The sequence below is a fragment of the Kribbella steppae genome (assembly GCF_004342025.1).
In the GTDB taxonomy this organism is placed as follows: Bacteria; Actinomycetota; Actinomycetes; order Propionibacteriales; family Kribbellaceae; genus Kribbella; species Kribbella steppae.
The window spans coordinates 112,926-220,822 of sequence record NZ_SLWN01000015.1 but is presented as its reverse complement, the minus strand read 5'-3'; the positions used below and the strand labels follow the sequence as shown (position 1 = coordinate 220,822).

At 68.1% G+C, this 107,897-nt stretch carries 99 protein-coding genes and 1 tRNA gene (1 of these 100 only partly in view); 60 read left to right on the top strand and 40 right to left on the bottom strand.

The window, feature by feature from the left end; genetic code table 11:
* Positions 1 to 198 precede the first annotated feature (198 nt).
* Positions 199 to 1,290, bottom strand: a complete 1,092-nt coding sequence (locus tag EV652_RS35705) for an IS110 family RNA-guided transposase (protein ID WP_132213817.1) — start codon at positions 1,288 to 1,290, stop codon at positions 199 to 201.
* A 122-nt stretch (positions 1,291 to 1,412) separates the two neighbouring features.
* Positions 1,413 to 1,877 (bottom strand): MarR family winged helix-turn-helix transcriptional regulator, encoded by a 465-nt coding sequence (locus EV652_RS35700; RefSeq protein ID WP_158441416.1) that lies wholly within the window; start codon positions 1,875 to 1,877, stop codon positions 1,413 to 1,415.
* A 63-nt stretch (positions 1,878 to 1,940) separates the two neighbouring features.
* On the opposite strand from EV652_RS35700, the gene EV652_RS35695 reads away from it, so the two are divergent.
* Entirely contained in the window at positions 1,941 to 2,309 is a 369-nt protein-coding gene (locus EV652_RS35695) for a cupin domain-containing protein (RefSeq protein WP_132213813.1), read from the top strand.
* 1 nt (position 2,310) lies between these two features.
* On the opposite strand, the gene EV652_RS35690 is transcribed toward EV652_RS35695, so the two are convergent.
* Both EV652_RS35690 and EV652_RS35685 read right to left on the bottom strand, forming a co-directional pair.
* Positions 2,311 to 3,612, bottom strand: a complete 1,302-nt coding sequence (locus EV652_RS35690) for a glycoside hydrolase domain-containing protein (RefSeq protein WP_132213811.1) — start codon at positions 3,610 to 3,612, stop codon at positions 2,311 to 2,313.
* A 35-nt stretch (positions 3,613 to 3,647) separates the two neighbouring features.
* Positions 3,648 to 4,160 (bottom strand): SbtR family transcriptional regulator, encoded by a 513-nt coding sequence (locus EV652_RS35685; protein ID WP_132213809.1) that lies wholly within the window; start codon positions 4,158 to 4,160, stop codon positions 3,648 to 3,650.
* A gap of 66 nt (positions 4,161 to 4,226) precedes the next feature.
* On the opposite strand from EV652_RS35685, the gene EV652_RS35680 reads away from it, so the two are divergent.
* Genes EV652_RS35680 through EV652_RS35665 form a run of 4 tightly spaced genes read left to right on the top strand, consistent with a single transcriptional unit; the run spans position 4,227 to position 7,545 of the window.
* Positions 4,227 to 4,646, top strand: coding sequence for a nuclear transport factor 2 family protein (locus EV652_RS35680; RefSeq protein ID WP_199238591.1), 420 nt, complete (start codon positions 4,227 to 4,229; stop codon positions 4,644 to 4,646).
* Positions 4,647 to 4,674: 28 nt separating this feature from the next.
* Complete coding sequence (locus EV652_RS35675) at positions 4,675 to 5,148, top strand: GyrI-like domain-containing protein (RefSeq protein WP_132213807.1); 474 nt, start codon at positions 4,675 to 4,677, stop codon at positions 5,146 to 5,148.
* 8 nt (positions 5,149 to 5,156) lie between these two features.
* Positions 5,157 to 6,212, top strand: a complete 1,056-nt coding sequence (locus EV652_RS35670) for an ArsR/SmtB family transcription factor (RefSeq protein ID WP_132213805.1) — start codon at positions 5,157 to 5,159, stop codon at positions 6,210 to 6,212.
* 55 nt (positions 6,213 to 6,267) lie between these two features.
* Positions 6,268 to 7,545, top strand: a complete 1,278-nt coding sequence (locus tag EV652_RS35665) for an MFS transporter (RefSeq protein ID WP_132213803.1) — start codon at positions 6,268 to 6,270, stop codon at positions 7,543 to 7,545.
* Here EV652_RS35665 and EV652_RS35660 read toward each other — a convergent pair.
* Positions 7,462 to 8,565 (bottom strand): FAD-dependent oxidoreductase, encoded by a 1,104-nt coding sequence (locus EV652_RS35660; protein ID WP_132213801.1) that lies wholly within the window; start codon positions 8,563 to 8,565, stop codon positions 7,462 to 7,464. The two genes, EV652_RS35665 and EV652_RS35660, sit on opposite strands and share 84 nt — an antisense overlap.
* On the opposite strand from EV652_RS35660, the gene EV652_RS35655 reads away from it, so the two are divergent.
* Entirely contained in the window at positions 8,564 to 9,445 is an 882-nt protein-coding gene (locus EV652_RS35655) for a LysR family transcriptional regulator (protein WP_132213799.1), read from the top strand. The genes EV652_RS35660 and EV652_RS35655 overlap by 2 nt on opposite strands.
* Here EV652_RS35655 and EV652_RS35650 read toward each other — a convergent pair.
* The 9 genes from EV652_RS35650 to EV652_RS45535 form a co-directional block, all read right to left on the bottom strand.
* On the bottom strand, positions 9,435 to 9,917 hold the full coding sequence (locus tag EV652_RS35650; protein ID WP_132213797.1) for a 2,4'-dihydroxyacetophenone dioxygenase family protein: 483 nt from the start codon (positions 9,915 to 9,917) through the stop codon (positions 9,435 to 9,437). The two genes, EV652_RS35655 and EV652_RS35650, sit on opposite strands and share 11 nt — an antisense overlap.
* A gap of 10 nt (positions 9,918 to 9,927) precedes the next feature.
* On the bottom strand, positions 9,928 to 10,629 hold the full coding sequence (locus tag EV652_RS35645; RefSeq protein WP_242002198.1) for an SDR family NAD(P)-dependent oxidoreductase: 702 nt from the start codon (positions 10,627 to 10,629) through the stop codon (positions 9,928 to 9,930).
* 89 nt (positions 10,630 to 10,718) lie between these two features.
* Positions 10,719 to 11,363: a hypothetical protein gene (locus EV652_RS35640; protein WP_132213793.1), complete on the bottom strand. Its 645-nt coding sequence runs from the start codon at positions 11,361 to 11,363 to the stop codon at positions 10,719 to 10,721.
* An 87-nt stretch (positions 11,364 to 11,450) separates the two neighbouring features.
* The gene (locus tag EV652_RS35635; RefSeq protein WP_242002197.1) at positions 11,451 to 12,161 is read right to left on the bottom strand and encodes a hypothetical protein; all 711 of its coding nucleotides are present in this window, start codon (positions 12,159 to 12,161) and stop codon (positions 11,451 to 11,453) included.
* A 76-nt stretch (positions 12,162 to 12,237) separates the two neighbouring features.
* The gene (locus EV652_RS35630; RefSeq protein WP_132213791.1) at positions 12,238 to 13,764 is read right to left on the bottom strand and encodes a precorrin-2 C(20)-methyltransferase; all 1,527 of its coding nucleotides are present in this window, start codon (positions 13,762 to 13,764) and stop codon (positions 12,238 to 12,240) included.
* Positions 13,761 to 14,396 (bottom strand): precorrin-8X methylmutase, encoded by a 636-nt coding sequence (locus EV652_RS35625; RefSeq protein ID WP_132213789.1) that lies wholly within the window; start codon positions 14,394 to 14,396, stop codon positions 13,761 to 13,763. The genes EV652_RS35630 and EV652_RS35625 overlap by 4 nt, the downstream gene beginning before the upstream one ends.
* Positions 14,393 to 15,589, bottom strand: coding sequence for a precorrin-3B synthase (gene cobG, locus EV652_RS35620; RefSeq protein WP_242002196.1), 1,197 nt, complete (start codon positions 15,587 to 15,589; stop codon positions 14,393 to 14,395). Before cobG ends, EV652_RS35625 begins: the two co-directional genes overlap by 4 nt.
* A gap of 10 nt (positions 15,590 to 15,599) precedes the next feature.
* A complete protein-coding gene (locus EV652_RS45540) occupies positions 15,600 to 15,818 on the bottom strand; it encodes a hypothetical protein (protein WP_242002195.1) in 219 nt (72 codons plus the stop codon).
* Positions 15,781 to 16,140, bottom strand: a complete 360-nt coding sequence (locus EV652_RS45535) for an MFS transporter (RefSeq protein ID WP_242002194.1) — start codon at positions 16,138 to 16,140, stop codon at positions 15,781 to 15,783. The genes EV652_RS45540 and EV652_RS45535 overlap by 38 nt, the downstream gene beginning before the upstream one ends.
* Positions 16,141 to 16,290: 150 nt before the next feature.
* Between EV652_RS45535 and EV652_RS35610 the strand changes: the two genes are divergently transcribed.
* Together EV652_RS35610 and EV652_RS35605 are read left to right on the top strand one after the other, a co-directional pair.
* Positions 16,291 to 16,773, top strand: coding sequence for a MarR family winged helix-turn-helix transcriptional regulator (locus tag EV652_RS35610; protein WP_132213785.1), 483 nt, complete (start codon positions 16,291 to 16,293; stop codon positions 16,771 to 16,773).
* A gap of 48 nt (positions 16,774 to 16,821) precedes the next feature.
* Complete coding sequence (locus EV652_RS35605; protein WP_242002193.1) at positions 16,822 to 18,258, top strand: MFS transporter; 1,437 nt, start codon at positions 16,822 to 16,824, stop codon at positions 18,256 to 18,258.
* Between the two features lie 242 nt (positions 18,259 to 18,500).
* On the opposite strand, the gene cobF is transcribed toward EV652_RS35605, so the two are convergent.
* The 9 genes from cobF to EV652_RS35560 form a co-directional block, all read right to left on the bottom strand.
* Complete coding sequence (gene cobF, locus EV652_RS35600) at positions 18,501 to 19,268, bottom strand: precorrin-6A synthase (deacetylating) (protein ID WP_132213781.1); 768 nt, start codon at positions 19,266 to 19,268, stop codon at positions 18,501 to 18,503.
* A gap of 27 nt (positions 19,269 to 19,295) precedes the next feature.
* Entirely contained in the window at positions 19,296 to 19,649 is a 354-nt protein-coding gene (gene frdD / locus EV652_RS35595) for a fumarate reductase subunit FrdD (RefSeq protein WP_132213779.1), read from the bottom strand.
* Positions 19,646 to 20,026 carry a succinate dehydrogenase/fumarate reductase transmembrane subunit gene (locus EV652_RS35590; RefSeq protein ID WP_132213777.1) on the bottom strand — a complete coding sequence of 127 codons (381 nt, stop codon included), beginning with the start codon at positions 20,024 to 20,026 and terminating at the stop codon, positions 19,646 to 19,648. The genes frdD and EV652_RS35590 overlap by 4 nt, the downstream gene beginning before the upstream one ends.
* Positions 20,023 to 20,766 carry a succinate dehydrogenase/fumarate reductase iron-sulfur subunit gene (locus EV652_RS35585; protein WP_132213775.1) on the bottom strand — a complete coding sequence of 248 codons (744 nt, stop codon included), beginning with the start codon at positions 20,764 to 20,766 and terminating at the stop codon, positions 20,023 to 20,025. Before EV652_RS35585 ends, EV652_RS35590 begins: the two co-directional genes overlap by 4 nt.
* A gap of 2 nt (positions 20,767 to 20,768) precedes the next feature.
* Positions 20,769 to 22,508, bottom strand: a complete 1,740-nt coding sequence (frdA, locus tag EV652_RS35580; RefSeq protein ID WP_132213773.1) for a fumarate reductase (quinol) flavoprotein subunit — start codon at positions 22,506 to 22,508, stop codon at positions 20,769 to 20,771.
* Positions 22,509 to 22,600: 92 nt separating this feature from the next.
* Entirely contained in the window at positions 22,601 to 22,834 is a 234-nt protein-coding gene (locus EV652_RS35575; RefSeq protein ID WP_132213771.1) for a hypothetical protein, read from the bottom strand.
* Between the two features lie 145 nt (positions 22,835 to 22,979).
* Positions 22,980 to 24,476: a glucose-6-phosphate dehydrogenase gene (zwf, locus tag EV652_RS35570; protein WP_132213769.1), complete on the bottom strand. Its 1,497-nt coding sequence runs from the start codon at positions 24,474 to 24,476 to the stop codon at positions 22,980 to 22,982.
* Positions 24,477 to 24,527: 51 nt separating this feature from the next.
* Positions 24,528 to 24,713, bottom strand: coding sequence for a phytanoyl-CoA dioxygenase family protein (locus EV652_RS35565; protein WP_132213767.1), 186 nt, complete (start codon positions 24,711 to 24,713; stop codon positions 24,528 to 24,530).
* A 126-nt stretch (positions 24,714 to 24,839) separates the two neighbouring features.
* On the bottom strand, positions 24,840 to 25,232 hold the full coding sequence (locus EV652_RS35560; protein WP_132213765.1) for a VOC family protein: 393 nt from the start codon (positions 25,230 to 25,232) through the stop codon (positions 24,840 to 24,842).
* A gap of 148 nt (positions 25,233 to 25,380) precedes the next feature.
* On the opposite strand from EV652_RS35560, the gene EV652_RS35555 reads away from it, so the two are divergent.
* Both EV652_RS35555 and EV652_RS35550 read left to right on the top strand, forming a co-directional pair.
* Entirely contained in the window at positions 25,381 to 25,719 is a 339-nt protein-coding gene (locus EV652_RS35555; RefSeq protein ID WP_132213763.1) for a YciI family protein, read from the top strand.
* On the top strand, positions 25,716 to 26,894 hold the full coding sequence (locus tag EV652_RS35550; RefSeq protein WP_132213761.1) for an RNA polymerase sigma factor: 1,179 nt from the start codon (positions 25,716 to 25,718) through the stop codon (positions 26,892 to 26,894). Before EV652_RS35555 ends, EV652_RS35550 begins: the two co-directional genes overlap by 4 nt.
* 4 nt (positions 26,895 to 26,898) lie before the next feature.
* On the opposite strand, the gene EV652_RS35545 is transcribed toward EV652_RS35550, so the two are convergent.
* Complete coding sequence (locus EV652_RS35545) at positions 26,899 to 28,125, bottom strand: DUF6236 family protein (RefSeq protein ID WP_132213759.1); 1,227 nt, start codon at positions 28,123 to 28,125, stop codon at positions 26,899 to 26,901.
* Between the two features lie 127 nt (positions 28,126 to 28,252).
* Here EV652_RS35545 and EV652_RS35540 point away from each other — a divergent pair, with 127 nt between their 5' ends.
* Both EV652_RS35540 and EV652_RS35535 read left to right on the top strand, forming a co-directional pair.
* On the top strand, positions 28,253 to 28,882 hold the full coding sequence (locus EV652_RS35540) for a maleylpyruvate isomerase family mycothiol-dependent enzyme (protein WP_132213757.1): 630 nt from the start codon (positions 28,253 to 28,255) through the stop codon (positions 28,880 to 28,882).
* Positions 28,879 to 29,262, top strand: coding sequence for a VOC family protein (locus EV652_RS35535; protein ID WP_199238590.1), 384 nt, complete (start codon positions 28,879 to 28,881; stop codon positions 29,260 to 29,262). Before EV652_RS35540 ends, EV652_RS35535 begins: the two co-directional genes overlap by 4 nt.
* 3 nt (positions 29,263 to 29,265) lie before the next feature.
* On the opposite strand, the gene EV652_RS35530 is transcribed toward EV652_RS35535, so the two are convergent.
* From EV652_RS35530 to EV652_RS35515, 4 genes are all read right to left on the bottom strand, one after another.
* A complete protein-coding gene (locus tag EV652_RS35530) occupies positions 29,266 to 30,660 on the bottom strand; it encodes a carboxylesterase/lipase family protein (RefSeq protein ID WP_158441414.1) in 1,395 nt (464 codons plus the stop codon).
* 59 nt (positions 30,661 to 30,719) lie between these two features.
* Positions 30,720 to 31,322, bottom strand: a complete 603-nt coding sequence (locus EV652_RS35525; RefSeq protein ID WP_132213753.1) for a dihydrofolate reductase family protein — start codon at positions 31,320 to 31,322, stop codon at positions 30,720 to 30,722.
* 90 nt (positions 31,323 to 31,412) lie between these two features.
* Complete coding sequence (locus EV652_RS35520; protein WP_255512670.1) at positions 31,413 to 34,085, bottom strand: helix-turn-helix transcriptional regulator; 2,673 nt, start codon at positions 34,083 to 34,085, stop codon at positions 31,413 to 31,415.
* A gap of 109 nt (positions 34,086 to 34,194) precedes the next feature.
* Positions 34,195 to 34,266: transfer RNA gene (locus EV652_RS35515), tRNA-Arg, on the bottom strand.
* 194 nt (positions 34,267 to 34,460) lie between these two features.
* Here EV652_RS35515 and EV652_RS35510 point away from each other — a divergent pair.
* The 11 genes from EV652_RS35510 (at position 34,461) to prmC (ending at position 46,419) form a co-directional block, all read left to right on the top strand.
* Positions 34,461 to 34,646 carry a PspC domain-containing protein gene (locus tag EV652_RS35510; protein WP_132213749.1) on the top strand — a complete coding sequence of 62 codons (186 nt, stop codon included), beginning with the start codon at positions 34,461 to 34,463 and terminating at the stop codon, positions 34,644 to 34,646.
* Positions 34,647 to 34,692: 46 nt separating this feature from the next.
* Positions 34,693 to 35,223 (top strand): hypothetical protein, encoded by a 531-nt coding sequence (locus tag EV652_RS35505; RefSeq protein WP_132213747.1) that lies wholly within the window; start codon positions 34,693 to 34,695, stop codon positions 35,221 to 35,223.
* A 73-nt stretch (positions 35,224 to 35,296) separates the two neighbouring features.
* The gene (argS, locus tag EV652_RS35500; protein WP_132213745.1) at positions 35,297 to 36,955 is read left to right on the top strand and encodes an arginine--tRNA ligase; all 1,659 of its coding nucleotides are present in this window, start codon (positions 35,297 to 35,299) and stop codon (positions 36,953 to 36,955) included.
* A complete protein-coding gene (gene lysA / locus EV652_RS35495) occupies positions 36,952 to 38,355 on the top strand; it encodes a diaminopimelate decarboxylase (RefSeq protein ID WP_132213743.1) in 1,404 nt (467 codons plus the stop codon). The genes argS and lysA overlap by 4 nt, the downstream gene beginning before the upstream one ends.
* Positions 38,352 to 39,644, top strand: coding sequence for a homoserine dehydrogenase (locus EV652_RS35490; RefSeq protein WP_132213741.1), 1,293 nt, complete (start codon positions 38,352 to 38,354; stop codon positions 39,642 to 39,644). Before lysA ends, EV652_RS35490 begins: the two co-directional genes overlap by 4 nt.
* Before the next feature lie 3 nt (positions 39,645 to 39,647).
* Positions 39,648 to 40,724 carry a threonine synthase gene (thrC, locus tag EV652_RS35485; RefSeq protein ID WP_132213718.1) on the top strand — a complete coding sequence of 359 codons (1,077 nt, stop codon included), beginning with the start codon at positions 39,648 to 39,650 and terminating at the stop codon, positions 40,722 to 40,724.
* 10 nt (positions 40,725 to 40,734) lie between these two features.
* Positions 40,735 to 41,655, top strand: a complete 921-nt coding sequence (gene thrB, locus EV652_RS35480; RefSeq protein WP_242002192.1) for a homoserine kinase — start codon at positions 40,735 to 40,737, stop codon at positions 41,653 to 41,655.
* A gap of 354 nt (positions 41,656 to 42,009) precedes the next feature.
* Complete coding sequence (rho, locus tag EV652_RS35475) at positions 42,010 to 44,094, top strand: transcription termination factor Rho (protein ID WP_132213716.1); 2,085 nt, start codon at positions 42,010 to 42,012, stop codon at positions 44,092 to 44,094.
* Between the two features lie 125 nt (positions 44,095 to 44,219).
* On the top strand, positions 44,220 to 44,426 hold the full coding sequence (gene rpmE / locus EV652_RS35470; RefSeq protein WP_130387310.1) for a 50S ribosomal protein L31: 207 nt from the start codon (positions 44,220 to 44,222) through the stop codon (positions 44,424 to 44,426).
* A 92-nt stretch (positions 44,427 to 44,518) separates the two neighbouring features.
* Complete coding sequence (prfA, locus tag EV652_RS35465; protein ID WP_132213714.1) at positions 44,519 to 45,595, top strand: peptide chain release factor 1; 1,077 nt, start codon at positions 44,519 to 44,521, stop codon at positions 45,593 to 45,595.
* Positions 45,592 to 46,419, top strand: coding sequence for a peptide chain release factor N(5)-glutamine methyltransferase (gene prmC / locus EV652_RS35460; RefSeq protein WP_132213712.1), 828 nt, complete (start codon positions 45,592 to 45,594; stop codon positions 46,417 to 46,419). The genes prfA and prmC overlap by 4 nt, the downstream gene beginning before the upstream one ends.
* A 34-nt stretch (positions 46,420 to 46,453) precedes the next feature.
* Here prmC and EV652_RS35455 read toward each other — a convergent pair whose 3' ends face one another.
* A complete protein-coding gene (locus EV652_RS35455) occupies positions 46,454 to 47,182 on the bottom strand; it encodes a hypothetical protein (RefSeq protein WP_242002191.1) in 729 nt (242 codons plus the stop codon).
* A 251-nt stretch (positions 47,183 to 47,433) separates the two neighbouring features.
* Positions 47,434 to 48,450, bottom strand: coding sequence for an adenosine deaminase (locus EV652_RS35450; RefSeq protein ID WP_132213708.1), 1,017 nt, complete (start codon positions 48,448 to 48,450; stop codon positions 47,434 to 47,436).
* 118 nt (positions 48,451 to 48,568) lie between these two features.
* On the opposite strand from EV652_RS35450, the gene EV652_RS35445 reads away from it, so the two are divergent.
* From EV652_RS35445 to EV652_RS35370, 17 genes are all read left to right on the top strand, one after another.
* A complete protein-coding gene (locus tag EV652_RS35445) occupies positions 48,569 to 49,582 on the top strand; it encodes an L-threonylcarbamoyladenylate synthase (protein WP_242002190.1) in 1,014 nt (337 codons plus the stop codon).
* Complete coding sequence (locus EV652_RS35440) at positions 49,582 to 50,700, top strand: glycosyltransferase family 4 protein (RefSeq protein WP_132213704.1); 1,119 nt, start codon at positions 49,582 to 49,584, stop codon at positions 50,698 to 50,700. The genes EV652_RS35445 and EV652_RS35440 overlap by 1 nt, the downstream gene beginning before the upstream one ends.
* Positions 50,701 to 50,904: 204 nt before the next feature.
* Positions 50,905 to 51,369 carry a Cg1360 family ATP-synthase-associated protein gene (locus EV652_RS35435; protein ID WP_132213702.1) on the top strand — a complete coding sequence of 155 codons (465 nt, stop codon included), beginning with the start codon at positions 50,905 to 50,907 and terminating at the stop codon, positions 51,367 to 51,369.
* A gap of 90 nt (positions 51,370 to 51,459) precedes the next feature.
* Positions 51,460 to 51,675, top strand: a complete 216-nt coding sequence (locus tag EV652_RS35430; RefSeq protein ID WP_132213700.1) for an AtpZ/AtpI family protein — start codon at positions 51,460 to 51,462, stop codon at positions 51,673 to 51,675.
* Between the two features lie 118 nt (positions 51,676 to 51,793).
* Entirely contained in the window at positions 51,794 to 52,576 is a 783-nt protein-coding gene (atpB, locus tag EV652_RS35425; protein ID WP_132213698.1) for a F0F1 ATP synthase subunit A, read from the top strand.
* 82 nt (positions 52,577 to 52,658) lie between these two features.
* Positions 52,659 to 52,886, top strand: a complete 228-nt coding sequence (gene atpE / locus EV652_RS35420; RefSeq protein WP_132213696.1) for an ATP synthase F0 subunit C — start codon at positions 52,659 to 52,661, stop codon at positions 52,884 to 52,886.
* A 30-nt stretch (positions 52,887 to 52,916) separates the two neighbouring features.
* Entirely contained in the window at positions 52,917 to 53,486 is a 570-nt protein-coding gene (locus EV652_RS35415) for a F0F1 ATP synthase subunit B (protein WP_132213694.1), read from the top strand.
* The gene (locus EV652_RS35410; RefSeq protein WP_132213692.1) at positions 53,486 to 54,283 is read left to right on the top strand and encodes a F0F1 ATP synthase subunit delta; all 798 of its coding nucleotides are present in this window, start codon (positions 53,486 to 53,488) and stop codon (positions 54,281 to 54,283) included. Before EV652_RS35415 ends, EV652_RS35410 begins: the two co-directional genes overlap by 1 nt.
* 87 nt (positions 54,284 to 54,370) lie before the next feature.
* Entirely contained in the window at positions 54,371 to 56,011 is a 1,641-nt protein-coding gene (gene atpA, locus EV652_RS35405) for a F0F1 ATP synthase subunit alpha (RefSeq protein ID WP_132213690.1), read from the top strand.
* Positions 56,012 to 56,017: 6 nt separating this feature from the next.
* Positions 56,018 to 56,929 (top strand): F0F1 ATP synthase subunit gamma, encoded by a 912-nt coding sequence (locus EV652_RS35400; protein WP_132213688.1) that lies wholly within the window; start codon positions 56,018 to 56,020, stop codon positions 56,927 to 56,929.
* Between the two features lie 5 nt (positions 56,930 to 56,934).
* Positions 56,935 to 58,389, top strand: coding sequence for a F0F1 ATP synthase subunit beta (gene atpD, locus EV652_RS35395; protein ID WP_132213686.1), 1,455 nt, complete (start codon positions 56,935 to 56,937; stop codon positions 58,387 to 58,389).
* A 1-nt stretch (position 58,390) separates the two neighbouring features.
* Positions 58,391 to 58,795, top strand: coding sequence for a F0F1 ATP synthase subunit epsilon (locus tag EV652_RS35390; protein WP_132213684.1), 405 nt, complete (start codon positions 58,391 to 58,393; stop codon positions 58,793 to 58,795).
* A gap of 101 nt (positions 58,796 to 58,896) precedes the next feature.
* Positions 58,897 to 59,328, top strand: a complete 432-nt coding sequence (locus EV652_RS35385) for a DUF2550 domain-containing protein (protein ID WP_132213682.1) — start codon at positions 58,897 to 58,899, stop codon at positions 59,326 to 59,328.
* Between the two features lie 71 nt (positions 59,329 to 59,399).
* Entirely contained in the window at positions 59,400 to 60,422 is a 1,023-nt protein-coding gene (locus tag EV652_RS35380; RefSeq protein ID WP_132213680.1) for a hypothetical protein, read from the top strand.
* Positions 60,423 to 60,509: 87 nt separating this feature from the next.
* Entirely contained in the window at positions 60,510 to 60,632 is a 123-nt protein-coding gene (locus tag EV652_RS45910) for a hypothetical protein (protein ID WP_255512668.1), read from the top strand.
* A gap of 75 nt (positions 60,633 to 60,707) precedes the next feature.
* Positions 60,708 to 62,846 (top strand): DUF6351 family protein, encoded by a 2,139-nt coding sequence (locus EV652_RS35375; RefSeq protein ID WP_132213678.1) that lies wholly within the window; start codon positions 60,708 to 60,710, stop codon positions 62,844 to 62,846.
* A gap of 82 nt (positions 62,847 to 62,928) precedes the next feature.
* A complete protein-coding gene (locus EV652_RS35370; protein ID WP_132213676.1) occupies positions 62,929 to 64,683 on the top strand; it encodes a DUF222 domain-containing protein in 1,755 nt (584 codons plus the stop codon).
* 65 nt (positions 64,684 to 64,748) lie between these two features.
* On the opposite strand, the gene EV652_RS35365 is transcribed toward EV652_RS35370, so the two are convergent.
* Positions 64,749 to 67,925, bottom strand: a complete 3,177-nt coding sequence (locus tag EV652_RS35365) for a glycoside hydrolase family 2 TIM barrel-domain containing protein (RefSeq protein ID WP_132213674.1) — start codon at positions 67,923 to 67,925, stop codon at positions 64,749 to 64,751.
* A 32-nt stretch (positions 67,926 to 67,957) separates the two neighbouring features.
* Between EV652_RS35365 and EV652_RS35360 the strand changes: the two genes are divergently transcribed.
* A complete protein-coding gene (locus tag EV652_RS35360) occupies positions 67,958 to 68,962 on the top strand; it encodes a sugar-binding transcriptional regulator (RefSeq protein ID WP_132213672.1) in 1,005 nt (334 codons plus the stop codon).
* Between the two features lie 25 nt (positions 68,963 to 68,987).
* Here EV652_RS35360 and EV652_RS35355 read toward each other — a convergent pair whose 3' ends face one another.
* Complete coding sequence (locus EV652_RS35355; protein WP_199238588.1) at positions 68,988 to 70,772, bottom strand: glycoside hydrolase family 127 protein; 1,785 nt, start codon at positions 70,770 to 70,772, stop codon at positions 68,988 to 68,990.
* Between the two features lie 227 nt (positions 70,773 to 70,999).
* Between EV652_RS35355 and EV652_RS35350 the strand changes: the two genes are divergently transcribed.
* From EV652_RS35350 to EV652_RS35295, 12 genes are read left to right on the top strand one after another with little or no spacing between them, the layout of a single operon-like run.
* On the top strand, positions 71,000 to 73,351 hold the full coding sequence (locus EV652_RS35350) for an Ig-like domain-containing protein (protein ID WP_158441412.1): 2,352 nt from the start codon (positions 71,000 to 71,002) through the stop codon (positions 73,349 to 73,351).
* Positions 73,352 to 73,362: 11 nt separating this feature from the next.
* Positions 73,363 to 75,348: an ABC transporter substrate-binding protein gene (locus EV652_RS35345; RefSeq protein ID WP_132213666.1), complete on the top strand. Its 1,986-nt coding sequence runs from the start codon at positions 73,363 to 73,365 to the stop codon at positions 75,346 to 75,348.
* Positions 75,349 to 76,347 carry an ABC transporter permease gene (locus tag EV652_RS35340; RefSeq protein ID WP_132213664.1) on the top strand — a complete coding sequence of 333 codons (999 nt, stop codon included), beginning with the start codon at positions 75,349 to 75,351 and terminating at the stop codon, positions 76,345 to 76,347.
* 6 nt (positions 76,348 to 76,353) lie between these two features.
* Positions 76,354 to 77,496, top strand: coding sequence for an ABC transporter permease (locus EV652_RS35335; protein WP_199238587.1), 1,143 nt, complete (start codon positions 76,354 to 76,356; stop codon positions 77,494 to 77,496).
* A 12-nt stretch (positions 77,497 to 77,508) separates the two neighbouring features.
* Positions 77,509 to 78,510, top strand: a complete 1,002-nt coding sequence (locus EV652_RS35330) for an ABC transporter ATP-binding protein (protein WP_132213662.1) — start codon at positions 77,509 to 77,511, stop codon at positions 78,508 to 78,510.
* Positions 78,507 to 79,514: an ABC transporter ATP-binding protein gene (locus tag EV652_RS35325; protein WP_132213660.1), complete on the top strand. Its 1,008-nt coding sequence runs from the start codon at positions 78,507 to 78,509 to the stop codon at positions 79,512 to 79,514. Before EV652_RS35330 ends, EV652_RS35325 begins: the two co-directional genes overlap by 4 nt.
* A 28-nt stretch (positions 79,515 to 79,542) precedes the next feature.
* Positions 79,543 to 81,054 carry an ABC transporter substrate-binding protein gene (locus tag EV652_RS35320; RefSeq protein WP_132213658.1) on the top strand — a complete coding sequence of 504 codons (1,512 nt, stop codon included), beginning with the start codon at positions 79,543 to 79,545 and terminating at the stop codon, positions 81,052 to 81,054.
* On the top strand, positions 81,048 to 82,136 hold the full coding sequence (locus EV652_RS35315) for a sialidase family protein (RefSeq protein ID WP_132213656.1): 1,089 nt from the start codon (positions 81,048 to 81,050) through the stop codon (positions 82,134 to 82,136). The genes EV652_RS35320 and EV652_RS35315 overlap by 7 nt, the downstream gene beginning before the upstream one ends.
* The gene (locus EV652_RS35310) at positions 82,133 to 83,533 is read left to right on the top strand and encodes a DUF5060 domain-containing protein (protein ID WP_132213654.1); all 1,401 of its coding nucleotides are present in this window, start codon (positions 82,133 to 82,135) and stop codon (positions 83,531 to 83,533) included. Before EV652_RS35315 ends, EV652_RS35310 begins: the two co-directional genes overlap by 4 nt.
* Entirely contained in the window at positions 83,530 to 84,717 is a 1,188-nt protein-coding gene (locus EV652_RS35305) for a DUF5605 domain-containing protein (protein WP_132213652.1), read from the top strand. The genes EV652_RS35310 and EV652_RS35305 overlap by 4 nt, the downstream gene beginning before the upstream one ends.
* 59 nt (positions 84,718 to 84,776) lie before the next feature.
* The gene (locus EV652_RS35300; protein WP_199238586.1) at positions 84,777 to 86,771 is read left to right on the top strand and encodes a hypothetical protein; all 1,995 of its coding nucleotides are present in this window, start codon (positions 84,777 to 84,779) and stop codon (positions 86,769 to 86,771) included.
* Positions 86,768 to 87,886 (top strand): glycoside hydrolase family 28 protein, encoded by a 1,119-nt coding sequence (locus EV652_RS35295; RefSeq protein WP_132213648.1) that lies wholly within the window; start codon positions 86,768 to 86,770, stop codon positions 87,884 to 87,886. Before EV652_RS35300 ends, EV652_RS35295 begins: the two co-directional genes overlap by 4 nt.
* On the opposite strand, the gene EV652_RS35290 is transcribed toward EV652_RS35295, so the two are convergent.
* Genes EV652_RS35290 through EV652_RS35280 form a run of 3 tightly spaced genes read right to left on the bottom strand, consistent with a single transcriptional unit; the run spans position 87,867 to position 91,391 of the window.
* A complete protein-coding gene (locus EV652_RS35290) occupies positions 87,867 to 89,132 on the bottom strand; it encodes a four-carbon acid sugar kinase family protein (RefSeq protein ID WP_132213646.1) in 1,266 nt (421 codons plus the stop codon). The genes EV652_RS35295 and EV652_RS35290 overlap by 20 nt on opposite strands.
* A complete protein-coding gene (locus tag EV652_RS35285; protein ID WP_132213644.1) occupies positions 89,125 to 90,384 on the bottom strand; it encodes a RuBisCO large subunit C-terminal-like domain-containing protein in 1,260 nt (419 codons plus the stop codon). Before EV652_RS35285 ends, EV652_RS35290 begins: the two co-directional genes overlap by 8 nt.
* Complete coding sequence (locus tag EV652_RS35280; RefSeq protein ID WP_132213642.1) at positions 90,381 to 91,391, bottom strand: zinc-dependent alcohol dehydrogenase; 1,011 nt, start codon at positions 91,389 to 91,391, stop codon at positions 90,381 to 90,383. The genes EV652_RS35285 and EV652_RS35280 overlap by 4 nt, the downstream gene beginning before the upstream one ends.
* 123 nt (positions 91,392 to 91,514) lie before the next feature.
* Here EV652_RS35280 and EV652_RS35275 point away from each other — a divergent pair, with 123 nt between their 5' ends.
* Positions 91,515 to 93,242 (top strand): glycoside hydrolase family 127 protein, encoded by a 1,728-nt coding sequence (locus tag EV652_RS35275; protein ID WP_132213640.1) that lies wholly within the window; start codon positions 91,515 to 91,517, stop codon positions 93,240 to 93,242.
* Positions 93,239 to 95,950 (top strand): glycoside hydrolase family 78 protein, encoded by a 2,712-nt coding sequence (locus EV652_RS35270; protein ID WP_242002189.1) that lies wholly within the window; start codon positions 93,239 to 93,241, stop codon positions 95,948 to 95,950. Before EV652_RS35275 ends, EV652_RS35270 begins: the two co-directional genes overlap by 4 nt.
* Here EV652_RS35270 and EV652_RS35265 read toward each other — a convergent pair.
* Positions 95,941 to 96,960 carry a LacI family DNA-binding transcriptional regulator gene (locus EV652_RS35265; protein WP_132213636.1) on the bottom strand — a complete coding sequence of 340 codons (1,020 nt, stop codon included), beginning with the start codon at positions 96,958 to 96,960 and terminating at the stop codon, positions 95,941 to 95,943. The two genes, EV652_RS35270 and EV652_RS35265, sit on opposite strands and share 10 nt — an antisense overlap.
* Before the next feature lie 190 nt (positions 96,961 to 97,150).
* Here EV652_RS35265 and EV652_RS35260 point away from each other — a divergent pair, with 190 nt between their 5' ends.
* Positions 97,151 to 99,601: a pectinesterase family protein gene (locus EV652_RS35260; RefSeq protein ID WP_132213634.1), complete on the top strand. Its 2,451-nt coding sequence runs from the start codon at positions 97,151 to 97,153 to the stop codon at positions 99,599 to 99,601.
* A gap of 7 nt (positions 99,602 to 99,608) precedes the next feature.
* Positions 99,609 to 100,841 (top strand): hypothetical protein, encoded by a 1,233-nt coding sequence (locus EV652_RS35255; RefSeq protein ID WP_132213632.1) that lies wholly within the window; start codon positions 99,609 to 99,611, stop codon positions 100,839 to 100,841.
* 25 nt (positions 100,842 to 100,866) lie between these two features.
* On the opposite strand, the gene EV652_RS44860 is transcribed toward EV652_RS35255, so the two are convergent.
* Genes EV652_RS44860 through EV652_RS35240 form a run of 4 tightly spaced genes read right to left on the bottom strand, consistent with a single transcriptional unit; the run spans position 100,867 to position 104,976 of the window.
* Positions 100,867 to 101,454 carry a glycosyl hydrolase family 28 protein gene (locus EV652_RS44860; protein ID WP_199238585.1) on the bottom strand — a complete coding sequence of 196 codons (588 nt, stop codon included), beginning with the start codon at positions 101,452 to 101,454 and terminating at the stop codon, positions 100,867 to 100,869.
* Positions 101,448 to 102,152 carry a glycoside hydrolase family 28 protein gene (locus EV652_RS44855; RefSeq protein WP_199238584.1) on the bottom strand — a complete coding sequence of 235 codons (705 nt, stop codon included), beginning with the start codon at positions 102,150 to 102,152 and terminating at the stop codon, positions 101,448 to 101,450. Before EV652_RS44855 ends, EV652_RS44860 begins: the two co-directional genes overlap by 7 nt.
* A complete protein-coding gene (locus EV652_RS35245) occupies positions 102,149 to 103,558 on the bottom strand; it encodes a glycoside hydrolase family 28 protein (protein WP_199238583.1) in 1,410 nt (469 codons plus the stop codon). The genes EV652_RS44855 and EV652_RS35245 overlap by 4 nt, the downstream gene beginning before the upstream one ends.
* A 14-nt stretch (positions 103,559 to 103,572) precedes the next feature.
* Complete coding sequence (locus EV652_RS35240; RefSeq protein WP_132213628.1) at positions 103,573 to 104,976, bottom strand: glycoside hydrolase family 28 protein; 1,404 nt, start codon at positions 104,974 to 104,976, stop codon at positions 103,573 to 103,575.
* 158 nt (positions 104,977 to 105,134) lie between these two features.
* Between EV652_RS35240 and EV652_RS35235 the strand changes: the two genes are divergently transcribed.
* The 3 genes from EV652_RS35235 to EV652_RS35220 form a co-directional block, all read left to right on the top strand.
* The gene (locus EV652_RS35235) at positions 105,135 to 106,535 is read left to right on the top strand and encodes a glycoside hydrolase family 28 protein (RefSeq protein ID WP_132213627.1); all 1,401 of its coding nucleotides are present in this window, start codon (positions 105,135 to 105,137) and stop codon (positions 106,533 to 106,535) included.
* Between the two features lie 35 nt (positions 106,536 to 106,570).
* Positions 106,571 to 107,578 (top strand): LacI family DNA-binding transcriptional regulator, encoded by a 1,008-nt coding sequence (locus EV652_RS35230; protein ID WP_158441410.1) that lies wholly within the window; start codon positions 106,571 to 106,573, stop codon positions 107,576 to 107,578.
* 152 nt (positions 107,579 to 107,730) lie between these two features.
* Positions 107,731 to 107,897, top strand: partial view of a beta-galactosidase gene (locus EV652_RS35220; protein ID WP_132213625.1) — the start only. The gene runs 1,867 nt beyond the window's last position; only the first 167 of its 2,034 coding nucleotides appear in the window; it begins with the start codon at positions 107,731 to 107,733; the stop codon falls past the right edge of the window.

The window sequence follows — 107,897 nt, the reverse complement described above, 5'->3', positions numbered from 1 at the left end:
AAACCGGCCCGCAGACCACTTGACCAGACATAGAAGAGTCGGGTTGGTTACCGCAGGACGGGGTGTTCGGCACAGGAGCGGGTCCGCGTGTCTAGAGTCGAGCGTCGCGCCGGTTGTGGGCTGCTCATAGCTGAATCGCGGGTCGCTCCACGCGCTGCTTCCACCACGTTGGTCGACGAAGCCGGATCGGGTGAGTTGCTACTCCTCGAGCACAGCCAGGGACCAGCACCAGCCGGCGAGTTCGCGGGCGATCGCGACGTTGGCGATCACGTGGCGTTTGTGGCGGTCGTTGAAGCGGGTCCAGCGTTGGTGCAGCCGCTGGTTGCCGGCATCGCCGCGGGCCCGGGCGGCGGGTGTGGCCAGTTCCCATCGGTCGCGCATGGTTTTGCCGGGCCGGTAGCGGGCGCGGTGGTGCCAGGCTGCCTCGATCAGCAGGCGGCGGACGTGGGTGTTGCCGGTCTTGGTGATCGAGCCCTGGACCCGCGACTGGCCGGAGGAGTACTCGCTGGGCACCAGGCCGACGAACGCGCCGATGGTGTTGCCGGTGAACCGGTGCCAGTCGCCGATCTCGACGGCCAGCGCGAACCCGGTCAACGTGGAGACGCCACGCAGACATCCCAGGCGCCGCACGATCGGGGTGAACTCGCTGTCAGTGGCGATCTTCTCGATCGCTGCGTCGAGCCGGTCGCGGCGGGCCTGGACACTCAACACAGCGTCGTAGTCGGACTGATACGTCAGCTGCAACGGCACAGACTCGAACGACTGCCGGCCGATCTGACGCAGCCACGCATCATGCGCACCGGTCCAGGCCTTCCCGCCCGAATAGACGATGCCCTGGCGCAGCAACAGTTTCGACAGCCGGTGCCGGGCCCGCATCAAGTCACCCCGACAGTCCTCTCTGGCCCGGACCAGATCCCGCGCGGTCTCCTGCTCGACCGTGGGCACCACCACAGCGGTGACCTCGTCCAGGCGCAGCAGCCGGGCCAGATGAATCGCGTCTTTGGCGTCGGTCTTCACCCGATCTCCTGACGGGCGCTGCAACTTGCTCGGCGCCGCGACCACACACCGAACCCCCACCGCGTTCAACGCACGCGACAACCCGAACCCCGTCGGACCAGCCTCATACGTCACCGCGACCGGACCCGGCAAACCCTGCACCCACGACCGGATCTCGTCGTGTGACGGACTCAGCCTGGCCTGAACCAGCTCACCAGTCACACCATCGATCGCCGCCGCCGCGACCGACCTGGCGTGCACATCCAGCCCAACACTCGTACGCTCGGAAAACACCGGGGCCTCCCACACATGTCGGATAGGCCGAGCAGGCAGCCCCTACTCGGCAACCCACGAATCTGTGTGAGTGAGGCCCCGGCCCGCAACCCCGCCCCCACGACGGCGTCACGTCATACCGTCTAGAACATCAAGGCGCGGAAGTGCGGCGTACTGACCTGGGCCTCGCCGGCCATCGCGGTCAGTACGCCGCGCATGCCGTCGATCGCTTCGTCGCCGAACTGCCGGCGGAGCTTGCGTTCGTAGGCCCGGTGGAACTTCCGGGCGGCCGCGAGTGCTGCCTCACCCTTTGATGTGAGGTGGAGGAGGCGGGCGCGGGCGTCGTCCGGATCGGTCCGGCGCTCGACGTAGCCGCGGCGTTCCATGTCGTCGACGATCTGGCTCGCACCCTGCTTGGTGATGTCCAATCGCTCGGCGAGCCCGGTGATACTCGTCGGCCCGGCGTCCAGCGTGCGCAGCACGAAACCATCCGACCGGCCCTGGTCGTCGAAACCCTGCTCGGCCGTCGCGGCCCGCAGCGCGCGGACGAACTCCTGATCCGCGAGTACCAGCAGGATCCCGAAATCTAGCTTGCCCGAACGCGTCATAGACGCCATGATAGTCAAGCTGACTTGGTCAAGTCAGCTTGACTATCTCTGAAAGGGGATCCGATGCAGGTCATTCGCGCGGCGGAAGCGCCGAAGTTCCAGCTGCCCGGGGTCGAGTTCACGGGTCTGGCGGCACCGAGTCGTGGGTCCGCCGGGTTGTGCACCTGGAAGCTCGCGGTCGATCCCGGCACCGGCGGCGCGCCGCACACGCTCGACCGGGACGAGGTGTTCATGGTGCTCAGCGGGACCGTGCAGATCACACCGGACGGCGACAAGCTCGGTCCCGGCGACGCCGTCGTGATCGCGGCCGGCGAGCCGATCCGGTTGACCAACCTGGGTGAGGACACGGCCGAGCTATACGTCGCCATCACCGCAGGCTTCACCGGCACCATGGCAGACGGCACGACGATCCAGCCGCCCTGGGCTCAGTAGGTCAGCACCGCCGGATCGGCGCGGTGTAGGTGGTGTTGCTCGTGGTGGCGACGTAGTAGTCGGTGACCCAACTGCCGTCGCTGAGCCGGTCCCACACGGCCGTCGTACCAACCCTCGATCCGGCTCGCTGGCAGGTCACCCAGGCCAGCGAGCCGATCGGCAGCGGACTCGGGTACGCCGCGTACGCAGTACCAGGGCCGTGTCGTCTGGTCAGGTTGTTGATGGTTGTCTGGAACGCGTTGCTGCAGCCGGGGATAGGCGCGCTGTAGCCGGGTTTGCTCGGTGTCCTGATGTAGTAGTCGGTGACATAGGTGCCGTCGATCAGCTTGTTCCAGACTGTTGTGGTGCCGATCTTCGGGCCGAAGGTCTGGCAGACGATCCGCACGCCGGCGTTCGCGGCGATCGTGGACCTGACCGGGTAGGCGGTCGACGGGCCACTGTAGGAGTGGATCGTCGTTCTGGCGGTGTAGGTGTACCAGACACTCGCGACCGGTGCGTCGAAGCGATCGCTGTCGATGTTGAGGGTGACACCGCCGTGCGTCTCGTTGTGGTCGCCGACGTACTGCTTGCCGCGCTGACCGACCGCCCAGAAGCTGTTGGGCACGGTCGGCCAGCCGGTCAGTGAGCTGTTGCCGTCCCACCGCGCGATCCACAGTGCGTCCGGCCGGGCGTACGACGAGGAGTTGTAGGCGGCCGCGAGGTGTGGCGCTCCCGAGCTCTGGTGTGCGTACACGCCGGAGAGGTAGCCCAGCCGGTGGATCTCCTTCGTCCAGGCCGACAGGAACCGCAGTACGGTCGCCTTGCAGGTCGCGTCATTCGGGTTGTAGTGCTCCATGTCGGCGTAGATCGCAGTGCCCGCGAGCAGGTTGAGTGCCCGGGCGACCTTGACCGCGTCCCTGGCCAGCAGCCCTCCCTGGTACGTCGCGGAGGGGACCGTCATCTTCACCGCGGTGGTCCGGGTCGTGCAGGGCGCCTGATAGCCCACGTAGATCGGGATGAGTCGATAGCCCATCCGCGTCACGCTGCTGACCCAGCTCGGCGTCAGTTGGGGCTGCGCGCAACTACGGTTCACGCCGCCGATGTAGATGCCGATCGCCTTGTACGGCGAGGCTTTCCAGGCCGTCATCTGCGCGATCGTCGGCGCCGTACAGGTGTCGAAGGCGAGCCCGGTGAACCGCGTCGCCGTGGTCCCGGCCGGATACGTGAGCGGTGTGGTCGGCTCGGCCGAGGCCGGCGCCAACAGACCGTGAAACAGTACGGCGACGGCCGCCGCCAAGGCCGTGATGAACCTGACGCGAAGCATCGCGATCACCCCCCACCTCAGTAGACGCCTGGCAGCTACTCGGACGCCAGGCCTCTGAAGATAACCGCCAGCGTGCGTCGCCGCAGGTCTACCGGCCAGCCGCCCTGCTGTGCGGCCTGAGCGGCCGCGGTCATCAACGCCATCACTTCGTCCACGCGTACGGCGGTACGCACCTCACCGGCCGCCTTCGCCTGCTTCAGCAGTCGGCCGATCTCGTCGGTCAGTCCCCGCAACGCGTCGCCGACATCGAGCTCCGGGCCGGCCAGCGCCGCCACCACGGTCCTGGTCCGGACGGCCTCGTCGACGACCGCGCTGATGAAGTCGAACAGGGTCGCCTCGGCGGCCAGTCCGGTCAGGCGTTGCAGCGACTCCTTCATGATCGCGACCAGCAGCGCGTCCTTGGTCGGGAAGTGCCGGAACACCGTGCCGACCGCGACGCCGGCCCGGATCGCCACCTGCTCGGTCGTCGCCTTCGGCCCGTGCTCGGCGAACGCCTCGGTCGCGGCGGCCAGGATCGCCGTACGGTTCCGCTGCGCGTCCGTCCGCAACTCCGGATCCCCTTCTCTTTGAAAGCTGAGTGGCCACTCACTATAGTGCTGGATGAAACCTGAGTGGTGACTCACTTTCTGGAGGCGGCGATGTCGGACCTGCACTCGGTGATCGATCGGATGGGCCAGGGCTGGCTCTGGGACCCGGCGGCGATGGACGACCTGCTGGCCGAGGACGTGGTGATGGAGGTGCCGTTCGCGCCGGGCGGTCCGCTGCGGTGGGACGGCCGGGAGGAGTGGCTCGCGTTCGCTGAGCCCAGCCGGGCCGGGTTCCCGGCGAGGTTCGACCGCTTCACCAAGCTGGCGGTGCACGAGACGCTGGACCCGGAGGTCGCGGTGATCGAGTACGAGCTCGGCGGGGTGATCACCACGACCGGACAGCGGGCCGCCGCGCGCTTCATCGGCGTACTGCGGGTCCGGGACGGGAAGATCGCCGGCTGGCGGGAGTACCAGGACACCTTCGCCATCCGGCAGGCGTTAGGTTGAGGGGATCGACGAGTCGGGAGGGTGTGGGATGCCGGAGATTGTGGAGCGCGCCGAGCGGCCGTACGTCGCGTTGCGGGGAAAGGTCGCGATGGACGGGATCGCGGCGTTCGCCGACCGGATGGGCGAAGTGGTGTCCTGGCTCGCCGCGCACGAGATCGCGCCCAACGACGCGCCGTTCTTCAGGTACGACGTGGTGGACATGGACGCCGGTCTGGTCATGGAGATCGGGTTCCCGGTCGACGATCTGCAGCACGGCGAGGGTGAGATCGTCACCGGCGTACTCCCGGCCGGCCGCTACGCGACGGTGACCCACCACGGCCACCCGGACGGTCTGCTCGAGGTCACCCGCGACCTGCTCGCCTGGGCGACCGAGCAGGGCCTGGAGTGGGATGCCCACGGCAACAGCTGGACGGCCCGGCTGGAGATCTACAAGTCCGACCCGCGCGAGGTCCCCGACATGAACGACTGGGAGACCGACCTCGAGTTCAAGCTGAAGGACTGAGCGGCTCTGTGCCGACTGTTCTCGCCGGCGTGAGCCAGCTCGACCCCGAGCGGATCCGCCACGTCGCCTCACCCCTGATCGAGCTCGGCTGCGCGTTGCACGTGCTAGCCGAGCCACGACACCACGACCGTACCGACTGGGCAGCCGCCGTGCGACTTCCCGCCGTACTGCGGGACGAGCTGTCGCAGTGGACCTGGACGGTGCGCGCCGTCAGGGCGCGCTTCTTCGCCACGAGTGCGGCGACAGGCATGCCGACGTGGCAAGACGAGCTGAAGGCGTTGCGGGCTCGTACGCCAGAGGACTTGGCTGCTGAGCTCGTCCGGCCGCTGCGTGGTCGTCCACTGAGCAGCAGGACCACCGACGCGGACGCTGTACTCCACTGGGCGCGGAGTAGAGGCCGCGCGGTGGCTGACCTGGTCGAGGCGTTGCTGACCGACCCCGCCGAGCCGGTACGGCGCTTCGTCGACCTGCTGGACGCGTGCTGGGAGGAGTGGTTCCGGGAGGTGTGGGAGGAGTCGCGGGACGCCCTCGCCGCCCGCGGCCGACAGGACCGGGACCTGGCGTTGCGGGACGGGGTGGCCGCGATGCTGCGGTCGCTGGACAGCTCGGTCGACGTACGTGACAAGGACAACGTGCTGGTGCAGAAGGTGCAGAACAAGCGCATCGACCTGGCCGAGCGGTCGCTACTCCTTGTCCCCAGCAACTACATCGCACCGCACCTCTTCCTCGGCGAGATCCCCGGCGAACCCCTCACCGTCATCTACCCGGCCGGCGGCCGCCGAGACGCCGTACCCACCGCACAACAGGTCCGCCACCGCCTGGAAGCCCTGGCCGCCCCCGACCGCCTCCAGGTCTGCCGAGCCGTAGCCAGCGAACCCCGAACCGCAGGCGAAATTGCAGCCCTCTGGAGCCTTCACCCCACCCAAGTCACCCGCCACCTCCGAGCCCTCACCCGAGCCGGCCTGGTCACCGCCGAACGCCAAGGCCGCTTCGTTGCCTACCGCCTAGACGAAGAAGCCATGCGCAACCTCGGCACAGACCTCCTTGACCTAGTAATGCGCTGACGGAATCCGTCAGTCCAACGGGCAATCGCCCGGGCCTGGGGTTGAGTGGCCAACTGTGACCGCATCTCTTCCGCCTGCCGTACGTCGCCTGGTCTTCGCCACGCTGGTCAACACGCTCGGCAACGGCCTCTACTTTGCGATTGGTGCGCTCTACCTGACTCGGGCAGCCGGGTTGTCCGTCGGGCAGGTCGGTGTCGGCCTGACCGTCGCCGGGCTCGTCGGCCTGGTGACCAGCACCCCGCTCGGCACCGTCGCCGACCGGCTCGGACCCAACCGCGCGTACGTCGGCTTCCTCATCCTGCAGGCGATCACCATGACCGCCCTGACCCAGGTTCGTTCGTTTCCCGTGTACGTCGTGATCGCCGCAGTGACCGCGGTCGCGGACTCGGGCCAGCGTGGTGCCAAGGGCGCACTGATCGCTGGAGTCTCGCCGGCCGATCAGCGGGTCCGGACCCGGGCGATCCTGCGCGTCGCGACCAACGTCGGGATGGCTGTCGGGATGGGCGTGGCCGGGATCGTGCTCGCGGTCGACCGGCGGGAGGTCTACGTGATCGCGTTGCTTGCGAACGCGGCGACGTACCTGGTCACTGCCGGGCTGGTCCGGTTCGGGATGCCTGAGGTGGAACGGGTGACAGCGGCAACCGGTCCGTCTGCCCTGGCCGCGCTGCGGGACTGGCCGTTCCTTGCCTTCGTCGCGCTGGACGGGGTGCTCAGCATGCATGCCGCGATGGCTCAGGTGGCCATCCCGCTCTGGGTGGCGACCGCGACCGACGCTCCGCGCTGGCTGATCGCGGTCCTGATGGTGCTGAACTCGGTTGCCGTCGTTCTCCTGCAGATCCGGGTCGCCCGAGGCACAGAGCACCTGGCGGGCGCAGCACGGGCCGGCCGCCGAGCGGGCTTGCTGCTGGCCGTGGCGTGCGCGGTCCTGGCCCTCACCGACGTCACCTCCGGAGCGGTGACCATCGGCCTGCTGGTCGTCGCCGCACTCGTCCACGTGATCGGCGAGATGCTCCAATCCGCCGGCGGCTGGGGGATCAGCTTCGAGCTGGCCCCACCCGGCGCCCAGGGCCAGTACCAAGGCGCCTACGCCATGGGCCGCCAGGTCGGCGACATGGTCGCCCCACTCATCCTCACCACCATCGCAGTCGGCTGGGGCTGGCCCGGCTGGTTGCTCACCGCCCTCATCTTCCTGACCGCCGGCACCTTCATCCCACTCGCCGTACGCCGGCATCGCGCTTGGGCACTGGATTCAGGCGGCGAGGGGTTGGAGGAGGTTGCGGAGGTCGCGGGCGGCGGTGAAGCCGGCGCGGTTGGCGCCGATCGTACTCGCTGAGGGGCCGTAGCCGACGAGGTGGATGCGCGGGTCCAGGACTGTGCGGGTGCCGTCCATGCGGATGCCGCCGGACGGTTCGCGCAAGCGCAGTGGCGCCAGGTGGGCGAGGTCGGCGCGGAAGCCTGTGGCCCACAGGATTGCGTCGACGTGCAGGGTCCGGCCGTCGGGCCATTCGACGCCGTCGGGTGTGATCCGGGAGAACATCGGCTGCCGTGAATAGACCCCGCGCCGCCAAGCGTCCTGCTCCTGCTCGCGCAGCTGCAAACCCGTCACGCTCACCACGCTCCGCGGTGGCAGCCCGGCCCGCACCCGCTCCTCGACCTTGGCGACGACGCGACGCCCGAGCTCGGGCCCGAACTCCTCACCCGTCCGCCACTCCGGCGGCCGCCGCGTCACCCAGGTCGTCGACGCGACCTCGGAGATCTCCGCGAGCAACTGCACCGCCGACGCGCCCCCGCCGACCACAAGCACGTGCTGACCGGCGAAATCGGCGGCACCCGGATAGTCCGCCGTATGCAACTGCCGCCCACCGAACGTCTCGATCCCCGGATACCAGGGAATGAACGGCCGATTCCACGTTCCGGTCGCGTTCACGATCGCCTCAGCCACGTAGGTCGACTGGTCGGTCCGCACCTCGAACAACTCATCCCGTCGATGCACGCTCGACACCGCGACAGGCCGCAGTACAGGCAGCTCGAACCGCTTCTCATAGTCGGCGAAGTACGTCGGCACAAACACGTTTGCCCGCTCCGAGTCGACAGTCGGAGGCACTGGGACACCCGGCAGGTTCGCGATCCCGTGCACGTCGTGCATGGTCAGCGAGTCCCACCGGTGCTGCCACGCGCCGCCCGGCGCCGGATTCCGGTCGAGTACGACGACCTCGTCGTACGGCGTGAATCCCATCCGAACCAGGTGATAAGCAGCCGACAACCCGGCCTGGCCTGCCCCGATCACAACGACCTTCACACCCAGCTCAACATTCCGGACCCGCAGGCTCTTCCCGGCTAGCGTGGAGCTCATGGACCTGACCGCGGCGTACAGCTACCGGATGGACTGGATCGTCAGCTTCGTCGCGGTCGCCCGGCACGGTGGGTTCTCCGCGGCCGGGAAAGCGGTCTTCCGCGGTCAGTCCCGGATCAGCGAACACGTGGCCGACCTCGAACGCGCCCTCGGCGTACAGCTCTTCGACCGCACCGCCCACCCGGCTCGGCTCACCCCGGAAGGCCGGGCTCTGCTGCCGCACGCCGAGGAGATCCTCAGCCGGCTGCACCACCTGTCCTCAGGCGGGGGAGAGGTCCGCTTCGGCGCGTACCCGAGCGCGGCCGCGCACCTCTTTCCCCAGGTCGTACGGCGCCTGCCAGACAACATCACGCTGCACCTGGTCGAAGGGCCGAGCGTCGACCTGGAGAGCGCGCTGCTCCGCGGTGACATCGACCTGGCGATCCGTCCGGTCCACCCACTCGTAGCCGACGAGTCCCTGGTGCACGAGGAGCTGTGGCGCGAGCCGCTGGTCGCGGTCTTCGCCGAGTCACACCCGCTCGCGGCTGCCGAGTCCGTCAGCCTGGAGCAGTTGGCCGCGCTCCCGCTCATCTCGATCGGCGAGAGCTCCGGACCACGTCAGTTCGAATCGCATCTTGCCTTCGCGTCCGCGGGCCTCAACCCGGAGTCCGCGTTCCGCACCAACCAGCCGCAAACCCTGCTGTCGTTGGTCCGCCACGGTCTCGGTGTGGGCGTCACCAACGAGCTCGCGGTCAGCACCGCGAACCTCACCGGCGTACGTCTGGTGCCCATCGACGACGCCGGCGTCGAGCGCCAGGTCGCGATCTTCTGCCGGAAGCACAGTCAACGATCACCAGCACTCGACCACGTCATCGACGTGATCCGCGAGATCACCGGATGAACTGGTCGACGTAGTCGGCGCCGAGGCCGTTGGCGCCGTAGTGGTCGCGGCACAGCTGGATCTTGGTGAAGGTGTCCTCGTACCCGATCTGGTTGCCGTCGTCGTCGACGTAGATCATCGCGCCGGAGATGTTGAAGAACGTGATCATCTCGGTGCAGTCCTCCGGCACGCGCAGCGTGTGGATCTCGCCCGGCGGCTCGTAGACGAACGACCCGGTCTCCGCGACCCAGTCGTGTTCGTCGTACTGCCACTTGCCCTTGATCACATACCCGAACACCGCGCTCGGGTGCCGGTGCCGCGAGACGATGCCGGACCGGGTCACCTTGAGCAGGTTGCACCACTGCCCGGTGATCGTGTTCAGCATCAGCGGCCGGAACCACACGTCGGGCGCCTGCTGCACCCACAACCGATCGTCCTCGGGCACCGCCGGTACGGCGATCTCCGCGGGAACACCTGCCGAAACCGGGATCATCGAAGCTCCTTCACACGCTCTGGTAGCCGCCGTCTACGGCCAGGACGGCGCCGGTGACGAATCCCGCGTCGGGACCGGCCAGGAAGGCGATCGCACCGGCGACCTCTTCCGACGTACCCCAGCGGGCCATCGGCGTACGGGAGAGGATCCGGTCGGCGGCGACCGGATCGGCTTGCAGGGCGGACGTGAGTTCGGTGGCGATCCAGCCGGGTGCGACCGCGTTCACCCGGATGCCATCGGCCGCCCAGGCGACCGCGAGCGACTTGGTGAGCTGGACGATGCCGCCCTTGCTGGCGCTGTAGCCGGGCACGAGCGGACCGCCGAAGTAGCTCAGCATCGAGGCGACGTTGACGATGCAGCCGCGGCTGGCCGCGAGCAGGTCGTGCGCCGCCTCGGCCGCCCGCATTGCGCCGGTGAGGTTGATCTCGACAACCTCCCGGAACACCTCGGGCCGGTGCTCGTCACCGCGCCGGACAATGCCGGCCGCGTTGACCAGTACGTCGAGTTGGTCGAGGGATCCGATCAGGTCTTCCAGGGCGCCCGGCTCGCGGAGGTCCAGTTCGTGCAGCCGGGTCGCCTTCCGGAGCTCGGGTGAGGCGGCCGACGTGCCGAGTCCGGCCGCGATCACGGTCGCGCCGTCGATGACGAGGCGGAGCGCGGTGGCCGCGCCGATACCGCTCGTACCTCCGACGACGAGCGCGGTTCGGGTCATGTCCGGCATCCTGCACCGGCCGACGGGTCAGCACAACGAAGACCCGGACGGCGGATAGGGGTCATCCGCCGTCCGGGTTCCACTGAGAGTCAGTCGCCGCTGGTGTCGATGCGGCGGTGGTAGCGCTGCCCCGCCTTGCCGCCGATCACCGATGCGAAGAGCGTCACGAGTACGGCCGCGCCGATCGCGATCAGCCCGCCCGCGGTGAGCGTCTCGTCGGTGAACGGTATGGACGGCAGGTCCACCCGGTCCAGTACGTCGTACTGCGAACCAGCCAGCGCAGCGATCGCCGCAACGGCCAGAGTCACCAGTACGCCGAGCAGCCAGACGCCGAGGCCTTGCCGCCCACCATCGAACCGGGCCAGCCGGCCGGCGACGTACCCGCCGTTGTAGTAGGCGATCGCCAGGATGAGTAGCAGCGCCGCGCCGGAGACGATGCCGATCGTGCCGGCCTCCGCCTCGGCCGCGTTCCAGTCGATCGTCACCGCGTAGTCGACCGCCGCAGCGACCGCGCCGACGATCCCGGTGAGCAGTGCGATCAGCCCGACCGCGACCAGCCAGCCGAAGAACGCGGCACCACCCTTGAACCCGCGGTACGCCGGGTCCACCTCATCGGCGGCCGACGTCTTGACCCGAGCCCGGTGCAGCGGCTGCGGCGTGGTGTCAGGCTCGGCCACGACCTTTCTGCCATCGAGCTGCTGTGTGTCGGTGTCGTCCCGATACTGCTGGACCATGTCAGTTCTCCTCGCCAGACAGTCCCGTGTCGTCCCTCCGGTACCCGTCGGAACGCTGGCTATGCGTGGCGAGGCGGTAACTGAAGGTCAGTCGAGCAGCCGGTCGATCTTGTCGTGGTAACGCTTGCCCGCCTTCCCGCCGACGATCGAGAACAGGAGCGTCAGCACGACCAGTGTGACGGCGGCGATGATGCCTGCGGTGGTGATGGTGTCGGTCGACAGCGACACGTCCGGCCGGCTGACCTCGTCGAGCAGGTCGTACTGGTTGTTCACGAGCGCACCGGCTCCGGCCGCAAGCACGGAGAACAGGAACGCGAACATCCACACGCCGAACCCGTTCCGCCCGCCGTCGAACCGCGCGAGCCGTCCCGCGACGTACCCACCGGTATAGAAGGCCAGGATCAGCACGAGTACGCCGACAGTCGCGGCGGTGATGCCCGCGGCGCCAGGCTGCGCCTCGGCGTCGGCGCGGGTGTAGTCGAGGACCTCCGCCGTACCGAGGGCCGCTGCGGACACGGCCAAGGTGAGCACCACCGACATGGCAATGGCGATCAGCCAGCCGAAGAAGGCCGCCCCGAACTTGAAACCCCGGTAGGACAGCAGCTCCGCCTCCGGCTCGGCCTGCAGTGCGGCCGACGGCCGGTCCGGAATGATGGTCACGTTGCTCATCGCCCGGTGCGCCGCCGCCCGCGCCTCCTCGTACCGTTGGGTGGTGGTCGCGTCAGCGTCGTCAGGCACCTGCATCGTGGCGGTGACAGGCTGCGTCGCGGTGGCGGTGTCGCCGTACTGCTGGACCATTCCGCTTCTCCTCACTGGTCAGCTCCGCGCGGTCCCTACCCGCCCGGGCGGCGTCTGACACAGCTGGGCGGTGGATTTAACCGGCCTCTGGCGCTGACTCACTGTCCGTCGCCGGATATCGGCGGGGAGTGAAGACCAGAGGGCCGGCCGGGCGGGGCACGGTGCGGGTCTGCGACGACCCGATCACCAGGAGGCAACGCATGTCAACTGCTTCCGGGGCCAGTTCGGCGAGCGTTGTGACGGTGATCGCTTCCTCGGGACCGCCCACGTCGCGGCCGATGATGACCGGCGTACCGGGCGAACGGTGTTCGAGGAGCAGGTCGCGGGTGGCGGCGACCTGCCAGGTGCGGGACTTCGAGGCGGGGTTGTAGAGCGCGATCGCCAAATCCGCCGCGGCGGCCGCGGACAGCCGCTGGGCGATCACCTCCCACGGCTTGAGCCGGTCCGACAGCGACAGGACGCAGTAGTCGTGCCCGAGTGGTGCGCCCACCCGGCTGGCGACCGCCTGGGCCGCCGTCATCCCTGGCAGCACGCGTACGGCGATGTCGGCGTACTCAGGTTCGGACGCGACCTCGGTGACCGCACTGGCCATCGCGAAGACCCCCGGGTCACCGGACGAGACCACAACCACCTCGGAGCCCTTGCGCGCGAGGTCCAGCGCGAAGGCGGCCCGCTCGGACTCGACCCGGTTGTCCGAGCCGTGCTTGCGCTGCCGGGCCCGGTCCGGCAGCCGGTCGACGTACGGGCCGTAGCCGATCAGATCGTCGGCACCGGCGATCGCCGCCCGCACCTCAGGCGTCATCCACTCCGGCCCGGCCGGTCCGAGGCCCACGACGGTCACCGAGCCGTCCGCCTCGGTCCTGGTCGTCGGCGCCGTGAAGGTGTTGTTGATCGGGCTGGGGAGCAGGGCGAGGGAGAAGTACGGCACCTCGTCCGGGTCCACGTCAGCCAGGGGAGCGGTTCGTTGGGCGTCGGTTGTGGCGCGTTCGACGTACCAGGCCTCGTCTGCCCTTCCGGCGAGCTCGAACGCCTCCCGCACGTTGGAGAACGTCCGGCCAAGCTTCATCACGGCTGCTGCGTCGGTGGTGCGGAGGCGGTCTGCCAGTACGTCGGGCGGCAGCGTGCCGGGCAGCACCGTGAGGATCTCGTCCCGCTCACACAACGGCCGTCCTAGTACGGCGGCCGCCGCGCTCACCGACGTGACGCCGGGAACAACCTCACACGGATACCGGTCGGCCAGCCGCTTATGCATGTGCATGTAAGACCCGTAGAACAGCGGATCCCCTTCTGCCAGTACGACGACGTCGCGGCCGGCATCAAGATGTGCGGCGAGCCGGGCCGCGCAGTCGGCGTAGAAGTCGTCCATCGCACCCTGGTAGCCACCGGGGTGGTCGGTCGTCTCGGTGGTCAGCGGGTAGACGAGGTGCTCCTCGAGCTGACCCTCACGCAGGTACGGCGCCGCGACCGAGCGGGCGATGCTGCGGCCGTGCCGTGCGCTGTGGAACGCGATCACGTCCGCCGCGCCGATCAGCCGGGCCGCCTTCACCGTCACGAGTTCGGGGTCGCCGGGGCCGAGCCCGACCCCCCAAAGCTGACCCGTCACTCTGCCTCACTCGCGATCGCGTTGACGGCGGCTGCGGTGATCGCGCTGCCGCCCCGACGGCCCTTGACGATGAGGTACTCCAGGCCGAGGTCGTTCGCCGCCAGCGCGTCCTTGGACTCGGCCGCGCCGATGAACCCGACCGGGATGCCGAGGATCGCGGCCGGCCGCGGCGCGCCTTCGGCGATCAGCTCGAGCAGCCGGAACAGCGTGGTCGGAGCGTTGCCGATAGCAACAACCGAGCCTGCGAGGTGGTCGTGCCAGAGGTCGACGGCGGCTGCGCTCCGGGTGGTCTGCAGGCGTTCTGCGAGCGCTACGGTCTGAGGGTCTTGCAGTGTGCAGATGACCTGGTTGTCCGCGGGGAGGCGCTTCCGGGTGATGCCGGCTGCCACCATCCGGGCGTCACAGAGGATCGGTGCGCCGTCCTGCAGTGCGGCTCGCGCGTTCTTGACCACGTTGGGTGAGTTGCGGATGTCCGCGACCAGATCGGTCATCCCGCAGGCGTGGATCATCCGTACGGCGACCTGCGCGACATCGGCCGGCAGACCGCCGAGCCCGGCCGCCGCCTCGGTCCGGATCGTCGCGAACGACTGCCGATAGATCTCAGCACCGTCCTTAACATACTCGTGGTTCACCGCAGTCCCATCCGCTCACCGTCGATCACATAGCCGTTGCCTATAGCAAGCACATCGACGAACTCGCCGGCTGGCTTGCCGCACCGCCGTTCACACCCGGACCAGTGCATCGGCCGCCCGTGCCGGGGCAGCCTCGGCGTCACCCGCCGCGCGTCCGCCCGGACATCCGCCAGCGCCTTCGCACACCCGGGCTGACCAGCACACGCTGTCACACCGTTCCACGGCGAGTCCGCCTTTGTGACCAACCCAACCTCGTCCAGTCGCGCACTCGGGTCTCCTGACAGCCCCGGCAGTACGACGGACCGCCACGGCGTGATCCGGACCTGCCCTGCGGCGACCTGCTGGAGTACGTCGGCCTGCTCAGGCCCAAGACTCCCCAACGGCACAGTCACCACCAGCGCACGCATCCCATCCACCTGCGCATGCACCCCAGCCGCGACCTGCGCATGCACCCCAGCGACCTGTGGGTGCAGCACAGCCGCGACTGCCGCCGCCGTGCTCTCGTCCGTCCCCGCCGCCGTTTGCTCCCTGGTCAGGCCCAGCCGGTCGAGGATCCTGTGCGCCCCGTCCTCCAGCTCCGCGACCCGCCACGCCTGGGACCCCTGCGCCGCGCGTTCCGCCAGGAACGCTTCCGCCGCGGCGACCGTCACCTCAGCCGCCTCGCCCCAGCCCACTCGCACTCCGACCCCACCGAGGCTCAGGACAGCCTCACGCCCGTCCACAGCCCGGACCAAGACATCCGCCTGCATATGGCCCAGATCCCCGCGCCCGTCATCCAGCGCGAACAGGAACCGCCCCGGCAACTCCGCAAGCCCCGGACGGGAACACAGCGCCCGGTCCACCGCGGCTGCCACCGGCAGTACGTCGTACCGGCTCTCGAGATCCAGTCCCGACAGCGGTGACGCCAGGATGTTCCGCACCCGCTCATGCGTGATTGAAGGCAGCAGTCCGGCGTCGTACAGCCGCTCCGACAACTCCCGCGGCCCGTCCGCCGACAGCCCTCTGACCTGCACGTTCCCCCGCGAGGTCAGCTCCAGGCGCCCGTCGCCGAGCTGTTGGGCCGCGACCCGCAGTACCTCGAGCTGATCGACCGTCAGCATCCCACCCGGGACGCGTACGCGGGCCAGGCCTCCGTCAGCCGCCTGGTGCACCGCCAGTACGCCGGGGCACCGGTCCGTCTGAGTCCTCGCCACAGCCGAGATGCTACGTGCCCGGCTCCTGTTGTGCTCTGGACCACAGCAGCACGCGGGCCATCAGCAGCGCGCACACGCCGCCACACACCATCGCCACCGACACAGACCACGCGTCGACGACCAGTCCGCCGAGCAGCGCTCCAACGGACAGCATGGCTTGGAAGGAGGACGTGAACAGCACCGTGGCCGCCTCACGTGCGTGCGGGACGGCCCGGGCGAACCAGCTCATCGAGCACACCGGCACACCGCCGTACCCGAGACCCCACACCACGAGTAGGAGCGTTGCCCGCCAGGAGCGCCATCAACGCGCACAACATCACCCGCCGATCGAGTCGCGCGGTCAGCACTGTCACCACCGGCGCCGCAACCGCAGCCACCAGCCCCGGCATCGTCATCAACCACCCGGTCCGCCCCGCCGACAAGCCGAAACTGCTCCCCATCGGCCCGAGCAACCCCACCGGCAACATCTCCGCAGTAACAATCGAGAAGATCCCCAACGTCACCCCCACCACCCCCAACCACTCCCGAACCCGCACCACCGCAACCGTCATGCCCACCACTCCAGCCGCCCACCCACCCCCACACTCGCGACTTCGCGACCTCGCCCTACGCCGTCACCAGCACGTCGCATTCCCGCCACCCACTTATGATCCAGCACGGGATCATCTGTCACCGGATAATCCCGCGCTATCCTCACAAGCATGGCGAAAACTCCACCCCGCACGGTCCCTGACCTCACCGGTTACCTCACCCATGCCGGTCACGTCCTCGAGACCCAGCTGTCCGCCGCGCTGGCGGAGGTCGGGCTGACGCTGCGGATGCAGTGCGTCCTGCGGCATGCGCTCGAGGCGGAGCGGACGCAGATCCAGATCGCCGAACTGGCGTACATGGACAAGACGACCATGGTCGTCACCGTCGACGCGCTCGAGAAGGCCGGGTACGCCGAGCGCAAACCGTCCGCGACCGACCGCCGGGCCCGGATCATCGCCGTCACCGACGCCGGCGCCGCGATCGCCCAGGAGGGTCAGCGGATCGTCGACCGCGTACACGCCGAGGCCCTGGAGGTGCTCGCCGCCGCGCAACGCAAGCCGTTCGTCGAGGCGCTCCAGGAACTCGTCGACGGCCACCTGTCCACCCCGGTCGAGGCTCAGCCGGTACGACGGGCACGCCAGCGCGCAAGCTGATCCACTAAAAGATCGTCCGTTACGGAACTATCTGCTATGGTCGTTTTCATGACGACCGCCTCGGCAACCTCTCCAACGACGATCGACCGCACGGCCCCGAACCGGGTCAAAGCCTTGATCGTGCTGTGCGTGATGCAGTTGATGATCATCCTCGACGGGACCGTGGTGACGGTCGCGCTGCCGACGATTCAAGGCGACCTCGGCTTCTCCCAGGCCGGTCTCGCGTGGGTGATGAACTCGTACCTGATCGCCTTCGCCGGACTCCTGCTGCTGGCCGGCCGGATCGGTGACCTGATCGGCAGCAAGCGGGTCTTTCTCGCCGGCCTCGGCCTCTTCACCGCCGCGTCGCTCCTGTGCGGTGTTGCCACCAGTGCGGAGGTCCTGATCGCCGGGCGCTTCCTGCAAGGCGTCGGCGGTGCGCTGGCCTCTGCGGTGATCCTCGGCATGATCGTCGCTCTCTATCCGGCGCCGGGTGAGCAGGCCCGGGCGATGGGCTTCTACGGCTTCACCTCGGCCAGCGGCGCATCCATCGGCCTCATCCTCGGCGGCGTGATCACCCAGACGGTCGGCTGGCACTGGGCGTTCCTCATCAATGTCCCGATCGGTGTCGTCTCCCTGGTGCTCGCCGTACGGCTGCTGACGGGCGAGCGTGGTCTGGGTCTCGGCAAGGGCGCTGACGTCTTCGGTGCCGTCCTGGTGACCGCAGGCCTCTCCCTGGGCGTCTACACCATCGTCCAGACCGCCGAGCCACACGCGGAACTGCCGCGCACACTGGTCCCCGCGGCGATCTCGCTGCTCTTGCTGGCCGCCTTCGTACTCCGTCAGGCGCGCGCCACGAACCCGCTGCTCTCGCTGCACATCTTCCGCAACCGTCAGGTGAGCGTGTCCAACCTCGTGGTCATCCTGCTCTTCGCGGCCGGTTTCGGCTTCCAGTTCATGACTGCGCTCTACCTGCAGCGAGTGCTGGGCTACGACTCCCTGACCACCGGCCTGGCCTTCCTCCCGGCGCCCCTGATGGGAGCGGTGATGTCCCTGTTCGTCGCGCCGCGGCTGATCGTCCGCTTCGGCGGCCGCATCATGCTGCTGGCCGGACTCACCGCGTTCCTGCTGGCCCTGCTCTGGCTCAGCCAGGCTCCTGTCGATGGCTCATACGTCGTCAACGTCGCGCCAGTGCTCACGGTGATGGGTATCGGCGTCGGCGTAGGTATCCAGTCCGCCATCCTGCTGGCCATGTCCGGTGCAGCAGCGGGCGACGCCGGACTCGCCTCCGGCCTCAACAACACCGCCCAACAGGCCGGTGCGGCCGTCGGTACCGCCGTACTGGCGACGCTGGCCGCCTCCACCACGACCAGCCGGCTGAGCGAAGGTGCAGACACCGTACTGGCTCTCCGGGATGGCTACAGCGCGGCCTTCATCGCAGCAGCCGGCTTCGTCGTCGTAGCACTGATCCTCACCGCAACCCTGCTCCGCACACCGCAGAAGTGACCGCAGGCGCCCGGTCCTGTCGTTGCCGACACCTGAGCCTCGCCGACGGACGTTCCCCGCACCAGCCCAGCATCAGTCCGTACGACGTCCTGGGCCGCTTCTGCTGAAGCGCTGTTCACCACCAACCCAGCCGGCACAATCGCGAGCCCGACCGCCAACCGCAGTATCTTCTGCAATCTCGTCATGCCCAGCAGCCTCAGGCAGACCACGCGGCCGCCGCTTCGGCCTGACGGCCACCCCACCTACACCTTTGGTCTAGGCCTGCGCAGCAGATAGGTGTCCATGATCCAGCCCTTGCGATCTCGCGCCTCGGCGCGGACCTTCTCGATCTCGGCGGCGACCTCACGCAGTGGACCGGAGATCAGGATCTCGTCCGGCGTACCGAGGTAAGCGCCCCAGTAGATGGTCGCGTCCTGATCGACGTGCTCCGTGAACGCGGTCTGACCGTCGAGCATCACGACGACATCGTCGACGTCGTCCGGCCACGCCTTCGCCAGCCGGCGCCCGGTGGTGATCTGGATCGGCCGGCCGACCTGGTTCAGCCCGACCCGATGCCGCGCCGCCAGCGTCGACACACTGCTGATTCCCGGGATCACCTCGACCTCGAACGCCAACTCACCCCGCGCCAGGATGTCGTCCAGGATCGCCAATGTGCTGTCGTACAGCGAAGGGTCGCCCCAGACCAGGAACGCACCCACCTGGTCCTCACCGAGTTCCGACGCGATCATGCTCGCGCACACATCGGCCCGGCGCCGCCGCCAGTCGTCCACGGCTTCGACGTACGCACTGGTGGTCCGGTCCCGCTCGGGATCGCGGCCGACGACGACCCGGTAGTCCTTGTCCTTGGCGTACCGGCGCAGGATCTCCTCGCGCAGGTCGACCAGTTCCTGCTTGACCTCGCCCTTGTCGAGCACGAAGAACACGTCGACCCGGTTCAGTGCCGACACGGCCTGCATCGTCACCTGTTCCGGATCGCCCGCGCCGACGCCGATCACCACGATCTCCCGCATGCCGCAGACCCTACGTCAGCGGCCGCTTCAGACCGTCAGCAGGAGTGCGGCGGCGATCACGGTTCCGACCACGGCGCCGCCGTAACACAGCACCACGATCGGTACGGCGTATCGCTTCAGTTGCAACCCGTCGTACAGGGTGAAGCGGAAGCGGTGCGCCCAGTGGAACAGCGCCAAGGCGCACAGGCCGAACAGCACCAGTCGTGTGAACGGATTCCGCAGTATGGCGAACACATGCGAGTGATCCGGCGGCGACAGCAGGTCCAACGGAAACGCGATGCCGAACAGGAAGAGCAGGACTGGCACCATCAGCGCGACGACCATGCCGCCGGAGCTGAACAGCATCCACAGCAGGGGTTCGGGCGCGGGCCGGCGGCTCATCGCAGTACCAGCCAGGCGACGATTGCCGAGAGCACCAACCAGGCCAGGTAGTGCGCGGCAACGACCTGAGTCGGTGGCAGGCGATGCCCGCGGAGGCGGATGACCATCGCCCGCGGCGCCAGGCCGAACCACGTGATCGCGTGCAACAGGATGAAGAGCATCGAGATCACGTTGATCGCGACGACCCACCACTGGCCGCTCCAGTCGAGGAAGTCCTGGTACGACGCCGCGCCGTCGCTGATCGCATTCACCAGCAGAAGCAGATACACCACGAACCACGCGACGAAGACGCAGCTCAGCTCACGCAGTACGAACAACAAGTAGGACCGGCGTTCGAGCCACCAGAACAGAGCCAGCGGCCGCTGGTAGGTGCTCATCGCCGGCTCCGCGGCATCAGCAGGTCCTTGATCGACTGCGTCGCCGCGGTCAGCTTGTACCGCTGGATCGCGCCCGCCGGGTCCACCCCCTTCGGGCACGCCGCGCTGCACTCACCGACGAACGTGCAGGCCCAGATGCCTTCCGGCGACGACAGGACCTCGCGACGCTCGTCGGCCCCCTCGTCCCGCGAGTCGAGGTTGTACCGCTGGGCCAGCGCGATCGCCGCCGGCCCGATGAACTCCGGTTCGAGGCTGTACACCGGGCAGGCCGAATAGCAGAGCATGCAGTTGATGCACATGCTGAACTGCTTGTACTCGTCCAGTTCCTCCGGCGTCTGCAGGTACTCGCCTTCCTCGACCGGACTGTGCACCTCCCGGATCAACCATGGCTTGACCTTCGGCAGCTTGGTCATGAAGTCGTCGATGTCGATGACCAGGTCGCGGATCACCGGGAAGTTGCGCAACGGCTCGACCCGCACCGGACCGGGTGCGTAGTCGGTGAGGAAGGTCGCGCAACTGAGCTGCGGTTCGCCGTTCACGGTCATTCCGCAGCTGCCGCAGATCCCCATCCGGCACGACCAGCGGAACGACAACGTGCCGTCCAGATGGTCCTTGATGTACGACAGGCCGTCGAGAACGGCCCAGTGCTCGCGCAGCGGCACCTGGTAGGACTGCATCACCGGTTCCGACTCCAGTTCGGGCCGGTAGCGCGCGACCTCGAGGGTGATCTCGTCTGCCATTCCTACCTCCCGTAGACCCGTTCTCCTGGTGGCCATCGGGTGATCGTCACCGGCAGGTACGTGATGCGGCTCGATCCGTCCGGCTCACGATGTACCAGCGAATGCGCCAGGTACCGCTCGTCGTCACGGGCGGGGAAGTCGGTGCGCTGGTGTGCTCCGCGCGACTCCTCCCGCTGCAGCGCGCAGGCGATGATGCTCTCGGCAACGTCCAGCATGAACCCGAGTTCGAGCAGTGCGATCAGCTCGGTGTTGAAGTTGGTGCTGTGATCGTCGATCGCCGCATGGGCGAACCGCAGTTGCAGCTCTTTCAACTGGTCGGCGGCCTTCGCCAGCGAGTCGCGGTCGCGATAGATCCCGGCGCCGTTCTCCATCGTGGTCTGCATCTCGGTGCGGATGTCGGCGATCCGTTCGTGCCCGTCGGCGTGCCGGGACAGTTCCTCCGTCAGCCGTCGTACCTCGTCCCGCCCCTGCGCCTCGATCGACTTGGGTACGACGTTCCGGTACCGGGCGGCGAACACGGCCGCGGCCCGGCCGGCCCGGTTGCCGAAGACCAGACACTCCGGCAACGAGTTCGAACCCAGCCGGTTCGCGCCGTTGATGCTGACGCAGGCGACCTCGCCGGCGGCGTACAGACCGTCGAGTGACGTCGCCCCGCGGATGTCGGTGTGGATGCCGCCCATCATGTAGTGCACGACCGGCCGGACCGGCACGAGTTCCTTGACCGGGTCGATGTTCTGGTACTTCGAACACAGCTCGCGGACGAACGGCAGCTTCGCGTCGATCAGCTTCGCGCCCAGATGCCGCAGGTCCAGGTTCACGATCGGCCCGTACGGCGTATCGATCGTGTTCCCCTTGTCCATCTCGTGCACGAACGCCTGCGACAACCGGTCTCGCGGGCCGAGTTCCATGCTGCGCAGGACCGGTGTCGGCGACGGCGTACCGAGGTCGTAGTCCTGCAGGTAGCGGTAGCCGTCCTTGTTGAGCAGCCAGCCGCCTTCCGCCCGGGCCGCCTCGGTGATGAGGATGCCGGTGAACGGCAGGCCGGTCGGGTGGTACTGGACGAACTCCATGTCCTTGAGCGCCGCACCGGCCCGGTAGGCGAGCGCCATGCCGTCGCCGGTCTTGATGTTGGCGTTCGTGGTGAACGGATAGACCCGGCCGCATCCGCCGGTGCACACGATCACCGCGCTGGCGGTGATGGTCTCGATTCGGCCGGTGGCGAGTTCGATCGCGACAACGCCGTACGCGCGTCCGTCGTCTTCCAGGATCTTGGTGACGTACCACTCGTCGTACCGGACGATGTCGGTGTACGAGAGCGCGGTCTGGAACAGCGTGTGCAGCAGGTGGAACCCGGTCCGGTCGGCGGCGAACCAGGTGCGCATCTTCTTCATGCCACCGAACGCCCGGACGGCGATCCGCCCGTCCGGCTGCCGGCTCCACGGGCACCCCCAGTGCTCGAGCCGGAGCAACTCGCGCGGCGCCTCGGCGACGAACGCCTCGACCGCGTCCTGGTCGGACAACCAGTCGCTGCCGGAGACGGTGTCGTACGCGTGCTCGTCCAGCGTGTCGTCGTCCGCGGCAACGGCCGCAGCGCCGCCCTCCGCGGACACCGTGTGACTGCGCATCGGATAGACCTTCGAAACGACCGCCACCCGCAACGCCGGATTGGTCTCCGCCACCGCGATGGCAGCCCGCAACCCCGCGCCGCCGCCCCCGATCACCACGACGTCGTGAAAGGTCATCCGTGTCCTCGCTTCGCTCCGGGCACGGATGAGGCACGTGCTGGGTTGTGCTTTCTGGTGACCGCGCTCCGCTCGCTCACTGGCCGCCCCGTTCAGGCTTCGTGGTCGCCGCTGTGCTCGTCCATCAGGATCTTGCCGTCGTGGCGCACCGTCTGGATCCGCACACTGCCGTCATGAAACTCGTGCCGGATCCGCCGGCAGCCGCACGCGTAGCGCACGTCATCCATCCGGAAGCCCTCGAAGTCGTCCTCCTGGCTCCGGTCCGCGTCCCCGACCCGCCCGCACGGCGCCCGCTCCGCCGTCATGTGCGTTCTGGTCCCGGTCATTCGCCCACCTCCAGCCACCGCCAGATGTTTGTGACTCACATCACACCTAGATAGTGCGCCTACCGATCACCAGCGGCAACACCTCAAACCCCGCCCCGTGCGATGCGAGGGAGTGCAGCGGGCGTAGACGCGGCGTGGGACGAAACTAAGGCTTGGATTCGCGCCATTCTCGTTCGAAGGGGAGGCGCCAGGCTCGGGGGGCGATGAGTTGGTGGATGGCGTTGGGGCCCCAGGTGCCGGGTTGGTAGGGCTTCACCGGGGGCGGGTCGTCCAGGAGCATCGCGGATCGGTCCCACAGGGACTCGATGCCTTCGGCGGTGGTGAACAAGGTGTGGTCGCCGCGCATCGCGTCCAGGATCAGGCGTTCGTAGGCTTCCAGTACGTCGCCCGCGCGCTCCGTCTCCTGGGTCGAGAACTGCATCGACAGCTTCTCCAGCCGCATGCCCGGACCGGGGCGTTTGCCGTAGAAGGACAGCGAGACCCGGGACGAGTCGGCCAGGTCGAAGGTCAGGTGGTCGGGGCCTTGTGAGCCGACACCGGAGCCGGCCGGGAACATCGTCTTCGGTGCTTCCTTGAAGGCGATCGAGATGATCCGCATCCCCTCGGCCATCCGTTTGCCGGTGCGCAGGTAGAACGGCACGCCGGCCCAACGCCAGTTGTCGATCCCGACCTTCATCGCGATGAACGTCTCGGTGTCGGAGTCCGGCGCGACCCCGTCCTCGTTGCGATAGCCGCCGTACTGGCCGCGCACCACGTCGTCGGGATGGATCGGGAGCATGGAGCGGAAGACCTTGTTCTTCTCCTCCGAGATGGCCCGCGGTTCCAGGGCGGTCGGCGGCTCCATCGCGACGAACGACAGCACCTGGAGGACGTGGGTGACGACCATGTCCTTGAACGCGCCGGTCGGTTCGTAGAAGGTGGCCCGCTGGTCCAGGCCGAGCGACTCGGGGATGTCGATCTGCACGTGGTCGATGAAGTTGCGGTTCCAGATCGGCTCGAACAACCCGTTCGCGAACCGGAACGCGAGGATGTTCAGCGCCGCCTCCTTGCCGAGGAAGTGGTCGATCCGGAACACCTGCGACTCGTCGAAGGTCTCGTGCACGAAGTCGTTCAGCTTGATCGCGCTGGCCAGGTCGTCGCCGAACGGTTTCTCCATCACCACCCGGGCCCGGTCGACCAGGTCCGCGTCGCGCAGCATCGCGATCACCGCCTGCGCGGCCTTCGGTGGCACGGACAGGTAGTGCAGCCGGCGGGCGTCCGGCCCGAGCAGCGCCTCGGCCGCCTTGACCGCGGCCGCGAGCGCATCCGGGCCGGCGGTCACCGGCACGTACTCGAGTCGCTCGGCGAACTGCGCCCACTCCTCGTCGCTCATCCGGTGCGTCCCGAACGTCTCGACCGCCTCCCGCGCCCGGGCCCGGAACTCGTCCGAGGTGAGCTCCTCGGTCGCCGTACCGATGATGCGTACGTCGGGCGCGAACTTGGACTGCTGCAGATACGCCAGCCCCGGCAGCAGTTTGCGCTTGGCCAGATCCCCGGTCGCCCCGAACAGCACGATCACGTGCGGCGCGAGCGGTTGCGGATCCCGCCGCGACGGGCGCGACCCCGGCGCCGGATACGCAATGGTCTGAGTACGGTCAGGCATGCAGTCCTCCCGAGGACACCGGAGCCAACACCCGGAAGTCTAGGCCGCCGCTCACGCCGTACGACGTGATCCTTGTTCCAGTCTGATGATGTTCGTGGCCATCATCCGCGGCTGGTCGAGGCAGTTCGGCGCGGCCGTGTGGAACGTGTCGCAGTGCATGAAGAACACGTCACCGGCGCGGCCGGCCAGCTCGACCGCCCGCAGGGGTACGCCGTCCACCTCGAAACCGTCGACCATGTACCGCTGATCCGGTCGCCCCTGCCGTCACCGCTCCACAGTTCCCGCAGCCACGGATGGGCCGCGTTGGGCCGCGGTCAACATGCCTGCCACTGTGACTGTGGACCGCGGCCGTTCGCGAACGATTTAGCCGGTGGAGGCGGTCTGCCAGAGGCCGAGCAGGTTGCCCTCCGAGTCGGTGAAGTACGCCGCGAAGCCCATCTCACCGACCGCGAGCTTCTCGCCCACCGGCTTGCCGCCGAGCTGCTCGATCGTCTTCCAGCTGGCGTCGATGTCGTCCACGTCGATGGTCAGTACCGGCTTGTTGATCTCCCCGGCGGCGGCCCGGTCGAACATGCCACCGTTGACGTACCCGGGCTCGCTCGGCATGCCCTCGTCGGTCACTGGCCCGGTCGACACCATCGTGTACTGCAGGTCCGGCATCTCCTGGAGCTGCCACCCGAACGCCTCGGCATAGAACCTGCGCGCCCGCTCCCCGTCGTCGTACGGAATCTCGAAATGCACCACTCGTCCGGCCATCTCAACCTCCCCTTGAAATCCGGTCTGCCTCGACGCTAGGCCTGCTCCGGGTGGAAAGCGAGCAGAAACCCGCCGGCGCTTTACGGTGGGGGTGTCTGTTTTCGCCGGGGCTGTTCGTCGGTGGGGTGAGACTGTCTGGAGGAGGACCGTGAAGTACTTGCTGATGATCGCTGGTGACGAGACGGCCGAGGCGCATGCCAACGACGGGTGCGGCGGGTGGTCGGAGGAGATGGAGCAGCGCGGCGTGGTCGAGGGTGGGGCCGGGCTGCGACCGCCGTCGGAGGCGACGACGGTGCGGGTGCGGAACGACGAGTTGCTGCTGACCGACGGTCCGTTCGCGGAGACCAAGGAGCAGATCGGCGGGTTCGTGCTGATCAACTGTGCCGACCTGGACGAGGCCATCGAGATCGCGGCCAAGCATCCGGCGGCCGGCTACGGAACGATCGAGATCAGGCCGGTATTCGAGCCACCGCCGGGGGTTGGGTGACGTTCGAGCAGATCTACCGGCAGGAGTGGGGTCAGGTCGTCGCCACCCTGATCCGCCTGACCGGTGACTGGGAGCTGGCCGAGGAGTGCGCGCAGGAAGCGTTCGCGGCGGCCCTGCAACGTTGGCCGCAGGACGGCGTACCGGACAAACCCGGTGCCTGGCTGACCACCACCGCACGTAACAAGGCCGTCGACTGGTTGCGCCGGGAAGCCGTGGGCGCGGCCAAGCTGAAGGAGGTGGCTGTTTTGGGAGCTGAGCCTGACGAGGCGTACGACGTACCAGACGACCGGCTGCGGCTCATGTTCACCTGCTGCCACCCAGCCCTGGCGATCGAGGCGCGGGTGGCGTTGACACTGCGGACACTGGCCGGCCTCAGTACGGCGGAGATCGCACGCGCCTTCCTGGTCCCAGAGACCACCATGTCGAAGCGCCTCACCAGGGCCAAGCAGAAGATCCAGCACGCCGGCATCCCTTATCGAGTCCCGCCTGCGCATCTCCTGCCGGAGCGGACGCCCGCCGTACTGGCTGTGCTCTACCTGTTGTTCAACGAGGGGTACACGGATGTCGTCCGGACCAGTCTGAGCAGTGAGGCGATCAGACTGGCTCGTCTGCTCGTGCAACTGATGCCGGACGAGCCGGAGGCGGCCGGACTGCTGGCACTGATGCTGCTGCATGACTCACGCCGTGACACCCGGCTGAGCGCTGACGGCGTGCTGGTGACGTTGGAGGACCAGGACCGCACCCGCTGGGACAACGCAGTGATCACAGAAGGCGTAGACCTGCTCGACGACACTCTCCGACGCCGCTCACCCGGGCCTTACCAAGTGCAGGCCGCTATAGCCGCCTGCCACGCCTCTGCACGTACGGCGGCCGACACCGACTGGCCGCAGATCGCCGCACTGTACGGGCAGCTCAAGCAGACCCCAGTGGTCGCACTGAACCGTGCAGTTGCCATCGGCATGGCTGACGGCCCTGCTGTGGGACTCCGCCTCGTTGACGACCTAGCAGCGGGCCCACTGGCCGGCTACCACCTGCTCCCGGCGACTCGCGCCGACTTCCTCCGGCGACTCGGCCGGTACCCCGAGGCCGCGACGTCGTACCGCGAGGCGATAGAACTCGCCGCCACAGACGCCGAGCGCCGATACCTCGCTCGCCGCCTGGACGAGGTCGGCTAACGCGTCAACGCGACCGCGTGAGCTTCTGGACCTGCCGCATCGCTCGCTTGAGCACCGGGCCGGGATCCAGTTCGTCCTGCAGAAGCATGAGGTAGCTCACCGGCGACCTGTGCCGGGCTTCAGTCGCATGATGACGTGCGCCCCGTGCGATTCCCAGGATTCCCGCCGCGACCGCCGTACCACCGGCGATGGCCGGCTGCTGCGCGAACAGGCCGCCGGCCGCGAGTCCGGCGAGGGTGGGCAGTTCGTACTTGAAGGTCAGTGTGGTGGTCGCGGTGTCGATCTTCAGCCGATGCATCTCGTCGCGCAGCTGCCGGGCGGGCTCGAGTATTCGGCCTTGTGCCAGCTGCTCGACATAGGCGCGGAACACGGTGGAGTCCTGTACTGACCTGACATTTTCCTCGATCTCCACCGCGAGCGAGTCGACCACGTCGCGGAAGGCCAGGAACTGCGGCCCGAAACGCTGACGCAGCTCGATGATCCTGCCGACGGGTATCCGATCGATATCGCGGGGGACGACGGCCTTGATCGCGATCATCCCGATCATTTCCGAGATGTTGGACCGATCGACGCCGTACTCCCGGTAATCTTCCTCGAGCTCTGCCGCGTCCGCATCGCCGTCTGGTTCGTAGCTCGGTAGCAACAGGCTGCGCATCCGCCGCCGCGTCCAACCGGCCCCGACGGCATAGACGTCCCGGTCGTCGGTGATCGGTTGCAACCGGTTCCCCACGGCGACGTCCTCGGCCAGAGCCGACATGTAGACGCGGGCCAGGTCGGGATGCATCAGCAGGCTCTCGCCGCCGTCGATCGCGAGATCGTTCTGTACCAGAACGCCCCGAAGCTGGAGCGCGACCTTGAAATTCGAGATCTGGGCGACACGATGTGGACCGTCCCACGGTTCGTAGCTGTCTCGATCCGAGACCTGCGGAGCCACGCGCCCCAGATTGCCGGTTTCCGCCAACCCGTACTGCCGGCGCAGCCAGGGGTGGTAGTCGTCGACGAACGAGAGAAACGTGGTGCACGCCCCGGCGTTTGTCGGGCGCGTCCGTTGCGGATCGATGTCGAGAACGAAGCCGAGTTCATCCCGCAGGGCGCGGACGGTGTCCGTGTCGTGCGTAACGTATCCCGGTGGGACGATGCGACCCATCCTGGTCCAATACAGCGCGGCGACCTTGATCCAACTGTCGGACGGAAAGTGGATTCGTGGGTGGTACATGCCGATCTCATGCATCTGTGATCTCCGGGGCAGCGCCAGGTCAGGCCACGGTCAGTCAACCATGCGTGCACCGACGGTGTCCGTACCCGAGTTGTCTGTTCCAGGCTTCTCCGTTCGTCGGTGAGACGAAAGGAGAACGCAGATGACTGACATCAGAGCCGCGGTTGCCGGGGAACGGACCGATCTCGCTGCGCTGCTGACCACATTGCCGGCCGAGGACTGGGACAAGCCGACGCTGTGTGAGGGCTGGCGGGTCCGTGAACTGGTTGCCCACATCACCATGCCGTACCGGCTGTCCATGCCCCGTTTCCTCCTGGGGATGATCAAGGCCCGAGGCAACTTCGACCGCCTGGCCGACCGCCAGGCCCGCCGGGACGCCACCGAGCTCTCCGCGTCCGAGCTGACCGAATGCCTGCGCCAGAACATCAACCACCCCTGGAAGCCACCGGGCGGCGGCTACGAAGGCGCCCTGTCCCACGACGTTATCCACGGCCTCGACATCACCGTTGCTCTAGGCATCGACCGTCAGGTGCCCGCGGACCGCCTGCGCCACATCCTGGCCGACATGAAGCCCCGCCAACTCAAGTACTTCGGCGTCGACCTCACCGGCATCCAACTCCGCGCCACCGACCTCGACTGGACCCACGGCACCGGCGAGGTCCTGTCCGGCAAGGCCCAGGACCTCCTCCTCGTCCTCTGCGGCCGAATCCTCCCGGCCGGTCACCTGACCGGCGACCCCGCGACCCGCTTCACGAAGGAGCCTGTCCGATGATCATCAGTCTGCCCATTGAGGACCGCCCCCGCTCGTACGCCTTCTACCAGGAGGCCTTCGGCTTCGCCCCCATCGGCGAGCTGGCCGAGGACGGCGTACCGGAACCACTCCAGTTCGCCCTGACCGACGACGTACGGCTGATGCTCATCCCCACCGGCGGCTTCGGCTGGGTGCTCGGCGATCATCCGGCAGCACCCCGCGGCACCAGCGAATGCATCCTCTCCGTCCCGTTGGAATCCGAAGCCGCCGTCGACGCCCTCTTCACCCGAGCCGTCACCGCCGGGGCCACACCGATCGGCAAACCCACGCGTCGCCCGTGGGCCTACATCGGCACCCTCACCGACCCCGACGGCCACGTCTGGATGCTCGAAACGACCTGACGGTCAGCGGGGGAGCCCCTGCCAGAAGTCGCAGTGGTGGTTGGCGGCGTACGGCGTGGGCGCGATGCCGGTCGTGGAGAGGCCGAGCACTGTGCCGGATCGGTTGAAGGCAGGCCAGTGGGGCCGGTCGGAGCCGTTGGGGTTGCCAGTACGGGCGAACGCCGTCCAGTAGCCGATCATCGTCGCGGAGAGGCGCTGCTGTTCGGTGGTGAGAGGCGGGTACGGGTTCTGGGGCATGTTGACGGTCCAGAGGTACGGCAGGTCCTGGCTGTGGTAGGCGCCGAGCGGGAAACCGTCGGGCAGGACACGGCCGCTGTCCTCGGCGAACTCGTAGGCGTAGACCGGTTGGCGGACGGCAGCGGCCTGGGCCGTGCGCAGTACCGGACAGGCACCGATGAAGCCGCCCCAGTCGCTGAGCGCCGTCGCCAGTGCCAGAGCCGGGCTCGTCTTGACCGGGTACTTCGCCAGTACGGCGTCCGCCTGGGAACCGAACGTTTGGACCATCATGGCGCGGTACTGCTCCGCGGTGAGCGACGACTGACGCGAGACGAACCCGCGCATCTCGTCTGCGGTACCACCGATCAGGAGCGGTACTCGGGCTGCGGTGCCGTTCCGCAGCGCGTCACCCGGTTGCTGAGGCAGTACCGACGTACCGGCCGTCGGGCCCCAAGGACGTTCGCCGCTGCGGCCGTTCACTGGGAACAGACCACCGAGGACCGCGAGCACTCTGGACGGTGGACGCTCGCGCAGGCAGGCGGCGACGTCAGGTGCTGTGGTGCAACCGAGTTCCTCGGTCGCTTGGGCTCCAAAGGCTCGTGCCTCGGCCCGTGTGGGCACACGGTTCTCGCAAGCACCGCTCTGGGTGATGGCACGGTGGAAGAGGCGGTGTGCGGATGGTGAAGCGAGGAGAGCGCACACCGATCGCGCACCGGCGGACTGACCGGCCAAGGTGACGTTGCCGGCGTCTCCACCGAAGCTGGCGGCGTTACGTCGTACCCACTGCAGGGCGGCAGCCTGGTCCATCAGACCGTAGTTCCCCTGGCCGAGCGCGGGGGAGGAGAGGTAGCCGAGTGCTCCGAGACGGTAGTTGACCGTGACAACCATCAGCCGGCCCGAGGTGGCCAGCTTGGCGCCGTCGTACTCCTGCGCCGCTCCGGCCACGAAGCCGCCGCCCGGCAACCACACCAGCACCGGGAGCCGTTCACCCGGCCGCACACCGCGCGGCACCTTCACGTCGAGGTACAGGCAGTCCTCGGCACCCAGCGCACCCGCCTGGTCGACCGCGGCGACTTCTACCCCCGCCTGGAGCAACTCGGCTACGCCCAGTTGGCCCTCTACGTGGACGCTGCCGAGCTGGACACCATCCGCGACGGCATCAACGCCCTCCTGAAGCCCCACCTCCAGCAGGCCCCGGGAAAGGACCGAGTCGTCCTTTCCCTCATCGCCCTCCCCGACGACTAGCTGCTCTTCACGACGTCGTACAGGAGGTGGGTCACGCGGTCGCCTTGGACGACCTGAGAGGGGTTGGCCAACAGGATCGGGTCGGCCAGGGGACCGGTCGCGAAGAACGGACGGCCCGAACCGAACACCGTCGGGACGAGATTGATGACGACCTGGTCGATCAGGCCGAGCGCCAAGGCCTGTCCGCCGATCTGGCCGGCGCCCACGTCGACGACTCGGTCACCGGCGAACTCCTGTGCGGCGGCGATCGCCTCCTTGACGCCGTTGACGAAGGTGAACGGCGCCGTGTCGGCGTACTCCCAGTTCTTCGGTGGTTCGTGGGTGACCACGAAGACGTGCTCACCGGCGGCCGGCTTGCCGTCCCAGCCATTGGTCATGTCGAAGAGGCGCCGGCCGATGACGTTGGCCGCCATGCCCTTGTAGAGGTCGCGCATGAAGTCGGCCGATGCCTGGGTGGTCTGGACCTTGTCGTCGCTGCCCTCGAAGGACCAGCTGACGTTCCCGTTGCCCAGCCAGTCGAACAGCGGCCCGATCCCGTCGTTGTCATCGGCCATATAGCCGTCCAGCGAGACAATGGCGCCCATGATCGTCTTGCCCATCAGATTCTCCTTCCGCTACCGCGTCGTGCCATTGAGGCTACGAGCCCGGTAGGGCGGTCCGAATCTGTCAAATGACTGGCGTCGGTACGGTCACGGATTCAGTCGGGCGAGCTGTGAGCGCCGGCTGACGCCCAGCTTGGGATACGCCTTGTACAGGTGATGACCGATCGTGCGCGGGCTGAGGAACAGCTCGGCCGCGATCTCGCGGTTGCTCATTCCCTGGGCGGCCCGGCGGACGACCTGCAACTCCTGCGGAGTGAGCTGGCCGACACCCTCGACCGCCACCTGCGGGGCCGGAATGGTCTCACCGAGGGCGGTGAGCTCTGTTCGGACGCGTTGTTGCCAGCCATGCGCCCCGATCCGCTCGAACGCGTCGAAGGCTTCGATCAGCTGGGCCCGGGCAGCTGTCCGACGGCGATTCCGTCGCAGCCATTCGCCGAACGCGAGCCGAGTGCGGGCGCGATCGTAGGGTCCACATCCGTCGAGACGGAGGGCCGCCTCGAACGCATCAGCTCCGTCGGCGACAAGGGCCTCGCAGCGCAGCACCAGTCCACGAGCAACCGGGGTCCCCGCGTACGTCGCCCACTCGATCAACCGGGGCAGGTGTCGTCGCGCCCGGTCGTAGTCACCCGTGCGTACGGCGGCCTCGACGTGGTCGGGAATCGCTCGCATCGTCAGATCGCGCCCGGCCGAGCCGTCGCACAGCGGCTCCAGTCGGTCGAGTGCGGCGGCCGGGTCGCCGGCCGTGAGGTCAGTCAAGGCGCAGGCCCAGGTCGCCAGCCCCCACGCGACCCGATGGGACCTGGTGTCGCCGAGCACCAGCTCGGACTGCTTCTGGACGGCCTCGACGTCACCGCGGACCGCGGCGAGCCAGACCGAGATCGAGGTGAGCACCACGACCTGCAGGTCCTGGCCGAGATCAGTGGCCAGCTCGATCGCTTCGGCGACGTTCGCCGCGGCGTCCTGGAACCGGCCGGTGACCAGCTGGGCCAGTGCGAGCGCCTCCTGCCCGTACGGCAACCAGCCGAGCGCGCCCTGTCCGCGCAGCGTGGCGACGTGGTCCTCGAGCAGGGCAAGGGCAGCGTCGTCGTCACCGATCAGCAGGCCCGCGAACCCGGCCATCAGCAGCTCGACCGTTGCGTCCACCTGCCCGGCCTGGGCGGCCGCCAGCAATGCCCGCAACGGCGGAACCCCGGCTTCAGCGCGTCCCTGCAGTAGTTCTGTCAGACCGGCCAAGGCGTCGATCATCACCGGTGGACCGCCCTGGACGAGCTTCAGTTGCCCGGCGCAACGACGTAGCAGCTCGGGATCGGCCGCATCGCGTGCGCACCAGGTCGCCTCGGTCAGGATGGACGCCGCGCGGTCCGGGTCGGCCGACAGGATCGGCGTCGCGGCATCGAGAGAGAGCCCACACGCAGCAGCGGGGGAGTGGCGCTCGTACGCCACCTGCGCCTGGATCCAGGCGGCCTCAGCCTGCTCGCCGGGATCCGTCGTCACAGTGCGCCCAGCCTCGGCCAGCTGTGCCGCACGATCGAGCTGACCCGCGTCGTAGGCCGCCCGGGCGGCTCCGACCAGGCGCCTGGCTCGGTCCGCCCGGTCGCCGCTCAGGTCCGCGGCCCGTTCCAGCGCCCGGGTGGCCGCTGCCGGACCACCACGGTCGAACGCGCGTCCGGCCGCGCGTTCGAGCTCCGCGGCGGCTGCGTTGTCGATGCCGTTGGCGGCGGCTGCGAGGTGCCACGCACGCCGATCGGCATCCCGCGGGTCGGTCAGCGACGCCGCCAGCGCCGCATGCACGGCGACGCGTCGTGCGAACGTGGCGTCCTGGTAGACCGCTGCCCGGATCAACGGATGCCGGAAGGCGACTGCGTGTGAGGTCACTCGGATGAGGCGACCGTGCTCGGCCGGCTCGAGATCCGCGGCATCCAGGCCCAGCCGCGCCGCCGCGGCCGAGAACGACCCGAGCTCCGAGGTCTGGTCCGCGGCCGCGACCAGCAACGCCAGTCTGGTGTCCTCAGGCAGTGCGCGAACCTGCAGACGGAAGTGTTCCTCCAACCGGCCGGCGGCCGGCAGCGGGCCAACCGGTGCGGGGGAGTCAGTCGTGCCGTCGCTGGCGGCAAGCTCCAGGATGGCCAGCGGATTCCCCTCGGACTCCGCGAGCACACGTTCGGCCACCTCGTGCGGCAATGCACGTACGTCGGCCAGCAGGCGGGCGGACTCGGTCTTGTCCAGGCGTTGGAGGGTGATGCTGTCCACCCCGGCCGCGGGGAACGGCCGGTCACCATCGCGGGCCACGAAGATGATCGCGATCGGATCGGTGTGGAGACGCCGTACCGCGAACAACAGCGCGTCGATCGACGACCGGTCGAACCAGTGCGCGTCGTCGATCAGGCACAGCAGCGGCTGCTCCTCGGCCAGATCGGACAGCAGGGTCACGATGGCCGCACCCACCGACAGGCGCTCGCCCGCCGAGGTGCCGATGCCGAACGCGGCTCGCAACGCCTGAGCCTGTGGGCCGGGTAACGCGTCGAACCGGTCGGAGAACCGGGCCAGCATCACCTGAAGACCGGCGAACGGAATCTCGGCCTCGGATTCGATCCCGGCCACCCGAAGCACCCGCAGACCGTCGGCACTGTCGGCCGCATGGTCGAGCAACGCCGTCTTGCCGATCCCGGCCTCGCCACGCACCACCAGCGAACGGCATCGCCCACCCCTGGCCTCGTCGATCACCCGAGTCACCCGTGACCGTTCAACCGACCGCCCCACCAACACCCCCGCAGCGTATCCCGCCGACGGGTACCAGAGGCCCCCACAAAACACCGCGAGCGATCCACGTCCGCGCTGTCAGCGGACAAGGATCGCTCGATTGATCGCGCGCCCCCGGCAGGATTCGAACCTGCGCACCCGCCTCCGGAGGGCGGTGCTCTATCCCCTGAGCTACGGGGGCTCAGGAACGTGCAGAACAGTAGCAGGAAACTTACGCGGATCGGGAATCGGGTCGCGGTGCGTCGGGTGGGTACCGGAGGTGCGGGCGGGGGACACCCTGACGGGACCCTGGAACCCCGGTGCGGCGGGATCGCGTCCGGCCAGGACGGCGTCATAGTGGTTGTAAGCCCATCAGCTGAAAGGAAATCGGTACCCATGGCTAGCACTCTGGTCCGCCCGTCCAGCGGTCGTTGGATCGGCGGTGTCTGTGCCGGACTGGCTCGCCGGTTCGGCATCTCCGCGAACACGATGCGGCTCATCTTCGTCATCAGCTGCCTGCTGCCCGGCCCGCAGATCCTCATCTACATCGTGCTCTGGATCCTGATGCCGTCGGAGCGCTGACCCCCGGCGACCGCCCGCCCGGCCACGGCATGACAATCTGCTCCTCATGAGAGCAGGCAGGTGGCGCCGGGCGGGTGCGACGGCAGCCGCTCTGCTCCTCGTCAGCAGTCTGATCGGCGGCTGTCAGGTAGGTCCCGCGCCGCCTGGTCCGGCCGAGCTCCGGACCGGGCCGCCGCCGTGGGACGCGCCTCGTGATGCGGTCTCGTACATCGACAAGGCCGGTTTCGAGCGACTCCCGCTCGACTTCTCCGGCCCCTCGCCGTACACGCTGAACCTCTCAGTCATGGTCGACGGCGCCGCGATCCAGATCCCCGCCGGGATCGGCGTCGACCGTGTCCGCGCCGAGCAGGCCGCCGTACACACGCACACCACCGACGGCCTCGTCTACGTCGAGGCAAAGACGACCGCCGAACGCCCCACACTCGCCCAGTTCTTCACCCTCTGGGGCATTCGGTACGACGCCAAGTGCCTGGGCGACGCGTGTACGGCCCTGACCGTCACCCTCGACGGCAAACCGGCCGCCTGGGATACGCCGCTGAGCCCTAAATCCCGCATCCAGGTGACGGCTCGCCACTGACCGTGACCGCGGTGCGTACCGGGCTGTGGATGGTGAGTCAAGAGTTTCGGGGCGTGGCCATTAGGCTGATCCGGTGACCCCGGAACAGCTCGCTGAGAAGATCCTCCAGGCCCTGGCCGCGCTCGCCGACGACGGCACCATCACCGTCGAGGGCGGGCTGCCGCGCGAGCTGAAGGTCGAGCGACCCAAGAACCCCGAGCACGGGGACTACGCCACCAACGTCGCCATGCAGCTGGGCAAGCGGGCCGGGCTGAACCCGCGCCAGTTCGCCGAGCTGCTGGCCGGCAAGCTCCAGGACGACGACGCGATCACCGCGGTCGAGATCGCCGGACCGGGTTTCATCAACCTCCGGGTCGCGGCCGATGCCCAGGGCAAGGTCGCGCAGGCGATCGTCGACGCCGGCCCGGTCTACGGCCACACCGACACCCTGCACGGCCAGACGGTCAACCTGGAGTTCATCTCCGCCAACCCGACCGGCCCGCTGCACCTCGGTCACACCCGCTGGGCCGCCGTCGGTGACGCGCTCGCCCGGGTGCTCGCCGCGGCCGGCGCCAAGGTCACCCGCGAGTTCTACATCAACGACCGCGGCGCGCAGATGGAGAAGTTCGGCGCCAGCCTGCAGGCGGCCGCGCAGGGTCAGCCGATCCCCGAGGACGGCTACCACGGCGAGTACATCCTCGACCTCGCCAAGGAGATCGTCGCCGAGGTCCCCGGTATCACCGAGCTGCCGGAGGACGAGCAGGTCATCGCGTTCCGCGAGGCAGGCTACGAGCGCCAGCTCAAGGAGCAGCAGGCCCAGCTCGAGCACTTCCGGACCAAGTTCGACGTCTGGTTCTCCGAGCGCAGCCTGCACGAGCAGGACGGTGTCGGCCACGCGATCGAGAAGCTGCGCGAGCAGGGTCACCTGTACGACGCCGACGACGCGCTGTGGATGCGGACGACCGACTTCACCGACGACAAGGATCGCGTGCTGATCCGGACGAACGGCGAGCCGACGTACTTCGCCTCCGACGCGGCCTACTACGTGAACAAGCGCGAGCGCGGTTTCGACGTCTGTATCTACATGCTGGGCGCCGACCACCACGGGTACGTGAACCGGCTGAAGGCGATCGCGGCCTGTGCCGGTGACGACCCCGACCACAACATCGAGATCCTGATCGGTCAGCTGGTGAAGATCCTCAAGGGCGGCGAGGAGATGCGGCTGTCCAAGCGGGCCGGCACCATCGTCACGCTGGCCGAGCTGGTCGAGGAGGGCGGCGTCGACCCGCTCCGCTACACGCTCTGCCGCTACCCGGTGGACTCCCCGCTGACCCTGGACATCGAGGAGATGACCCGCCAGGTCAGCGAGAACCCGGTGTACTACGTCCAGTACGCCCACGCCCGGCTGGCCTCGATCCTGCGCAACGCCGACGAGCTCGGCATCAAGCTGGACGAGTTCGACCCGGGGGTGCTCAGCCACGAGCGCGAGGGTGACCTGCTCCGCGCGCTGGCCGAGTTCCCGCGCATCGTCGCCACCGCCGCCGAGCTGCGCGAGCCGCACCGGATCGCCCGCTATCTGGAGGACACCGCGTCGGCGTTCCACAAGTTCTACGACAGTTGCCGCGTGCTCCCGCGCGGCGACGAGGAGGTGGAGCCGGTGCACAAGGCTCGCCTGACCCTGGTCGGTGCGACCAGGACCGTACTCGCCAACGGGCTGGACCTGCTCGGCGTCTCCGCTCCGGAGCGGATGTGAGGGCGCACGAGGCGGGCACGCTGCACGCGGACATCGGCCACCGCGCCCCGTCCTGGCTGCGCGCACCCCGCGACGTCAACGACCTGGTCCCGCAGCTGTGGTCGTCCACGGCCAAGAAGACCGCCGAGGGTTCGCTGGTCATCGGCGGTGTCGACGCCCGTGACCTGGTCGCCGAGCACGGCAGCCCGGCGTACGTGCTGGACGAGGACGACTTCCGGGCCCGCGCCCGCGCGTTCAAGCACGCCTTCAAGGACTTCGACGTCTACTACGCCGGCAAGGCGTTCCTCTGTACGACGATCGTCCGCTGGGTGATGGAGGAGGGGCTGAACCTCGACATCTGCAGCGGGGGAGAGCTGGCCGTCGCCCTCCGGGCCGGAGCCGATCCACAGCGACTCGGGTTCCACGGCAACAACAAGTCCGAGTCGGAGCTGGCTCGCGCGCTGGACGCAGGCGTCGGCCGGATCATCGTCGACTCGCTGTACGAGATCGACCGGCTGATCGAGCTGGCCCGCGAACGCGACACCGTCGCCCCGGTAATGGTCCGGGTGACCGCGGGCGTCGAGGCGCACACCCACGAGTACATCGCGACCGCGCACGAGGACCAGAAGTTCGGCTTCTCGATCACGTCCGGCGCGGCCTTCGAAGCCGTTGCCCGAGTCAACGAAGCGGCCGAGCTCGAGCTGCTCGGACTGCACTCGCACATCGGGTCGCAGATCTTCGACTCGTCCGGGTTCGAGGTGGCCGCCAAGCGTGTGATCGCCTTGCACGCAAGGGTTTCCGACGAGCTCGGCGTGGACATGCCGGAGCTCGACCTGGGCGGCGGTTTCGGCATCGCCTACACCACCCAGGACGACCCGTCCGACCCCGCGCAGCTCGCCACCGAGCTGGGCAAGATCGTCGAGCACGAGTGCCGCGCCTTCGACGTCGACGTGCCGAAGGTGTCGATCGAGCCCGGTCGCGCGATCGTCGGCCCGGCCGTCTGCACCGTCTACACGGTCGGCACGGTCAAGGAGGTCGAGCTCGACGCCGGCGCCTCCCGCACCTACATCTCCGTCGACGGCGGCATGAGCGACAACATCCGCACCGCGCTGTACGACGCCGACTACTCGTGCACGCTGGCCAACAGGTACTCCGATGCCGAGCCCACGCTGGCCCGGGTCGTCGGCAAGCACTGTGAATCCGGTGACATCGTGGTGAAGGACGAGTTCATCGCCTCCGACGTGCGGCCCGGCGACCTGGTCGCCGTACCCGGGACCGGTGCCTACTGCCGGTCGATGGCGAGCAACTACAACCACGTACCGCGGCCACCGGTGATCGCGGTCAAGGACGGTCACACGCGGATCGTCGTACGGCGCGAGACCGAAGACGACCTGCTTCTCCTCGACATGGGGGCCGAGTGAACGACAAAACCCTGAAGGTCGGCTTGCTGGGCTGTGGTGTGGTCGGGACCGAAGTGGTCCGGATCCTCACCGAGCAGGCCGACCACCTCGCCGCCCGCGTCGGTGCGCGCCTGGAGATCGCCGGGATCGCGGTACGACGGCCGGGCCGTGCGCGCGACATCGCCGTCGACCCCGCGCTGATCACCACCGACGCCCAGGCGCTGGTGAAGCGGGGCGACCTGGACATCGTCATCGAGGTGATCGGCGGGCTCGAACCCGCCCGCAGCCTGATCCTGACCGCGCTCGAGCACGGCGCCTCGGTGATCACGGCGAACAAGGCGCTGCTGGCCGAGGACGGCCCGACGCTGTTCGCCGCCGCGGAGAAGTACCAGCGCGACCTGTACTTCGAGGCCTCCGTCGCCGGGGCGATCCCGATCCTGCGGCCGCTGCGCGAGTCGCTCGCCGGTGACGACGTGACCAGGGTCATGGGCATCGTCAACGGCACCACGAACTACATCCTCGACAAGATGGACACCACCGGCGCCGGCTTCGACGAGGCGCTGGAGGAGGCCCAGGCGCTCGGGTACGCCGAGGCCGACCCGACCGCGGACATCGAGGGGTTCGACGCCGCCGCCAAGGCCGCGCTGCTGGCCAGTTTGGCCTTCCACACAAGGGTTTCCATCGCCGACGTCCACCGGGAGGGCATCACCGAGGTGTCCGCCACCGACATCGCCTCGGCCCGCGAGATGGGCTGTGTGGTGAAGTCGCTGGCGATCTGCGAACTGGACGAGGCGACCGACTCGGTGAGCGCCCGCGTGTACCCGGCGATGATCCCCGCAAGCCATCCGTTGGCCAGTGTGCGGGACGCGTACAACGCGGTCTTCGTGGAATCCAAAGCGGCCGGCCAGCTGATGTTCTATGGTCGTGGTGCCGGCGGCGCCCCGACGGCCAGTGCAGTCCTCGGGGATCTCGTGTCCGCCGCGCGCAACCGGCTCAAGGGTGTGCCGGGGGTCGGCGAGTCGTCGTACACCCAGCGGGCCGTGCGGCCGATGGGCGACGCGATGACCCGCTATCACGTGTCGCTGGACGTGGCCGACAAGGCCGGTGTGCTGGCGGCGGTGGCCCATGCCTTCGCGGAGCACGACGTGTCCATCCAGACCGTCCGCCAAGAGGGCCGGGGCAGCGACGCGCAGCTGGTGGTGGTCACCCACACCGCGACCGACGCCGCGTTGTCCGCGACCGTGGAGGCCCTGCGTGACATGGACATCGTTCGGGAAGTCAGCAGTGTGATGCGGGTAGAAGGCGAGTAACGAATGGCTCAGCAGCGGCCTCATCAATGGCAAGGCGTGATCGAGGAATACCGGGACCGACTGCCTGTATCGGCAGACACTCCCGTGGTCACGCTCGGCGAAGGCGGGACGCCGCTGGTGGCTGCGCAGTGGCTCAGCGAGCAGACCAACTGCGAGGTCTGGCTCAAGGTCGAGGGCAACAACCCGACCGGCTCGTTCAAGGACCGCGGTATGACGGTCGCGATCTCGCTCGCCGCGCAGTCCGGTGACAAGGCCGTGGTCTGCGCGTCGACCGGCAACACCTCCGCCTCCGCGGCCGCGTACGCCGTCCGCGCCGGACTGATCCCGCTGGTACTGATCCCGGCCGGCCGGATCGCGAAGGGCAAGCTGGCGCAGGCCATCGTTCACGGCGCCCAGCTGGTGTCGATCGACGGCGGGTTCGACGACTGCCTGCGGATCGTCCGCGAGCTCGGCAAGCACTACCCGGTCGCGCTGGTGAACTCGGTGAACCCGGTCCGGCTGGAAGGCCAGAAGACTGCCGCCTTCGAGGTGTGCGACGCGCTCGGCGACGCCCCGGACCTGCACCTGCTGCCGGTCGGGAACGCGGGCAACATCGCGGCCTACTGGAAGGGCTACCAGGAGTACGCGAAGGACAAGCTCGCCTCGAAGACCCCGCGGATGTGGGGTTTCCAGGCCGAGGGCGCGGCACCGATCGTGCGCGGCGCGATCGTCGAGAAGCCGGACACCGCGGCGACCGCGATCCGGGTCGGCAACCCCGCCTCCTGGACGCTGGCGGAGTCCGCGCGGGACGAGTCCGGCGGCCGGATCGAGATGGTCACCGACGAGCAGATCCTGACCGCACAGCGTGAGCTCGCCGCCCGCGAGGGTGTGTTCGTCGAGCCCGCGTCCGCGGCCGGCGTCGCCGGACTGCTGCACGCGAAGGTCCAAGGCTGGCTGGACGGCGGCTCGACCGTGGTGATCACCGTCACCGGCCACGGCCTGAAGGACATCGACACCGCACTCGACCACGCCAAGGTGATCGAGTCCCCGGTCACCCCTGCCGACACCGACGCCGTCGCCCGCGTCGCCGGCCTGATCTGACGGCCTCGCGGTGGAGACCAAGGACGACCGCCGGCCCTGCGACCAGGTGCGGGTCCGGGTCCCGGCGACGAGCGCCAACCTGGGCCCCGGCTTCGACGCGCTCGGACTGGCGCTGACCTTGTACGACGACCTGATCGTGACGCCGGGCGGATCCGGCGTCACGGTCGAGGTGACCGGGTCCGGCGAAGGCGAGGTGCCGCTGGACGAGTCGCATCTCGTCGTGCGGTCTATCCGTCGCGGGCTCGAGGCACTGGGTGCTTCGGTGCCCGGGTTCACGCTGCGCTGCGAGAACCGGATTCCGCACGGGCGCGGGCTCGGCTCGTCGTCGGCCGCGATCGTCGGCGGTCTCGCGGCGGCGTACGGGCTGGCCGGTGAACCGGTGGATCGTGAGCGGCTCGTCGTACTGGCGAACGAGATCGAAGGGCACCCGGACAACGTGGCCGCGGCCGCGCTGGGTGGCTTCACGATCGCTTGGACAGAAGGGGAAACGGGGCGGGCCGTTCGGCTGGAGGCGGTCGAGGGTTTGGCCGCGGTTGCCTATGTACCCGACAACCGCGTGCTGACAAAGGAGGCGCGCGGGTTGCTGCCGAGCGTCGTACCTCACAGTGCTGCGGCGGCGAATGCGGGGAAGGCTGCCTTGCTCGTCGCGGCGTTGACGGGACGACCGGAGTTGCTGCTGACGGCGACCGAGGATCAGCTGCATCAGGAGTACCGCGAGCCGGCGATGCCGGAGAGTCTGGCGCTCGTCCACAAGCTGCGGGGGAGCGGATTGCCGGCGATTGTGAGCGGTGCCGGGCCGACCGTCGTCGTACTGGGCCGCCCAGACGGGGCGCGGACGGCGCCGCCGCCGCCTCCGCCGGACGGCTGGACGCGGTACGAGCTGGCCATCGATCCAGTCGGCGTACAGGTCTGGTCGCTGGAGGCGGGGTAGAACCGCGGGCCGGGCGGGAATGATCGGGAACTGACACGCGTTGTACCCCTCGAGTCAGCAGAACGACCCGTAGTGGTGCTAGTCTCGACTCACCCGATCCCCTCCAGGTGATCGGTGAACTCTCGTCACGATCCGGGCTGTGCTCCCGGCACCCTGTGTTGTGTGGCGACCCTCCTGTGGATCTGAACTTGCGCCGCCTGCGCCGGAGATGTCCGAGGGGACTCAGATCGAGCGAGAGCCTCTTGATACCCATGTCGCCGCGCAGCCGGAACAGTCGGCACCGCGTCGGTCGTGGGTGATGAAACGGTCGGTGCGCACATCTGACACCGACGATCCGTGTGGGAAGGACCTCACGTGACAGAAACTGTTGAAGCCTCCAGCGGCGCCGGCACCACGCCGGCCCCGGGTACCGATGCTGCGGCGACCACCGCGACGCGTCGCCGGAAGACCGGAGGCGGCCTCGAGGGCATGCTGCTCCCCGAGCTCAAGCAGCTCGCCGGGACGCTGGGCATCAAGGGCACCGGCGCGCTGCGCAAGGGCCAGCTGATCGAGGCGATCAAGGCCGCCCAGGCGGGTGGCTCGACGGGCGGATCCCGCCCGAAGGCGAGCCAGCCGACCCTGGACGAGGGTGCCGCCGAGGCGCCCGCGGCCAAGGCCGACGCCCCGGCCAAGCGGGAGGGCGGTAGCCGCCGGACCCGCGCCGCGGCCGAGAAGGACTCCGGCCAGAACGGCGCCGCGGCCGCTGAGACGACCGCCGCTGCCGCACCCGCCGCCGCGCCGGCCGTCGCCGCCGAGGCGCCCGCCGCCGAGGTCGCGACGCAGAACGGCACCACCGTCGCCGAGCCCGCGGAGAACCGCGACAGCCGGAGCCGCGACCGCAACCGGGACAACCAGAACCGGGACAACCGCGACAGCCAGGGCCGGGACAGCCAGACCCGCGACGGCCAGACCCGCGACAGCCAGCGGGACAGCCGCGGCGACCGCGGCGAGCAGAACCGCGACCGCAACCGGGACAACCAGAACCGGGACGGCAACCGCGACGCCAACCGCGACCGGGACGGGCAGAACCGCGACAACCGCGGTGACAGCCAGCGCGACCAGCGCGGCGACAACCGCAACCGGCAGGACCAGAACGACCGCGGCGAGGAAGGCGAGGGCCGTCGCCGGCGCCGCCGGGGCCGCGACCGGGACCGCAACCGCGACGGCAGCCCGGCTCCTCGGGACAACACCCGCAACCGCGGTCGCGGTGAGCGGTTCGACCCGGAGCCGACGATCAGCGAGGACGACGTTCTCGTCCCGGCGGCCGGCATCCTCGACGTACTGGACAACTACGCGTTCGTCCGGACCAGCGGCTACCTGCCCGGCCCGAACGACGTGTACGTCGCCCTGTCGATGGTGAAGCGGTACGGCCTGCGCAAGGGTGACGCGATCACCGGTGCGGTGAAGCAGCCGCAGGAGGGTGAGCGCAAGGAGAAGTTCAACCCGCTGGTCCGGATCGACACCGTGAACGGGTCGGACCCGGAGATCGCCAAGCAGCGGCAGGACTTCAACAAGCTGACTCCGCTGTACGCGACCGAGCGGCTCCGCCTGGAGACCGAGCCCGGGGTGCTCACCACCCGGATCGTCGACATCGTCAGCCCGATCGGCAAGGGCCAGCGCGGCCTGATCGTCTCGCCGCCGAAGGCCGGTAAGACGATGGTGCTGCAGGCGCTGGCGAACGCGATCACCACGAACAACCCCGAAGTGCACCTGATGGTGGTGCTGGTGGACGAGCGGCCCGAAGAGGTCACCGACATGCAGCGCACCGTCAAGGGCGAGGTCATCGCCTCGACCTTCGACCGGCCGGCCGACGACCACACCACGGTCGCGGAGCTGGCGATCGAGCGGGCCAAGCGCCTGGTCGAGCTGGGCCACGACGTCGTCGTCCTGCTCGACTCGATCACCCGGCTGGGCCGGGCGTACAACATCGCGGCACCGGCCAGCGGCCGGATCCTGTCCGGTGGTGTCGACTCCTCGGCGCTGTACCCGCCGAAGCGGTTCTTCGGTGCGGCCCGCAACATCGAGGACGGCGGCTCGCTGACCATCCTGGCCACCGCGCTGATCGAGACCGGCTCCAAGATGGACGAGGTCATCTTCGAGGAGTTCAAGGGCACCGGCAACATGGAGCTGCGGCTGCGCCGCGAGTTCGCCGACCGGCGCATCTTCCCGGCCATCGACGTGGTCGCCTCCGGCACGCGCCGCGAGGAACTGCTGATGAGCAAGGACGAGACCCAGGTGGTCTGGAAGCTCCGCCGGGTGCTGTCCGCGCTGGACGGCCAGGCGGCGCTCGAGCTCCTGATCGGCAAGCTCAAGGAGAGCAAGTCGAATATCGAGTTCCTGCTCCAGGTGAACAAGACCACCCCCTCGGCGGGCGGTCGCAGCACCGACGACGGCAACTGAGGTGATCGCCCCGGGTGACCGGGGCGATTCGCCCGAAACCTGCCTGGGATGGCAAACTAGTTTGTTGGTTCCGGTTCACGTCCGCATCCGCGGGCGACCCGGGGCACCTGAACCTAGGAGAACCCTTGAAGAGCGACATCCACCCGACGTACGTCGACACCACGGTGACCTGCACCTGTGGCGCCACGTTCACCACGCGCTCGACCGCGGAGAACGGCGTGATCCACGCCGACGTCTGCTCGCAGTGCCACCCCTTCTACACCGGTAAGCAGAAGATTCTCGACACCGGTGGCCGGGTGGCCCGCTTCGAGAAGCGGTACGCGAAGAAGTAGCGACCTCACCGCGCGCCGGTCCGCGAGCTCACGCTCCGTGGACCGGCGCGCGGTTTGTGTTGTCAGACAGGTTTCGAAGGGAGGAGTGCGGGATGTTCGAGGCGGTTCAGACGCTCAAGGCGGAGTACGCCGAGCTGGAGCGGCAGATGTCGGATCCGGAGTTGCACTCCGACCAGGCCAATGCCCGCAGGGTCGGCAAGCGGTACGCCGCGCTCGCCCCGGTGGTGCGCACGTACGCCGAATGGCTGCAGACCAGCGACGACATCGAGGCGGCCCGTGAGCTCGCGGCCGAGGACCCGGCGTTCGCCGAGGAGGCCACCAAGCTGGCGGCCCGCCGCGACGAGCTGGCGGAGAAGCTGCAGGTGCTGCTGGTCCCGCGCGACCCGAGTGACGACAAGGACGCGATCCTCGAGATCAAGGCCGGTGAGGGCGGCGACGAGTCCGCGCTGTTCGCCGGCGACCTGCTGAAGATGTACCTGAAGTACGCCGAGTCGCAGCACTGGAAGACCGAGGTCCTCGACTCGGCCGAGTCCGACCTGGGCGGATACAAGTCGATCACCGTCGCGGTGAAGGCGAAAGGTACGCCGGAGCCGGGTGAGGCGCCGTACGCGAAACTCAAGTTCGAGGGCGGGGTGCACCGGGTCCAGCGGGTGCCGGTGACCGAGTCGCAGGGCCGGATCCACACCTCGGCGGCCGGTGTGCTGGTGCTGCCGGAGGCCGAGGACGTCGACGTCGAGATCGACCCGAACGACCTGCGCATCGACGTGTTCCGGTCGTCCGGTCCCGGTGGGCAGAGTGTGAACACGACCGACTCCGCGGTCCGGATCACCCACCTGCCGACCGGCATCGTGGTGTCGATGCAGAACGAGAAGTCCCAGCTGCAGAACCGTGAGCAGGCCATGCGCGTACTGCGATCCCGGCTGCTCGCGGCCGCGCAGGAGGCCGCCGACCAGGAGGCCTCGGACGCCCGCCGCCTGCAGATCCGGACCGTCGACCGGTCCGAGCGGATCCGCACGTACAACTTCCCGGAGAACCGGTTCTCCGACCACCGCGTCGGCTACAAGGCGCACAACCTCGACCAGGTCCTCGGTGGCGAGCTGGCGCCGGTGATCCAGGCCCTGACCGACGCCGATCTCGCTGCCCGGCTCGAGGCCGTCGAGGCACAGTGACCACCAAGTCGCTGCTCATCGAGGCGACCGCACGACTCCGGGAAGCAGGCGTCGCCTCACCGGACTTCGACGCCGCGGAACTCCTCGCGTTCGTCACCGGCAGCAGCCGGCTGAACCTGGCCGAACCCACCGGTGACCAGCGGCGGGTGTACGACGAGTTGATCGCACGTCGGGCCGCCCGCGAACCACTCCAGCATCTGACCGGTACGGCGGCCTTCCGCTACCGGGAGCTCGCAGTCGGGCCCGGGGTCTTCGTGCCGAGGCCGGAGACCGAGGTGATGGTCGGCTGGATCCTCGACCGGCTGGCAAACGTCAAGGAACCGCTGGTGGTGGATCTGTGTACCGGCTCGGGTGCGATCGCCGGTGCGGTGGCGACCGAGCGGCCGGACAGCGTCGTACATGCGGTCGAGCTGTCGCCGGATGCGTGTGTCTGGGCGCGTCGCAATCTCGCGGGTACCGGTGCTGAACTGCATGAGGGCGACATCGACGGGTGCCTGCCGGAGTTCGGCGGCCAAGTGGACGCGGTGATCTCCAACCCGCCGTACATCCCTTTGACTGCTTGGGAATCCGTCACCGCGGAAGTCCGCGATCACGACCCAGCATTGGCCTTGTGGTCCGGTGACGACGGCCTCGACGAGATCAAGGTCGTCGCCGCCACCGCGGGCCGGCTGCTCAAGCCCGGTGGCTGGTTCGCCTGCGAACACGCCGACGTCCAGGGCGAATCCGCCCCCGCCGTCTTCGCCGCCACCGGCCTGTTCACCGAGGTCCGCGACCAGCCGGACCTCGCCGCCCGCCCCCGCTTCGCGACTGGCCGAAGGATCTAGGCCGGGCCAGATCCTGTGAGGCAAGCTGCATCCCCTATTCGTACACGACGAACTCCGGTCGCGGCCGCAGCGCCAGCACCTGCGCCGGTGTCATCAACGGACCGTGCCGGGCGTCCTCGGTGGAGAACAGCTTGAACCCGGCATGCACTCCGGCCGGCAGGTTCGCGGTCACCTTGCCCCACGTCTTCACCTTGTCCTCGCGGGCACCGATCCCGTCCACCGACTTGATCGTCACCACGCCCGGATGCTTCTTCAGCGCCTGCTCCCCGGTCACGATCCTGGTCGACAGCTGGTGAAAGACGAACACCTTCTCCGGCAGTTCGTGAGCCTGCACGAGCCCCGAGAGGTACGACGCGATGCTGTCGAGCTCGGCGCCCGTCGTACGGCCGAAGACGCGGCCGGGGACCTGGTTCGGCCCGACCGCCCATTCGGGATCGAAGGCGAGCCCGACGTCCGGTTCCTTGAGCCAGCGTTCGAGCCGTTTCACCTCGGGCAGGATCTTGGCTCGGCCCGGCTGGATGTCGAGCAGCAACAGCATCCGATGCTTGCGTGCGACGGTCAGGTACTCCTGGATCTTCGCGTCGGGCAGGCGGCCGCGGTACATCCGGTCCTTGCCGGGTGATGCCTTCGCGACCACGGTGATCAGTTCCATCACCGGTAGCGGTGTGCGGCCGGCGGCGTACGCACGAGACAGCTTCTCCAGCCTTGCCGCCTTCGTCACCAAGTCCTTGTCGAGTGGACCGAGTGCGGGTGAGCCGGGCATCCCGACGTACCCGACGAGCTGGTACTTCGGGAAGATTGTCCGCCCACCCCGCGGCAGGTCCCCATCAGTAGGGGGCAGCGGAGTACTCGGCGATGGGCTAGCCGATGGCGGGGGAGAAGCACCTGGTGCTGCAACTCCTGGCTCGTCGCTGCAGGCTGCCACCCCCAGCAACAGCCCGAGCACCGCCACTACCCCTGGAACACTCCGCACTCCACCCAGAGAACCACGCACAACCCCAGAACCCGAGCCGCCTAGGCCTTGGCGACGTACTCGTCGATCTCCGCGAGCAGCGCGTTCTTCACCGAGTCCTCGGCGAACGACACCCGGACGGCGGTCTTCGCCAGCTCGCCCACCCCGGCCTCGTCGAGGTCGAGCAATTCGGTGGCGACGACGTACTCGTTGGTGAGGTCGGTGCCGAACATCGGCGGGTCGTCGGAGTTGATGGTGACGACCAGTCCGGCCTCGACCATCGCGCGCAGCGGGTGTTCGTCGTACGACGAGACCGCGCGGGTGGCGATGTTCGACGTCGGGCTGACCTCGAGCGGGATCCGGTGCTCGCCCAGGTAGTCGACCAGGGCCGGGTCCTGCATGGTCGACGTACCGTGGCCGATCCGCTCGGCCTTGAGCACCCGGATCGCGTCCCAGATCGTCTCCGGCCCGGTGGTCTCGCCCGCGTGCGGCACGCTGTGCAGCCCGGCCGCGATCGCCGCCTCGAAGTGCGGCTGGAACTGCGGCCGCGGTACGCCGATCTCCGGCCCGCCGAGGCCGAACCCGACCAGACCCTCGGGCCGGTTCTTCAGCGCGAGCTCCAGCGTCCCGTCGGCACCCGGCAACCCGGCCTCGCCCGGGATGTCGAAGATCCAGCGGAGCACGACGCCGAACTCCTTCTCGGCCGCGATCCGGGCGTCCTCGATCGCCTCGCAGAACGCCTCCGCGGCGATCCCGCGGACCACCGACATGTACGGCGTACAGGTCAGCTCGGCGTACCGCAGGTTCTGCCCGGCCATCTCGCGGGCGATCTCGTAGGTCAGCAGCCGGACGTCGTCGGGCGTCTTCACCAGGTCGACCACGGTCAGGTAGATCTCGATGAACTTGGCGAAGTCGGTGAACTGGAAGTACTTCGCCAGCTCGGCCGGGTCGGCCGGCACCGGCGACTCGGGATGCCGGGCGGCGAGCGCGGCGACGATCCGCGGCGAGGCGGATCCGACATGATGGACATGCAGCTCGGCCTTCGGCAGGCCGGCCAGGAACTCCCGGGACACAGTCATGTCCGGGATCCTAAGGACGTCCGGGGGGACGTGCTGGAAAGCTGACAATCATTTGTCAAGTCACGCCTGGGCCAGCCCGGGTGGAGCGCGCGGGTGCGTGGGTGGCACGATTCGGTGCGTGAGTGAGCGCTTCGACTTCACCGGCGATGAGCTGGCACCGGCCTATCGAGCGGCCGTGGACGCCATCGAGGCCGGCGACCTGGTCGTCCTTCCGACCGACACCGTGTACGGGATCGCTGCGGACGCCTTCAAGTCCGACGCGGTCCAGCGACTGCTGGACGCCAAGGGCCGGGGCCGCGACATGCCTCCACCGGTGCTGATCTCGGTGGTCGAGTCGCTGGACGCGCTCGCCACCGACGTCCCCGACTCGGGACGCAAGCTCTGCGAGGAGTTCTGGCCCGGGCCGCTGACGGTGATCTGCCACGCGCAGACGTCGCTGATGTGGGACCTGGGGGAGACCCAGGGAACCGTCGCGTTGCGGGTGCCGGACCACGAGAACACCCGTGAACTGCTGTCCCGCACCGGGCCGCTCGCGGTCAGCTCGGCCAACCTCAGTGGTCAGCCGGCGGCGCTCGACGTGTACGACGCCGAGGAGCAGTTGGCCGACTCCGTCGCGGTCTACCTCGACGGCGGTCTGGCGACCGGCGGCCAGCCGTCCACCATCGTCGACATCACCGGCGACACGCCCCACGTCGTACGCCTCGGCGCCCTCTCCCTCGCCCAGCTCCGCGCCGTCGTCCCCGACGTCTCCACCGACCTCGACAACGACGAGAAGCCCGCCGAGGACGAGAAGCCCGCGGAGGACGTGCAGGCCGCGGACGAGACGCCGGTCGACGACGTGAAGCCCGCGGAGGACGTGCAGGCCGCGGACGAGGAGCCGGTCGAGGACGTGAAGCCCGCGGAGGACGTGCAGGCCGCGGACGAGGAGCCGGTCGAGGACGTGAAGCCCGCGGAGGACGTGCAGGCCGCGGACGTGACGCCGGTTGAGGACGTGAAGCCCGCGGAGGACGTGAAGCCCGCGGACGAGACGCCGGTTGAGGACGAGAAGCCAACTGAAGCGGCCGTTGAGGCGTCCAAGGTGGAGGACAAGAGCGAGAAGCCGACCGAACCCGATGTGAGGCCTGCGACCTAGTGCGCGAGTACCTGCTGGTCCTGTTCGTGGCGATGGCCACGACGTTCCTGCTGACCGGCGTGGCCCGGCAGATCGCCGTGCGGTACGGCGCGGTCGCGAAGGTCCGGGCCCGGGACGTGCACAAGGTCCCGATCCCGTACTTCGGCGGCATCTCCATCCTCGGCGGCCTGATCGCCGGCTTCGCGGTCGCCTCGAGCCTGCCCTTCCTCGGCGACAGCCTGCAGGTCGCCCACGACGCCCGAGCGATCCTGATCGGCGGCGTGGTGATCTGCGCCGTCGGTGTGGTCGACGACCTGTACGAGCTGGACGCGATCACCAAGCTGGCCGGCGAGGTCCTCGCGGTCGGCGTGATGGTTGTTCAGGGCATCCAGTTGTACTGGCTGCCACTGCCAGGCGGCGTCGTCTCGCCGCCAGCCGCGCAGCTGGCCGTACTCACCGCCGGCATCCTGTTGGTGTCCTGCAACGCGGTGAACTTCGTCGACGGCCTGGATGGCCTGGCCGCCGGTGTGACCGCGATCGGCGCGACCGCGTTCTTCACCTACTCGTACCTGCTGAACGTCGAGCAGAACCTCGACCGGGCCACCACCTCGACCCTGATCACCGTCGCCCTGGCCGGCGCGTGCCTCGGCTTCCTGCCGCACAACTTCTTCCCCGCCAGGGTGTTCATGGGCGACTCCGGCGCCCTGCTGATCGGCCTGATGCTGGCCGCGTCGACGATCAGCCTGACCGGCCAGATGGACCCGAACGCGGTCCCGTACGAGGTCGGCGGCTCCAGCCTGCTGCCGGCGCTGCTGCCGTTGATCCTGCCGATCGCCGTCCTCGCGATCCCCGCGCTCGACCTGACGCTGGCCTACATCCGCCGTACCAAGGCCGGCCGCTCGCCCTTCGCCGCGGACAAGTTGCACCTGCACCACCGCCTGATGCAACGCGGCCACTCGCACCGCCGGGCCGTCCTGCTGATGTACCTCTGGACCGCTTTGATCGCGTACGGCGTGGTGGTCCTCGGACTGGTGCTGAACTGGTGGACCGCCCTGATCGTGCTGGCCGTGGCGGTCACCGCGATCCTGCTCACGACCGGCCTCCCACGCCGTTCCCGGAAACCGCTCGCCAAGGTCTGACGCCGAAGAAGCAGGGACCAGACCACTCGTCAGCGTGGCCTACCGATAGGGTGTGTCCGTACAGCGGCAAGGGACTCGTTTTGCTGACCGTGCAGACTTTGTGCTAGTTTTCACAAGCACCAGCAAAGAACAGCGACACCCCTGACCCCGCCCACCCGACGACCAGGCAGTGTGACCCGGTCGCCAGCAGGACGGAACCACCAGATGGCTCCCTCGGCCCAGAGTCCGAAAGTCGCCGGCCAGGCCACCAGGCACCCGGCGTTGGCAATGCTGCGTGGCGCTCTCGCCGCCGCGCTCGTCGTCGGCGTGAACGCCGCCGCCGTGTCGACCGTTGCCGCCGGCCTCGAGGGACTGTGGGGAGCACTGCTCGGCCTGCTGATGGTGGTTGTCTTCTCCGGTGCCGGCCTGGTCGCGCTGCACCTGTCGCGCCGTGCGTCGCCGACCATGCAGCTGGCGATCGCGATGACCTCCTACACCGGCCGGATCGCGATCTTCGGCGGCCTGCTCGCCCTCGCGCTGAGCTCGGAAAGCCTTGCCAGGCACGTGAATCTGACCGTGCTCGGCATCAGCGCCCTGGTGGTCGTGATGGGCTGGATGGCCGGCGAGATCTGGGCCTGGTCCCGGTTGCGCATCCCGATCTACGATCTGGACGGGGAAGTGACCGCATGAGCACCCTGGGTAACGGTTTCCCTGCTGTGGTGGAGGTTACGGGTGCCGATGTGACCGGATATGTTCCGGACTGGTACCTTTCGGGTGCCAATGAGCGAGCATCAGGATCCGAAGCCATCACCCCCGAATTCGGGCGACGGCTGGCGGGTCCTGTCCTACTTGATCGGCGGTGTGCTCCTGTACGGAGGCATCGGGTTCGGGTTGGATCGCCTGCTCGGCACCCAGTTCTTACTTCCGGTGGGCATCGTCCTCGGTGCCGGGCTCACCGTTCTGCTGTTGCACTTCCGGTTTGGGGCGCGGTCCTGATCCCTTCGGGGAACGGACTGACCCACACCGGGTCTGACGTTGTTGACCGCCATGCCCTGAGCCGCCCTGCCCTTTGCTACAAGGCGTCCGACTTGAGCACGACGCGAGAGGAGACCCGGTGATTGCCGGCGTTCCGACCGAGTTCCACCCGCCCGGTCCCGAAAGCTTCGACCTTCCGCCGATCATCGACGGCGTCGACTGGTTCACCAAGCCTGTGCTGGTGTCCGCGCTGTCGGTCGTGGTGATCATCTGGTTCTTCTGGGGTGCGTCCCGCAAGGCCGAGATCGTGCCGAGCAAGCTGCAGTTCGCCGGTGAGCTCGGCTACAACTTCGTCCGCAACTCGATCGCGCGCGACGCCATCGGCAGCGCCGAGCACATGAAGTACGTGCCGTACCTGTGCGGCCTGTTCTTCTTCATCCTGCTGAACAACGTCGCCGCGACGATCCCGCTGGTCCAGTTCCCGACCTTCAGCCACATCGGCTGGGCGTACGCCGCCGCGATCATGAGTTGGGTCATCTACAACGTGGTCGGGATCCGTAAGCACGGCGCCTGGGGCTACTTCAAGCACCAGACGATGCCGGCCGGTGTGCCGGTCTGGCTGATGCCGCTGATGATCCCGATCGAGTTCATCTCGAACATCCTGGTCCGGCCGGTCTCGCTGAGCCTGCGGTTGTTCGCCAACATGTTCGCCGGCCACATCCTGCTGCTGGTCTTCGTGCTCGGCGGCGAGTACCTGATCTTCGAGGCCGGCAGCATCCCGCTGGCCGGCGTCGGTGTCGTCACCATCTTGATGGGGTTCGCGATCGCCGGACTGGAACTGTTCGTCCAGTGCATCCAGGCCTACATCTTCGTCGTGCTGACCGCGCAGTACATCGGCAGCGCGATCGCCGAGGACCACTGATCCGCAGTACCGCAGTACCCAACAGACCCGTAGCAACGGAAACCCGGATAGTCGCTATCCGTACCGAAAGGAACACACTGCAATGACCGCACTCGAGATCTCCGGCAACATCGCAGTACTTGGCTACGGCCTCGCCGCGATCGGCCCGGGCGTCGGCGTCGGTCTGATTTTCGCAGCCGTGATCAACGGCACCGCGCGTCAGCCCGAGGCACAGAGCAAGCTGCAGTCGATCGCCTGGATCGGCTTCGGCGTGACCGAGGTTCTGGCGATCATCGGTATCGCTCTGGCCTTCGTCTTCCGTTCTGCCTGAGCTACTTCCTCTGACTGACAGGATTCAGACATGTTGACGATGGTGCTACCGCTGAGCGAGGCAGGCGAGAGCCCGAGCCCGTTGCTGCCGCACACGGCCGAGATCATCTTCGGCTTCGTCTTCCTGATCCTGCTGGCCATCGCTTTCGCCAAGGTCGTCGTCCCGAAGTTCGAGAAGGCGTACGCCGATCGGACCACGGCCATCGAAGGCGGGATGAACGAGGCCAAGCAGGCCCAGGCCGAGGCGAAGGCGGCACTGGAGAAGTACAACGCGCAGCTGGCGGAGGCACGCCAGGAGGCTGCGAAGATCCGTGAGGACGCGCGGGAGCAGGGTGCGCAGATCATCGCGGAGATGCGTGAGCAGGCGAATGCCGAGGCTGAGCGCATCGTGACGCACGCACGGACCCAGATCGACGCCGAGCGGGCCCAGGCGGTCGCCTCGCTGCGCAGCGAGGTCGGCCACATGGCCACCACCCTGGCCGGCCGGATCGTCGGCGAGTCGCTCGAGGACGAGGCGCGTCAGCGTCGAACCGTCGAGCGGTTCCTGGCCGATCTCGAGGCGTCGGAGTCCGCACGTCAGGCCGTCGGAACGGACGGCTGATGCGCGGCGCGTCGAGGGAGTCACTTGCCCGGGCCCAGGAGGTCCTGGCAGGTGTCACCGTCACCGAGGAGCTGGGCACCGAGCTGTTCGCGGTCGCCAAGCTGCTGGACGGCAGCGGCGCGCTCCGGCGCGCCCTGACCGATCCGGCCCGTCCGCAGGGTGCCCGCACGGGCCTGGTCCAGCAGCTGTTCGGCGGCAAGATCGCCGCGCAGACGCAGGAGATCCTGACCGCCGCCGTGGCCGGCCGCTGGGTCAGCGGCCGCGACCTTGGCGACGCGCTGGAGCAGTTGAGCGTCGAGGCCGACGTGGCGTACGCCGACTCACGGCGCAAGCTGGACGAGGTCGAGGACGAGTTGTTCCGGCTGGACCGGGTGGTCTCGGCCGAGCGGGCGCTGAGCGACAAGCTCAGTGACCGCAGCATCCCGGTCAAGCTGCGGCAGCAGCTGATCCACGGCCTGCTGCAGGGCAAGGCCGACGCGGTCACCGTGCGGCTGGTCGAGCGCGCGGTGGACGGCCGGGGGCGCAGCTTCGCGGCCTCGATGCGGGCCTACCAGGTCGCCGCGGCGGCCCGGCGCAACGCGAGCATCGCCACCGTGCGGGTCGCCACCGACCTGTCCGAGGCCGACCGCACCCGGTTGAGCGAGGCACTCGGCCGGCAGTACGGCCGGGACATCCAGCTGAACGTGATCGTCGACCCGAACGTCATCGGCGGCGTCCGGGTGGACATCGGCGACGAAGTGATCGACGGAACCATCGCGGCCAGGCTCGACGAAGCGCAACGGCGCATCGCGGGCTGACGGCTCTTAACGACATAAGCGGCGCTAAGGGTCGGGAAGCCTTTAGGGCCACAACAGGCCAGCAAGGTCAAGGAAGCAGGAAACACAATGGCTGAGCTCACGATCAGGCCGGAGGAGATCCGGGACGCCCTGGATCAGTTCGTCAACGAGTACCAACCGGAGCAGACGAGCCGGGAAGAGGTCGGTACGGTCGTCGACGCCGGTGACGGTATCGCGCACGTCGAGGGTCTGCCCTCGGCGATGACGAACGAGCTGCTCGAGTTCGAAGACGGCACCCAGGGCATCGCACTGAACCTCGACGTCCGCGACATCGGTGTCGTCGTCCTCGGTGAGTTCGACGGGATCGAGGAAGGCCAGCAGGTCCGCCGGACCGGGCAGGTCCTGTCGGTGCAGGTCGGCGAGGGCTATCTCGGCCGCGTCATCGACCCGATGGGCAAGCCGATCGACGGCCTGGGCGAGATCAAGGACCTCGAGGGCACCCGTGCGCTCGAGCTGCAGGCGGCCGGTGTGATGGACCGCCAAGAGGTCCGCGAGCCGCTGCAGACCGGGATCAAGGCGATCGACGGCATGATCCCGATCGGCCGCGGCCAGCGCCAGCTGATCATCGGCGACCGCAAGACCGGCAAGACCGCGATCGCGATCGACACGATCATCAACCAGAAGGCCAACTGGGACTCCGGCGACCCGAAGAAGCAGGTCCGCTGCATCTACGTCGCGATCGGCCAGAAGGGCTCGACCATCGCCGCCGTCCGCGGCGCGCTGGAAGAGGCCGGCGCGATGGAGTACACCACCATCGTCGCCTCCCCGGCGTCCGACCCGGCCGGCTTCAAGTACGTCGCGCCGTACACCGGTTCGGCCATCGGCCAGCACTGGATGTACCAGGGCAAGCACGTACTGATCGTCTTCGACGACCTGAGCAAGCAGGCCGAGGCGTACCGCGCGATGTCGCTGCTGCTGCGCCGCCCGCCGGGCCGCGAGGCGTACCCGGGTGACGTCTTCTACCTGCACAGCCGCCTGCTGGAGCGCTGCGCGAAGCTCTCCGACGAGCTCGGCGCCGGTTCGATGACCGGTCTGCCGATCATCGAGACCAAGGCGAACGACGTGTCGGCCTTCATCCCGACCAACGTCATCTCGATCACCGACGGCCAGATCTTCCTGCAGTCGGACCTGTTCAACGCCAACATCCGCCCCGCCATCGACGTCGGTATCTCGGTGTCCCGGGTCGGCGGCGCCGCGCAGGTCAAGGGCATGAAGAAGGTCTCCGGCTCGCTGAAGCTGGACCTGGCCCAGTTCCGCTCGATGGAGGCGTTCGCGATGTTCGCCTCCGACCTCGACGCCACCTCGCGTCGTCAGCTCGACCGTGGTCAGCGGCTGGTGGAGCTGCTCCGTCAGCCGCAGTACTCGCCGTACCCGGTGGAGGAGCAGACGGTCTCCATCTGGGCCGGTACGACGGGCAAGTTCGACGACGTCCCGACCAACGACGTACTCCGCTTCGAGCGTGACTTCCTCGACTACCTGCGGCGGGAGAGCAAGGTGCTCGACTCCGTCCGCGAGTCCGGCCAGTTCGACGACGACGCGGCCGCGGCCGTGACGGAGGCGCTGGACGCGTTCAAGCCGACCTTCCAGACCTCGGACGGCCAGCTGCTGGCCGCCAACGAGGCGCCGGCCGAGGCGATGGACGAAGAGGACGTCGAGCAGGAGCAGATCGTCCGGCAGAAGCGGGGCTGATCGACCGTGCCAGCCAGTCTGCGGGAGCTTCGCGAGCGTAAGGCCTCGGTCTCGACGATCAAGAAGCTCACCCGCGCGATGGAGCTCATCGCGGCGTCCCGGATCGTCAAGGCGCAGCAGCGCGCCCAGGCGGCCGGTCCGTACGCGCGTGAGCTCACCCGTGCCGTGTCGGCGGTGGCGACGTTCTCGAACGTCGACCACCCGCTGACCACCGAGAAGCCGAACCCGAAGCGGGCGGCGGTGCTGCTGATCACCTCCGACCGCGGCCAGGCCGGCGCCTACTCGTCCAACGTGATCCGCGAAGGTGAGCGGCTGAACACGTTGCTGCGCGAGGACGAGAAGCAGATCGTCCCCTACCTCAGCGGCCGCAAGGGCGTGGCGTACTACACCTTCCGGCAGCGGGAGATCGCCCAGTCGTGGACCGGCGACTCCGACAACCCGAGCTTCGCCCGGGCCCGGGAGATCGCCGACGCGCTGATCGAGGCCTTCCTGACCCCGACCGAGGAGGGCGGCGTGGACGAGATCCACATCGTCTTCACCCGGTTCGTGTCGATGCTGACCCAGCGCACGGACGTGATCCGGCTGTTGCCGCTGGAGGTCGTCGAGGGAACAGAGGCTCCGGCCGAGGACGACGTACTGCCGCTGTACGAGTTCGAGCCGTCCGCCGAGGACGTGCTGGACGCGCTGCTGCCGAAGTACGTGGCCAGCCGGATTCACTACTGCATGCTGCAGGCGGCGGCCTCCGAGCTGGCCAACCGGCAGCGCGCGATGAAGTCGGCGACGGACAACGCGCAGGATCTGATCGAGAAGCTGACCCGGGACCTGAACCAGGCCCGCCAGGCCCAAATTACCCAGGAAATCAGCGAGATCGTCGGTGGCGCCAGCGCGCTGGCCGACGCGACCGCCGGGAGCGAGTGAGAGAGATGACTGCCACGGTTACCGAGAAGAACAACGAGGCCGGCGCCGCAGGTGTCGGTCGCGTCGCCCGGGTGATCGGCCCGGTCGTCGACGTCGAGTTCGCGGCCGATGCGATGCCCGAGATGTACAACGCGCTCGAGGTGGACCTCACGCTCGGCGACGTTACCCAGACCATCACCCTCGAGGTGGCCCTGCACGTCGGTGACAACATCGTCCGGGCCATCTCGATGAAGCCGACCGACGGCCTGGTCCGCGGCGCCGAGGTGCGCGACACCGGCGCGGCGATCTCCGTCCCGGTCGGCGACGTCACCAAGGGCCGGGTCTGGAGCGTCACCGGCAAGTGCCTGAGCCAGGACGAGTCCGAGTTCGAGATCGCCGAGCGCTGGCCGATCCACCGCAAGGCGCCGGCCTTCGACCAGCTCGAGTCGAAGACCGAGATGCTGGAGACCGGCATCAAGGTGCTCGACCTGCTCACGCCGTACGTGCAGGGCGGCAAGATCGGCCTGTTCGGCGGTGCGGGTGTCGGCAAGACCGTCATGATCCAGGAGATGATCTACCGGATCGCCCACAACTTCGGTGGTACGTCGGTGTTCGCCGGCGTGGGCGAGCGGACCCGTGAGGGCAACGACCTCATCAACGAGATGGAAGAGGCCGGCGTCTTCAAGGACACCGCGCTGGTGTTCGGTCAGATGGACGAGCCGCCGGGCACGCGTCTTCGCGTCGCGCTGTCGGCGCTGACGATGGCGGAGTACTTCCGCGACGTCAAGGAGCAGGACGTGCTGCTCTTCATCGACAACATCTTCCGGTTCACCCAGGCCGGTTCCGAGGTCTCCACCCTGCTCGGCCGGATGCCGAGTGCGGTCGGTTACCAGCCGAACCTGGCCGACGAGATGGGTGTGCTGCAGGAGCGGATCACCTCGACCCGGGGTCACTCGATCACCTCGATGCAGGCGATCTACGTGCCCGCGGACGACTACACCGACCCGGCGCCGGCGACCACCTTCGCCCACCTCGACGCGACCACCGAGCTCTCCCGCGACATCGCGTCGCGTGGTCTGTACCCGGCCGTCGACCCGCTGACCTCCACGTCGCGGATCCTCGACCCGCAGTACATCGGCCAGGAGCACTACGACGTGGCCGTCCGGGTGAAGCAGATCCTGCAGAAGAACAAGGAACTGCAGGACATCATCGCGATCCTGGGTGTCGACGAGCTCTCCGAAGAGGACAAGATCACCGTCGCGCGGGCGCGCCGGATCGAGCAGTTCCTCTCCCAGAACACCTACATGGCGGAGAAGTTCACCAACATCGCGGGTTCCACCGTGCCGCTGAAGGACACCATCGAGTCATTCAAGAAGATCACCGAAGGCGAGTGCGACCACATCGCCGAGCAGGCGTTCTTCAACGTCGGTTCGCTCGAGGACGTCGAGCGCAAGTGGGCCGAGCTGCAGAAGGAAAACTGAGATGGCCGATGATTCTGCCAAGCACCTCGAGGTCGCGCTGGTCGCGGCCGAGCGGACGGTGTGGCAGGGCCAGGCCAAGATCGTGATCGCCCGGACCACGGACGGTGACGTCGGTATCCTGCCCGGACACGCGCCGCTGCTGGGCCTGCTGCAGGGTGGCACCGTGCAGGTGCGGACGACCGACGACGAGTACTTCGTCGCGGCCGCACCGGACGGCTTCATCTCGGTGGCGAACGACCGGGTCTCGATCCTGGCCGAGAACGCCGAGATGGGTCACGACATCGACCTGGAGGAGGCCCGCCGCGATCTCGAGCGGGCCCTGGCCACCGGTAGCGACACCGAGGGCGCCCAGGAAGACGTCCGGCTCGCCGAAGCAAGGGTGAGGGCCGCCGAGAAGGCGGACTGAACCCACCTGCCATAATTGAATATCGTCACTGACAGTACGGTTCTCCGGCGGTGCCCGGGGCAGTACCGGATATTGGGCACCGGAAATGGGGTCGGCAAGGTATGAGGGTAGTCCTCGATGTCGTCGGGGTCTGTCTGCTTGCCGCCGTACTGCTGATCGTTCTCTTCGCGTGCCGTCGTCGCTGGTTGTCCAGAGACGGCGGCACGTTCGATTGCAGCCTGCAGTTGGCGCAGAAGGACCACGGCCGCGGCTGGGCCCTCGGACTGGCCCGGTATGTCGGTGACGACCTGCAATGGTTTCGCGTCTTCAGCCTCGCCTGGTGGCCCAAACTCGTGGTCAACCGCCGCCAGCTCGAAAGCATCACCAGCCGTCGCCCGATGGGCAACGAGCCCCTGGTCACGTACGCCGGCCACGTCATCGTCGACGCCGAGCTCCGCGACCGCACGGTCCACTTCGCCATGACCGAAGAGGCCCTCACCGGCGTCCTGGCCTGGATGGAATCCGCCCCACCCAGCAGCCAGACCTATCACTGACATCTCAAGCCACTGACACGACCACCCAAGGTCCCCTAGGCTCACCTGGCGTGACCTGAGGGGGGTCTTGGATGAAGCATGGGAACAGAACGCCGGCGGGTGGACCGGCGACAGGACTGGCGCCGTTCGACCTGTGGGGGAGCAGAGCCTGGTGCAACCAGGAGGTTGTGGGCGAGAGCCATCATCTTCCGGAACTCCAGCGATTGTTCGGCCAGGTCAGTGGCCGGGAGCGTGAACTCGAGTGCTCCGCATTTCTGGTGCCGGAGCCCGAGAATCCGTTCGATCCCGCTGCGGTTGCTGTGCATATCGACGCGCGGATCGTCGGTCACCTGCCGAGGGAGATCGCGGGTGACTATCGCCAGTGTCTGAGTGAGTTGACGGCTCGCGGTCTGGCGACCCGGGTGCATGCCAGGGTGTGGGGCGGTCTGGAAACGGACTACGTGACCAATCGTGCCGGTCGTCTGGTCGAGAACGAACGATTCACTGCAAGCGTCACGATCGCGCTCGCGGAGCCTCATCTGTGTACGCCGGTCAACGCCCAACCCGTGGAGCCGCACCTGCTACTGCCGGACGGTGGCGCTGTTCAAATCAGCGGTGAGGATCAGTGCATGCCGGCCATCGAGCCGTTCCTTCGTCCGGAAGGCGAGGGCTTCGTGTACGCGACGCTGCACGAGTTCGCCGACACCGGCGCGCGGACAGCCAAGGACTTGGTCGAGGTGCGGATCGACGGCCTGCGCGTCGGTCAGTTGACCCCGAAGATGAGCGCTGACCTGCTGCCGGCGATCCGTCATCTCGACCAGCAAGGCCTGCTCGCCGCTGTCAAAGCCAAGATCAAAGGCAACCGACTCAAGGCCGAGATCACCATCCATGGTGCGAAGGCACACGAGTTGCCTGCTGATTGGCCAGCCGGCACCGTCGAGTCTCGCCCACCGGTCGCCAATGCGCCGATCCCGCCCCGGCCGACGCGGATTAGGTTCGCGCCCGCACCGGGCTGGCCGTCACCGCCGGAAGGCTGGGAACCGCCGTCCGGTTGGATGCCTGACCCAGCCTGGCCTCCCGCACCACCCGGCTGGCAGTTCTGGGTGATGGACTAAAGCCCTTTCGATGGGTCGTGCGCGGACTCCGGGCGGTGGATGTCGGCGGTCGGTGACACAGCGTCAGTACTGACGCTGAATCTGGGTATGTATGGGGACGTGAACCAGGTCGATGTCTACAGCGGGTACGGCTACCCGAACGTTGCCACCGGCACGGTTCTGGCCGCCTTCCGGGCCCTGCTGCCACGGTCGACCAGCTTCGGCTCGTGATCACGGACCCGTCCACCAACACAATCGATAGAGCTCGCGTCTACGAGGTCGCCGCCCACTGATCCAGGAGGACCCGTGAACCGCTTCCGACCAGGCCATCGCCTCGCCCGCGTGCTCGCGTGCCTGCTTGCCGTCGTCCTGCTGATGCCCGTCATCCCGGCCTCCGCCTCCGACGAGTTGCGGCTCGAGATCCTCTCCGGTCGTCCGGACACCGTGACCGGCGGCGACGCGCTCGTACGTGTCGCCGTACCGGCCGGAGTCCCGCTCGACCGGGTCCGGGTGATGCTGAACTCCGGCGACGTGACCTCGGCGTTCACCGCGCTCGGGCGGACCTTGACCGGCCTGGTCGGGAGCATGCGGTTGGGCGCCAATACCCTGCGAGCGTCGGCGCCCGGAGAACGCGAGGCGCGGCTTGAGGTGCGCAACTATCCACGGCAAGGCCCAGTGTTCTCCGGCCCGCACCAGCAACCGTTCATCTGCGAGACCGCGAAGTTCACCATCCCGGTGATCGGCGGAACCCTGGGCGACCCACTCGACGCCAATTGCACCGTCGCACCGCGGGTCGACTACGTCTACTGGACCACCGCGGGCCAGTGGGCCGCGTGGCCGGCCGGCGCCACGGCGTACCCGGCTGACCTCGCCCGCACCACCAACTCGCTCGGCATGAAGGTCCCATTCGTCGTACGGATGGAAACCGGCAGCGCCAACCGAGCCGTCGTCCAGACCAGCATGCTGCACGACCCGCTGAGTGAGCCGGCGCCTACGCCGGTGAGGCGATCGGCAGGCTGGAACCGCCGCGCGGTCTTCACTCTCGGCGGCGGCTGCGCGGGCGGCTGGTATCGCTCCGGCAGCACCACTGGCGGAGTCACGGACGCGTTCCTGCTCGGCCGCGGCTATGCGCTGATGTCGTCGTCGCTGAACGTCTTCGGCCAGAACTGCAACGACCTGACCGCCGCCGAGTCGGCGATGATGACGAAGGAACTGTTCGTCGAGCACTACGGCCAGCCTCTGCACACCGTCGGCTTCGGCTGCTCGGGCGGCTCGTACCAGGCCCATCAGATCACCGACAACTACCCGGGGATCTTCGACGGGATCATCGTGGGCTGTTCGTTCCCGGACGTCGGGTTCGGGACGGTCACGTTCATCAGCGACGCTTGGCTGCTCGACTCGTACTTCACGTCCCGCGCGAGCGTTCCGTGGACCCAGGAGCAGAAGCGTCAGGTGTCCGGCTTCGCGACGTACGCGACTCTGCCGAGTATGGCCGTCAGTGCTGGGCGCATCGATCCACGTCGGAACTGCGACATCATCCCGATCGCACAGAGATACGACCCGGTGAAGAACCCGCGCGGCGTCCGGTGCGATGTCTACGACCACACGATCAACGCGTACGGCGCTGACCCGGCGACCGGATTCGCCCGGCGGCCGTTGGACAACGTGGGCGTCCAGTATGGGCTCGGCGTACTGCGGTCCGGGAAGATCACGCCGGACCAGTTCCTCGACCTCAACGAGCGGGTCGGCGGGTTCGACGCTGATGCGAACCTGGTGCCGGCCCGGACAGTGGCCGATCCGCAGGCGTTGCGCGCGGCGTACCGGACCGGGCGGCTGACCAGTGGCGGAGGAGGGCTGGCCGACGTACCGATCATCGACTATCGCGCGTACTACGACGATCAGTCGTACGGCGATATCCACGTCAGGTACCACACGTTCTCGATGCGGGCGCGGCTGGAGAAGGCGAACGGGACGTCGGCGAATCACGTGAGCCTGCTGGAGGACGCGCAGTACGGCCTCTTCAGCACGGCGAGCCCGCTGCTGCAACACGCCATCGACTCGCTCGACGAATGGCTGACCGATCTCGCCGCCGACAACTCGTCCCGCCCACGCATCGACAAGCTCGTCGCCGCGCGTCCGTCTGCCCTGAAGGAAGGCTGCCGAGCGCCGGAAGGATTCGTTGCCCAACCCCTCGATCGCAACCCGTCCTCCCGCTGCGAACAGCTCTTCCCGTCCGCATCCTTCCCACGCGAGATCGCCGGCGCTGGGGTGGCCGCCGACGTGGTGAAGTGCCGCCTCCACGCGCCGCTCCGCAGTGACTACACCGACTTCACCGACGTCCAATGGAGCCGCCTGCTCAGCATCTTCCCGACGGGCGTCTGCGACTACTCCAAGCCGGGCATCGCCCAGCAACCCTTGGCAGGCACCTGGCTGCACTTCAACTGACATCAGATCGCCTCTCTGGGTCGGCTTTCCCTTGTGGGTAAGGGATTTGAAGGTTGCTGACTCTGTGCGTACATTAGAACACATGTTCGACGGAGATCTGACACCGCTCTCGACGGCCGACCTGCTGGAGTCGGCCGCCGAGCACCGTGCCGAGGCCAATCGGGCCGACGCCCGGCTCCTCGAACACGCCCAGATCTACGCCGACCGCCACCACCCTGATCTGTGCCCGGTCCGTCCGGGTTGCCGTGCCAGTGACGGCCGCGAACGTGCCGTGGTGCTGGGCGGTGAGGGCTGCCCGGAGGTCGCGGAGTTCGCCGTGGCCGAGTTCGGTGTGATGCTCGGCATCTCGCCGAAGGTGGCGGCCGACTACATCGGGACTGCGTTGGCGTTGCGGCACCGCTTCCCGTTCACCTGGGCCCGCGTCCTGGCTGGTGAGGCGACGCCGTGGAAGGCCTGCCGGATCGTCGCGGAGTGTTCGAAGCTCTCCGAGCAGGCGGCCCGGGTCGTCGACAAGCGGGTCGCGGGCATCGTGGACTCGATCACGCCGTACCGGCTGGACAAGATCGTGAAGGCCGCGAAGTTCCACGCCGACCCCGAGAGGGCTCGAGCCGAGGCCGACGAGAAGTCCCGTGAGCGCGGCGTATTCGTCGGCCGCTCCAACGAGCACGGCACAAAGACTATGTACATCAAGGCGCCATCAGGTGCCGTGATCCGGCACGACGCCACCATCGCCGGAATCGCCGACGCATTGAAGACCTTCGGCGACACCCGCCCGGTCCAAGCCCGGCGCGCCGACGCGGTCGGCATCATCGCCGACCCCCGCTACACGGAAGAACTCCTTCACCAGGCCCGCCAACACCGCCTCAACCACCCCACCCCGCCCGCCACGCGCACGGACTCCACCACCGCCCCCAGCACTGCTCACAGCCCCGCCCAGGACACCGGCACCGCCCACGGCTCCGCCCGTAGCACCGGCACCGGCGACGGCGCCGATCGGAGCGTGCTCGCCGACGACTGTCGTGGCGGCATCGACCACGACAGCGGCTCGGGCGAGGAGGGACTGCTGGCTGACGACTGGACGAGTGACTGGGGTGAGCCTGGTCCGGACGACGAGGCCGACCGCGACGCACCTCACCCCAGCGCCGGCGATCTACCTGATCCGCTCGACGTACCGTTCACAGAGCCGGTCGAGCCCTTCGACCCCCGCCTGCATGTCGAGCCCGACGACGGCGAGCCGCTCGACGCCGCAGCCCAACGCGCGCTCAATGCGTGCCTCGCCCAGATCAGGCGCCAGGCGCACACCAACCCGAGCGGACGGCTGCGCCCTGGGCAGACCGAGATCTACGTTCACCTCACCGACCACACCCTCGCGAGCGGCACCGGCGTACTCCGCGCTGAAGGCATCGGCCCGCTGCTCGCCACCCAGCTCAGCGAACTCGTCGGCCACGGTCCCTACACCGTCAAGCCCGTCATCGACCTCAACGACGCCATCAGCGTCGACGCCTACGAGATCCCTGACCGCATCCGCGAACGCATCAAGCTCGCCCATCCCGTGGAGCTCTTCCCCTACGGCAACCGCGAAACCAGTCCCACCATCGACCTGGACCACATCCAGCCCTACGACCCCCTCGGTCCACCAGGCCAAACCAGCACAGCAAATCTCGCACCCCTGGGCCGCTTCAGCCACCGGGTGAAGACGCACGGCCGCGGCTGGAACGTCCGGCGCGTGGATCGCAAGACCGTGGAATGGAGCACGCCCCACGGCTTCACCTTCCACGTCACCCCAACCGGTACCCACCGAGTCCAGCCACCGCGCAGGGCGCCCGACTCGAACTGAACCGATCGCGGCCCGGTCGTGGACTCGGATGACAGGTTGGTCGGACGACTGGCTTACCTTCCGGTTCAGCTGATGCTGAACCGGAAGCGGTGAGCCTGGGGTTGCAGATCGTATGGCGGGAGGATCGGCGCGCCGCTCGTCGGACTGCCGAGGCCGTGCTGCAGAGCATCCAGGGTGACCCAGACACGGTCGCCGGGTACCAGGTCCTCCAGGTGCCCGGCAGCCGCAAGCTCGGCCGTTGTCCACCTGCGGGCTGCGAAGGATAGGTGCGGCTCACCGCTCAGCCTGAGCTTGCCGGCAGTCCCCGACAACTCAGCCCACCGAACATCGCCCCGAGCGCCGTTCTCCTGCGGGAACAGGTACGGAACCTGAAAATCGTCGATGGTGGACGTGTACCGCCCGACGCGAGCTGCCGCCCGGGAGTCCGGATAAGCCTGCCCCGGCCCAAGCCCGAACCACGTGAGCTGCTGAAAGCCCGCAGGCAGCCCGAGCGTCACCCCGACCCGAGCCCACGGCACCGTCCAGTGCCCGACCGGCTCCACCTCCACGTCCGTGGTCAGCCTCTCCCCATCCGAGGTCCACCGGTACGTCGTCAGCACCCGAGCGTCCGTCGCGGCCGCCCCAACCATCGTCACCACCACCAGCTCGTCACCGTCCAGCTCCACCGAGACGGTCCGGTACCGCAGCCGATGCAACCCGGCATTCGCCCAGCGGGACTTGCGGTCCAACGTCGTCGCATCCCAAGTCCGAGCATCGTGCTGGGTCGGCGCCCGCCAGAGTTCCAAAGGCACGTGCTCGACATCCCACGCATCCACCCGGATCAACCGCCCACTCCGCTCACAGAACTGCCCAGCGCCGAGCCGGATCGCGCCGCCGCCGATCCGTTCCGGCCGGCTAGCGGCAGGCAGGGGAGGAGGAGACGAGGCCGCAGCACTTGCGGGCGGCGCACCTCCGGCCGTGACCCCAGCCGGCGCGCCTTCGGCTGGTGTGCGTCGGGTCGTGCCGCCAACCGATGTGCCTTCGGCTGGCTGGGTGGGGTTGGTGGGCTTGAGCTGGGTCTGGGTGGGGGCGAATTGGTTGCCGTCCGCCGCGGGGCTCCCGAGCGGTGTGCCTTCGGGCGTGTGCCTAGCCGGTGCGGCTTCGGTGGTGACGCCGACCTGCGTGGCTTTGGCCGCGACACTCGCCACCGGTGTGCGTTCGACTGCGAGGTTTCTGGGCGGGTTGCCCTCGGCTGGCTGGGTGGGTTTGAGCTGGGTCTGGGTGAAGGCGATTTCGTGGCCTGCCTTTGCCCACGGGGTGTCGGCGCTTAGTACTACCCGGACCGTCAGCCAGCGCTCGCGGTTTTGGGCCGGGGCGGGGAAGTCCGGCAGCTTGACGGTTGCTTCGGCGCCGGCCGCGATCACCGGCATGTCCAGGGAGCCCTGGGCGACGAGGATGCCTTCGTCCTCCAACTCCCAGAGCAAGGACAGGTGAGTTGTGTCGAGAACGTCGTATTTGTTGGTGATGTGGAGGACGTCAGGAGGCAGCTTCAGGTGGATTGGTTCGAAGGCCTTGCGGACTTCCAGGAGGACTGGTTGTGGGGTGAGGTCGGGGAAGACGAGGCCGTCCAACACATAAGTGCCGTCGTGGAGTTCTTCGCCGAAGTCGCCGCCGTACGCGTAGGTGCCGTCGGGGCGGAGGATGCCGTGCTCCATCCACTCCCACAGGAAGCCGCCCTGGCAGCGTTCGTACCGATGGAAGAGCCCTTCGTATTCCGCGATGCCACCCGGACCGTTGCCCCCGGCATGTGAATACTCGCAGAGCATGAACGGCATCGCCCGCCGCCGCGCGTCCAACTGAGGATCGTCCAGCGGCTTCTCGGCCCGCTTCCCGATCGCCTCCACCTCGGCGTGCGAGGCGTACATCCGGCTGTACACATCCACGTCCGCACAGCTCAGGTCGCCCTCGTAATGCACCGGCCGCGACGGATCACGACGACGCGTCCAGGACGCCATCGCCGACAGATTCCGCCCGACCCCAGCCTCGTTGCCGAGCGACCACATGATCACCGACGCATGGTTCTTGTCCCGCTCCACCAACCGACGCATCCGATCCAGCGACGCGGCCTCAAAGGTTGGGTCATCAGCCGGATTCCCACGCCATTCCAGCAGGAAGAACCCGTGCGTCTCGTAGTCGCACTCGTCCATCACCCAGAACCCGAGCTCGTCGCACAACTCCAGCAGCCGCGAGTCCGGCGGGTAATGACTGGTCCGGATCGCGTTGATGTTGTGCTGCTTCATCACCAGCAGCTCCTGCCGCAGCCGGTACTCCGGTACGACGCGACCGAGCACGGGATCGTGCTCGTGCCGATTGACCCCGTGGAACAGCACCCGCCGCCCGTTGACCGTCAGTACGCCGTCCACGATCGCCACCGTCCGGAACCCGATCCGCAGCGACACGGTCTCACCGGGAGTTTCCACGACGGCGTCGTACAACCGCGGCACCTCCGCAGACCACGGTTCAACGGATGGGATCGTCACCGTCTCGCCAACGCCGGCCGAGACACCTAGAGAAGGAACCCGCACGACCGCGCCGGCTGCAGCAGCAGACTCCACCAGCAACGTGCCGGCGCCGGTCACATGGTCGTAGTCCGCGTGGACGAACACATCAGCCAAACCATCGGCCGGTCGAGCGAGCAGCGTGACATCGCGGAAGATCCCCGGCAGCCACCACATGTCCTGGTCCTCGAGATAGCTCCCCGACGACCACTGATGCACCCGCACCGCCAGCACGTTCCGCCCAGGCCGCAGCACAGCCGACACGTCGAACTCACTCGGTAGCCGGCTCCCACGCGTCACCCCGAGCTCCACGCCGTTCAGCCACACCCGCGCACACGAGTCGACCCCGTCGAAGCGCAGTACCGAAGGCCCCTCCCACCCTGTCGGCACCGAGAACACAAGTCGATGGTCGCCGGTTGGGTTCTCGGAGGGGACGTACGGCGGATCGACCGGGAACGGATACGGCTGGTTCGTGTACGACGGCCGCCCGAAGCCATGCATCGGCCAGCTCGACGGCACCGGGATGACCGGCCACTCGGAGTCGTCGAAGTCCTCCCGTTCAAACCCTTGAGCGGCCTCGTCCACCGATTCCGCGAAGTGGAACCGCCAGGTCCCGTTCAGGCTGATCGAGGGTGCGTCGGAGCGGACCGCCGCGCGCGGCGGCAGGACGCCGTACCCGGGTCCGGGGTCTTCGTAGTACGTCATCTCTTCCTTCTTATGCGGTTAGCATGCTGGGCATGACGACGGCGAGTGCGGGACAGGGGCCGCGGCCGGTTGCCCGGCGGCAGCCGTCGGCTGATCATTTGCGGCTGCTGACCAAGGTCGCGAAGCTCTACCACGAGCAGGGCGTCCGTCAGCCCCAGATCGCCGCGCAGTTGCACATCTCGCAGCCGCGGGTGTCCCGGTTGCTCAAGCAGGCCGTGGTGGCGGGCATCGTGCGTACGGTCGTCATCCCGCCGAGCGGCGTACACACCGAGCTGGAGGACGCGATCGAGCAGCGGTACGGGCTGCGGGAGGTGATCGTCGTCGACGCCAGCGGTGAGGACGACGCGCACATCATCCCGGCGCTGGGCGCGGCCGCCGCGGTGTACCTGGAGACCACGCTCACCGGCGGTGACCGGATCGGCATCTCGTCGTGGAGTTCCACCCTGCTGGCGACCGTCGAGTCGATGACACCGCGGCCGACGCAGGTCGCCGAGGAGGTCGTCCAGGTGCTCGGCGGTGTCGGCAATCCGGCCGCTCAGGCGAGGGCGGCGCGGCTGATCGGCCGGCTGGCGGACCTGACCGGCGCCGCGCCGGTGCTGCTGCCGGTGCCCGGTCTGGTCGGCAGCGTGAGTGCGAAGCGGACCCTGGTCAAGGACGCGGTCGTCAGCGAGGTGATGGATGCCTGGTCCAGGCTGACCCTGCTGCTGGTCGGGATCGGCAGTCTGGAGCCGTCGCCGCTGCTCAAGGAGAGCGGCAACGCGATGACCGCCCAGGACCAGAAGGTGCTGCGGGACCAGGGCGCGGTCGGCGACATCTGCCTGCGCTTCTTCGACGCGGACGGCAAACCCGTCCGGTCCGAGCTCGACCAGCGGGTGCTCGGGCTGTCCGCGGCTCAGGTGCGCAGCGACGACCTCCGCAGCGTCGGGGTCGCGGGCGGCATGCGCAAGTACGCCGCCATCCGCGCGGCCCTCCTCGGACGCTGGGTCGACGTCCTCATCACCGACCGCACCGTCGCCGAGCGCCTCGCAACCGACTGAGCGACCGACTGAGCCACAGACGGACCTAGCGGGCATCGATCCACACAGTCATCGGCCCGACCGAACGGTTCGCCCACGCGTAGTAGGGGATCGCAGTCAACGTCTGACCGTCCCGCGCCGGCACCTCGACCGTCGTCACCCCACCGAGCAACTCCGGCCGTTCCCGCTCGGTCAAGGAGCCAGGCGCAACGGACACCGAGTCGAGTACGACGTCCTGGTCCAACTGCTCGAAGCAGTACACCAACGGCCCACGCTCGATCGCCACACACCCGCGTACCGAGTCCACCCGATCGTCCGGCACCGTACGACGTGCCTGCACCGGCAACTCGAGCACCACCTCGTCACCGACCGCCCAGGCTCGACGCAGCGGACCGACTGGCTGCCCGACCCCGTTGACCGTCAGGGTGCAGTCCTCGGCCCACGCGGGAATGCGAAGCCCCAGCGTCCAGGGCTCACCTGAGGACTCAGTCACGCGAACACTCACCCTGCCGTGCCAGGGGTACCGAGTCGCCACCTCCAACCCGACCGGAGCACCGCCGACCTCAGCCTGGATCCGCGCCGGCGCATACAGGTGCAACTGCACCCCGTCGTTGTCCGAGGTCGCGATCATCTGGTCGAGGGACGAGAGCGTGCGCATCACGTTCGGCGGGCAGCACGCTGTACCGAACCACCCCTGCCGCCCCGCCACCGCCGACCGCTGATCATCCGCGAACGCACCCTGGCGCACCCTCAACGTGTTCACGTAGTAGAACTCGCGACCGGTCAACGAGACGCCGGAGATGACCGCGTTGTAGAGGGTCCGTTCGATCAGGTCGGCGTACTGACTCTCGCCGGTCGCGAGCAGCAGTCGCCAGCTCCACTGGACACTGGCGATCGCCGCGCAGGTCTCGCAGTACGCCGCATCCGGCGGCAACTCGAACGGGTCACCGAACGCCTCGCCGTACCACCGCGACCCGACCCCGCCGGTCAGATACGTCTGACTCTCGACCATCGTCTGCCACGTCGCCTTCAGCGCATCCAGCAAGGCAGAGTCGCCGGTCTCGACCGCGACGTCGGTCGCCCCCGCAGCGAGATACAACGCCCGCACGGCATGACCGGCGAGCGTCCGTACGTCGCGCACCGGCAGGTGGTCCTGGAAGTACGCCGGCCCATGGTGCCCTGGCGGCTCGAGCAACCCGTGCCCACGCGCCTCCACGAAGTACGAGGCCAGGTCGAGGTACGACGACGTACCAGTCTCCCGGTACAAGTCGACCAGCGCCATCTCGATTAGCGGATGACCGTCGATGCCCTCGGTCCGACCGGGCCCGAACGTCTTGCAGAGCAGATCGGCGAACCGAGTCGCCACCTCCAGCAATGTCTGGTCCCCGGTTGCGCGTGACTGCGCGACAGCCGCCTGCAGCAGGTGGCCCGCGCAGTACAGCTCGTGACCCTTCTCCAGATCACCGAATCTCGAGCCGCCGAGCACGAGCCGCACGTAGCTGTTCAGGTAGCCGTCCGGCTCCTGCGCGGCCGCGACCAACGAGCTTGTGGCCGCCTGCCAGTCCGCGAGCTCGGGCGATGGTGACCGGGTCTGTTCCCAGGCGACGGCCTCGAGCCATTTGTAGACATCGGTGTCGGCGAAGAGCTTCCCGGCGAACCCGTCGCCGACCGGTTCGTGCCCCGCGGCGCGGCGCAGGTTCCGGAGCGTCCCGGCGTCCTCCAGGCGACGAGCCGCGGCCGGGATCGTCGACGTCCGGTTGATCTCCTGACGCTCCTGCCAGAAGCCGCCGGTGATTTTCGCGGCGCCGAGGGGGATGGGGCGAAGTGACATGCATGAAGGTAACCATTGCCCGCGAGCGCCCTGCAAGGGTTCAGTGCAAACGATTGCCGCCGACAGAAGCGCAGACTGCAAACGATTGCGGAAACCGGGTGTCATGCTCTTGACATCGGCTCGTAACCTCCGTGACCATGAGGCCGTCGTTCCATTCGAAGCTGACTAGATATTCAGATTCTGGTCGGCTTCAGCAGCCGCCCCCTGCCGAAAGTGAGGCACGGACGATGACCGAAGTATCAACCGGCTGGACCCGCCGCGGGTTCGTCGGAACCACCGCCGCCGTCGGTGCCGCCGCTGGCCTGGGCATCACGGTTCCCGCCCAGGCCGCGAAGACCCGGACCACCGAGGACCGGCTCCCGGCCTTTCCCGGCGCCGAAGGTGCCGGCAAGTGGTCGAAAGGCGGCCGCGGCGGATCCGTCTACGAGGTGACCAACCTCAACGACGCCGGCCCCGGCTCGCTCCGCGACGCCGTCTCCGGCTCGGACCGCACCGTGGTCTTCCGCGTGTCCGGCACGATCGAGCTCGAGACGGGCCTGACCATCGCCGGCAGCAACCTGACCATCGCCGGCCAGACCGCCCCCGGCGGCGGCATCTGCGTGGCCGGCCGCGGCACCAACGTCAAGGGCGGTGCCCACGACATCGTGATCCGCTACCTGCGGTTCCGGCTCGGCGATCGCAACGCGGCCGCCGACGACGCGTTCAACACCAACGTGCCCGGCTCGGTCAGCCCGGAGATCCGCAACCTGATCATCGACCACTGCTCGTTCAGCTGGGCGGTCGACGAGTGCCTGTCGCCGTACGGGAACTTCGACGTCACCATCCAGTGGTGCATCATCGCCGAGGGTCTCGCGCTGTCCGCGCACCCGAAGAGCCGGCATGGGTACGGCGGGATCTGGGGCGGTGAACGCAACACCTACCACCACAACCTGATCGCCCACCAGGGCGGCCGGCAGCCGCGGTTCGGCTACACCGAGAACATCAACCTCGAGGTCGACCACCGCAACAACCTGGTCTACGACCACGGCTACACCTCGGTGTACGGCGGTGAATGGGCCAATGGCATCAATATCGTCGGCAACTACTACAAGCCCGGCCCGACCACGCTGTCCGAGGTCGCCCCGGTCATCCTGAGCGCGAACCGCGGCGGCCAGTGGTACGTCGCCGGCAACCAGGTCGAAGGCCATCCGGACGTCACCGCGCACAACCGCCGCGGGATCCGGTACCCGATCGGCGGCATCAACGAGCTCTCCCAGCCGCAGCCGTTCGCGGACGAGCTCGAGACCGAGTCCGCGGCCAAGGCGTACGACGCCGTCCTCGCGAACGCCGGTGCCATCCTGCCGAGGCGGGACGCGGCCGACGCACGGATCGTCAACGACGCCCGCAACGGCACCGGCCGGCTGATCAACTCGCAGAAGGAGGTCGGCGGCTTCCCGGTGCTGACGCAGACCGAGGCGGCCGTCGACTCCGACCACGACGGCATCCCGGACTGGTGGGAGAAGGCGAACGGCCTCGACCCCAACGATCCGTCGGACGCCCAGAAGATCGCGCCGAACGGCTACACCCACCTGGAGAACTACCTCAACTCGATCGTCCCCGACCCGGTCGGCAACCCGACGGTCGAGATCACCAGCCCGAAGTTCAACCAGACGATTCCCGGTCGGACCGCGCCCACCGTGACGGTCGAGGCCGACGCGGCCGCGGACAAGGGCGGTCAGCTGGCCAAGGTCGAGTTCTTCGCCGGCGACCAGTTGATCGGTACGGCGACCGGAGCGCCGTACCGGATCGAGTGGAAGAACGTTGCCGACGGCTCCTACTGGCTCACCGCCCGGGCGACCGACCGCAACGGTACGGCGACCCAGTCGACCCAGGTGCCGGTGCACGTGAACCTGCAGGCCGGCACGACCGGCTGGACGTCGGCGGCCGTCGGCAAGCCGCCGGTGCCAGGATCGGCCAGCCTCGACGGCGGGATCCTGACGGTGAAGGGCTCCGGCCGGATCCTCGGCCGGACCAGCAACTTCCACTACGTCTACCGCAAGCTCCAGGTCGGCGGCGCCGGATCGGTCTCCCAGATCACCGCCCGGCTGGACAAGCTCGCCAAGGTGGCCAACGGACTCACGGCCGGGCTGATGATTCGCGACAGTCTCGACCCGGCCGCGCCGTTCATGTACGGCGGGATCGGGTTCGGCGTGGCCGGTGGTACCGGCACGATCGGCGACGCCGGCGGCGTTGCCAATGTCACCGATGACGGCGGGATGAAGGCCCAGGCGATCAGGTTCCAGACCGACGGGCCCTCGCCGAGTGTCGGCCCCTGGCCGTGGACCGAGGACGAGTACCTCGACCCGGCCCAGCAGTACTGGCTGCGGCTGCTCCGGCGCGAGCGTCCGCAGGCCCGGGAGGTCGAGTTCGAGGCCTTCATCTCCACCGACAAGGTCAAGTGGGACCGGTTCGGCTACGAGCGGATCGCGATGCCGAGCCGGACCTTCTACATCGGCTTCGCGGTCGACGGGGGCAAGGAGGACAACGCCCTCGTGGACTACGGGACCGCGCAATTCAGCAACATCACGGTCGAGCAGTGAGGAAAGTGACGATGTCAGGAGACGTACGCAAGATCGACCGGCGACGGGTGCTGCAGGGCGGTCTCGGCATGCTGGTCGCGGCCACCGTGCCCGGATGCAGCTTCTTCGACACCAAGCCCGCGGGCGCCGGTGCGCAGGTGGCCGCGGCCGGTGAGCAGGAGTCGCCGATGCTGAAGGCCCTGGTGGACAAGGGCACCCTGCCGCCGCTGGCCGAGCGACTGCCGAAGAACCCACCGGTGATCAAACCGCTGGCCGGCAAGGCGGTGTACGGCGGGACCTGGCGCTCGGCGATGCTGACCCAGGAGGACACCCAGTGGCTGTGGAACGCCCTGGCCTACGAGCCCCTGGTCCGCTGGAAGCCGGACAAGACCGGCAAGCCCGGGTACGACGAGATGGAAGCGAACGTCGCCGAGTTCACGGTCGATGCCGAGAGCAAGGTGATCACCTTCACCCTCCGCGAGGGCCTGAAGTGGTCCGACGGCAAGCCCTGCACCGCAGACGACATGCTGTTCACGCTGCTCGAGGTGCAGTGTGACGCCGGGCTGCACCCGGACGGGATCTACGACGCCTTCGCCTCGCCGGACACCGGCAAGATCGCGAAGATGGAGAAGGTCGACGAACGGACCGTCAGACTCACCTACACCGCACCGCAGCCGTCGCTCATCATCCAGATCGCCGACGGCATCTTCCTGCGCGAGGGCGCGTACGGGATGCTGCTGCCGAAGCACTACTTCCAGCAGTTCCACCTCAAGTACAACCCGAACGCGAACGCGCTGGCGAAGAAGGCCGGCGTCGGCAGCTGGGCCGACCTGTTCGCGCAGAAGCAGAACCCGTGGACGAACCCGGACCAGCCGACGCTCGCGCCGTGGAAGGTGACCACCCCGCTGGGCAAGGGCTCCGCGGTCACCCTGACCCGGAACCCGTACTACTGGAAGGTCGACGACGCGGGCCGGCAGCTGCCCTACATCGACGCCTGCCGGGTCGAGGTCGTCCAGGACGCGCAGGTCGAGCTGCTCAAGGTGATGAACGGCGAGTTCGGCATGCAGTACCGCAACTTCGGCACGCCGCAGAACAAGCCGGTGGTGGCGCAGAACCGGGAGAAGGGCGCCTACCGGATCTTCGAGGTGCCGACCCAGCTGACCAACACGATGATCATCGGCATCAACCAGACCCACAAGAACCCGGTCAAGCGGGCGCTGTTCGCGAACAAGGACTTCCGGATCGGCCTGTCACACGCGATCAACCGCAAGGAGATCATCGACGCGGTGTACGCCGGTCAGGGCGAGCCGTGGAACTGCGCTCCCCCCAAGGATTCGCCGTACTACAACGAACAGCTCGCCACGCAGTACCTCGAGTTCGACGAGGCCAAGGCGAACGAGCACCTCGACAAGGCCGGGCTGAAGAAGGCCGCGGACGGCCGGCGGCTGGGTGCGGACGGCAAGCCGGTGTCGGTGACCGTCCTGGTCAGCGAGTCGTTCCCGGACCACGTCGAGGCGATCGAGTTCGTGAAGAAGCGCTGGCGTGCCGTCGGCGTCGAGTTGCGGACCCAGGCCGTCAGCGAGGACCTCGCCAAGGAACGGGTCAAGGCCAACGACCACGACGCCGGGACGTGGACCGGCGGCACCTTCGTGCTGCCGACCGGCACCGGCGGTGACCACTACTGGGTGCCGACCAATGACGGCAGTGCGCGGTACGGCATCGGCTGGGCGCAGTGGTACCAGTCCGACGGCGAGGAAGGTGTCGAGCCGCCGGCCGAGGTCAAGAAGCAGCTCGAGCTGTTCACCAAGGGCCGGGAGGAGCCGGACCCGGCGAAGACCCTCGAACTGGGCAAGCAGATCCTGCAGATCGCGGCCGACCAGTTCTACTACATCGGCCTCAGCAGCGTCCCGAACACCTACGGCGTCGCGAAGAACGACTTCCACAACGTGCCGGAGAAGATGATCGAGGCCGTTGCCCCCGGCATCGTCCACCCCGAGCAGTTCGCGATCGGACAGTAGATGCTGCGCTACCTCGCCCGGCGGCTGCTCTGGATGGTGGTGACCCTGGCGGCGATCTCGTTCGTCACCTTCGTCGTCATCAAGCTGCCGCCGGGCGACTACACCTCCACGGTCATCGCGAACGCCGAGGCCCGCGGCCAGGACATCCCGGACTCGCAGATCGCCGAGCTCAAACGGCACTACGGCTTGGACAAACCGTTCCTGGTGCAGTACTGGACCTGGATCTCCGGCGTGGTCCTGCACGGCGACCTCGGTCAGTCGTTCGCCTGGAACCAGTCGGTGGCCAGCCTGATCGGCAACCGGGTGCTGCTCTCGATCCTGCTGTCGATCGGCAGTCTGCTGTTCGTCTGGTCGATCGCGTTCCCGATCGGCATCTACAGCGCGCTGCGGCAGTACTCGCCCGGTGACTATCTTGCGTCCTTCCTCGGCTTCATCGGGATGGCCGTGCCGGAGTTCATGCTCGCGCTGGTGATGATGTACGTCGGGTTCCGGTACTTCGGCCAGAGCGTCGGCGGACTGTTCTCACCCGAGTACGCCGACGCCGCCTGGAACCTGGGCAAGCTACTCGACCTGATATCGCACCTCTGGGTGCCAATAGTCGTGGTCGGCGTGGCCGGCACAGCCGGGCTGATCCGAATAACCCGGGCCAATCTGCTCGACGAGTTGCACAGGCCGTACGTCGCGACCGCTCGAGCCAAGGGGTTGCCGGAGTGGAAGTTGCTGCTCAAGTACCCGGTCCGGATGTCGCTCAGCCCGTTCTTCAGCACGGTCGGCTGGTTGCTGCCCGGTCTGATCAGCGGCGAGACGATCGTGTCGGTCGTGATGAGCCTGCCGACCAGCGGCCCGCTGCTGCTCGGCGCGGTGAAGAGCCAGGACATGTACCTGGTCGGCAGCTTCGTCCTCATCCTCAGCGCGCTGACGGTGATCGGCACGATGCTCAGCGACCTCGCACTGGCCTGGTGGGACCCGCGGATCCGCCACCGGCTGTCGAAGGGATAGGCCCGGATGCTTCAGCAGACAGAGACCGTCGAACCGGACACACAGCACGAGGCCGGCCCGGAGGTCGTGAAGAGCCTGCGGGACCACGGCGCGCTGCCGCAGTGGCGGCTGATGTGGCGCCAGTTCCGCAAGCACAGGCTGGCGTTGATCGGGCTGATCGTGCTGGTCCCGATCTACTTCATCGCGGTCTTCTCGGGCTTCTTCGCGCCGGCGGCCAGCGATTCGGCCCACACGTCCCTGCCGTACGCGCCGCCGCAGCGGGTGCACATCTCCACCGAGCACGGCATGTTCGTCTACGGGTACTCCTCCACCCGGAACCAGGAGACGTTCGAGCAGACCTTCACGGTCGACAAGAACAAGATCGTCGACGTCGGCCTGTTCGTCCGCGGTGACGAGTACAAGGTCCTCGGCCTGATCCCGTCCGACATCCATCTGATCGGACCGACCAAGGCCGGCGACCCGTTCTTCCTGCTCGGTGCCGACCAGTCCGGCCGCGACCTGTTGTCCCGGCTGATCCACGGTGCCCGGGTGTCGCTGTCGATCGGCCTGGTCGGTGTCTTCGCCAGCTTCATCCTCGGCATCCTGATCGGCGGCATCTCCGGGTACTTCGGCGGTCCGATCGACAATGCGATCCAGCGCATCATCGAGTTCATCATGTCGATCCCGACACTGCCGTTGTGGATGGCGTTGTCGGCGGCCTTGCCCAACAGTTGGGGGCCACTGACCAGATACTTCGCGATCACGGTGATCCTCTCGCTGATCGGCTGGACCGGACTGGCCCGCGACGTCCGCGGCCGGTTCCTCAGCCTGCGCGAGGAGGACTTCGTGATGGCGGCGCAACTGGACGGGGTCAGTCGCGGCGGGATCATCGTCGGCCACATGGTGCCGTCGTTCGCCAGCCACATCATCGCGTCGGTGTCGATGGCGGTCCCGCGGATGATCCTCGGCGAGACCAGCCTGAGCTTCCTCGGCCTGGGCCTGCAGGCACCGGCCGTCAGTTGGGGTGTGCTGCTCGAAGGCGCGCAGAACATCCGTGCGGTCGCCACCGCCCCCTGGCTGCTCGCGCCGGGTCTCGCCGTCGTGGTCGTCGTACTGGCCATGAACTTCGTCGGCGACGGCCTCCGCGACGCCGCGGATCCCTACAAGTAGGAGCACACTCCAATGGCTCAGCCTTTGTTGGAAGTCCGCGACCTCCGGACGCATTTCGAGCTCGAGGACGGGGTGGTCAAAGCCGTCGACGGTGTGAGTCTGACCGTCCCACGGGGTCGCACGCTGGCCGTGGTCGGGGAGTCGGGGTGCGGCAAGAGCGTCACCGCACGCTCCATCCTGCGCCTGGTCGAACGCCCGGCCCGGATCGTCAGCGGCCAGATCCTCCTGTACGGCGACCAGCCTTCCGACGAGCCGTTGGATCTGCTGGCCGCGAAGGACAAGCGGCTGCGGGAGGTGCGGTGGTCGGAGATCGCGATGGTGTTCCAGGAGCCGATGGCCTCGCTCAGCCTGGTCCACACGATCGGCAACCAGATCATCGAGGCGATCCGGCTGCACGACAACGTCGGCAAGGTCGAGGCGCGCGAACGCGCGATCGAGTTCCTCGCCCGGGTCGGAATCCCGGACCCGAAGCGCCGGGTGGACTCGTACCCGTTCGAGCTCAGTGGTGGCATGCGGCAACGAGCGATGATCGCGATGGCGCTGTCCTGCCGGCCGCGGTTGCTGATCGCGGACGAGCCGACGACCGCGCTGGACGTGACCACCCAGGCGCAGATCCTCGACCTGCTGCAGGATCTCCAGGACGAGCTCGGCATGGCGATCATGCTGATCACCCACGACCTCGGTGTGGCCGCGCAGGTCGCCGACGAGGTGGCCGTGATGTACCTCGGCGAGGTGGTCGAACACGGTCCGGCCGCGTCGGTGCTGAGCGAACCCAAACATCCGTACACCCAGGCGCTGGTCCGATCGGTGCCGCGGCTCGGGCAACGCGGTCAGGCCCGGTTGGCCGCCGTACGCGGGACTGTGCCGCCGCCGTACGAACGACCGTCGGGCTGCCGGTTCCATCCGCGGTGTGACGCGTTCATGGCCGGCAAGTGCGACCTGACCGTGCCGACGCGGGTGCGGAGCGACGACATCGACGTTGCCTGCCTGCTGTACGGCGAGGAGGAACGATGAGCGATCTGCTGACGACCAACGGCCTGACCATGCACTTCCCGTTGCACACCGGGTTCTTCGGCCGGAGCCGCGGCGTGGTGAAGGCGGTCGACGGTGTCGACCTGTCGATCAAGGCAGGGCGGACGCTCGGGCTGGTGGGGGAGTCGGGCTGCGGCAAGACGACGCTCGGCCGGTGCATCGTTCGGGCGTACGAACCGACGTCGGGCAGCATCCACTACGACGGCGTGGACCTGGCCAAGCTGTCCGAGAGGGAGCTGAAGCCTTATCGGGCGCAAGTGCGCCTGATCTTCCAGGACCCGCACTCGTCACTCAACCCGCGCAAGACGCTGCGCGACATCATCGCCGAACCGTTGCGGGTCCAGGAGCGTGGTTCCCGCGACGATATCGACGACAAGGTCGCCGAGCTGCTCAAGCGAGTCGGACTGCGAGCGGAGTACGCGCATCGCTACCCGCATGCCTTCAGCGGTGGTGAGCGGCAGCGCGTGGTGATCGCGCGGGCACTGGCGACCGATCCGCGGCTGGTGGTCGCGGATGAAGCGGTCAGTGCGCTCGACGTGTCGGTCCGGGCCCAGATCCTCAACCTGCTGAAGGACCTGCAGGAAGAGTCCGGTCTCACCTACCTGTTCGTTTCCCATGACCTCGGCATCGTCGAGCATGTCGCCGACGACGTCGCGGTGATGTATGTCGGCAAGCTGGTCGAGAGCGCTTCGACCGACGAGTTGTACAGCAAGCCACTCCACCCGTACACCGAGGCGCTGCTGAGCGCCGTACCCGATCCTGATCCCGCGTCGCGCGGCAAGCGATCGCGGATCATGCTGCGCGGCGAGATCGCGGACCCGTCCAAGGTGCCGCCCGGCTGTCCGTTCAGTCCGCGCTGCGGCTACGCCGAGGAGCGCTGCCGCACCGAAGTTCCGCAGCTGCGCGAAGTCGGTGGCCGCCGGGTCGCCTGTCACTTCGCTGAGCAGCTCGATCTGAAGGGTGTCACCGCAGCCGTCCCTGCCTGACACCACCGCCCCTTACGAAAGGTCCAGCATGTCTGACAACCAAGGTATGTCCCGTCGCGGGTTCGTGCGGAACGGTGCCCTGCTGGGTGGTCTCGCCGCCCTCGGCGCCGGGCTGCCCGGCACCGCCGCCGCGGCGACCACCAGCTCCACGTCCGCCGTCCCGCGCGCGGGTGCGCGGTCCGCGGCCGGCACCGTGGACATCCCGAACCGGTACGGCAAGCCGTTCTCGGTGGACGACGACGAACTGTTCATCTTCGCCGTGAACTTCAAGCCGTTCGAGCTCGGCGGTGACGACGAGGGCCGGGAGGCGACGCGGTACTTCGACACCGTGTTCGGCGACGCGATCCGGGCCAAGTTCCCGAATGTGAAGATCAAGTACGCGACCTGGGACTACCCGATCCGGTACGAGGACATCGCCAAGGCCGGCCGGGTGCCGGACCTGATCATCGAGGACCCGCGGACCCGGATCGACCGCGACCTGGAGCCGCTCGGCTGGGTCCAGGACATGACGTCGATGGTCCAGCAGGCCGGGATCGACCTGTCCGCGCTGAACCTGGGCACGGTCGAGCTGGTCAAGTCGCGCTCCGACGGCGGCCTGTACGGCGTACCGGTGTTCATCGACGAGCACGTGCTGCTCTACAACAAGCTGATCTTCGACAAGTTCGGGGTCCGGTACCCGCGGGTCGGGTCGACGTACGACGACATCTACAAGACCGCGAAGACGCTGACCCGCAACGACGGGATCGACCACTACAAGGGCTTCATGCAGCACCCGGACAACTACCTGGCGCTGAACCAGGTCGGGCTCTACCCGTTCGTCCCCGGCAGCAGCGAGCAGCCGGCGCCCGAGGACGTCAAGGTGAACCTGACGTCGGTGGAGTGGAAGCGGGTCGCCGACAACATGCACCGGTTCCTGATGCTGCCCGGCAACACGTTCACCACCGTGGACGACTTCTTCAAGGGCGACATGAGCTTCCCCGGCCACCTGGCGATGGCGGTGCACACGCTGTCGAAGCTGAACGCCTACGCCCTGAACGACCTCTACATCGAGGAAGACGACATCGAGGACTACTCCGAGTGGGCCAAGAGCGTGAAGATCGGCGTCACCTCGATGCCGGTGCTGTCGCGCGGCTCGACCGCGATCTACCAGCCGAACGCCCGGGCCGCCTTCATCCCGCCGCAGTCGGCGCACAAGGAGAACTCGCTCGAGATCATCAAGTACCTGGTCTCGGAGGAGATCCAGACCAGGATCTCGTCGTACGGCGTGAAGGCGGTGCTGCAGACGGATGCGGTGGTGAACGCGTTCGGTACGGCGTTGCCGCAGCTGCAGGGGATCGACACCTCGGCCGTGTACTGGGGTGACAACGCGGTGGTGACGAACTACCAGAACACCGAGTACTGGGACATCCCGCTGTACAAGGTGTTCCGCCAGCACGTGCTGATCGACGGCATGGACGTCGCGTCGTCCCTGCAGGTCGCCGAGCAGGTCGACATCCCCAACTACATCAAGGCCCAGGCCGCCGCAGGGCTCACATGGTGACCACTCCACTCGACCCCCGGTTCGACGGCCGGCTCCGGCCGGATGCCGACCTCACCACCGCGCTGCTGCCGACGTTGCATCCGGGCGACAGCCACGCGGCGACGCTGGTCGAGACACCGGCGGGTGATCTGCTGTGCGCGTGGTTCAACGGTCCGGGGGAGGGGGAGCCGGAAACCAGCATCGTGCTGTCCCGGCTCCCAGCCGGTTCGGATACCTGGACCGTGCCGGTGCCGATGTCAGCGGACCCGGAGCACTCGGAGCAGAATCCGCTGCTGTTCGTGCTGCCGTCGGGTGACGTGTGGCTGCTGCACACGTCGAACGAGCCGCACGACCAGAGCAGCTCGCGGGTGCTCCGCCGGGTGTCGCACGACGGCGGGCTGAGCTGGGGGCCGGGCGACGTACTGTTCGATCGCCTCGGCAGCTTCATCCGTAACCCGGTCGTTGTGCTGAGCAACGGTGACTGGCTGCTGCCGGCGTACGACTGTGGCAAGAACGGTGAGACCTCGGTCGTCCAGCTGAGCTCGGACAGCGGTCGCACCTGGACGCCGGGTGACCTGCCCGACGGGCTGGGCCAGGTCCAGTTGACCGCGGTCGAGCTCGCTCCTGGTGAGCTGCTCGGCTACTTCCGCAGCCGGGCCGCGGACCGGATCCACCGCTCGGTCTCCAAGGACGGCGGCCGGACCTGGTCGGCACCGGAGCGGACCGCGCTGCCGAACAACAACTCCGCGGTCCAGCTGCTCCGGCTGGCCGACGGCCGGCTCGTCCTCGTCTTCAACGACTCGTCGGCCGAGCGGGACCAGTTCCGCTGGGTTCCTGACGGCAAGGGCGGCGTACGGCGGAAGACGCTGCGGACCCCGCTCACTCTGGCGCTGTCGGAGGACGACGGGGCGACCTGGCCGTACTGGCGGAACTTGCAGGTGCAGGACGAGGAGTATCGCGACAACGAGTTCGGGTACTCGTACCCGACGTTGCTGCAGACGCGCGACGGCCGGCTGCACGTCGCGTACTCGTACCTTCGCAAGACGATCAAGCACGTGATCCTCACGCCGGAGTGGATCCAGGCGGGAGATCGACTGCCATGAGTGTCGAGCAGTGGGGAGTCCATGAACTCACCTACTCCGGACCATCGGACGGCAACCCGTTCGCCGACGTCTCGCTGCGGGTCGCCTATCGGTACCGGAACCGGGTGGTCACGGTCGACGGCTTCTACGACGGCGACGGCGTCTACCGAGCGCGGTTCATGCCGGATCGGGTCGGCCGGTGGGAGTACGTCACGTCGAGCTCCGCGGTGGAGCTCGACGGTCATCGCGGCTCGTTCGAGTGCGTCCCGCCCGGCCCGGGTAACCACGGGCCGGTCGGGGTGCACGGCGCTCACCACTTCGCGTACGCCGACGGCACCCGGTACGACTGCATCGGTACGACGTGCTACCACTGGACCTACGAGTCCAAGGAGATCCAGGAACTCACCCTCGCGTCGTTGCGCTCGGCACCTTTCGACAAGGTGCGGATGTGCCTGCTGCCGACCGAGGGGATGCGACCGGAGCGCCTGCCGTTTGTCGGCACCACGCCGGGTGAGGTGGACGTGGAGGCCTACGATCCTGCGTTCTTCCGGCATTTCGAGAGCCGGGTCGCCGACCTGCTCTCGTTGGGCATCCAGGCCGATCTGATCCTGTTCCACCCCTACGACCGTGGGGTCTGGGGCTTCGACCGGATGAAGCCCGCGGAGGATGAGGCGTTCTTGCGGTACGTGGTCGCGCGGCTGGCGGCGTACCGGAACGTCTGGTGGTCGCTGTCCAACGAGTACGACTTCAATCGGGAGAAGACGATCGCGGACTGGGACCGGCTGCTGCAGCTGGTCCAGCGGTTCGATCCGTACCAGCGACTGCGGTCGATCCACAACGGCACCAAGATGTACGAGGTCTTCACGCCGTACGACTTCAGCAAGCCGTGGATCACGCACCAGAGCGTGCAGCACTGGGACGGCGCCGAGGTCGCCGCGTGGCGGTCCTGCCCGAAGCCGGTGGTGATCGACGAGATCGGCTACGAGGGCAACGCCGGCCGCCGCTGGGGCAACCTGACCGCTGACGAAATGGTCCACCGGTTCTGGCAGGGCATGACGCTGGGCGGGTATGTCGGCCATGGCGAGTCCTTCGTGGATCGCGAGACGCGGGCGTGGATCTCGGTCGGGGGACGTCTGTACGGCGAGAGCCCGGAGCGGATTGCCTTCCTCCGCGAGGTGATGGCCGGACTGCCACGGTTGTCTGACGGCGATGTGGATCCTGACCGGTGTGTCTTGCACTACCTGGGTGACCGCCAGCCGTCGTCTGTCGAGCTGGACCTGCCTGACGGTCCGCCGTACCGCTTCGAGGTGATCGACACGGTCGCGCTGACCATCACGCCGCTTCCGACCTCCTACACGGGCACCTGCCGGATCCCGCTGCCGGCACGCCCGTACCTAGCCCTGCGAGGAACCCGATGACCGAGGTAGAGCGCTGGGCCGTCTTCGAGCGTGCTGTGGACGGTCCGCAGGCAGTCGAGTTCCGGCACGAGTCCGGGGAGGGAGCGTACGTCGAGTCCTTCGCCGACGCCGACCGGCAGCTACTGCGCTTCATGCCCTCTCTCGAGGGTTCCTGGCACTACACGCTCGCCGACGAGGTGCACACCTTGACCTGCACGCCTGCCACGACTCGCGGTCCTGTCCGGCGGGACGGCACCGGTCTCCGGTGGGCCGACGGGACGCCGTATCACCCGCTGACCACCACGTGGTTCGGGTCAGCGGACAACTGGTCCGAGGCATGCCGAGCGCTGGCTGCCTCGCCGTTCAACCGCGTCCGGCTCCGCGCCCACCCTTCGTTGCTGAATCGCCTGGACGCCCAGGTCCAAGACCTCCTCGCGATCGACGTCGGCGCGGAGATTCTCATCCCTGTTGACGAACCCGCTTTCATTCGAGTCCTCGTCAACCGGCTGGCCGCCTACCGCAACGTGACGTGGTGCCTCGACACGGCGGACGACGTGCGTACGCTGCCGGAGCTGATCGCGGAGTGCGACTCCAGCAGGCATCTGATCTCAGTGCACGCGGCTGCTGACCCCGGCATGCCTTGGCTCACCCACCTCAGCGTTCCGTTGGAGAACCTGCGTGGCGTGTCGGCGCTCCGACGCGACTACGCCATGCCCGTGCACGTGGACGCCTGCGGGTACGAGGGCAACGGCTCCACACCAGAGACCAGCCTCACCGGCCAGGAGATGCTCACCCGGATCTGGGAAGGAACGGTCCGGGGTGCACACGTGGCGCATGGGGAGTGGTACGTCGACGGAGACGGCGGACCGTGGTCGGGTGGGGGAGCGCGGCCAACCGGTGTGGTCGCGCAGCGGTTGCGGCTACTGCGTGAGGTGCTGGACGAGCTGCCTGACGGGGTGGAGCCGATTGACGACTACCGCGACGCTCCGACGCTCGCCGTACCTGGGAGCTACTACCTGCAGTACCTCGGTGAGCACCGGTTCCCCGAGCGCACCTTCAGCCTGCCGGACGGGACTTACCAGGTGGAGGTCCTGGACGTCTGGAACCACAGCGTCCGGCGTACTCACGAGACAGTCAGCGACACCCTCACCGTCCGCCTGCCCGGGACCCAGTACCAGGCCATCCAGATTCGCCGGACCACCTGATGCCCGCCCTCACCTCAGGCCCTCGTACAGCCGAACTCCGCCGAACTCCCGGCGGAGTCGTGCTCCACCTCGGACTGGATGGCACGACGTATGTCGAACGGCCGGTAGCAGACCTCCTGACCTGCTCGGCGGGGCGGCCGTGGCAGCCGAACGCGATGCAGGCCGACGGGTGGTGGATCTCCCGTCGGCCCGGTGAGCACCGAGCCGGCTGCCGGACCGGACCTGTCGCCGTTGAGGTTCGCCTGTCGTTCGACGCGGCCGACCGTTTGAACCTCGAGCTCCGGTGGCGGAACACCGGTCAGCGCAGGCTGGGCGACCTCGCCGTCGGTCTGCTGCTCGACCTCGGCCGCCTCACCGACTGTCAGATCACCCTGCCCGGCCTGATCTACAACGACAACCCGTCCGCGGATCCGACACGCGCCGTACCTCGGATCGGCCCGGCGCCTGGCGGCGGCTTCATCGCCGAGGAGGATCGTCTGCCGATCCCCGGTGTGAACCTCGAATGGCGAACGGGCCGCGAACGCCGTTGGCTGAGTGTCTTCTCTCGCCCAGCCCCGCGCCGTTCGGCCGACGGACTCGTGCGCTACGGGTCGCTCGGTCTCATCCGGCGCGACGGACCGGTCGTTGCGGCGCTGAGCGGCGTACTGATGTTCGACGGCAAGCAGGACGTGCGGTACGTCAGCAAGGCGGAGACCGAGTCGACGGATGACGGGTACCTCACGCTGTTGCCGGGTGAGGTCTACACGCAGCAGCTGGTCTTCGACTGGGGGCCGCAGGAGCATCGCGGGCATGCGTTCCGGCACCTCGTCCGCACCGGTCGGTCGCTCTTCGATGGTCCCGGCGCGCGACCGCTCGACCTGGATGAGATCATCGCCCGCAAGACCGTTGCGCTGGACAACCGTTGGTACCGGGACGGAACTGTTGCCGGCTACACCAAGTTCAGCGATGTCACCGGCAACGGTCCGGTCAAGGCGCGACACTTCCTGTACGGCTGGACCGGTCAGGCGCTGAAGCTCGCCTGGTGTGACGCCCGGCTCGGCTTCGAATCGGGGGACCGGTCGCGGATCGACCGGTGCCGCGCAGCCGTCGAGTTCTACCTGGCCGGGAGCTCGACCCGAACGCCGGGTCTGCGGCACAACGCGTACCAGGTCGGCAGTCGGCGGTGGACGAGCTTCCGCTCCGGCGGTCGCGCGATGGTGTCCAGCCGCGCGTACGGCGAGACGGTCGCGGACCTCGCCGAGATCATCGCGCTGTTCCGGTCACACGGTGAACCAGTGCCGCCGTCCTGGCCGGACGCGCTGGTCGCGTCTCTGAAGTTCCTGCGGACGGCGTTGCTTCCGGACGGCACGTTCCCGATCGGCTGGCGACTGGACGGCACTCCTGCGTCCACTGCGGTCTCGGCGGCCGGTATCCCGTGCGTCCTCGCCGCGCTGAAGGCGTCCGCCGTACTCGACGACTCCTGGCTGTTGTCCGAGGCGACGACCTGGCTGACTCGCTACCACGGTCAGCACGCGCGGACGTTCGACCGGCCGTTCGCACGGTCGACGTTGGATGCGTCCTGCGAGGACAAAGAAGCCGGCATGTACTACTTCCTCGCGGCGTACGAACTCTTCCGGCTCACCGGCGACGAGCTCTACGCGTCGTGGGCCGAGGTCGCTGCCGACTGGCTGCTCACCTGGGTCTACGTGTGGTCGCCCGAACAGGACCTCGACGCGCCCCTTCGCGCAGCCGGGTTCAACGCGATCGGCTGGCCGACGGTGAGCGTCCAGAACCATCATCTGGACACGTTCTTCCCGACCTACGAACTACTGGAGTTCGGGACCGTGACCAGCCGGCTCGAGTACGTCGCCGCCGCCGAAACCACCGCGAACGCCATGGGCCAAGCGATCTGTGCCGAGCCCGGCGACTGGGGCTTCCAGATCGTCGGCGAACAAGGTGAGGCCGTCTTCCAAACCCACTGGCAACGACGGGGACACGCCAACACCTGGAACCCCTCCTGGGTCATCGCCGTTCCCCTCGCCAATGCCCTCCGCCTCCGCAAGGCCCCCGGATGACCGATCACCTCATCACTGAGTTCGGGGCTCGGCCGGGTGTCGACTGCACGGCGGCGATTGATCAGGCTGTCCGGGCTTGTGAGGTGACCGGTGGTCGCGTGGTGGTGCCGGTCGGACGGTTCCTGAGTGGTCCGATCCGGCTCCGGAGCAATGTGGAGTTGCACCTGGTGGCCGGCGCGACGTTGCGGTTCGTCACCGACCCCGCGTCGTACCCGATCGTTCGGACCCGCTGGCAGGGCATCGAGTGCTTCAGTCATTCACCACTCATCTACGCGTACGACGCGGTGAACGTCGCCGTTACCGGGACCGGCACCCTCGACGGCTGCGCATCACCCGACACCTGGTGGCGGGACACGAAGCCGGTCGACGACTGGAACCGGCTGCTGCGGATGGTTCGCGACGATGTGCCGGTGGAGGAGCGGATCTTCGAGCCAGGGCACGGGTTCCGGCCCAGCTTCATCCAGCCGTACCGCTGCCGCCGCGTCCGGATCGAGGACGTCCGCATCATCAACGCCCCGATGTGGGTGGTTCACCCCGTGCTCAGCTCCGACATCGTCGTCCGCGGCATCACGGTCGACAGCCGCGGTCCGAACAACGACGGCTGCAACCCGGACTCCTGCCGCGACGTCGTCATCAGCGGCTGCTCGTTCGACACCGGCGACGACTGCATCGCGATCAAGTCGGGCCGCGACGCCGACGGCCGCCGGGTCGGTCAACCCTGCGAGAACATCGTCATCGAGAACTGCCGCTTCGGTACCGGCCACGGCGCTGTCACCATCGGCAGCGAAACCAGCGGCGGAGTCCGCAACGTCATCGCCCGCGACCTCCACATCGCCGGCCCCGACATCGACCACGCCCTCCGCCTCAAAACCAACTCCCACCGCGGCGGCCTGATCGAACACATCGACCTCCGCGACTCCCAGGTCGACGCAGTGACCGCCGCCGCGATCCTCGTGGACACCCGCCACGCCGACGAGCACGTCACCGGCACCCATCACCCGACCGTTCGAGGGATCTCCATCACCGGCCTGCACATCCGCAACGCCCTCAAAACCCTGGAGATCCGCGACACCCCCCAGTCCCCAGTCCGCGAACTCACCCTGACAACAGGCTGAAGCGCTCGAAGAGGTCTGGGGCGCCGATCTGGCCGCCTTTCAGCAGGACGTGGAGGCCGTCGATGGTGGTGTCCGGGCTGGTGACTCTGCACAGCGCGCTGCCCGGACCGAAGTCGTTCACGCCGCTGACCAGTTCGAGCGTGCTGACTCCAAGGCTGCGGACGACACGGCCGGAGGTGTCACCGCCGGCTATCACCACCCGGCGCACCTTGGTGTCTTCGACAACCGCACGTGCGACTCCGGCTAGAGCCTCGCCGAGAGAGCTCACCAGGTCGTGTGCCGGCTGGCCGACGCGCTCGCCAGTGTGTACGACGACGCCGGGTACACCATCGCGGAAGGCGGCCACAGCCGTCCGTCGCACAACGGTCGGATCACGCAACTCCAACGAGAGCCAGCCCGCGCTTACGGCGTACTCGATCTGCTCCCTCGTACGGATCGACTGGCTGCCCGAGACAACCAGGACCTGCGAACGGCCAGGAGCCTCGGTGAGTGGGCGCGGGCCGGTTGGTGGAACTGCTGTCGCGAGGTTCATGGCCAGGGCTCGGGACAGGCCGCCTGAGCCGATGGCGAACAGCGGATGGCTGTTGCTGGACGCAACAAGGGTCTGGCCCAGCAGCCGGAGGTCGGTGTCGGTCAGGACGTCGAGGATCACAGCGTCGTCGGACGACTGGGCGTAGCGGTCGGGAAGCTCGGCGTACCAGGTGAGGTGCAGCGCGCCGAGCTGGAGGTCGGTCTGGGCGGCGAGGTGGACGCGGAGATCGGCTTCAGGCATGGGGGTGGCGGGATGATTCGCCATCGTGGGTTGCCGATCCAGGCGGTGGATCGTGCCGGCCTCGGCGGCGAAGTGGTGACTGAACACGGTGTAGCGGCCGAGCTCCGGTTGGGCGGCGAGCACTGGTACGACGGCAGGGCCGAAGATGGAGCGGCCGACCTCCAGGGCACGGCCGATGCTGCCGAGCTGAGGAGAGGAGTCGACGGTCGAGCAGATCTTGTACTGGACGACGCGGGGTCTCAGGTCGCGCAGGGCAGTGAGGATCGGCCGGATCTGTGCCTCCTGCTCGTCGGGAGCCAGCGACCGTGCGATACCTGCTACGCCGATCACGTCGTAGCGGCTTGCCAGGTCGCGGAGCTCGTCGGTCGGTGGGAGGTCGACCAGTAGGACAGCCCGCAGCCCGCACCGCTCGAACTGTCGCAACGCATCCGTCGAGCCCGTGAAGTCGTCTCCATAAAACGCAGCCTCAACCATGAGGGGTTCCGAAGGTGTCGATCGCGCGCTGTAGGGCCGGTTCCGCACGCGCAGCTGCGTCCAGATCGCCGCCCTCGACCGCGCACTGCCAGGCGGCCCGCATTGCGGCGACGCCAGCGCCGGGGCCGTCGGGATGACCGTGGATGCCACCACCGGCAAGCACGAGCAGGTCGGTCGTACCGGTACGCCGATAGGTCTCCGGTGCCAGCCCTGCCCACTGCCCTGAGGACAACACTGGCAAGGTCTGGTAGCCACCGAGCAACGGTTGCCGGACCGCGGCGATCGACCGCAGTACCTCCTCGTCCGTCTCGTAGAACTTGTTCGAGAGGCCGTTCGTGTGCAGGTGATCGGCGCCTGCGAGCCGGGCCAGTTTCGACCAGGCGACGAAGTCGATCCCCAACCCAGGCGCTCTGGTGAACACCCCTGTCATCGCACGGTGTCCATGGATCGGCAGCTCACACCGCTCACGCAGCCACGCGAGTCCGGCGAGGCCGACCAGGTTCACGCAGACCATCACGGAGGTGCCGCCGGCGTCGCGGACCAGGTCGTGGTTCGCTGCCATCCGGTCCAGGTCGTCGGTGATGTTGAACGCGTACATCGGCCGCCGGCCGGTCCGGGCGGCGATCTTGTCCAGCTCCTCCGTGACGACTGCCACCCGGTCGGCGAGCGGCGAGTGGGGTGGATTGCCCATCAGTTCGTCGTCCTTGATGAAGTCGATCCCCGCCTCGGCGAGTTCGCGGACGACGATCCGCAGTTCCTCGACCGGCAAGCCGATGCTCGGTTTCACGATCGTCCCCAGCAACACACCGTCCGGCCGGCTCAAGAACTCGCGCGTACCAGTCACGCCGAACCGCGGACCTGGGTAGCGATCGGCAAACGCGGACGGTAGGTCGAGGTCGAGCAGTCGGATGCCGGCCAGTTGTCGCAGCTCGAAGAGGTTCCCCGCCACGGCAGCTAGCAGGTTCGGCAGCGACGGGCCGAAGTTGTCCAGGCCGAAGGCGATGCGTACCTGTCCGCTCCGTCGGAGTGCGCCTGCGGGGCGCACTATCCCGGGGAGATCAGCATGATCGGTCGGCGGTAGCTCCTCGACGGAGATCACCCGGGCTGCGAACCGTTCCCGCAACTCCGCGGTCTCCCGCGCCACCGCCACGAAGGTCCCGGTCGACTGCTCACCGGCGATGACTTCCGCCGCGTCCTCCAGCGGCAGATAGCTCTCCACCAAGTAGGTGGCCACAACCTCCGGGGGGCTCATCGGGTGGGGTCAATCTGGATCTTGAGGTGGTCGGTGCCGGTGTCGAGGGCGGTGAGGATGGCTGGAGTTCGGTCGAGCGGGACGACGTCGGTGATGTAGGGGCGTGCGTCGAGGGTGCGGGTGTTGATCAGGCGCGCCGCCGCGCGGAAGTCGGCCGGGGTGTAGATCGTTGAGCCCTGGATCCTGATCTCCTTCAGGACAGCCGGGTTCAGGTCCACGGTCAGCGGGCCGGCGAACATCGGGAGCAGGACCACGCGGCCACGCGGTCGGCACAACGCCAACGCCTCGGCCAGACAGCTCGGGTGGCCGGACGCGACCACGACAACGTCGAACCCGTCGCCGGTCAGCGCGGCACCAGCGGCTAGCAAGTCGGTCGCCGACGGATCGACCACGCGTGAGACGCCCTGCCGGCCAAGGAACTCGCGGTTGTACGACTTCACATCGCTGACCAGCACGGTCGACGCTCCGCGGATCCGGCTCACCGCGGCGACCAGGCTTCCGATCGGACCTCCGCCCAGCACCGCCACCGAGTCGCCGGCCATCACCGCGCCGTCGCTGGTGCAGTGCCACGCCACGGCCAATGGCTCGATCAGGGCGCCCTCGTCGTACCCGATCTCGTCGGCCAACGGCACCAACACCCGCCCAGGTGCGGCGAAGAACTCGCTGAGCATCCCCGGCCACCCGCCACCAGGGACCCGCTTCGCAGCGCAGAGATGTGGCTTCCCGGCCTCGCAGCGCGTGCACTCCCAGCACGACAGCGCAGGCAGTACGGCGACCCGATCGCCCACGCTAAAGACTGGATCGGCCGATGACACCACCTCACCAGCACCCTCATGACCCAGCACCACTGGTGGTTTCCGGAACGGATGATGCCCGCGCCACGTATGCAGATCCGACCCACACAACCCGACCGCGCGCATCCGGAGCAGCACGCCGTCCTCCGGGACAGGGTCCGGTACGTCGACCACCGAAACGTGTCGCGGTTCCTGAAGCACTGCTGCCCTCATAATCGTCCTCCTTCGGGAAGGTCCCGCCAGTCTCCGCCTGTAAACGTCAAGAAAACAAGGCCGATCGGCCAGCCTGTGGATAGAGCGTTGACATCGCCGACTCCAAGGGTAAAGGTTTTCCTCATGGTGACGATCCCGGCAACCCTTCTGCTCGAGGAGCGGGCCGCGCTGGCGATGAACGCGGTGACCGGTCTGGCCGATCACGACCTGGACGGCATCCCGTTCTTCAGCGCGAACCTGCTGGCCCGCCCTGCCCGACTCGACCACGGCGACTGGGACTACGGCTCCAGTCACGGCCGGCTCACCGACGCGATCCTGCTCACCCGGCAGATGACCGGCGGCAAGGACAGTGACGGCAAGGACTGGGACCCGCACTGGGATCAGATCGCTGACCGCTACCGGCAGACCCTGTTCGACCTGCTGCACGAGGACGGCCTCACCTACCGCCGCGAGCACCCGCGCGGCCACTGGAAGCCGAACGCCAACCTGATCGACCAGCGCGCGACCCTGCTCGCCCTCACCACGACGGTCCTCGCGACCGGCGACCCGAAGGCGCGAGCAGCCGCGGACAAACAGGTCCAGGCGCTCAAGCGGATCGCGATCAAGGAACGCGACGTCTGGTTCTACCCGGCCTCGGAGTACACGGCCAGCGGCTGGCCGTCAGAGAACGCGGTCGACCTCCACCTCGCGCCCGACCCGGCGTCGTTCTCCGGCCGCCTGATCATGCCGCTTCTGCGCTACCACCAGGCCACCGGCAACCAGGACGCGCTGGACCTGTGCGAGTGGTTCGCCCGCCTCATCGTCGACAAGAGCGGCGTCTACCTCCCGGACGGCAGCTTCAACCCGGCCCGCGCTTATCGCAGCGGTCACTTCCACACCCGCGTCGGCACGCTCGAAGGCCTCGCACGACTGGCCAGGCACACCGGTGACCACGGTCTGACCGAGTTCAGCCGCCGCAGCTACGACTGGGTGCTCACCCAAGCCACCAGGTTCGGCTGGACCCCAGGTGACCTGGCCGATCAGCGCTACGAGCACGAGACCTGTTCACTGGTCGACCTCATCGGCCTGGGTACGACGCTCGCCGGCAGCGGACTCACGTCGTACTGGTCGGTGGTGGAGAGGTTCGTCCGCAACCACCTGGCCGCGTCGCAGTTGCGTGACGTGAGTTGGGTGGAGTCCGCCCCGGACCGGTCGGGGGACGAGGTGGGCTGGCGGACGTACGTCGACGTCGGTGAGCGCGTGCTGGGTGCGTTCTGCGGGTACGGCGCTCCGAACGACTACGTCTCCGACGTGCCACTCGGCCGTGGCCACACCAACGACGTCCAGGCGTGCTGTGTCGGCTCCGGCGTACGCGGACTGTTCTGGGCCTGGAACAGCATCGTCACCGGCGACAACGCGCTGACTCGCATCAACCTGCTACTCACCCGCGCACACCGCACTGTCGACGTGCTGAGCCACCTGCCGGTCGAAGGCAAGGTAGAGCTACTCATCAACGAGCCGGTCGAGGAGCTGCGCGTCCGCGTGCCGGAGTGGGCCGGATACGCGCGACTGACCCTGGCGCGGGGAGACGAGGTACGAACCGGCGCGGAACGGATCTGGGCGCCCGACGGCTACCTCTCCATCCCGAAGCCGCAACTGGGCGAGCGGATCGTGGTGACCTTCCCGATGGTCGAGCAGACCACCACCGAACTCGCGGCCGGCAACGAGTTCCGGACCACCTGGCGCGGCGACGACGTGATCGCGATCGACCCGCCCGGCCGGTCCCGGCCCATGTACGGCGACCGCCCGGAACACGCCGGCGGTCTGCGTGACTACGAGCTCCACCGACCCGAGACGGAGTGGTCCTGGTGACAACCTGGGTGCTGACCGATCCACCGAGCGTTCCGGCGCTGACGCCGTACGACCTGCGCTGTGAGCACCGGGTCGAGCCGCTCGGCATCGGGACCGACCGGCCGCGGCTGAGCTGGCGGCTGGCGTCGCCGGTGCGTGGTGATCGGCAGGACGCGTTCCGGGTGCGGGTCCAACGGGACGGCGTCCAGGTGTGGGACAGCGGGTGGCGGACCGAGGACCAGACGTACGTCGACCACGGTGGTGCACCGCTGACGTCGCTCACCGACTACGTGTGGCGGCTGGAGGTCCGTGACGCGGCCGGGAAGGTGTGTGAGGCGTCGGCGACGTTTGCCACCGGCATCTTCCACCCGGAGGAGTGGCAGGCGCACTGGATCGAGCACGACTACGACACTGATCCGTACTTCGAACCACCGGTCGACCGCAAAGAGCCACGCTCGGAGCGCTCATCCACGCTGGCCGCACCGCGCTACTACCGCCGCTCCTTCGAGCTCACCAAGCCAGTCGCCAGAGCGCGGGTCTACGCGACCGCCCACGGCCTGTACCAGCTGAGTGCCAACGGCCAGCGGGTCGGCGACGATGAGTTGACGCCCGGCTGGACCGACTACCGCTACCGCCTCGCCTACCAGACGTACGACGTCACCGACCAGCTCCACGAGGGTGAGAACGTGCTGGGCGCAGTGCTCGGTGAGGGCTGGTGGTCTGGGTACGTCGGCTGGGACACCCGCAGCCAGGCCCACCACTACGGCAAGAAGCCCCAACTGCTCGCACAGCTCGTCGTCGACCACACAGACGGCTCGCAGACAGTCATCGCAACCGACAGCCGGTGGGTCGAGCGGACCGGTCCGCTGCGGTTCGCGGACCTGCTGATGGGGGAGTCGTACGACGCCCGCCTCGAGCTGGGGGAGTGGTCCAGCCCTGGGTACGACGCCACCGACTGGGGGTCGGCCGGTGACGTCGGAGCGGACATATCGACATTAGTTGCCGCCAGCACCGAACCGGTCCGGGTGACCGAGGAGCTCCCGGCCGTCTCGGTGCAGCGCCTCGAAGGTAACCGCTACATCGTCGACCTCGGGCAGAACATCGCCGGCCGGGTCCGGCTGCGGGTCCGAGGGGCCGCGAACGGCGACCGGATCCGGCTGCGGCACGGCGAGATGCTCGAGGCCGACGGCGAGCTCTACACCGCCAACCTCCGTACCGCCGATGCGACCGACTACTACGTCAGCGCGGGCGGTGCCGAGGAGTTCTTCGAGCCGATGTTCACCGTCCACGGGTTCCGGTACGTCGAGATCGACGGCTACCCCGGCGAGCTGACCACGGCCGACGTCACCGGCCGGGCGCTGCACTCGGACACTCCGGTCGCCGGACGGTTCGAGTGTTCGGACGACGGGGTCAACCGGCTGCTGAGCAACATCCGCTGGGGCCAGCGCGGCAACTTCGTCAGCGTTCCGACCGACTGCCCGCAGCGCGACGAGCGCCTCGGCTGGACCGCGGATGCACAGATCTTCCTGCCGACCGCGGCGTACCAGGCCGATGTGCAGACGTTCTTCGACAACTGGCTCGGCGATCTCGCCGTTGCGCAGACGGACGAGGGCGCGATCCCGGATGTCATCCCGCACCTGATCACCGGCCGGCACGGCACGCCTGCGTGGGCGGATGCCGCGACCATCGTTCCATGGACGCTATACCGGACGTACGGCGACGAGCGCGTACTGCGGCAGGCCTGGCCGACCATGAAACGCTGGGTTGACTACGTCCACCAGGCGAACCCGGACCTGATCTGGCGCAAGCGGACCAGCGGCCACTACGGTGACTGGCTGCAGGTCGGCGTACGCACGGATCGCGATGTGCTGGCGACGGCGTACTTCGCCCGCAGTGCCGAGCTGACCGCCGCGGCGGCGCGGGTGATCGGGCTGGAGGACGAGGCGACGGCGTACGGCGAGCTGCGGGAGCGGATCGGGGCTGCGTTCGTCCGGGAGTTCGTGGATGCCGAGGGCAAGGTTCGCGGGGACACACAGACCGGGTATCTGTTGCCGTTGGCGTTCGGGTTGCTGCCGGAGGAGTTCGAGCAGGCGGCGGTGAAGCATCTGGTCGCCGATCTCGAGCGGCGCGGCCGATCGCTGACGACCGGGTTCGCCGGGGTGGCGCTGTTGTGTCCGATCCTGGCGAAGTACGGGCACGTCGAGTTGGCGTACGACCTGTTGCACGACGATCGGTATCCCTCGTGGGGGTACTCCATCCGGCACGGCGCGACGACGATCTGGGAGCGCTGGGACGGGTGGACGGAGGAGAACGGGTTCGGCCCGGTCGCGATGAACTCGTTCAACCACTACTCACTTGGATCGGTCGGGGAGTGGCTGTACGGCGGTGTCGCGGGCATCGACCAGTCCGCCGGCTCCGTCGCCTTCCGCGACCTCGTCATCAAGCCTCGCCCCGGTGGCCGGCTGACCTGGGCCGAGGGTGCCTACGACACACCGACCGGCCGAGTCTCCACCCGCTGGGAGGTCACCGACGGCACCTTCACTCTTGATGTGGTAGTTCCGCCCGGTGCTACCGCCACCGTCCACGTGCCAACCGCCGATGCGGAATCTGTTCGTGAGTCGCGGGGACCGGTCACTGAGCAGGTCGGGGTTGAGCTATTGGAGTCGGCCGACCGCGCGCTGGTGTGCCGCGTGGACTCCGGCAGCTACAGCTTTACCGCTCAGGCCTGAGCGGTACGGCGGCGGCGCGGTGGGCGGGCTGTGGAGGCTCGGACCACTAGCTCGCCGGTGAGGTGAGTGGTGTTGGTGGGGGCCGTCGGGTTGAAGTGTTGCCAGGCCTGACGGCCCAGCTCGACGGTGGAGACGGCGTACGTCGTGAGGCCGGGGTCGGTGTGGGCGCTCATGGGAGCGTCGTCGACGCCGGCCACCGAAAGGTCGTCGGGGACGGAGACCCCCAGCTCGCGGAGGCGGCTCAGGACGCCGACGGCCACGTGGTCGTTGAAGGCGATCAACGCAGTCGGGCGGTGGGTGAGCGCGTCGTCGACCGCGGTGTAGCCGTCGCGAAGCGCTGAGCCGCAGGGAACGCGGATGATCGTCTGGCCCGCCGCCTCAGCAGCCCGGAAGCCGCGCTGGCGTTGCTGGTCGGACCACGCGTTGGGCGGACCCTCCAGGTAGACGATCCGCTTGTGGCCGAGCGACCCGAGGTGCTCACACAACAGCCGTACGCCGTGGTGGTAGTCGACGACCACGGCTCCCACCGACGGGTGGCGTAGTACCCGGTTGATCAGCACCAGCTTGCGGCTGGCCGCGGCGACCTCCTTGAGGCGCGGCGTGCTCATCCGCGGTGCACACAGCAGTAGGCCGTCGACCCAGCGGGCCAGCTCGATCGCCGAGCGGTACTCGCGGTCCGGGTCCTCGTCGGTCCCCGCCACGAGCGTGTGGTTCCCGTCGGCGGAGGCCTCGGCGGAGATGCCCTTGAGGATCTCGGCGAAGTACGGGTTGCCGAGATCGGGGGCGACCACCCCGATCGTCTGACTGCTGCCGCGCAACAACGTCTGGGCCGCCGGGTTCGGCCGGTACCCGACCTCCTGGGCCGCGGCGCGGACCCGGTCGGCGACCTGGGCCGAAACCGGCTTGCCGCCGCTGAGCACCCGCGACACGGTCGCGGTGGAGACCTCCGCGAGCCGGGCCACGTCGTGGATCGTGGCCCGGCCGGCGCGATCCCTGGTCGACTTTCTCACCGGCTCATTGGATCATGCCGACGACCGATTCGCTGCCACCACAGGCATGTAAACCTTTTCCCGTTTCGCCGAACTTCTCCCGGACGAGGTCTTGACGCGGCCCGGAGACGCTGCGACGGTAGCCGAGGAAAAGGATTACCCGCCCACCGCCCCGGGCTTTCCGAATGGCGGTCCGCGCGAGGAGACCGCTGTGAAGAAAGCTCTGTTCAGCCTGTGTTTCGTCATCCTGCTAGGGATCGGCGTGCTCACCGTTCCGGCCGGCAACGCGGCACCTGTGGCAGCAGTGGCGAACCCGGCGACGTTCGGCCCGTTCGACCCGCGGATCGAGCTCGATGGTCACTGGGGTCGCGACGACGACGTGGCGATCACGGTGAACTCCGGCTCGTCGCTGCGCTTCCGCTTCACCGGCGACCGCCTCGGCGCCTGGTTCGACACCGAGTCGATCACCGTGCCGGCGCAGCTCTATGTCTCGGTCGACCGGGCCGAGCCCGTCCTGGTCAAGGTCGACGAGGACCACAAGGTGTTCGTCGAAGGTCTCGATCCCACCGTGGCGCACACCGCCGAGATCCTGGTCAAGGATGTCGACGAGTACGCGAACCGCTGGATCGTCCCGCTGCAGTCCGGCGTCGTCCTCGAGAAGATCGAGCTCGCACCGCTCGCGACGCTGATCCCGTTGCCGACCACGGCCGAGCACCGGATCGAGTTCTACGGCGACTCGATCACCCAAGGCGTGATGGCGCTCTGCCCGGAGCTCGGGATCGACTGCGCCGACGGCACCAAGAGCTACCCGCAGCTGGTCGGCAATGCGTTCGGCGCGGACACGAACCAGATCGGCTTCGGCAAACAAGGCATCATCCAGCCGGGCCACGGCAACGTCGGCACCGCCGCCGAGTCCTTCGGCTGGAACCTGGCCGGCTTCCCGGCCGCGCCGTTCGACCCAGGTGCCGTCGTCGTCAACTTCGGCACGAACGACGCGCCGTACCCGAGCAGCGAGTTCACGCGCGGGTACCTCGCCTACCTCCGCCAGGTGCGCGCCGCGAACCCGCGCAGCCTGATCCTTGCGATGCGCCCCTTCAACGGGACTCACAGCGCCGGCATCAAGTCAGCGGTCGCGGCCACGCAGGACCGCAGGATCGTGTACGTCGACACGACCGGCTGGCTCGGCGCGGACGACTTCAACGGCAGCACTCACCCCAACGTCAAGGGCCACCAGGTCGCCGCGGCCAGGCTGACCAAGGTGCTGGAACGTCTCACCGGCTGGAAGACCGCGCGGCCGAGTGTGCCCGAGCTCTCGCCGCGAAGCACAGCGGATGCCACCTGCTCAGACACCACGCTCACAATGACCTTCCAGGGACCGGTGCAACTCGGTGTCCAGGGCAAGCTCCGGATCCACCGGACCGGCGGCGAGGTCGTCGACACGATCGATCTCGCCGACCTCACGTCGTACCAGCGCTTCATCGGTGACGCGCGCTCGGACTTCGGTCAGTTGCACACGTGGACGTATCAAGCGGTCACGGTCGACGGTCGGACGGTCTCGATCCATCCGCATCAGCGGCTGGCGCCCGGGCAGGTGTACTACGTCACCGTCGATCCTGGGTTCGTCGTCGGGCATCCCGGGATCGTCGAGCCGTCCCAGTGGATGTTCCGGACCCGGCACGACCCGGCATCGGACAGCAGGCTCACAGTAGGTGAGGACGGGGACTTCTGCACGGTCCAGGGTGCGATCGACTTCGTGGCTGAGGGCAATAGGTCTCGGATCGACGTGGCTCCGGGCCTCTATCGCGAGCTCGTCTACGTCCCGCAGACCAAGCCCGGGATCACGATCGTCGGCGCCGGCGCGGGCCGCACCATCATCGGGTACCCGAACAACAACTTGCTCAACGGCGACTACGCGATGGCGAACGTGCCGATCGAGCAGGCCTACTGTCCGCGCCGCGTGCTCGCCCAGCCGGACCGCTTCAACTGCTGGCGGGCCGCGATGGGCGTCGACGCGGACGACTTCACCCTTGCCGACGCCACGGTGCAGAACCTGACGCCGTACCGCGGCTCGCAGGCCGAGGCGTTCCGTGGCAACGGCGAGCGGATCGTGCTCGCGCGGGTCCGGATCATGGGCTACCAGGACAGCCTGCGGCTGCAGGGCAAGGGCTTCGTGACCGACAGCTACATCGAGGGTGACGTCGATTTCGTCTGGGGGACCGGCGGGGTCTTCATCCAGAATTCGGAGCTGAAGGCGCTGCACGAGGGCTACTACAACCAGGTCCGCAACAGCGACAACGGACCGGGCAACATCTTCGTGAACGTGCGGCTGACCCGCGGTCCGGATGCGCCCGACGACAGCGTGTTCCTCGGCCGGGTCGAGCTGAGCAGGTTCCCGACCAGCCAGGTCGTGTTCATCGACTCCGCGATGGACACCCACGTGAAGAAGCAGGGCTTCCAGATCACCAGCCCCAACGACTGTGCGGCCGCCGGTCAGGTCCGGTTCTGGGAGTACCGCAGTACCGACCTGTCCGGCCGGCCCATCGACACCAGTACGCGACTGGCGTGCTCCCGGCAACTCAGTGACGACGAGGCGGCCGCGCTGCGCGACCCGTCGAAGGTGTTCGGCGGCTGGCAGCCGGTCGTCCCCCGCCCCGAAAGGTGAACCACTCATGACCCCTCTCAACCGCAGGACAGTCCTCGGCGCACTCGCCGCCGGTTTGCCCGCGGCAGCTGCGACCGGCTGGCCCGCGACGGCGGCCGCCGCCGAGAGTCCCACCGGACTACGTCCTCATCCTGCTCCCCGGCCGGTCGCTCCGGTGAACGCTGAGATCGCGGCTGCGCACACCGCGGCGTACAAGACGCTGCCGGAAGTGGTCGTGGGTGTCGACGTCGAGGACCTGATGAAGATCCACACCGCTGCCGACGCGGATGCTTTGCGTCCGCAGCTGGTTGCGCAGGTGTGGAAGGACACCGGTGTGCTGCCGACGGGCCTTCCGACGGTACGACGTGATGTCGGGGTGCCGGCGGAGTTGCCGACGCTGACCGGCGTACGACGGTACGACCGGCTCGAGGTGGCGATGCCGTTCGGGTACGTCGCCTCGGTGTTCGTCGTGGAGCCGGTGCAGAGTACTCATCGCCGGGTCGCGTTCTACCACAACGGGCATGGTGAGCCGCTGGACACGTTGCAGCGGGTGACGCAGGGGCTGTTGGACCACGGGTACACGGTGTTGCTGTTCGCGATGCCGTTCTACCACTGGAACCCGAAGACTCTGCAGGACCCGGTCGATCCGACAGTGCAGCAGCAGCCGTCGCACAACGATCTCAACCTGTGGGAGTCGGCGACGTATTCACCACTGGCGCTGTTCCTGGAGCCGCTCGCGGTGGCGATGAACCACGTCCAGGCGACGTACCGGCCGTCGTCGGTGCAGATGATCGGGCTGTCCGGCGGTGGGTGGGCGACGACGATCTACCCGGCGCTGGATCCGCGGATCACGCGGTCGTACCCGACCGCCGGCTCATTGCCGTTCTTCGTCCGGCCGGGGTCGCCGAAGCCGAGCCCGACACGCGGCGACTGGGAGCAGCGTGCGGACAAGCAGCCCGGGTTCTACGGGTTGGCTGACTTCCCGGACATCTATGCGCTCGGGTCGGTCGGGCAGCACCGGCGACAGTTGCAGATCCTCAACCGCTTCGACGACTGCTGCTTCAACGGTGTCGGCCATCGTTCGTACGAGGCCGCCGTACGGCACCGGATCTCGCTGATCGGCACCGATGCCGTCAGCAACGAGACGAACGGCCACTGGGAGATTCTCGAGGACGCCACGCACGGCGACCACACCATCAGCCCCTATGCCCTCTCGGTCATCCTCTGGGACCTGGACGTGCACTGCGCCCACCTGCCTTGAGGGAGTCCCGGCGACGTCCACCAACTCAGCGGAGTTGGTGGACGTCGGTGATGGGGTGGCCGTTCACCGTGACATTGTCGAAGGTGAGGGCGGCGTGCTGGATGGTGCTGGGCTCGTCGACGGTGAAGGTGCAGTTGACCAGGCGGAAGTCCTGGATGGGGGAGCGGCGGTAGCCACGGATCATCAGGGCGTTCCGGGCGTGCTGGACGGTGATGTCGCGCAGCTCGACGTTGCGGACGACCGGCGTGAGCGGGCCGGTGTCACCTTCACCGCGGTGGAAGTTGCACTGGACAACCTCCTTGGTGAGGTTGGAGATCTCGATGTCCCGCAGGTAGATGTTCTCGGCGAACCCGCCGCGGATCGAGTTGGTCTTGATGTACAGACCGAAGTACAGCGATGGCCCGCCGATCACGCAGTCGCGGACGAAGACGTTGCGGACGCCGCCGGTCATGTCCGAGCCGAGCGTGATCGCGCCGTACTTCACCCGCATCACGCAGTTCTCGATCAGGATGTCCTCCGACGGCACGTTCACCAGCAGCCCGTCCGCCTCCCGGCCCGACTTGATCGCGATGCAGTCGTCGCCGGCGTCGAACGTGCACCCGCGGATCACCACCGGCAGGACTCGACGTCAACACCGTCGTTGTTCGGTCCTTGGCTGTCGATGACGACGTCCTGCACGGTCACGTTCCGGCACAGCACCGGGTGGACCTCCCAGAACGGCGACCGGACGATCGTCACGCCTTCGATCAGCACGTTGGTGCACTCGTACGGCTGGATGAAGCTCGACCGCAGGTGGTGCCCGGGACCGTAGATCCGTTCGGAGAGCGGTACGCCGAACGCACTCTGATCCCGCAGGTCGGTGAAGTCCTGGTCGCACTGGTGGAACCAGCCCCACCAGTTGTCCCAGTCGGCCTGGCCGTCGAGCGTGCCCGAGCCGGTGATCGCGATGTCGGTGCAGCCGTAGGCGTAGATGAACGGCGAGTAGTTCAGCACCTCCAGGCCTTCGTACCGCGTCTTGACGATCGGCAGGTAGTCAGTGGGGTCATTGCTGAAGCACAGCGTCCCGGCGACGTGCAGGTTCACGGACGACTTCAGGTGGATCGCGCCGGTGAGGAATCTCCCCTCCGGCACCACCACCCGTCCGCCGCCGGCCGCGTGACAGGCATCGATCGCCTCTCGGATCGCCTTCGTCGCATCGGTCCGGCCGTCACCGACAGCGCCGTACGCCGTGATCGGGAAGTCGACGTCCGGAAAGGTCGGCGGTCGGACGTCAGCGAGGATGCGTTCGGCATCCGGCCAGCCGCCGGTCACCGGAGCTGGGCCGGGTCGGTGATCAGCTGCCCGTTGACTGTGAAGTTCCGGAACGAGAAGTCGACGTTCTGGATCGTGCTGGCCCGGTCGACAGTGAACGCGCAGTCGATCAGGCGGAAGTCCTGGATCGGCGACCGTGGATAGCCCTGCGCGAAGAAGGCGCCACGAGCATGGTCGACCGTGATGTTGCGCAGCTCGACGTTGCGCACCCGTGGAGTCAACGGACCGGTGTCGCCCTCGCTGCGGTAGAAGTCGCAGGACACGACCTCTTTGGTGAGGTTCGAGATCCGCAGGTCCTTCAGGTAGATGTTCTCCGCGTAGCCGCCGCGCACCGAGTTCGTCTTGATGTACAGCCCGAAGTACAGCTCCGGGCTGCCGATCGTGCAGTTGCGGACGAAGACGTTGCGCACCCCACCAGTCATCTCGCTGCCGATGGTGATCGCGCCGTACCGGACGTTCATCGTGCAGTCCTCGATCAGGATGTTCTCCGACGGGACGTTCACCCGCAGCCCGTCGGTGCCGCGACCGGACTTGATCGCGATGCAGTCGTCGCCGCAGTCGAACGTGCAGTCGCGGATCACGACGTACTGCGAACATTCGGGGTCGACACCGTCGTTGTTCGGGCCACGGCTGTCGATGTGCACTCCGCGCACGGTGATGTTGCGCGACCGCACCGGGTGGATCTCCCAGAACGGCGACCGGACGATCTTCACGCCGTCGATCAGGACGTTGCGGCAGGAGTAGGTCTCGATGAACGCGGACCGCAGGAAGTGGCCGGCGCCGAAGACCCGGTCCTCGACCGGTACGCCGTCCTCGGCCATGGCATGCAGAGCCTTCGCGTCGGGGCTGGACGGGCCGACCCACGACCACCAGGTCTCCCAGGTCGCCTGACCGTCCAGCGTGCCGGTGCCGGTGACGGCGATGTTCTCGCAGTCGCGGGCGTAGATGAGTGGCGAGTAGTTCATGCACTCGACGCCCTCGAAGCGGGTCAGGACGACCGGCAGGTACTGCGCCGGGTCGGTGCTGAACAGCAGCGTCGCACCCTCGGACACGTGCAGGTCGACGTTGGACCGCAGGTGGATCGCGCCGGTGAGGAACGTCCCGGCCGGTACGACGACCCGGCCGCCACCTGCTCGGTGGCAGGCGTCGATCGCCGCGCGGATGGCGGCGGTCGCATCGGTCGCGCCGTCACCGACCGCGCCGAACCTGGTGATCGGGAAATCGCGGGCCGGGAACTGCGGCGGCCGGGTGTTGCGCAAGATGTCGCCGACCTGGCCCCAGCCAGGACCGGAAGAACCGTCGACCGCGGCTGCCGGGACGGCGCCGAGGGCGGCGCCGGCCGCCGGCACGAGGGCAGCGCCGGCGGTGAGCCGGAGGAAGTTCTTGCGGGTGAAGGGTTCGTGCACCACGTCTCCTTGAGCTAGTTGTCGACCCGGACGCCGTTGATCCAGACCCGGTCGAGGCGGAGGTCCTCGACGTACTGGATCGAGTTCTCCTCCTCCATCCCGTCGAACCGGCAGTCCTGCAGCCGGATGTCGCGGAGCGGGTCGTCGACCAGGCCCAGGAGGTTCAGCGCGCGCGGTGCGGCGGCTGCGGTCAGCTGGCTGATGGTGATGCCATGCACGTCCGGCGGGAAGTCGCCGGTGATCACGTTCGCGTAGTTGAGCACGATCTCGATCACCGCATCCGCGGCCTGGCCGACGGTCACCCGGCGTACGTCGATATTCGCGATGGTGCCGCCGCGTTGCGGGTTGCTCTTGATCCGGATCGCGCGTTCCAGCCGTGGGCTGCTCATCCGGCAGTCGCGGACATAAATGTCCATCACCCCACCGCTGGTCTCGCTGCCCGCCGTCACACCACCGTTCCCGTCGGCCATCTCGCAGTCGCGGACGACGGCGTACCGGGCCGGCACGTTCACCCGCCGGCCGTCCGCGTCCTTGCCGGCCTTGAACGCGATGCAGTCGTCGCCGGTGGAGATCTTGCAGCGCTCGATCAGTACGTCGGTGCACGACTCAGGGTCGATGCCGTCGTTGTTCGGGCCGTGCGGGCTGTCGACCGTCACACCTCGGATGGTGACGTTGCGGCACAGCACCGGGTGGATGTTCCACATCGGTGAGTCCATGACCGTGATGCCGTCGAGCAGGATGTTCTCGCAGCGGTTGAACTGCAGCAGGTTCGGCCGGAGGTAGTGACCGTCGCCGAACACGCGCTGCTCGACCGGCACACCGGCCTGGGCCATCGACAGCAACAGGGTCTTGTCCGGGCCCTCGTTCGGCGGCGGGCCGCCGGTCCAATCCCACCAATGCGTGGCGTCTGCGCGGCCGTCGAGGACGCCCGACCCAGTGACGGCGATGTTGCGCTGCCCATAGGCGTAGACGAAGGGGGAGTAGTTGTAGCACTCCGTGCCTTCGTAGCGGGTCGCCACCACCGGCAGATACGCGGCCGGGTCCTGACTGAACGCCAGCCGCGACCCGGCTTTCAGGTGCAGGTCGACATCACTGAGCAGATGTACGGCGCCAGTCCGGAAGTCACCTGCGGGTACGACGACATGGCCGCCACCCGCCCGGTGACACGCCTCGATCGCGGCCCGGATCGCCGCCGTACAGTCGGTCGCATCGTCGCCGACCGCACCGAACTTGGTGATGTCGAACCAGCGGTCGGGGAACCGCGGCGGCCTGATCCGGCGCAGGATCTCGGCGATCCGGGCGTCCGCGACAGGTCCGGTCAAGGCGGCGGCCGGGGCGGTGCCGCCGCCTAGCACAGCACCGGCTGCGAGCGCTCCACTGGTGAGGAGCAGGGTGCGGCGACGGAGCTGTTCGGACATGGTTGACCTCCTGCGGATGCAAACGATTGCAACCGATCGTGCCCGGCGACGTGCGAGGTGTCAACGGCTCGACGCGACGAAGTCTTGACCGGTTCGGAATCTCTTGGATACTTGCGTGCAAAGGTTTACCTGATCAGCCGAACGGAAGGTGCCCGCCCATGCATCCCAGCCGTCGTCGTATCCTCGGACTCGGTCTCGGCGGAGTCGTTGCCGCAGGCATCGGTCCGCACCTGCCCGCGGCCGCGACCGATGACCGCGAGTGGTCGGTGCGGTCCAGGATCCGGCCGCCGCGGTTCCAGGATGCGTGGTTCCCGATCACCGCGTACGGCGCCACACCGGAGAACGCGACCGCCGGCATCAACCGTGCGATCCAGGCCTGTCACGCGTCCGGCGGCGGCCATGTCGTCGTACCGCCCGGCGTCTGGCACACCGGAGCAATCAACCTGCTCAGTAGAGTCGATCTGCATCTGAAGGAGGGCGCGACGCTCCGCTTCAGCACGGACCCGGCCGACTACCCGGTCGTGCGGACCCGGTGGCAGAGCGTTGAGGTCTACAACTACTCGTCACTCATCCGCGCCGAGGGCCAGACCGACATCGCGATCACCGGTGCGGGAACGCTCGACGGCGCCGGCGACAACGAGCACTGGTGGTACTGGATCGGCAGTGGTCAGTACGGCTGGAAGCCCGGGATGCCGAACCAGCGGGCCGACTGGGGCGAGCTCGAGCGGATGAACAACGAGCAGGTCCCGGTCGACCAGCGGGTCTTCGGCGCCGGCCACTACCTCCGGCCGAGCTTCATCCAGCCGTTCCGCTGTACGAACGTGCTGATCGAGGGCGTGACCGTGCGCAATTCCCCGATGTGGACGATCCACCCGCTGGAGTGCCGCAACGTCACTGTGCGGGAGGTGACCGTCGACAACGTCGGACCGAACGGAGATGGCTGCAACCCGGAGTCCTGCACCGACGTGCTCATCCGGGGTTGCACGTTCAAGACCCACGACGACTGCATCGCGATCAAGTCCGGCCGGGACGCCGACGGCCGGAGACTCGGCCTGCCGTCGCGCGGCATCATCGTCGAGGACTGCACCTTCGTCAGCGGTGGCGCCGCGGTCGCGGTCGGCAGCGAGATGAGCGGCGGGGTGGAGGACGTCTGGGTGCGACGCCTGTCAATGCCGCCCGATCCCGCCGCGGACGAGGCCTGGATGCAGTGGGTGCTGTGTGTGAAGTCGACCTCGACGCGCGGCGGGTACGTCCGCAACATCAACGTGCACGACGTCGACTCCCGGGCCTGGATGTATCGTCCCCTCGAGATCACCTTCAGCTACCAGGGTGGTGGCAACCAGTCGCTGTTCCCCGACGTCCGCGACATCCGGTTCGACCGGGTCCGGGTTGCACGGGCCGAGCGGGCGTATCGCATGGTAGGAGCGGAGACCCAGCGGATTCGTTCCGTCGCGGTCACGAACAGCCGGTTCGACATGGTCGCGGCGGAAGCTGTCGTACAGTACGCCGACGACGTGACGATCCGTAATGTATGGGTCGGAGGCGCCCAGGTGGGGTGACGGCAACCCCGCCCGGCAGAAGGCGAGAGGTAAGCGTGGCGGAGCGGGTTCGGCTGATCGACGTGGCGCGAGAGGCGGGCACGTCGGTGTCGACGGTGTCCCGGGCGCTGAACGGCTCCGACCTGATCTCACCCGAGGTGGTCGCGCATGTGCGAGCCGTCGCGGGGGAGCTGGGTTACCGCGCGGACAAGCGGGCGCAGGAGTTCAAGCTGGGCCGGCCGCTGACGGTCGGGGTGACCGTGCCGGACCTGACCAACCCGTTCTTCTCCGAGGTGCTGAAGGGGCTCGCGGCCGCGGCTCGGGCCGGCGGCTACCGGCTGCTGATCGGCGAGAGTGGCGAGGACCCGGCGGAGGAGTTGCGGCTCGTCGAGGAGCTGGTGGACCACTCGGGTGCGCTGGTGCTCTGCAGTTCGCGGCTCAACCGGGCCGGGCTGGAGAGGGCACTCGCGCTGCCGGTGCCGGTCGTGTGCATCAACCGGACGGTGAAGAACGCCGGGGTGGTGGCGATCGACTACCGCGCCGCGAGCCGGATTCTCCTCGAACACCTCACCGGTCTAGGCCATCGCAGGGTCCTGTACGTCGGCGGTCCGGCGACGTCGTGGTCGGACGGCGAGCGCCGCCGGACGTTGCGCCGTACGGCGCGCGCCCTCGACGTGACGCTGGACGAGATCGAGGGCGGCTGGGCCGGGCACCACGGGTACGACGCCGGGCCGACCGTACTGCGGAGTCGCGCGACCGCCGTCATCACCTTCAACGACCTGGTCGGCGTCGGCCTGCTCAGCTGGCTGCACGACAACGACGTCGAGGTCCCGGCCGAGTTGTCCGTCGCCTCCTACGACGACATCCCCATCGCCGCCTACGCCCGGCCCCCGCTGACGTCGTTGCGGAACGAGCGGGCGCGGCTGGGGGAGCTGGCGTGGCAGCAGCTCACCGCGCGTCTGGCCGGCGACGACTGGCCGCTGCCGGATCTGCTCTCGCCGGAGTTGGTCGTCCGGGCGAGCACAGGCCCGGCTCGCCGCCGAGCCCGCATCCGCACCACCTGACCTCCGGTCGCCCGCCCCGTCACCCACGCCCGCCCCGTCACCCGCGCGCCCCCGATCACCCGCGCCGCCTCCAGCTCCCGCGCCCGCCTTCTGTGCTGAAGTGCCGCGTGCAAACGATTGCACTCGGAGGCGACATCGGTTAGCTTCTACGCATGCTGCCGCCGCGGGTTGTGTTGGGGACGGCCTACTACCCGGAGTATCTGCCAGCTGAGTTGCGCGATCGGGTGGAGACAGATCTTGATCTGATGGTGGCGGCCGGGATCACCGCCATCCGGGTCGGCGAGTCCGTGTGGTCGACGTGGGAGCCGCGGGACGGGGT

Excerpts from the sequence above, each read along its gene's own strand:
- EV652_RS35700 (WP_158441416.1), bottom strand. The coding sequence starts at position 1,877 with ATGACGCGTTCGGGCAAGCTAGATTTCGGGATCCTGCTGGTACTCGCG.
- EV652_RS35695 (WP_132213813.1), top strand. The coding sequence starts at position 1,941 with ATGCAGGTCATTCGCGCGGCGGAAGCGCCGAAGTTCCAGCTGCCCGGG.
- EV652_RS35690 (WP_132213811.1), bottom strand. The coding sequence starts at position 3,612 with ATGCTTCGCGTCAGGTTCATCACGGCCTTGGCGGCGGCCGTCGCCGTA.
- EV652_RS35675 (WP_132213807.1), top strand. The coding sequence starts at position 4,675 with ATGCCGGAGATTGTGGAGCGCGCCGAGCGGCCGTACGTCGCGTTGCGG.
- EV652_RS35655 (WP_132213799.1), top strand. The coding sequence starts at position 8,564 with ATGGACCTGACCGCGGCGTACAGCTACCGGATGGACTGGATCGTCAGC.
- EV652_RS35660 (WP_132213801.1), bottom strand. The coding sequence starts at position 8,565 with ATGAGCTCCACGCTAGCCGGGAAGAGCCTGCGGGTCCGGAATGTTGAG.
- EV652_RS35650 (WP_132213797.1), bottom strand. The coding sequence starts at position 9,917 with ATGATCCCGGTTTCGGCAGGTGTTCCCGCGGAGATCGCCGTACCGGCG.
- EV652_RS35645 (WP_242002198.1), bottom strand. The coding sequence starts at position 10,629 with ATGACCCGAACCGCGCTCGTCGTCGGAGGTACGAGCGGTATCGGCGCG.
- EV652_RS35640 (WP_132213793.1), bottom strand. The coding sequence starts at position 11,363 with ATGGTCCAGCAGTATCGGGACGACACCGACACACAGCAGCTCGATGGC.
- EV652_RS35635 (WP_242002197.1), bottom strand. The coding sequence starts at position 12,161 with ATGGTCCAGCAGTACGGCGACACCGCCACCGCGACGCAGCCTGTCACC.
- EV652_RS45540 (WP_242002195.1), bottom strand. The coding sequence starts at position 15,818 with ATGAGCTGGTTCGCCCGGGCCGTCCCGCACGCACGTGAGGCGGCCACG.
- EV652_RS45535 (WP_242002194.1), bottom strand. The coding sequence starts at position 16,140 with ATGACGGTTGCGGTGGTGCGGGTTCGGGAGTGGTTGGGGGTGGTGGGG.
- EV652_RS35610 (WP_132213785.1), top strand. The coding sequence starts at position 16,291 with ATGGCGAAAACTCCACCCCGCACGGTCCCTGACCTCACCGGTTACCTC.
- EV652_RS35605 (WP_242002193.1), top strand. The coding sequence starts at position 16,822 with ATGACGACCGCCTCGGCAACCTCTCCAACGACGATCGACCGCACGGCC.
- cobF (WP_132213781.1), bottom strand. The coding sequence starts at position 19,268 with ATGCGGGAGATCGTGGTGATCGGCGTCGGCGCGGGCGATCCGGAACAG.
- frdD (WP_132213779.1), bottom strand. The coding sequence starts at position 19,649 with ATGAGCCGCCGGCCCGCGCCCGAACCCCTGCTGTGGATGCTGTTCAGC.
- EV652_RS35590 (WP_132213777.1), bottom strand. The coding sequence starts at position 20,026 with ATGAGCACCTACCAGCGGCCGCTGGCTCTGTTCTGGTGGCTCGAACGC.
- EV652_RS35585 (WP_132213775.1), bottom strand. The coding sequence starts at position 20,766 with ATGGCAGACGAGATCACCCTCGAGGTCGCGCGCTACCGGCCCGAACTG.
- frdA (WP_132213773.1), bottom strand. The coding sequence starts at position 22,508 with ATGACCTTTCACGACGTCGTGGTGATCGGGGGCGGCGGCGCGGGGTTG.
- EV652_RS35575 (WP_132213771.1), bottom strand. The coding sequence starts at position 22,834 with ATGACCGGGACCAGAACGCACATGACGGCGGAGCGGGCGCCGTGCGGG.
- zwf (WP_132213769.1), bottom strand. The coding sequence starts at position 24,476 with ATGCCTGACCGTACTCAGACCATTGCGTATCCGGCGCCGGGGTCGCGC.
- EV652_RS35565 (WP_132213767.1), bottom strand. The coding sequence starts at position 24,713 with ATGGTCGACGGTTTCGAGGTGGACGGCGTACCCCTGCGGGCGGTCGAG.
- EV652_RS35560 (WP_132213765.1), bottom strand. The coding sequence starts at position 25,232 with ATGGCCGGACGAGTGGTGCATTTCGAGATTCCGTACGACGACGGGGAG.
- EV652_RS35545 (WP_132213759.1), bottom strand. The coding sequence starts at position 28,125 with ATGCATGAGATCGGCATGTACCACCCACGAATCCACTTTCCGTCCGAC.
- EV652_RS35540 (WP_132213757.1), top strand. The coding sequence starts at position 28,253 with ATGACTGACATCAGAGCCGCGGTTGCCGGGGAACGGACCGATCTCGCT.
- EV652_RS35535 (WP_199238590.1), top strand. The coding sequence starts at position 28,879 with ATGATCATCAGTCTGCCCATTGAGGACCGCCCCCGCTCGTACGCCTTC.
- EV652_RS35525 (WP_132213753.1), bottom strand. The coding sequence starts at position 31,322 with ATGGGCAAGACGATCATGGGCGCCATTGTCTCGCTGGACGGCTATATG.
- EV652_RS35510 (WP_132213749.1), top strand. The coding sequence starts at position 34,461 with ATGGCTAGCACTCTGGTCCGCCCGTCCAGCGGTCGTTGGATCGGCGGT.
- EV652_RS35505 (WP_132213747.1), top strand. The coding sequence starts at position 34,693 with ATGAGAGCAGGCAGGTGGCGCCGGGCGGGTGCGACGGCAGCCGCTCTG.
- thrC (WP_132213718.1), top strand. The coding sequence starts at position 39,648 with ATGGCTCAGCAGCGGCCTCATCAATGGCAAGGCGTGATCGAGGAATAC.
- prfA (WP_132213714.1), top strand. The coding sequence starts at position 44,519 with ATGTTCGAGGCGGTTCAGACGCTCAAGGCGGAGTACGCCGAGCTGGAG.
- EV652_RS35455 (WP_242002191.1), bottom strand. The coding sequence starts at position 47,182 with ATGCCCGGCTCACCCGCACTCGGTCCACTCGACAAGGACTTGGTGACG.
- EV652_RS35450 (WP_132213708.1), bottom strand. The coding sequence starts at position 48,450 with ATGACTGTGTCCCGGGAGTTCCTGGCCGGCCTGCCGAAGGCCGAGCTG.
- EV652_RS35435 (WP_132213702.1), top strand. The coding sequence starts at position 50,905 with ATGGCTCCCTCGGCCCAGAGTCCGAAAGTCGCCGGCCAGGCCACCAGG.
- EV652_RS35430 (WP_132213700.1), top strand. The coding sequence starts at position 51,460 with ATGAGCGAGCATCAGGATCCGAAGCCATCACCCCCGAATTCGGGCGAC.
- atpE (WP_132213696.1), top strand. The coding sequence starts at position 52,659 with ATGACCGCACTCGAGATCTCCGGCAACATCGCAGTACTTGGCTACGGC.
- EV652_RS35415 (WP_132213694.1), top strand. The coding sequence starts at position 52,917 with ATGTTGACGATGGTGCTACCGCTGAGCGAGGCAGGCGAGAGCCCGAGC.
- EV652_RS35410 (WP_132213692.1), top strand. The coding sequence starts at position 53,486 with ATGCGCGGCGCGTCGAGGGAGTCACTTGCCCGGGCCCAGGAGGTCCTG.
- atpA (WP_132213690.1), top strand. The coding sequence starts at position 54,371 with ATGGCTGAGCTCACGATCAGGCCGGAGGAGATCCGGGACGCCCTGGAT.
- atpD (WP_132213686.1), top strand. The coding sequence starts at position 56,935 with ATGACTGCCACGGTTACCGAGAAGAACAACGAGGCCGGCGCCGCAGGT.
- EV652_RS35390 (WP_132213684.1), top strand. The coding sequence starts at position 58,391 with ATGGCCGATGATTCTGCCAAGCACCTCGAGGTCGCGCTGGTCGCGGCC.
- EV652_RS35385 (WP_132213682.1), top strand. The coding sequence starts at position 58,897 with ATGAGGGTAGTCCTCGATGTCGTCGGGGTCTGTCTGCTTGCCGCCGTA.
- EV652_RS35380 (WP_132213680.1), top strand. The coding sequence starts at position 59,400 with ATGAAGCATGGGAACAGAACGCCGGCGGGTGGACCGGCGACAGGACTG.
- EV652_RS45910 (WP_255512668.1), top strand. The coding sequence starts at position 60,510 with ATGTATGGGGACGTGAACCAGGTCGATGTCTACAGCGGGTACGGCTAC.
- EV652_RS35370 (WP_132213676.1), top strand. The coding sequence starts at position 62,929 with ATGTTCGACGGAGATCTGACACCGCTCTCGACGGCCGACCTGCTGGAG.
- EV652_RS35365 (WP_132213674.1), bottom strand. The coding sequence starts at position 67,925 with ATGACGTACTACGAAGACCCCGGACCCGGGTACGGCGTCCTGCCGCCG.
- EV652_RS35360 (WP_132213672.1), top strand. The coding sequence starts at position 67,958 with ATGACGACGGCGAGTGCGGGACAGGGGCCGCGGCCGGTTGCCCGGCGG.
- EV652_RS35355 (WP_199238588.1), bottom strand. The coding sequence starts at position 70,772 with ATGTCACTTCGCCCCATCCCCCTCGGCGCCGCGAAAATCACCGGCGGC.
- EV652_RS35350 (WP_158441412.1), top strand. The coding sequence starts at position 71,000 with ATGACCGAAGTATCAACCGGCTGGACCCGCCGCGGGTTCGTCGGAACC.
- EV652_RS35345 (WP_132213666.1), top strand. The coding sequence starts at position 73,363 with ATGTCAGGAGACGTACGCAAGATCGACCGGCGACGGGTGCTGCAGGGC.
- EV652_RS35340 (WP_132213664.1), top strand. The coding sequence starts at position 75,349 with ATGCTGCGCTACCTCGCCCGGCGGCTGCTCTGGATGGTGGTGACCCTG.
- EV652_RS35335 (WP_199238587.1), top strand. The coding sequence starts at position 76,354 with ATGCTTCAGCAGACAGAGACCGTCGAACCGGACACACAGCACGAGGCC.
- EV652_RS35330 (WP_132213662.1), top strand. The coding sequence starts at position 77,509 with ATGGCTCAGCCTTTGTTGGAAGTCCGCGACCTCCGGACGCATTTCGAG.
- EV652_RS35325 (WP_132213660.1), top strand. The coding sequence starts at position 78,507 with ATGAGCGATCTGCTGACGACCAACGGCCTGACCATGCACTTCCCGTTG.
- EV652_RS35320 (WP_132213658.1), top strand. The coding sequence starts at position 79,543 with ATGTCTGACAACCAAGGTATGTCCCGTCGCGGGTTCGTGCGGAACGGT.
- EV652_RS35315 (WP_132213656.1), top strand. The coding sequence starts at position 81,048 with ATGGTGACCACTCCACTCGACCCCCGGTTCGACGGCCGGCTCCGGCCG.
- EV652_RS35310 (WP_132213654.1), top strand. The coding sequence starts at position 82,133 with ATGAGTGTCGAGCAGTGGGGAGTCCATGAACTCACCTACTCCGGACCA.
- EV652_RS35305 (WP_132213652.1), top strand. The coding sequence starts at position 83,530 with ATGACCGAGGTAGAGCGCTGGGCCGTCTTCGAGCGTGCTGTGGACGGT.
- EV652_RS35295 (WP_132213648.1), top strand. The coding sequence starts at position 86,768 with ATGACCGATCACCTCATCACTGAGTTCGGGGCTCGGCCGGGTGTCGAC.
- EV652_RS35290 (WP_132213646.1), bottom strand. The coding sequence starts at position 89,132 with ATGGTTGAGGCTGCGTTTTATGGAGACGACTTCACGGGCTCGACGGAT.
- EV652_RS35285 (WP_132213644.1), bottom strand. The coding sequence starts at position 90,384 with ATGAGCCCCCCGGAGGTTGTGGCCACCTACTTGGTGGAGAGCTATCTG.
- EV652_RS35280 (WP_132213642.1), bottom strand. The coding sequence starts at position 91,391 with ATGAGGGCAGCAGTGCTTCAGGAACCGCGACACGTTTCGGTGGTCGAC.
- EV652_RS35275 (WP_132213640.1), top strand. The coding sequence starts at position 91,515 with ATGGTGACGATCCCGGCAACCCTTCTGCTCGAGGAGCGGGCCGCGCTG.
- EV652_RS35255 (WP_132213632.1), top strand. The coding sequence starts at position 99,609 with ATGACCCCTCTCAACCGCAGGACAGTCCTCGGCGCACTCGCCGCCGGT.
- EV652_RS35240 (WP_132213628.1), bottom strand. The coding sequence starts at position 104,976 with ATGTCCGAACAGCTCCGTCGCCGCACCCTGCTCCTCACCAGTGGAGCG.
- EV652_RS35235 (WP_132213627.1), top strand. The coding sequence starts at position 105,135 with ATGCATCCCAGCCGTCGTCGTATCCTCGGACTCGGTCTCGGCGGAGTC.